A 115343-nucleotide genomic window follows, 5' to 3' on the forward strand; every position below is an offset into this window, starting at 1 on the left:
CATTAATTTTTGCATTTACTTCTGGGAACTTATCATTATCTAAAAATACACCTTCAAACATTCCATATTGGAAAGGTGACCATGCTTGAATTGTAATATCCTTTAGACGACAATATTCTAATATACTTCCATCTCTATCAATAGATGAATTTATTTTCATATTAACATTTAAGCCTGAATCAATCATACCAGTATTCATTATACTTAATTGTAATTGATTAATAATAATTTTATTATTTAAATACTTATTTAAAAGTTCAATTTGCATTGGATTTTGATTGCTTACTCCAAAGTGTCTAACTTTACCACTAGCATAGAGCTCTGCAAAAGCTTCTGAAACTTCTTCTGGCTCCATAAGTGTATCTGGTCTATGTAATAAAAAAGTATCAAGATAATCAGTTTTTAATCTTTTTAAACTAGCATCTACTGAATTTATAATATGCTCCTTTGAAAAATCAAAAAAGCCTGGTCTTATTCCACATTTGCTTTGAATAATCATTTTTTCTCTTATAGTAGGATTCATATCTATTGCCTCAGCAAAAATCTCTTCAGATTTCCCTGCTCCATAAATATCGGCATGATCAAAGAAATTAATGCCTTCATCTAAAGCAGTATTAATTAATTTCGATGCCTTTCCTTTAGAAATATCTGCCATTCTCATACACCCTAAAGATATTTCTGAAGCCTTTATTGCACCATTACCAATATTAATATTTTTCATTTTAATCGCCACCTTTTTAAACGTTATCTTAATTATATACTAAATGCATTTAATAGCTATACTTTATTACTATTTGCAATTTATAATTATTTTTCAGGTTACTAATTTACTATTCAAGTAATAGAACACAGATACAAATCACCTATGTTTTCTTAATCACTTGAAGATTTTGTTTTAATATAAGATTATGCTAGCTATAAATAATTATATTGTACATAAATTTTATAAATCATGTTACAATTTCTAATTTTTAAGATTTATGTTATAATTAGCATGTTAAATCACTACATAATTGTAGTATTTATACAAAATAAAATTATTTTAATTATCTTGTGAAAGTGAGATTAAGAAGTACATTATTACTTATTTACAAAATATTGAAAGGAAGTGTCCTCTTAATGAGAATTGAACGAATTAACTACTCGGTACAGTTGAAATAATCTGTAAGCAGATTGTGCTGAGGTTAAATTTATTTGCTAACAGTATCAACTGTACTAATTTTTGATTTCATATTAAAAATTAAAAGGAGTACAGTTATGAAACACTATTTAGATATTTTAAACAAGAAGAAATTACTGGTTATTGGTTATATATTATTGGGAATAGTATTGGCTTTGCTTAATGCTTTTAGTGCCCGCTATTTTCAAAAGGTATTAGATGATTTTGGAGATAAGACCCTTTCTTTCACGACAATATGTATTTATGCATTTATTTTAGTACTCATCTGTGGCTTTAACTATTTCAATGAATATCCAAGTTGCAAATTGTCCCAAAGTATATACTTGGATTTTAAATTAAAGGCATTGAAAAAAATGAGTACCATAGATTATCGACACTATCAATCATTAGGCACCGGTAATTTGGTTCAAAAAATAGAAAACGGAGCTAATGCAGGTAAAAGCATATTATTTGATTTTTACTTTAGATTATTTAGTGAATTAATTCCAAGTATAGTTTTCAGTTTGATTTTTATTGCCAATATTGACAAGCATATTATGATTTTTATTGCAATTGGTTATGTACTTGTCTTTGCTGTAACCAATATTTTGCTGAAATACTTATATAAAATTAAAGCACATATTTTAAATAATGAAGAAATCTTTAATAAATATGTAGTTCGTGGCTTTATGGAATTGATTGTATTTAGAACTAATAAAAAATTTGAGCATGAGATAAGCAAAACATCAAATGCATCTGAAGAAATTGTAAAATCAAAGACTAAAATGAAGATGATTCACGAAGCATTTTTTGCAATTTTCGGATTGTTTATTACACTTATAAAAGTAATTATTATATTCATTAGTTGGAAAAACAATGCATTGTCCGTAGGTTCAGTAGTTGCGTTACTTACCTTGATTGATAAGGCATATTCGCCAATTGCTATATTTAATGTATTGTTTGTACAATGTAAATTAGATAAGAGTGCCTTTAGGCGATATACGGATTTATTGGATATGCCAGATGATCTTAAATTGAATTCTGGAAAGATAGTAAATTCCATAGAGGGTAATATATATTTTAAGAACGTGTGCTTTTCCTATGATGAGAAGAACATCTTTAAGGATTTATCCTTTGATATTCCTGCTGGGAGTTCAGTTGCATTTGTGGGAGAAAGCGGTTCAGGAAAATCAACAATTGTTAAGCAAATCATAGGTTTGGTTAAGCCAGATGCAGGAAATATTTATATTGATAGAAATGATTTATCAGAGCTTAACTTAACTCATTTTTACAATCACGTTTCTTATACTTCGCAGGAATCTCCTATTTTTGATGGAACATTACGAGAGAATATTGTTTTCGACAAAGATATTTCCGACCATATAATTATTGAAGTATTAGAACGTGTTAGCCTAACATCATTTTATTCTTCTTTACCAAAAGGACTTGATACAGAAGTTGGTGAAAGAGGTGTTATTCTTTCAGGTGGAGAACGTCAAAGATTGGCATTATCCAGAGTGTTCTTTGGGGCTGCAAAAATTGTTATATTGGATGAAGCTACTTCAGCCATGGATAATATTACTGAAGAATTGGTAATGAAAAATATTATGCAATTCTTAAAAAACAAAACAATTATCACTATTGCTCATCGTCTGAATACAATAAAAAATGTTGATAAAATCTATGTATTTAAAGATGGTGAAATTGTTGGTATGGGTGACTTTAATGAACTATTATATCATAATGAATATTTCGGACAGTTATGGAATGCAACAATGAAAAATCAGAGATAGATTTTAATTATTACATTAGCTTGGATATTTTATAATGCAATGTAATTTATAAATTACATTGCATTATTTAAATGGATTGATATCATTCAACAGCTTTTTAGTCTACCTTCTCTTGCAAAATACCCCTCTAATTATTATAGCTATTCCTACTGCAATAAATCCAAATAACATAATAGCTTTAAGTAGATTAATAGGCATAAATACCATTCTAAAGTTCATTAATATACCTATAAAGAACCATATAATCCCGATTGAAACTAATGCCCATCCAGCAAATGAATTTTTATTACATAGTATAATTATAATTCCTATCATTAATAAAATAAAAGCTACTCCACAAGGTGTTCCTAGTGTTATTCCCCTTGAAAATCCAAGCCCCGAATATATCATTGTATTTTTAAATACTATAAGAATTCCTATTAATACTATAATTGATCCTATTAAACTTGTTAAATTATTAATTCTAATTGGTGGTTTTCTATAATGTCTATAACTTGGCATTAAATTTCTTCTAAACCCTCTTCTAAATCTTCTTTTATACCTCCTTTCAATTCTCAACTCTATGTTACCTCCTTAAAATTATTAAGTAGCCTGCTTCCTATATATAAGTTCTAAATATAAATTCTAATTTGTTTTTTAAATTTTATTCATCTTCCCAAAAATACTATTTTATATTAAGGATTTTTTTCTTATACTTCTATTTTATGTATTAAAATTTAATATGTGATTACTTTCATATTACAAAAACCTCTCATAGTGGATTTACTACCATGAGAGGTTTTAATTCATTTTTTATAGTATTCCAAATGTTAATATAAGCGTTGCAAATACTATTGATACCATTGACATTAGTTTTATTAGTATATTTAGTGATGGTCCTGTTGTGTCCTTAAATGGATCTCCAACTGTATCTCCAACTACTGCTGCTTTATGTGCCTCTGATCCTTTTCCGCCTAGCACTCCAGATTCAATGTATTTTTTAGCATTATCCCAAGCACCTCCTGAATTAGCCATCATAATAGCTAACACAAACCCGGTTACTGTAGCTCCTACAAGTAATCCTGCCACTCCATTTGGTCCAAGTAGCAACCCAACTATAATTGGTGTTAGTATTGCTATTAAGGCTATTCCTATTAATTCTTTTTGAGATGATTTTGTACATATATCTACACAAGCTGCATAATCTGGTTCTTCTGTTCCTTCCATGAGCCCTTTTATTTCTTTGAATTGTCTTCTTACTTCTACAACTATTTTACCTGCTGCCCGTCCAACAGCATCCATAGTTCTTGATGCAAATAAAAATGTAACCATTCCTCCGAGAAATAATCCTATTAGCACTTGGGGATTAAGTACTGATAAGTTAAATTCAAAAGCTCTTCCTCCATTTTTAACTAATGTTTCAATTGAGTCTTTGTATGCTGCAATAAATGCTAGTGCCGTTAATGCTGCTGATCCTATAGCAAACCCCTTTCCTGTTGCTGCTGTTGTATTTCCTAGTGAATCTAACGCATCAGTTCTTTTTCTTACTATTGGATCTTGGTTTGACATTTCTGCTATGCCGCCTGCATTATCCGCTACTGGTCCATAGGCATCTGTTGCAAGAGTTATTCCAAGTGTTGATAACATACCAACTGCTGATATTGCTATTCCATACAGTCCTAAACTAAAATCATTTTGTCCTCCTGATAATGTAAAGCTAACAAAAATAGAAATTCCTACTATAATTACTGGCATTGCAGTTGATGCCATTCCAAGAGATAGCCCACTTATTATAGTTGTTGCTGCTCCTGTTTTTGTAGATTCTGCAAGCTTCTTTGTTGGTTTATAGTTATCACTTGTATAATATTCTGTAAAGAATCCAATTAAAACACCTGCTATAAGTCCTGATAATATACTGTAATACACTCCCATATAATTAGATCCTAGTACATTTCTAACAATAAAGAAAGCTCCAATTGCGACAATTATAGATGATACATATACCCCTCTTCTAAGTGCCCTTAATAGATTTTTTTGAGTAGCATCCTCTTTAGCTTTTACAAAAAATGTAGCTATTATAGATGCAATTACCCCAAGTGATGCTACAAGTAATGGTATTGTAACACCTTTAATTCCAAGACCTGCTGCAACTGCCAGTGCACTTGATGATACTAATGATCCTACATAAGATTCATAAAGATCTGCTCCAAGCCCTGCAACATCTCCTACATTATCTCCTACATTATCTGCAATAACTGCTGGATTCCTTGGATCATCTTCTGGGATCCCAATTTCAATTTTCCCAACTAAATCTGCTCCTACATCTGCAGCCTTTGTAAATATTCCCCCTCCAACTCTAGCAAATAGTGCCATAGATGAAGCTCCCATACCAAAAGTTAGCATATTTGATGTTATTTGAGCTATACGTTCTATTTCTGGTAGTGCATTATAATACCAATCTAGAATATAGTACCATATTCCTAAATCTAGAAGTGCAAGGCCAACAACAACAAGGCCCATTACAGAGCCACTTGCAAAAGCTACTTTCAAAGCACCGTTTAAACTTTTCTTAGCTGCATTAGTAGTTCTAGCATTGGAATTGGTTGAAACTTTCATTCCTAAAAACCCACTAAGCCCCGAAAAAAATCCTCCTGTAATAAATGCAAAAGGTACAAATATAGATACGTACCCCATCCTACTTAATATAAAAAATATTATAAACATCCCTAAAAAGAATATTGAAACACCTTTATATTGACGAATTAAATATGCATTAGCACCTTCTCTGATACTTTCAGCTATACGCTTCATAGCATCATCACCTTCATCTAACTTAAAAATAGTAAATGTTAAATAGGCTGCAAATAATAATGCAAGTGTAGCACCAATTGGAACAAAAACAATTAAATCCATTATGATTCCTCCCTCTTTATATTTATTTTAGTGTTCTGCCTTTATAATTTTCACTCTTTATATACTATGAATCTAATTTTGTTATTATATCTTCTATATTTCTAATCTTAATGGATTTATATACCTTCAAAAAGTAGCTAGTCCTATTCTTGTATATTTTCTTTCATCTCACTTATCCTAATGTTTATTATTTTAATTACTACTAATTAGTTTTTATATTTATAATAAATGTGTATATTTTATATTTATTATAGAAAATATACATATATAAGGAGTCTTAAAAATATTAGTCTAAAGTAGCATTTTTTTGAAGATGCATTAGGAGGAGCTTATATGAAGAAGCTTATTAACCCTGATTTATATCATGGTAAACATAAAAAAAAGAATTTTTTTGAAGGTTGGTATTTCAAAATTGTAGATAAGAATAATGAAAATCAATTTGCTTTTATTCCAGGTATTTCCAAAAGCATTAAAGCGAAACATAACCATTCTTTTATCCAAGTATTAAATAGTGAAAATCGTAATTATACATATTATAAATATAATGAAAAGTGCTTCCGTTATAATAATGATAATTTTAAAATTAACATAGATAAAAGTCTTTTTGCCTTAGATCGTTTAAAATTAGATATCTCTTGCAATAATAAATCATTAAAAGGTAATCTAAAATTTAACAACACTATAAAATGGCCTGATTCTAATATAAATCCTGGCAGTATGGGCTTTTATAATTACTTATGGTTTATGAAATGTTATGCCCAAGTTTGTGTTTTAGATGGTGATATTGAGGGAGTCTTATGTGTAAATGGTGAATTAATAGATTTTACTGGGGGCACCGTTTATATTGAAAAAAACTGGGGAAATAGTTTTCCAAAATCATGGGTATGGATTCAAAGTAATAGCTTTAGTGATAATAGAGCCAGTGTTACATGTTCTTTAGCTACAATCCCATTTCCAATAAAAGATTTTCGTGGATTTTTAATTGGAGTAACTATAGATGATTATTTTTATAGTTTTACTACTATTAATAGAAGCAAACTAAACCTTAAACAATGTGGCACCGATGTAGAAATAACTGTTTATAATAAGAATCTAAAACTCACATTAAAAACTTTTAGTTATAAAGATACATATATGCTTTGCAAAGGTCCCCTTAATGGTAAAATGATTCCCTTAGTTAATGAAACCTTATTTGGTAAAGTTTTAATGATTTTAGAAGATACTAAAACTAACGCTATAATATATAAGGGAGTTGGAGAAAGTACAGGAATTGAGTATGGTGGTGAATTATTAAATATAATAGATAATTAATTATAAAAGAGCTCCACTAAGCAGCCTTTAACAGTATTTAAACTGTATCTACTTAGTGGAACTCAATTACTTTTACAAATGCTAATATTTAATTACCTTTCACATAAAGTTCTTTAAACATTATTTACATTTCAACCAAATCTAATAATAATTTGATTATCTACGTTTTAATGCATCTATTGGATCCATTTTTGATGCTTTTAATGATGGATATAATCCTGAAATAATACTTAATGTCGCACAGAATAATAATATTAACCCTGCATCTTTAAGCGGTAATTTAGCTACTTCCATATATGGAGCATTGTTTGCAAAGGTTCCTAAGAATTTATAAACTAAATTATTAATTACATTAGAAATTCCTATAGAAATTCCTATTCCTATTATTGCAGATAGTATTCCTATAATAAATGATTCTGCAACAAATATATTCATTATATCTTTGCTACGGGCTCCAATTGCACGCAGTATACCTATTTCATTAGTTCTTTCAAGAACTGAAATATATATAACTATTGATATCATTAATACCGCAACTACAATAGACACTCCTGCAAACCCCATTAAACCCATTCTTACTTGTTTCATTGTACTCTCAATTTGCTTTGTTATAGTTTTACCTGCCATTTCAAATTGATATTTATCTTGATTTCCATCTAATCTCTCTACACTTGCTTCAATAGATTCTGCACTTTTACCATAAACTATCATGCTAGAAGCTTCCATTTTTTTCTTATCTAAATTAAATTCCTTTTCATAATATTTAATATTCCAATCACTTGAAACATAATATGTATTCATAAGCGTTGTTGTATTTGCAATCCCAGATATTTTAAGAGGCTTTACTATTATTTCTGGAGGTTTTCCTTGACCCCTCATCTTATCTGAATGACTTGTTTGTTTCACAAAAGAAACATATATATTTTTCCCTATTAGATCTTCTAATTTTTCGTCATCTTTTATTATATTTTTTGCAGTTGAAAGTGAAATTACAAATTCATTTAATTCACCTTCATTTGGTACTGTTCCATATTGAATATCATCCTTAACATCTTCAATTATTCCTGGTGACATCATATCAATTAATCTTTTTATTGTATCCTCTTCTGATAATTTATTAAAGAAGTCTTCCGCCTTTAATAAATCTTCTTCTAAAGAGTAAAATGACATCATTGGTATGTCCTCACCTTTAAGTGGAAATTGATAAGCATAAAATTCATTATCTAATGAATTAATTTCTTCTATATCTTCATATCCTAATTTTTTAATATCATTTGGATTTTTATCTATATTTTCTTTATATCCAACCATCACCGAGTTCGTAGGAAAAATCCCTCTAACCTGTGTATTAACCGAATTAGTTGTTCCAGATGTAATTGCAATTGCAAGAGCTATTCCCGCTATTCCAATTGATGTTCCAATAGCTGTTGCCAGTGTACGTCCCTTTTTAATCCAAGCATTTCTGAGTGATAGTTTTAATGCAGTTAATACAGACATTTTAGATTTTGTTTCTTCTTTTTTAATTGGAATAATTTCCGTTTCCGTACCCTTAGCTAAATTTTCATCTATGGAAATTATCTTTCCATCTTCCATATTTATAATTAAATCCGCATAGGCCTCTGCGATTTCTGGCGAATGAGTTACCATTAAAATCAATCTTTCCTTTGATATCTCTTTAAGTAAATCCATAACTTTTTCACCAGTTTTTGCATCTAATGCTCCTGTTGGTTCATCTGCTAAAATAATATCAGGATCATTTGCAAGTGCTCTTGCAATTGCCACACGTTGGCGTTGTCCCCCGGATAATAAATTTACTCGTTTTTTTATTTGATCCAAAAGACCTACTCGCTCTAATAAATATTTTACTTTTTCTGATCTATCTTTTTTAGAAATTCCTGATAAATCTAAGGCTAATTCAACATTTTGCTTAGATGTTTGTGAATTAAGTAAGTTAAACTGTTGAAATATAAATCCTATTGTATTTTTACGATAGGAATCTAAATCCTTTGTCCCAGCTTCCTTTAATGATTTACCATTAATAATGACATCACCTTCAAAATCACCATCTAATGCCCCTAAAATATTCATTAAAGTTGTTTTCCCACATCCTGAAGGACCAACAATCGCTACTAAGTTACCACTTGCTAATTCAAAAGTCACATCATCTAATGCTTTAATTTCATGTTCTCCAATTTTATAACTTTTCTTTAAATTTTTAATTTGTAACATTCCTATTCCCTCCTCTCTACTCATCTCTTAAAGCATCTACAACTTGAATTTTAGTTGCTCTTTTTGATGGAAAATGACCCGCCATAATTGCTACAAATACACTTATAACTATTAATCCTATAATTGTTGCAAATGGAACTTTAATATCTGTAAATGGAATTCCGGATATTGGAATATTAATCAACTTATCAGCATCAACTTTAAGAACATCAGTTATTACTTTATTTGCTATTGGTTGTAATAAGAATGCTACTGCTATTCCTGTTACCCCTGCAAATAATCCTATTAACGCAGATTCAGTTTTAAATATACGTGCAATATCTTTATTTCTTGCACCTACTGCCTTTAAAATTCCAATTTCTTTTTTACGTTCAAGAACACTTGAGAATACAACAATTCCTATTAAAATAGATGAAACTACTAATGCTACAGATACAAATACAATCATAACTGCTTGAGCTAAATTAATTAGTGTTTTTAATGCATCCTTCACCATAATGACTTGTGATGTTGCATAAAATCCTTTATCTACACTATTTAACTTATCCCCACTACCACCATTCTCTTGACTATTTATCCAATTTAATACTTCGTGATTATTTTTCACTTCATTAACTACAACTTCAGCGGTTACTTGCACATTATCTTTTAAAGCAAAGTATCCCTCTTCGTTAAGCCAACTATATACTGAATCATATGTATAATATACAGATCCTGAATCTAGAGCAATTTCATTTGCAACTCCAACAATCCTAAAATCTTTAGTATATTTATTTCCAAGTACTTCTTCTCCTGTTAATGGACTCTTACTAGTTTCTTGGATTATTACATTTATCTCTTTATCTATAGCTTTTTTATAATCATCTTTTTCTGGATCCATTCCATACTCTTTGATAATCTTTTTTGCCATATTTTTATTTACTAGTAACTCATTCTCATTCTCTTTTGGCAACCTACCATCTAGCACATGAGTTATATTAGCTAAATTATTTTCACCAGCTAAGGCATTAAATGAAACCTCTTCTATAATTTCATTATTAACTTCATAAGTTGTTATGTTATTAATATTTAAAGCCTCTCTTACCTCAACTACATTTGGATTTTCTTTAATTTTATCAAATTCTTTAATATCTTTGGGATATTCCTTAAGTTGTCTTTCTTCATCTTTAAACTTCATTCCAACTTGTATCACATTTGCACTTACAAAAGAATTGGTTTGACGATCAATATAATCATTAGCTCCATTCCCAAGCCCAACAACTAGTAGTATCCCTCCAATTCCTATAGAACCTGCAATAGTTGTTATAGCTATACGTCCAATTTTTTGCTTAATGTTTCTAAATGATAGTTTTAATGAATCTCCAAAAGACATACTTCCATTTTTCTTTTTAAGTTTTGATTTCAAATGGTTTGTATCTGCTTTAATAATCACCTCATCATTTTGAATCTCCCCATCTAAAATAGACACAACTCTTGTTGAATATTCATGAGCTAATTTTCTATTGTGAGTTACCATAATAATTAGTTTATCATTTGCAACTTCCTTTAATAAATTCATTATTTGTATTCCTGTTTTTTTATCTAATGCTCCTGTTGGCTCGTCAGCTAAAATAATATCTGGATCATTTGCAAGTGCTCTTGCAATTGCAACTCTTTGTTTTTGTCCTCCAGATAATTCTCCCGGTTTATGATTCATATGTTTTTCAAGCCCAACTTTTACAAGAAGCATTTTTGCACGTTCAATACGAATAGCTTTAGGTAATCCAATTAAGTTCATAACCATTTCTATATTTTCTAGTGCTGTTAAATGTTCAATTAAATTAAAAGATTGAAACACAAACCCAATATTATTTTTACGATATAAGTCCCAATCTTTCTTTTTATATTTAATTGTTGATTTACCTTCAACAATTAAATCACCGGTTGTAGGCTGATCAAGCCCCGCAATAATATTTAACAATGTAGATTTACCACATCCTGAAGGTCCTAAAATAGAAACAAATTCACCTTTTTCAAAATTAAGCGACACTTCTTTAAGTGCATTAAAAGTTTCTTTCTTTTGTATAGAATATGTTTTAGTAATCTTATCTAAATTTAAAAGCATAAATTTCTCCTTTCTAATTCCACCTTAGCAACAAAAAATAGCTAGTTAATACTCTAGTCTATCTTAAATGATTATCTAATTTTATTCTTTATTAATTAGTACTTCTCATTATTGTTATAAATATATAATGATTATGAATTCATAATAATCTATTCTCTGTTATTAGTCAACATATAAAACAAATGTATCCCTTACACTCTCAATCACTACATATTATTGTCATTTCTACGTATATTAAATCCTAATTAACAATACAAATTCTATTAAAAGTTTAAAATTTTCCATTTATGACAATACTTCAATAGAGGTGATTAAAATGAATATTTACAATACTGTACCTAATATATCATTAAATCTTGATAGTCTAAATATTCTAGACTTACTTTATAAACGCCAAAATAATATTAAAACCTGTCCGCACTGCAACTGCACTAGTTTTATTAAACATGGCTATTATAAAACTCTTCAACGCTTTAAATGTAGCAATAAAATCTGTAATAAAACCTTTTGTGCAACTACTAAATCCCCATGGAGTTATTCTAAGAAAAGTTTCGACTTATGGAAAGATTATTTTAAACTAATGTTTGAAAACAAAACACTGATTGAATGCTCCACCACTTTAGATATACATAACACAACTGCATTTTACTGGCGCCATAAAATTCTAGTTGCAATGAAATCATTCTTTAAGCCTCAGCCTCTTAAAGAATTTATAGAAATAAATAAATTTCGTTTCAAAGAAAATTTTAAAGGATCTAGAAATATAGTTACTGATGAAAGAAAATATATTTGGCTTATATCGGCTGTTGATATAAATAATACTATTTTATCAGAACTAGTTTCAGTGGGCCCTATTAGCGTACCTATAATCAAAAATTCTATTTATAAAAAAATCCCTAAAGATGCTTATCTACTATCTTCTGCAGATACTCACTTGAGAGCAATAGAAATAATTCATAATAAAAACCTAACAACTCCTCATCCAAAGGATAAGGAACTTGTTAGGTCTTTTAGTAAATTCATAGCACCTTGGCTTAATAGATTTAAAGGAATAGCAACTAAATACTTAAATTCTTATTTAACTTGGTATATTTTGAATTTCAAGAAATATTATAATAACTTTATGAAGTTTATTATTGATTTGACTCTTGAAAATTCATTTACTAGATTTATTGATTTCAAATCATTTAATCTTTCTCTTAATTGATATTTACTATCAATTAAGCATATTATATAAACTTATATTGCAACGTAAATTTTGAGAATACTAAATATATTTACTCTATATTGTTAATATATTTATACTCTTACTATTTTTCAGTTTCTTATTTATTAGCTATAAATGTTGTTATATAAAATAACTAATATAAAATAACTAATATAAAATAACTAATATAAAATAACTAATATAAAATATTTAAACTTTAATATCTCACATTAAAATTTATGTAAATCCCTATCAGCTTTTTTTAGTTCAATATAATTAATAATACTTATCCTACTAATTATTACTGTGAACTTGTCCTTTGATTATCCATGGTGATATTTTACTATTATATTTAACAACATTTATCGCTAATAACTACGATTAGTTACCAATAGCTATATTACCTCTATTTATATGTTGCATTAACTCTTATCGCAATTACTATTATTATTACTATAGTTATTATTCTATTTTTACAATTAAATTCCTACATATATTAACTTTTATAAACCTTATTAATTCTAAACTTAATTTCAACAATATTATTCCATTTAGAGTGGTTATTTTATCAAGTTCAATGATCTCTCTGCTTCTTTTTTAACAATATCTATGCTTTCAATTTTAATTATTTCTTTTAGTTTTGAAATTACAGTTTTATTATTAAAAGCTGAAAACGACATTACTATTTTCCAACGAATAATATTATCTTCTTTATACTTTTCATAACAGTTTATAAGTTCCTTAATGGCTATTTCATTATCTGCTTCTTTATTATAAAAGCATAAAAAGCCTATGGCATCAACTAATTCTCTAGCTTCTATTACATCACATTTATTAAGTTCTTTTAATAATGTAGATAATACTGAAATATTCATTTTGCCAATAGTTCTTGCTATAATATCTCTTGGCAATGGGTAACTATTTTTCTTTGAAACTGTCTTTGGTAATTCCTTATGCTGGTTTTTGCCTATTCTACCTACATACTTAAACATTTCAATTAAAGTCTCATCGCCTCCCCTATCTAATACATTACATATCTCTATCTTTGTATATAGACTCTTTTCTCTAACTAATATATCTAATATTAACTTATGAAATTCTAATTGATTAATATTATTATCCTTAGATAAAAGCCTTATAGCCAAGGTCCTTTCATAAGCCTTTTTAGATTCTATTATTTCAAACAAGTCTGGATTTCCCACTAAGCAAGATTTATCTATATCCATATCTTCTATATACCCTCTGTTTCTTAAATCATATTTGCTACTTTTCATATACCTTACCGCCTTTATACCTACTACATCCCTAGATTATATATATTCATTATTAAAATTGAAATTATTATTTTTTAACAACGCAGGCTATCCCTAAATTTATTTTCGCAAATTCTAATAATAAATCCTGTAATCCTAATTCAGTTTCATAATTGATTGGCTAACTGAAGGTTGTGTCATATAAATCTCTTTTGCTGCTTTAGAACAACTCTTGTATTTACCTACCGTGCAAAATACTTTATATAAGTCTAGTTTTGTTATCATATAACTTCTCCTTATACCTATTATTCAATTTATTAATTTTACTTATATAATTAATTTAGTATATATTACAAGTATAGACAATAAATTTTAAAAGTATTAAGGATATATTATATTGTAAAGATTAGTTGGAACTGTGTTAAGAGTCTTCGTTGCCCAATTATAAACCGTGGAAATAATAGCAAAGGGCATTTCTAAGAAAATAGTTTTAATGCTTAGCTATCCATCTGATGAAGTTGGTAATCAGTTAGTAGATATAGCTATGCTTGATGAAAAAGGTGTTAATCCTTGAACAGATGTTTTAACTGAAAAACAATTTCGTGATTATTTCGGATATGAAAAGCATACTTTTACAGGTGTTGATTATATAGATTATTATAAATCTTTAATTGAAGAATATGGTGTTGATTGTGAAGTTATATTTTCAAACAATCCAGAAACTATCTTAGCCATACAAAATAATATTTGAAATAACTTAAACTAAATAAGTAGTCTAAATTATTATTTAGACTGCTTATTTTTTATAGTTCATTCTGATCAAATTGCTTTTTAATTAAGGTTCCTTGAAAAACTAATTGTTCATGATTTTATTAGTTGTATTATACATATTGCAAAAATAGTCTATTTATAGATACTCATGTTATAATATACTAAGTATTTATTAATTTTATTATTAATGAAATTAAATATATAACATAGGAAAATACTTAGCTTAGGCATATTTTAAAAATAACACTTCAATCTGCTAGTTTATTTTGCACCTTGCCTTGTTATTTTTTACAAATGCCTTAAATGGAGGAATACTAATGAAAACTAATTATCACACCCATAACTATAGATGTAATCATGCAAAAGGTACTGTTTTGGAGTATGTTTTAGAAGCACTTAATGCCGGCCTTGATGAAATAGGTATATCTGATCACTTACCTCATCCTGGTAAAGACTTTGCTTCAAAAAGTAGAATGTCCTATGATGATCTAAATAATTATTTTAATGATATAGATGAAGCAATTAAAATATATGGGGATAAAATATCTATAAAAAAATCTATAGAATGTGAATATTTCGAAGAATATCAATGGCTTTATGATGAACTTAGAGAAAAGTATAAAGTAGATTACTTGATACTTGGAGCTCATTTTTTTCCTTATAAAGGTGAAATGACATACATAGGCAAAGTAGATTTAACCCCTGAATTATTAGAGGATTATGTTAATTATGTTATTACCTCAATGGATTCTGGTAATTTTAATTACTTAGCTCACCCAGATCTTTTTGGAATGCAATATTTGAATTGGGATGAGCATTCAGAAAAAGCTTCAAGAAGAATTTTGCAAAAAGCACAAGACCTTAATATCCCTTTAGAAATAAATATAAATGGACTAAGAAGATCAACAATTCTATATAACAAAGGAGAAAGACATCCCTATCCTCATAAAGACTTCTGGAGTCTTTCTAATGAATATGATGTTGATATAATTATAGGGATTGATGCTCATAACCCTAGTGAAATGAATGATTTAGATATGGGTCATAAATTTGCTAAATCTCTAGGAATATCAGTAATAGATAGACTAATATTTTAGGACAACCCACATCTAAAAATAATAATATAATCTGGCTAGTTATTTTTTGAATATCCCTTATGCTACTAATTCTAGCATTTTACATAAAAATTAAGAGAGTAATTTAGTATTCTTTAAAATACTAAATTGCTCTCTTTTAATTATTTATATTGTTAATAACTTTTAATAGGTTTAAAAGCTCTTTTCTATTTTTATCTTTCTTTTAAAGAATCTATAAAGTCTATAAATTCATAATTGTTTTCTTCATTTACTTTAATTACATTTTGCAATTCATCAAGTTCATTAACTTTATATAATTCTATTAGTGAATTTTTATCTTTACCAAAGTATTGCGAAACTATTTTAATTCCATCTACAGAATTCATATCTATGTACTCTGCATATTTTTTATCTTCAATATAAGTTATATTTCCTATTTGTTTATCTAATGAAACAACTTTTATTACTGTAAGCGTTTCTCTATTATCATTTATGAAGTTTAAGAATTCATAGAACTTTTTATGATCATTACATTTAATGTACTCTTCTCCAGTTCCATAACCTGTTCCATGCACATTTTCCTTTTCTTTTGAAGATACTATTCCTTCTGAAAAGAAATAATTAAGTTCTTCTAACCACTCTTCACCTAAATATTCTTCTTCCTCCGGATTAATTTTAAACCATACACTTATTTCTTTTGTATTTTTAACTATATCATTTTCCATAATAAATCTCCCTTTACTTAAAACTATTGAATATATCATCTAATTGAGTCTTTAATTTAAACTTTATATAATAATAATTTTGCCATATCTTTTAATAAAAAGAAAGGGAAATTATATTTTTTATTCTTTTATTTTTATAATCTAACTAGACACAGTATATTATGGTAAAATATTGTTAAACTAATAAGTAATATGAGGTAGTATTACAGCCTAGTAAAGGATGAAAATTATGAAAAACTTAAAATTTTATTTTAAATTTATTATATATTATTTAACTAATAACATTATAAGATCAAAAGATATTGGGAAATCTTTTGATAGGATAAGTAATAATTATGATTCTATATATTTAAAACAAATTATTAATTCTAGTACTCCTATGCTTGATGAAATAATAAATAAGTTGCAATCCAATACTAAAGAAGATTTGAATATTTTGGATCTTGGTTGTGCCACTGGTTTTAATAGTAACTATATTTATAGGAAATTAAAAACCGGCACCTATATTTTAGTTGATATTTCCAAAGGCATGCTAAATAACGCTAAATCAAATTGTGATTTTAACTGTGTTTTTGTAGAAAGTGATATGTTAGCTTATTTAAATAAATGTTCTGATAATTCTATGGATGTAATAATTTGTTCCTATGCCATTAGCTATAACTGTCCTAAAAAAATAATTAAAGAATGTTGCCGAGTTCTTAAAAATGGTGGCTTCTTTGGAGTAATTGATAATTTAAAAGGAACTTTACCTGAACTTAAAAAACTTTATCCTAAATTGCTTGTTAATCATCAAGATTTAGTAAATAAGCTTATTGTTAAATTACCTTACTCTAGAAATGAATATTTCTTTGAAAAAATGTTTGTTGATAATAGATTTAATAGAATAAATTTAAAATCTGACTCACATATGCTTAATTTCAATAATAAGACTATCCTATGCGATTTCCTTTGTACATCCGGCATATTATCCCCTTTAGATTCAGCAATTGATTTAGAGCATCCTAGAGTGAAATCTACTTTAGCAAATTTGTTAGACTATTATAATATAAATAATCTTACTCATAAATATATTTGGGGTTCCTTTAGAAATGATAAGTAAGTCAGGGTAAAATAAATATCAAGAATACTAACTTGTTATTTATTTGGATATATCTAACCTAAGGTACTTAAAAATAAATAATTTATACATATCTACATGATGAGTAGAAAAAAGACTGAAAGCTAGATATAACCTAACTTTCAGTCTTTTTTTATATGCCTGATATAATTTTAAACGCTTATATCACTTTTTATTTCTAAAGCTTCCTTATTTGCTTCTATTATTGGATTTATATATTCTTCAATAAATTCTACTGTTTGACTTGGTGCTCTACCAACAAACTTTATTGGATCTATTATTTTAAGTATTTCTTCTCTTGATAATTTAAAACTATCATCATTTATTATTCTTTCTATAAGATCATTATCAAGACCTTCGCCCTTAACTCTTTCTGCCGCTGCCATTGAGTGAAGTCTTATGCTCTCATGAAGTTCTTGTCTGTCACAACCTAATTTAACAGATTCCATCATTATGTTTTCCGTAGCCATAAATGGTAACTCATTAATTACATGAGCTGCTATTACCTTTTCATATACAACCATATTTTCTGCTATGTTAATATAAAGGTTTAATACTCCATCAAGTGCAAGGAATGCTTCTGGAACCGCTATTCTCTTATTTGCTGAATCATCAAGTGTTCTTTCAAACCATTGTGTTGATGCTGTTATCGCTGGGTTTAATGAATTAACTATAACATATCTAGCTAAAGATGCAATTCTTTCACTTCTCATTGGATTTCTCTTATATGCCATTGCAGATGATCCTATTTGATTTTTTTCAAATGGCTCTTCAATTTCTTTCATACTTTGAAGTAATCTTAAATCATTACTAAATTTATATGCACTTTGTGCTACCTGTGATAATGTATTTAAAATTATTGAATCTAATTTTCTTGGATAAGTTTGACCTGTAACCCCATAACTCTTCTCAAATCCCATTTTTTCAGCTACTATTTTATCTAATGCCTTAACCTTAGTCTCATCATCTTCAAAAAGATTCATGAAGCTTGCTTGTGTTCCAGTAGTTCCTTTAACCCCTAGTAATTTTAGAGTTGATAACAAGAAATCTATATTTTCAATATCCATCACTAAATCTTGCATCCAAAGTGATGCTCTTTTTCCAACTGTAGTTAATTGAGCTGGTTGAAAATGTGTAAAACCTAGTGTTGGCATATCCTTATATTTCATTGCAAAGTTTGATAAATGATTTAATACTGTTACTATTTTCTTTTTAGTTAAAAGAATAGCATCTCTCATTATTATTACATCTGTATTATCCCCTACATAGCAACTAGTAGCTCCTAGGTGAATTATCCCCTTAGCACTTGGACATTGTAATCCATATGCATATACATGGCTCATTACATCATGTCTAACTTCTTTTTCTTTCTTTATTGCTTCTTCATAATTTATATTATTAATATTAGATTTAAGCTCTTCAATTTGCGCCTCAGTAATATTAAGTCCTAATTCTTTTTCACCTTCTGCTAATGCTACCCATAATTTTCTCCAAGTTGTAAATTTCATATTATCAGAAAATATGTAGCTCATTTCCTTTGATGCATACCTTGAATTTAATGGTGAGTTGTATAAATCTCTCATCCTATATAACCTCCGAATATTTTTATATTTTCATTTCATATAATTCGTATTATATCATAAATATAATATTTTTTCAGTTATATTATAATTTTTTTTCTCATATATATAAGTTGAAATCGAAATCAAAGGAGGATTTTTCTATGTTTAAATTATCAATAATTGATAAAATTTCATTCTTATTAGTAATAATTGGAGCTATTAACTGGGGTGTAATAGGTTTATTTAACTTAAATTTTATATCCTTATTAGTTGCAGGTTCAATCATTTTACAAAAAATTATTTATATTATGGTATTTGTTGCCTCTTTAAACTTAATTTATTTGGTATTCAAATGTAAGACATTTAAATAAATTTAATTCTTACATATATTTTTCACAATTTTATTTTTCAAATGCAAAAAGAGTGCCAAATGGCACTCTTTTTATTAGTCTTCTAAAGTTTCTATTAACTTAACTATTGCATCTACTGCTAAAGCTTCGTCATCTCCGTTTGCTGAAACGTTGATTGCCGCACCTTTAGTAACTCCTAATGAAAGAACTCCAATTAAGCTCTTAACATTAGCTTTTTTACCGTTAAATTCTATGCTTACATCAGATTTGAATGATGAAGCTTTTTTAACTAATAAAGTTGCTGGTCTAGCATGTAAACCAGTTCCGTTGTTAACTACAACCTCTTTAGATACCATTAAAACACACCTCATTTACTAAATTTAATTTAGTTACCTAGGTAACTACTCCATTATAAACGCAAAAAGATAAAATTTCAAGTTTTTACTTAAAAGCTTTTCATTTTTTTAAAACTACCTTGGTTGAATGATTAATTTTATAGCTGTTCTTTGCTCACCATTAATTAATATATCTGTGAATGCAGGAATACAAACTATATCTTTTCCGCTAGGAGCCACGAATCCTCTTGCTATAGCTATTGCTTTTACTGCCTGATTTATAGCACCTGCCCCCACTGCTTGAATTTCTACTATATTCTTTTCTTTAATAATAGCCGCCACTGCACCTGCTACTGAATTTGGATTAGATTTTGTTGAAACTTTTAATACATCCATTTTACCATTACCCCCTATTTAGAAAATCGTTTACACTTTGATGCAAACTATATTCTTGCTATTTTATATATTCTACTAAAATTGTATAATTCCTTTTATATTTATATATATTTTGCAAATAAAAATACATTTTGCAAAAGCAAAATGTATTTTAAATTTATTTAGCAAAATCAACGGCTCTAGTTTCCCTTATAACGTTGATTTTAATTTGTCCTGGATATTCTAATTGTTCTTCAACTTTTTTAGCAAGGCTTCTAGCTAATTCTATTGCACCTGCATCGTCTAATTTATCTGGTTTAACCATAATTCTAATCTCTCTACCAGCTTGAATGGCATATGACTTTTCTACACCCTCATAAGAATTTGCGATTTCTTCAAGATTTTGTAATCTTTTAATGTAATTTTCTACTGCTTCTCGTCTAGCACCAGGTCTAGCTGCTGATATGGCATCTGCTGCTTGAACTAACACAGCTTCTAATGTTAACATTTCAACGTCACCATGGTGAGCTGCAATGGCATTACAAATTGCAGGGGATTCATGGTATTTTTTAGCCATTTCTCCACTTATAACTGCATGTGGTCCTTCTTGTTTTACAACTTTACCTATATCATGTAATAAACCTGCTCTTCTTGCTAGATTAGCATCTAATCCAAGTTCTGAAGCCATTAGACCAGCTAAATATGAAACTTGTATGGAATGCTTTAATACATTTTGTCCATAACTAGTTCTATATTTTAATCTACCAAGTAGTTTAGTTATTTCTGGATGTAATCCATGAATACCTGTTTCAAGAGCGGCTTGTTCGCCTTCTTCTTTGATATCAATTTCTACATCTTTCGTAGCTCTATCTACCATTTCTTCAATTCTTGCTGGATGAATTCTTCCATCTACTATTAACTTTTCAAGTGCTATTTTAGCTATTTCCCTTCTTACAGGGTCAAAGCTTGATAAAATAACCGCTTCTGGAGTATCATCTATAATTAAATCTACCCCTGTTAACGTTTCAAGTGTTCTAATGTTTCTTCCTTCTCTACCAATAATTCTACCCTTCATTTCATCATTAGGTAGGGCAACAACGTGTACTGTTGATTCTGAGACATGGTCTGCAGCGCATCTTTGAATAGCACTTGTAATAATTTCTCTTGCCTTTTTATCTGCTTCTTCCTTTGCCTTTGCTTCTATATCTTTAACCATCATAGCTGATTCATAAGTAATTTCCTTTTTGATTTCATCTAAAAGAATTTCCTTAGCTTGATCAGAAGAAAGATTTGCTATTCTTTCAAGCTCTTCTCTCCTATTTTTATGCAGTTCTTGTATATTGGCCTCCATTTGATCAATTTTTTGCATTCTATTATTGATTGTTTCTTCTTTCTTTTCTAAAAGATCACCTTTTTTATCTAATGACTCTTCTTTTTGAATTAATCTTCTTTCAAGCCTTTGGATTTCATTTCTTCTCTCGCGAGAATCTTTCTCAAAATCATTTCTTAGTCTATGAACTTCTTCCTTTGCTTCTAAAATAGATTCTTTCTTAGTAGCCTCAGCTTCTCTTTTAGCATTTGCTAATAAATTTTCCGCCTCTTTTTCTAAGCTTTCAATTTTACTTTTTGAAGCACTTTGTATAGCCTTATGTAATATAAATCCTAAAACAACTAATATTACTATATCAGCTAATATCCAAAAAAATATTTCCATATTAACACCTCCTAATATATTTAACCCATTTATCTTTTAATAAGAAAATGTAGTCGGTGTCATACTTAATTCTTGCTGTTACTTTGATTATGACAAACCAGTATTTGCTATTATTTTATCTTAAAAATAAAATTATGTCAAGTTTAGTTAAATAAAATCTATTTATTAAATTTTAATCTTTTACAATTATTAATTTATCAATATATTCTATATAAACTTATTATTAAACTATAAAATATTCTTTAAGACTTATTTTGAAAAATTTTCGAAAAAATTAGACTAGCGCTTAGAACTTCTTTTTATAAGAAGTTCTTTTACACCAGTCTATATTATAAACATATATTTATATTTATATTCATACTAAGTTATACTACCAAGAAATATTTTTTATTTTTTTTCAGTTCCCTTACTTGTTTCCTTTACCACTTTTGCTGCTTCTTTAACCGCCTCTTTTAGATTCGGTCCTTTTGCTAATGGTAAATTATGTTTTGCTCTAATTTTATTTTCAATATCTAGAGCAACTTCTGGATTTTCTTTTAAGTATATTTTAGCATTTTCTCTACCTTGGCCTAATCTTATTTCTCCATAAGCAAACCAAGCTCCACTCTTTTGAACTATTTCATCTTTAACACCAACATCTACTATATTTCCTTCTCTTGATATACCTTCATTATACATTATATCAAATTCAGCTTGTTTAAATGGTGGAGCTACCTTATTTTTAGTTACCTTAATTCTTGTTCTGTTACCTACAATGCTATCGCCTTGTTTAATTGAATCTATTCTTCTTACATCTAATCTAACTGATGAATAGAACTTTAAAGCTCTTCCACCTGGAGTTGTTTCTGGGCTACCAAACATTACTCCAACTTTTTCTCTTAGTTGATTAATAAATACAACTACGCAATTAGATTTACTTATAGTTCCTGTAAGTTTTCTTAATGCTTGTGACATTAATCTTGCTTGAAGCCCTACATGTGATGCTCCCATTTCGCCTTCTATTTCAGCTCTTGGAACTAACGCTGCAACTGAATCCACAATTACAACATCAACTGCACCAGATCTAACTAATGCTTCTGCAATTTCTAAGCCTTGTTCTCCAGTATCTGGTTGTGAAACTATTAGGCCTGCTATGTCAACTCCTAAGTTTTTTGCATATCCCGGATCCAAAGCATGCTCAGCATCTATAAATGCTACAGCTCCGCCTGCCTTTTGTGCTTCTGCTGCAATATGAAGAGCAACAGTTGTTTTACCTGAACTCTCAGGCCCATAAACTTCTATTATTCTACCTTTTGGAACTCCGCCAATTCCAATTGCAATATCTAAATCTAAACATCCTGTTGAAACAACATCTAGATTTAACTTACTATTTTCTCCTAATTTCATTATTGCACCTTTACCAAATTGTTTTTCTATTTGGTTCATTGCATTCTCAATCGCCTTTAATTTATCTGCATCTAAATTCGCCATAATTATTCCTCCCTCGAACATTTGTTCTATACTTGAATTATAAATTAATTATTGTATATAGTCAATATTTTTTTAAAATATTTTCCATATTAAAAGTTCCATCTAGATACTAGAAGGAACTCTCTTTTTTATCAGTATTACCCAATTATTATGTTTTTAAACTATTTATCCATATTTATAACTTTTTTATTCTTTCTAAAATAATCTACGCCTGAAAGTATAGTTGCTATTACCGCTAATATTAATAATGTATTTGGTACATATTTAAGAGTTGTTTCCATAAATACATTACCCACTACTAATGATGTAAGATATTTTGATGTACCTACACTAGCTTGTATTAATAAGGCTACTATTGCAATTATTTGAATAACAGTTTTAACTTTTCCCCAATAACTTGCAGATATTATTTTCCCTTCTGAAGCTGCTAAAGTTCTTAAGCCAGAAACTGCAAATTCTCTTGCAATTATTATTACAGCTGCCCAACTTGGTATTACCTGCATTCCAACTAATGAAATCAATGCGGCTGTTACTAGAAGCTTATCTGCTAAGGGATCCATAAACTTTCCAAATGTAGTTACTTGATTTCTACTTCTTGCTATGTATCCATCTAATTGATCAGTAAGTGAAGCTATAATAAATATGATTGTAGCTATAAATGTCCCAAAAGGAATGCCTTGAGCCGCTATAAAAATTAAAAATAATGGTACTAAGAAAATTCTTAGCATTGTAAGTTTATTTGCCAAATTCATTGCATACATCTCCCACTAAATCATACTCTAATGTTTCTATTACTTTTACTTTTACTATATCACCTATTTTAATATCTTCTTTACTATTTATATAGAAAAGACCATCTATTTCTGGAGCCATTTCTGAATTTCTTCCCATGAAATATTTACCTTTTCTTCCTTCTATAATAGTATCATATATTCTTCCCATTTTCAATTTGTTTAATTCTTTTGATACATCTTTTTGCAGAAGCATAAGTTCTCTTTCTCTTGTAGCTTTAACTTCCTCTTCAACTTGATTATCCATAGTAGCTGCTGGTGTTTCCTCTTCTCTTGAATATTTAAACACACCAACATTATCTAACTTATAGTCTTGTAAAAATTCTTTTAATTCTGTAAAGTTTTCATCTGTTTCACCTGGAAACCCAACTATTAATGATGTTCTAAGCACTATACCTGGAACTTTTTCTCTTAATCTTTTTATTTTATCTGTTATAGTCTTCTTATCTGTTCTTCTTGCCATTAATCTTAATATATTATCACTTATATGTTGTATTGGTAAATCTAAATATTTAACAACTTTAGGATTACTAGCTATTTCATCTATTAATTCTTCTGTAATTTCTTCTGGATAGCAGTATAATAATCTAATCCACTCTATACCTTCAACTTTAGAAATTTCTTTTATTAGCTTATGAAGATTTTTTTCATTATATATATCCATACCATAAAAAGTTAAATCTTGCGCTATTAATATTACTTCTTTAACTCCATGGTCTCTTAAATGCTTAACTTCTTCAATAATATTTTCTATTTTTCTACTTCTAAACTTTCCTCTTATTTTAGGAATAATGCAATAAGTACAGAAATTATCACAACCTTCTGCAATTCTTACATATGCAGTATGCTTATCTGTTGTTAATAATCTTATTCCTTCATTAATGTTATCATCACTATAATTCGTAACTCTAACTCTTTTTTCTTCCTTTATGAAATCCATTATTAATTTATGTATTTTCATATAATCATTAACGCCCATTAATATATCTATCTCAGGCATAGATTCCATTAATTCATCACCATATCTTTGAATTAAACACCCTGTGGCTATTAACATTTTGCACTTATGTTTTTGTTTATACTCTGCCATTTCAAGAATTGTGTCTATAGACTCCTGTTTTGCTTTTTCTATAAACCCACATGTATTTACTATTATTATATCTGCATTCTTAGGATCATTAGTTATTTCATAATGCTTATTAATTGATCCTAGCATTAATTCTGAATCCACTCTATTTTTATCGCACCCAAGGCTTATCATTCCAACTTTATATTTTTCCAAACTTTATTTCCTCCTATGTTGTGTATTAAACATATTTTAAAAAACTCAAAATATTTTTATTTATCATATTTAATATTCCTAAATTTATTTTAAAGTAATGATTTAAAATTTACAAGTTTTTTTACTCTTCTACAGCTATTTCTTCTTTATTAACTAGTACCTGTCTAGGTCTACTTCCATCTTTTGGAGAAATAATCCCTCTTTCTTCTAATTCATCCATTATTCTAGAAGCTCTATTAAATCCTACTCTAAGTCTTCTTTGAACAAAAGAAGTTGATGCTTGATTATATTCTACAACTATTTTAATTGCTTCATCTATTAATTCATCTCCACCATCTTCATCCTCTTCTTTAGAACTACTTTTGCCACCATTATTTATATGTTCTATTATTGCTTCTTGATAATCAACCTCTTCGCCTCTGTCCTTTATATTAGAAACAACCTTCTCTACTTCTTCCTCTGATATAAAGGCTCCTTGTACTCTCAAAGGCTTACTTGCTCCTGTAGGGTAATAAAGCATATCCCCTCTTCCTAAAAGCTTCTCAGCGCCTACTGAGTCTAATATAGTTCTTGAATCTATACCTGATGAAACTGCAAATGATATTCTAGATGGAATATTTGCTTTAATAACTCCTGTAATTATGTCTACAGATGGTCTTTGAGTTGCAATTATCAAATGCATTCCAGCTGCTCTTGCCATTTGAGCTAATCTACATATATATTCTTCTACATCATTTGGACAAGCCATCATTAAATCTGCAAGTTCATCTACTATTATTACAATATAAGGTAGTTTTTCTTCTGTAATACCCTTATCAAATAACGAATTATAAGACTCTATATTCCTTACTGATAAATCTGCAAAAAGTTTATATCTCTTTGTCATTTCATTTACAGCCCAATTTAATGCTCCAGCAGCCTTTTTGGGATCTGTAACAACTGGTATCAATAGATGTGGTATTCCATTATACACACTAAGTTCTACAACCTTTGGATCAATCATAAGCAATCTAACTTCTTCAGGTGAGTATTTATACACTAAACTTACTATTAATGTATTTATACAAACAGATTTACCTGACCCTGTAGCACCCGCTATTAATGTATGAGGCATTTTAGTAATATCCCCAACAATGCATTTACCTGCTATATCTTTTCCAAGTGCAAATGCCAACTTATTATCTGAATTTATAAATTCTTTAGAATCTAGTACTTCTCTTAAAAATACGGCTGTTTGCTTTTTATTTGGAACTTCTATTCCAATTGCTGATTTACCAGGTATTGGAGCTTCCATTCTAACTCCACTTGCAGCAAGACCTAGTGCTATATCATCTTGAAGATTTACAAATTTAGAAACCTTAACTCCAGGACTTGGTTGAAGTTCAAATCTTGTTACTGATGGCCCCTTTGTTACTTGAACTACTTTTCCATCTACTCCAAAATCATTTAATATTCCTTCTAACTTATTCGCACTTTCAATAAGTTCTTTTTTATCTTCACTTCTTAATTTCATTTTTGAATTTATATTTAATAACTCTACTGATGGATGTAAGTAAACTTTTTTTACTCGTACTTCTTTCTCACCTATAATACTTTCTTCTATTTCTTTAGTAACAACTTCTTTAACTTCATTTGGTAACTTTTCTTTCTTTTTATGTTTTTCTTCACCTTTACTAGTAACTTTATCTACAACTTCTATTAATGGTGCTACCTCCAACTTTTCCTCTTCATAGATTTCAATGTTAAACGGATTATTTTTATCGCCTTCAACTGCAACTTCTTCCATTGTTTTATCATCATCTAAGGATGAGCTTTTAATAAAATCCAATATTTTAATTTTATTATTTATACCTTGGATAAACTCATCACGGTTTTTGTCCTTAGGAACAACATCTATAAAATCAGATTTAACTTTCTTTTTCTTTACCTCTAATTCTTCACTATTATATTCTTTTTTAGATGCTTTTATTTTCTTTTCATCTGATACATCGCCTTTAAAGTACATTATTATATCATATAAGGTTATGTCAAACACTAATATAGTTCCTATAGATCCAACTGCTATATATAAAACATAGGCTCCTATAAATCCTAGCATTTTGCTTAATGGATATGCCATAAGATGGCCAAAAAAGCCTCCATGAATTTCTCCATCACTTATCATTATTTTTTTCAAAGACTCGCCAAAACTACCAACGTTATCTGTTGTATTTAGTTTTGTTGTTGCACATAATAATATTAACATTAATACAACTAATGTTGTTCCAACTAGTCTTCTGCTAAATTTTATACTGCCTTTTGATATTATACTATCTACTCCAAAATAAATTAAAAATGCTGGAAGTATAAATGCTCCAACACCAATTAAATTATATATTATTTTTTTTGCAAACACAGATAAAGCTCCTGCCCATGATGTATAAATAGCAACAGCTAATAAAATTCCAACCGCTATATAAATAATACCTTTAATATCTCCATTTGTAGTCTCACTTTTTTTGTCTACAATATTTTTGCGACCTTTTTTACCCTTAGTATTTTTACTATTAACCCTAGCCACTTTATCACCTCGCACTACATATTATATCTTTATCCACTTATTGGGAACAAATTCTTTACATAGTATATTATAAACTTTATCTATGAAAGTGCAAACAAATTTATTATTATTCCACTAAAAATAAGCTGAATTTGTATTTAATTTCAAATTCAGCTACTACTTCAAGATATTTTTTCAATTTTAGCAATTCATCTCCAAATAAATAATAAGTCAGTATCTTTATATTTTTTTTGCAATGTCTAAGTTATTTTGAAAAATAACTAGTCAATATACTAGTCTATTTTATTTTTCTCTTCTTTTTGTTTAATAAGTTCATTTAACTTATCAATAGCATTTTTAATTCCACCAACTTCATTTATAAGTCCACATTCCACAGCTTGCTTACCTATTAATATAGTTCCCATATCATTTAATAATTCATCTGATTTTAACATCATTTTCCTTAATTCATCACCATCTATTTGGGAAGTTCTTATAATAAAGTCATCTATTCTTTCTTGCATTTTTTTAAAGTAATTAAATGTTTGAGCTACTCCGATTACAAAACCATTCATTCTTATTGGATGAATTATCATAGTTGCTGATGGAGTAATAAAAGAATAATTTGATGAGGTTGCAAGTGGCACTCCTATGGAGTGACCTCCTCCTATTACTATTGATACTGTAGGTTTTGATAATGAACTTATCATCTCTGATATAGCAAGACCAGCTTCAACATCTCCACCAACAGTATTTAATACAATAAGAACACCTTTAACTTTTTCATTTTGTTCTATAGATATTAATTGAGGTATTACGTGTTCATATTTAGTTGCTTTTGTTTGTGGAGGCAATACCATATGACCTTCTATTTGCCCTATTATAGGAAGTATTTGGACTCTTTGATCATCTCCAATACCATTTGTATTTCCAAACTCTTTTATTTGTTCTATTTTTACCTTTGATTCTGATAAATTTTCTTTTATCTCTTCATTTTCACGGTTCGCTGAATTTATGTTATTATATTTATCCATAAAAAAATCCCTCCTGTATATTCTTATTTTGCACAGGAGAGATTTTTTTATTCTATATTTCGCAAAAAATATTACATATTTAAATGTCCATTAGGATGATTAACTAAATAAAAAATCAAAATACACTAAAATATAATTACTTATTTCTTTTAATATTCCTTAGTCATTAAAAACTCCTAATTTAAATACTTTGTGTAATAAATTTGTTGCTTCTACTACTTTTCCTGAGTGTATTAAACACCAAATTGTCATATGAGAATCTGCTGTTTGTAAAACTTCTATATCGTGTTCACTTAAAGTAGCCATAATTTTAGCCATAATTCCTGGTACCCCAGTCATTCCAAATCCAACCATTGCTATAGTACTACAATTTTCTATAGTAGTGAATTCTATACCTGCTTCATTTAATACACTATTAAGTTTTTCTTTCTCATCGCAATCTATTGTGAATATTTGCTCTGATGGAAATATATTAATTAGGTCTAAACTTATTTTATTATCTGCTAAAATATCTAAAAGATTTCTATATTTAGACTCTCCTTTATTATCTGCAAGTTTAACCGAAACCTGTGTTCTATTACTTAAATGAGTTATTCCTGAAATAGCTGTATTTTCATGGTCTGAACCAAAGCTATTTATTAATGTACCTTTACAATCATTCATTGTATTTTTAATTAATACAGGAATATTACCTCTTCTTGCCACATCTACAGCTCTTGGATGAATCACCTTGGCCCCTTGATCCGCTAGCTGAAAAACTTCATTATAACTTATTACATCTATTAATGATGCATTGTCTACAATTCTAGGATCAGCTGTCATTATACCATCAACATCTGTATATATTTCTATTTCTTCTGCTCCTAGAGCAACTCCTAATATACATGCTGAGGTATCACTTCCCCCTCTTCCAAGTGTTGTAAAATAACCTTCTTTTGTTATTCCTTGGAACCCTGTAACAACTGGAATTTTTCCAGCTTCAAGAATTTCTGTTATTATCTTAGTTTTACTATCTATGAATTGAGCCTCTGTAAATGCATCATTTGTAATTATACCAGCCTGCCCACCAGTTAATGGAACTGCTAACATTCCAGCTTCATACAGTGTATTGCTCATAACTACAGAACTAATAATTTCACCACAACACATTAACATATCTGTGGCTTGCTTATTTTTCTTTTTAAAATCATCATCAACTAATGATAATAATGTATCTGTAGCATAAGGTGCTCCTTTTCTTCCTATTGCAGAAACAACAACAACTGGTGAATAGCCATTTTCTATTGCACCTTTAACTTTTGCTACTACTTGCTTTCTTCTTTCATCTGAAGATACTGATGTACCTCCAAACTTTTGCACGATAATTTTCAAGTACTACGCCCCCTTTTATGATCTTACACGTTTAATCCTATCTTTTTCTGCAGACACTACAATTACATTGGCCCCAACCTTTGTAACGTAGCCCCAAGGAATTTCAACATACTCCCGTCCACCAAAAAATCCATTTTTGCTCCCTGAAACAGCTGCAATAATAAATTGCAAATTTCCTTTTTCATCAATAATAAAATCCAAGGCTTGCTGAGTATCATACTTTTCGGCCTCTTCAGTATTAAAAATTTCATACCTCTCAAGTTCACTAAGCAATCTATACTTACTGTCTCTCTTTTCTTCTTCATAATAATCTTGCTTTCTCATAAAACATACCTCCTTATTATCCTAATTCATATTCAAAAAATAATAAGCCAATATGCTAGTATATTTTAAGCATACATCTCACCTTGACTTGTTATTTTTTTCAAATCCCTAAGTAAATATTATGTTATAAGAAAGTATTTTATTACCAATTATTATTATTATATATTATATCTTAATTTTCGCAATTTTGCTACTATTATCATAAGCTTCCTTACTATTATTAACTATAGTATTTAATTTTTTGTAATCTACTTTTTGACCTACATAAGCTGTACTAATAATTCCTGGTTTAAAACATTCCTCAAGGACATATTCTATGTCATCATTATTTATATTGTTAATTCTATTTATAACATCTTCTTGAGTTTTTATTTTATTTTGAAGCATTACACATTTAGCATTTGCGAACATTCTTGAAGCAGTACTTTCTAAACCTAATATATAACTAGCTTTAATTTTTTCTTTATTTATATCTAAAAGTTCTTTTGATATTCCACCATTTGCAAACAATTTAAGTTCTCTATCTATTACTGATAAAGCTTTATCTGCATATTGTTTGCTAAGACTTGTATATATATTAAAAACACCTACTCCTTTATAAGGTCGTGGGTATGAATAAACAGTATAGCATAAGCCAAGTTCTTCTCTTACTTTTTGGAATAAAATTGAAGATGCTCCACCACCAAATATATTATTTAATAATACTAATGCATATCCTTTTTCATGAGCATAAGGTAATCCTTTTAACCCTAAATCAATATGAAGTTGTTCTATTTTCTTTTCTGCATACTTACTATCATTTAATAGAATTGGAGTATCATACTCTGGAACATATATTTTACTACTTTCCCACTTTGAAAAATATTTTTCTATTAAATAATTTAACTCTTTTTCATCAAACTTACCACAAATTGATAAGACTGAGTTATGTGGAGTATAGTGATTATAAATAAAATCTACTATTTTTTCTCTGTTAAAAGATTTAACTTTATCTATAGTCCCAAGAATAGGTCTAGCAAGAGAATTTTCTCCAAAAATAGCTTTTGAATGAAGATCATCTAATACATCTTCTGGAGTATCTTCACTCATATTTATTTCTTCAATTACTACGCCTTTTTCTTTTTCTATTTCTTCTGGATCAAACTTTGAATGTAATATCATATCTGATAATACATCTAGCGAAAGGTCTAAATGAGTATTTAGTGCCTTAACATAATAACAAGTTGCATCCTTGCTTGTGAATGCATTTATTTGCCCTCCTACATTTTCAATATCTCCGACTATTTCTTTCGCAGTTCTTTTATCGGTACCTTTAAAAAACATGTGTTCAATAAAGTGTGATATACCATTTACTTCTGGTTTCTCATTCCTAGAACCATTTTGAACCATTACTCCAACGCTTACAGAATTAACATGTTCTATATATTCAGTAACTATTCTTAGTCCATTTTTTAACGTATATAAATTATACATAAAGTCCTCCTATTCAGTCTTATTTCATCTTTTTAATTTGTTTTCTTTCAGCTTCCCTTAGTTTATTTAAAAAGCATTAAAATTATTCTATATAAAGAAAAAAAGGCAATAAATTGCCCTTTTATATATATATATATATAACTATTCTTTATCCGATACTTCTTTTACTTCTTTTACTTCTTCTACTTCTTCTGGTAGAGCATCTTTTCTTGAAAGATTTATTCTTCCTTGGTTATCTACTTCAGTTACTTTAACTAAAATCTCATCTCCAACTGCAACAACATCTTCAACCTTGTTTACTCTTTCCCTAGCTAACTTAGAAATATGGCATAAGCCTTCTTTATTAGGAAGTATTTCTATAAAGGCACCAAAAGCTGCAATTTTAATTACTTTACCTAAGTAAATTTCTCCAACTTTAGCTTCTTTTACTATACCTTCAATGATTTTTATAGCCTTATCTACACCTTCATGTTCTGGTGATGATACGAATACTGAACCATCTTCTTTAATATCAATCTTAACTCCAGTTTCAGCTATAATTTTATTTATAATCTTTCCACCAGCTCCAATTACATCTCTTATTTTTTCTGGATTGATGTTTATTGTTACTGTTTTAGGAGCATGAAGAGAAACTTCACTTCTTGGTGCTGGCAGACATGCATTTATCTTATCTAAGATAAGAAGTCTTGCAGTTCTTGCACCGTTAATAGCATTTTCTATAATAGTAAAGCTTAACCCTGCAATTTTAGTATCTACTTGAATGGAAGTAATTCCTTCAGTAGTACCTGCTACCTTAAAGTCCATATCTCCAAAGAAATCTTCTATACCTTCGATATCAGTTAAAACTTCTTCTTTAGTTAGATCATCTGAAGTTATAAGTCCCATTGCAATACCTGCAGCTGGTCTCTTAAGAGGCACTCCAGCATCTAATAGAGCAAGTGTACTACCACAAACTGAAGCTTGTGAAGTTGATCCATTTGAACTTAATACTTCTGATACTAATCTAATAGTGTATGGGAAGTCTTCTTCTGAAGGAATTAGTGGTACTAAAGCTCTTTCAGCTAGTGCACCATGACCTATTTCACGTCTACCAGGTCCTCTTAGTGGTCTTACTTCTCCTACTGAATAAGCTGGGAAGTTATAGTGATGCATGTATCTCTTTGAATCTTTACCACTAATACCATCTAATATTTGGAAATCTCCAACTGAACCTAATGTTGCTACTGTTAATACTTGAGTTAATCCTCTAGTAAACAATCCTGTACCGTGAGTTCTTGGAAGTATATTTACTTCACAATCTATTTGTCTAACTTTATCAAAATCTCTTCCACCTGGTCTTCTTCTATGATTTAGTAACATATCTCTAACAACATACTTTTGCATATTGTACATAATTTCTTTTAAGTCACTTAATTTATCTGCATATTTTTCATTAAATTCTTCTGCAACCTTTGCATTTACAATATCCATAGCTGCATTTCTTGCATCTTTATCAGTTATCCACATTGCTTCTTTAACCATAGCTTTTGCAAAAGCCTCAACTTCAGCTTTAAAATCTGCATCTGGTTTGTAATAATCTGGTGTCATTTTAACTTTTCCAAATTTAGCTACTGCTTCTTCTTGGAATTTAATTATTGCTTGAGCACTTTCAAAACCAAACTTTATTGCATTTATCATAACTTCTTCAGGAATTTCGTTTCCACCAGCTTCTATCATCATTACTCTTTCACTAGTTGTACAAACAGTTAATTCCATTTGACTTAATTCTCTTTCTGCTGATGTTGGATTTAAAATAAAGTTTCCATCTATAAGCCCTACCATTACCGTTGCAACAGGTGTTGTGAACGGAATACTTGATAAACATAATGCCATAGATGCTGCATTTGTTGCTAAAATTTCTGGTGCATTATCTTTTTCTACAGATACTACTGTACAAACAACTTGCACGTCATTTCTGTACCCACTTGGGAATAAAGGTCTTAAAGGTCTATCAACAGCTCTTCCTGCAAGAATAGAGTTTTCTGAAGGTCTTCCTTCTCTTTTTATAAATCCACCAGGTATTTTTCCTACTGAATATAATCTTTCTTCATATTCTACGCTAAGTGGAAAGAAATCTATACCTGCTCTTGGTTTTTCTGAAGCATTAACATTAGTTAATATTACAGTATCTCCATAACTCATGAACATTGCAACATTTGACAACTTTCCTATGTTACCAAACTCAATCTTCATTTCTCTTCCTGCTATATTAGTTTTTAACATGTTATTCATTTTGCAACCTCCCTTCTGGTTCCTCTAAATATTAGGTATCTGACAAAAAATAACCGTAAATAGAAATTGTGTATTTAAAATCATGTATAACCTTAAATATATTATAGTATATCTAAACTGTTATCTTTTTTCAGATACTTATTTTGTTTTTTTAAAATAATAGAGCGGTAAAACCGCTCTAAAAATTATCTTCTTAGATTTAACTTTTGGATTATAGCTCTATATCTTTCGATATCTTGTGCTATTAAGTAGTTTAAGAATCCTCTTCTTTGTCCAACCATCATTAAAAGACCTCTTCTTGAGTGATGATCTTTCTTGTGCATTTTTAAATGCATTGTTAATGAATTTATTCTTTCAGTTAATAGAGCTATTTGAACCTCTGCAGATCCAGTATCTCCTTCACTTCTTCCGTGTTCTTTGATAATTTCTAATTTTCTTATTGCGTCCATAATTGGCACCTCCGTATAATTATCCCCTAAATCCATGAAAAAAGATTGTATCTCAGATCTTAGAATTAGGTTATCCACTAGTTATTATATCAAAACAAAAACTAGTTGTAAATTAAAATTTTATATTTTTTATAAAGATTTTACTCTTTATTGCAAATTCTTTATCTTTTTTAAGTTTTTCTACTAATGCATCTAAAGACTGGAATTTTTTTTCATCTCTTATCCGTTCTAAGAATAAGACTTCTATCTCTTGTCCATAGATTTCACTATCAAACTCTAAAATATATGTTTCTATAGTTAAGTCTTGCCCATTTACTGTAGGATTATGCCCAACAGATGTAATTCCTTTAAAAATACTATTATTCCAAATAACATTAGTATAATATACCCCGATTTTTGGAATAACCATTCTTTCATCAAATCCTAAATTTGCTGTTGGGAAACCTATTGTTCTTCCAAGTTTTTTACCATGGTTAACCTTTCCACGAATACTATAAGGTCTTGATAGCATATTTCTTGCTTCATTTACTTTACCCTCTAGAATACTTTTTCTAATTCTTGTGCTACTTATTACTCCTTCCTTATATTTCAAAGGATCTATAACCCACAATTCATATCCATACTTTTCTTTTAGGTTTTTAAGAAGCTCTATATCACCTTCATTTTTATGTCCAAACTTAAAATTAAATCCTACTATAATACCCTTTACGTTATAATCAACTGAAAGAATTCTTACAAATTCTTCTGGAGACATTCGCATAAACTCTTTAGTAAATGTTCTAATTACTACAACATCTACATTCTCATTTTTTAAACACTCTAGCTTATATTGTAAATTCATTATAAATTTTGGAGCAAACTCAGGCTTTATAATAGAAAGAGGATGATTTTTATATGTAAAAACCATACTATTTCCATTACGTTCTTTAGCTACATAAATAGCCTTACGTATAAGTGATAAATGCCCCACATGAAGGCCATCAAAACTTCCTAAAGCAACATAATTAGCTTTATTATTTTCTTTTATAATAATATCATCTAATAATATCATATAAATATCTCCTAATTATTTAATAGCTTTTGTATTTTAAATCCTCGGTCATCTTTTTTACCAAGGCCTATAAAGTTATCATCTTCATCATAAACTCTATAAAGCTTATCTATTATAACTGTATCCTTTGTAAATCTATTATCACAAAGTCTAACACCATTTATTAATAGTTTTGTATAATCATTGCTTACTGTAAGTTTGCTATACATTTGTAATGCTTCTTCTATTGAAATGATATAATTCCCAATGTTTTCTTCTGTAAGGTCCTCAATGTTTATTGATTCTCCCTCTTCAAAAACAGATGTTTTACTTCTTTTAAGATCTGACATTGTTGCTCCAACATTTAAGACTTCACCAATATCATAACATAAGCTTCTTATATATGTTCCTTTTGAGCAAGTAACTTTCATCTTTACATAAGGGTTATTTATTTCAATATCTTCTATATTATAAATTGTTATAGGTCTACCTTCTCTTTCAACTTCTATACCTTGCCTTGCAAGAGTATAAAGTCTAACTCCATTTTGCTTAAGTGCAGAATACATTGGAGGTACTTGAAGGTATCCCCCCTTAAAATCATTTACAGCCTTTAATATTTCCTCATAACTTAGATGTGTGGGATCCATCTCTTCAGTAATATCTCCCTCTAAATCATAAGTAGTAGTTTTAACTCCTAGTTTAAACTCTACAACATATACCTTTTCTGAATTCATTATATAATCTATTATTTTAGTAGCTCTTCCAATACAAATAGGCAGAACACCAGTAGCCTCTGGGTCTAGAGTCCCTGTATGTCCAACCTTACCTGTATTAGCAATCTTTTTAATTTTTCTTACCACATCAAAGGAAGTCATTCCTTTGTTTTTAAATACGTTAATTACCCCGTTCATTAATTCATGGCACTTTCGATTGCTTCTATTATTTTCTCTCTTGCTTGTTTTATTGTAACATCCTTAATTTTAACACCAGCAGCCTTAATATGACCGCCACCGCCTAAACTTTCGGCAATTTTTCTTACATCAAAATTATTTTTAGATCTAAGACTTGCTTTAGCTCCATCTTCTGCTTCTTTTATCAATACAGCGATTTCTACACCTTTTATCTGTAATGCAAAGGAAATTATATCTGATGTATCATGATTTAGCAAACCTAGGTCTTTCACAAGAGATTCTGTAATTTGTATTATAGCTACTTTATTATCTAATAAAAGTTCCATATCAGTTAAGGCTCTTCCTATTAGCTTCATTTTATTAAAGCTTTTATTATCGAAAAGGCTTGTGTAAATAAATGTATTGTTTACACCTATTTTTTTTAGCCTTGCCGCTATTGTATGAGTTCTAAAAGTTACATTTGAATGTCTAAATGCTCCAGTATCAGTAACTATTGAAGTATAAAGACATGTACCTACATCTAAAGTAGTTTCTGTTTTTTCATTAAAATCTATTCCTAGGAATTCTAGTAGTTCAAAAACTATTTCTGCAGTTGCTGCAGCTTTCGGATCTACATAATTAATATCACCATAATGATCATTTGTAATATGATGATCTATATTAACTATTTCTCCTTTGAATTTCTTTAAATCTGCTGAAATCCTTTCAAAACTTCCACAATCTAAAACAATAACCATATCTGTATCTTTAGTTGGGACTATTGTTTCTCCGTCCCCTTCTTCTGAAGATTTAAGATATCTTAGACTATCACTAATAATATCTTTTGAAATTAAATATACATCTTTACCTAAAAATCTAAGACCATTTAATAATCCAAGTGCACTACCTACAGCGTCACCATCTGGTGACACATGGTAGGTAATACCTATTTTTTCTGCATTATTTATTTGTATGCTAATATCTCTAAGTGACATACTACTTTCCTTTAGCCTTTCCTAATAACTCTTCAATTCTTAATCCTCTATCAAGAGATTCATCAATTTCAAAGATTATTTGAGGATTATGTCTTAGATTAATCCTTATGCCTATTTCTTTTCTTATATATCCGCTAGCTCTTTTAAGTGCTTCAAAAGTATTTTTCTTTTCTTCTTCACTTTTCCCAAAAATACTAACAAACACCTTCGCATAGCATAAATCCTTAGTAACTTTAACAGATGTTACTGAAACCATCGCAGTCATTCTTGGATCTTTTATTTCATCTCTAATTATTTTACTAACTTCTCTTCTAACTTCTTCATCGATTCTTCCGCCTCTATAATTAGCCATTTAAATCACCTCTTTTAAAGCTCTTTTCTTTTAATTGCTTCCATTGAATAAGATTCTATAATATCTCCATCTTTAATATCATTAAATCTTTCAACATTAAGACCACATTCATAACCCTTAGCAACTTCCTTAACATCATCTTTAAATCTCTTTAATGATGCAAGTTTAGTTTCTACTATAACTATTCCATCTCTTATTATTCTACAATCAGCATTTCTTAAGATTTTACCATCTATAACATAACAACCTGCTATTGTTCCAACATTTGAAATCTTATAAACTAATCTTACTTCTGCTTTACCATTTATAACTTCTTTATATTCAGGATCAAGCATTCCAATCATAGCTGATTTAACATCTTCTATAGCATCATATATAATTCTATAGCTCTTTATATCAACATGTTCTTTTTCTGCAAGTACTGAAGCATTTAAGTCAGGTCTTACATTAAACCCAATTACTAAAGCGTTTGAAGCAGTAGCAAGTGTTATATCTGTTTCTGTAATAGCTCCAACTCCACCACGAATAACTCTAACCTTTACATCATCAGTTGATAGTTTTTCAAGAGATGTTGTTATAGCTTGAACTGAACCTTGAACGTCCGCTTTAACTATAACACTAAGTTCTTTTACACTACCTTCTTTTATTTGGCTATAAAGATCTTCAAGTGATACTCTTGTAGATGCTTGGAAACTTGCATCTTTAAGCTTTTGCTTTCTAGTTTCTGCTAAGTTTCTTGCTGTCTTTTCATCTTTAACTACGTTAAATCTGTCTCCAGCTACTGGAACTTCTGAAAGTCCTAAAACTTCTACAGGCACTGATGGGCCAGCCTCTTCTATTTTGTTTCCTCTATCATCAAACATCGCTCTGATTCTTCCATAAGTTGAACCAACTAATATTGAATCTCCAACTTTTAATGTACCGCTTTGAACAAGTAAACTTGCAACAGCACCTCTACCCTTATCAAGTTTAGATTCTATAACAGTACCCTTAGCTTTTCTTGTTGCATCTGAAACTAATTCTTGCATTTCAGCTGTTAATAATAACATTTCAAGTAAACTTTCAACATTTTCACCAGTTCTAGCTGATACAGGTAGAATTAAAGTATCTCCACCCCAATCTTCTGATACAAGTCCAAACTCAGTTAATTCTTGTTTAACTTTATCTATGTTAGCACCAGCTGCATCCATTTTGTTTATTGCAACAATCATTGGCACTTTAGCAGCCTTACAGTGATCTATAGCTTCTTTAGTTTGTGGCATTATTCCATCGTCTGCTGCTACAACTAAAATAACTATATCAGTTATTTGTGCTCCTCTAGCTCTCATAGCTGTGAAAGCTTCATGTCCTGGAGTATCTAAAAATGTGATTTTTTCTCCATTTAAAGTTACTGTATAAGCACCTATATGTTGAGTTATTCCACCAGCTTCTGATTCTGTAACTTTTGCTTTTCTTATAGCATCTAATAATGAAGTCTTACCGTGATCTACGTGACCCATTACTGTTATAATTGGAGGTCTCTTTTTAAGATTTTCTGTAACTACTTCTTCTTCTTCTTCGATAACCTCATCTAATTTTTCTCTTTCTTGCTTTCTTGCAAGTAAACATTCATACTTTTCACAAACTTTTTCTACTGTAGCAAAATCAATTTCTTGGTTAACTCCAGCCATAACGCCTGTAAACATTAATGTTCTTATAACATCAATTACTGGTTTAGAAAGTTTTTCTGAAAGTTCTTTAACAGTGATTGTATCACCCATTTCTATAACTCCAGAACCGCCTTCTCCCATACTTATGTTTTCTTCCTCTTCATCGTCTCTTTTTCTTTTCTTTTTCTTAGCAACATTATTAACTTGTTCTGCTAATTCATCTTCATATTCGTCAACGATGTTTTTCTTTTCACCATCTTCACTAGTTCCTAATAATTCTTTTATTAAATCAACATCTTCGTCCTCAAGAACGCTCATATGATTCTTTACGTCTACACTAAATTCTTCCATTAATAAAGTAATAAGTTTCTTTGAACTTATTTCTAATTCCTTTGCCAATTCATAAACTCTAATTTTTGACAATAAAATCACCCCCGGTTAATTTTAAGCTTTTTCTTCTTCATATAAAGAAATAAGCTTTTCGGCCATACTCTTATCTGCTATGGCTAGTATCTTTATCTCTTCTCTACCTATTGCACTTCCAATCTCTTCTTTTGAGAAATCTTGAATACAAGGTATCTTTTTGAATTCGCAATGTTTAACAAACTTACTTCTTGATTTATCAGAAGCTTCCCCTGTTATTATAAATAGAAAAAGGTCTCTTCTATTTCTTTGTTCATTGCATTTACTATATCCTTCAATTACATTACTAGACCTTTTTGCTAAACCTAAAAAATTAAAAAATTTATTCATTTATTATCTCTTCCCTTAATCTATTATATACCTCTTCACTTATAGCGGTATCTAAGTTTCTACTAAGTCTTTTAGCTTTGAAGGCCTTTTCTAAGCATTGCGTATTTTTGCATACATATGCTCCTCTTCCTGATTTTTTACCAGTTAAATCTACAGAAACTTCTCCTTCAGGACTTTTTACAACTCTGATAAGTTCCTTTTTAGGTTTCATTTCCATACATCCTGTGCACATTCTTAAAGGAATTTTCTTTACTTTCATAAAAACCCCTCCTATTCTGCCAAATCTTCAGTTGTTTCATTAGCTAAATCTGTACCTTTAGAGTCTTCTGCTTTTATTGCATCTGCTTGAGTCTTACTTTTTATATCTATTTTCCATCCACATAACTTAGCTGCAAGTCTAACATTTTGGCCTTCTTTACCTATTGCTAGTGAAAGTTGATTATCATCAACTACTACTTTAGCTGATTTACAATCTTCCTTAACTTCAACACTTAAAACTTTAGCTGGACTTAAAGCATTTGCTATAAGTTCGCCTTGATCCTTGCTCCATTTTATTATATCAATTTTTTCACCCTGTAACTCATTTACTATATTTTGAACTCTTATCCCCTTAGGACCAACACAAGCTCCCATTGGGTCTACATTTTCATCATTTGAGTAAACAGCTATTTTACTTCTTGAACCAGCTTCTCTTGAAATACTTTTTATTTCTACAACACCTTGGAATATTTCAGGAACTTCTAATTCAAATAATCTTTTAACTAAGCCTGGATGAGTTCTTGAAACTAATACTTGAGCACCTTTTGAAGTATTCTTAACTTCTACCACATATAGTTTTAACTTTTCGTTAAACTTATATTCTTCGCCAGGTATTTGTTCGTTTTGACCTATAGCACCTTCGATTCTACCTAAGTTTACAAATACATTACCTTTATCTTGTCTTAAAATTGTACCTGTAATTATATCATATTCTTTTTCTTTGTATTCAGAGTAAACAATTGTTCTTTCTGCTTCTCTTATTCTTTGAGTTACTACACCTTTTGCAAGTTGCGCAGCTACTCTTCCAAAGTTCTTTGGAGTAACTTCAAAATCCACTATATCATCAAGGTCATATCTAACACTCATTGCTTTAGCTTCTTCTATTGATATTTCTGTTACTTCATCATATACATCCTCAACTACTACTTTTTGAGCATAAACATGTATTTCCCCTGTTTCTCTATTCATAGTTACTTTTACATTTTGCGCTGTTGTTGTCGCATTTGCATAATTTTTCTTATATGCAGCAAATAAAGCATCTTCAATTGTAGTGAAGACTAAATCTGCGCTTATTCCTTTATCAGTAACTATTTCTTTAAGAGCACCTATAAACTCTTGGTTCATATCTATATCCTCCTTATTATATTTCCCCTTCTAAATTGGCTGACTTAATTTTGTCTTTTGAAACTGTTACTAATTCAGCAGCTTCTTCTTTTACTCCAGCTTCAGCTTCTGCTTTCGCTCTTGCTTTTGCCTTTGTTTTTGACTCTACTATTTCTTCTTTTTTTGCTTCAATAATAAGAAAATCTTCAGTAACTTCTTTTAGTATTCCTATAACCTTTGTTTTTTCATCAAGAGGTGTAGTAAATGTTATTAACACTTCTTTACCAATACTATTTTTATAATGGTCTTCTGTAAATAATTCTCTGTTTAATCCAGGTGAAGATACTTCTAGGAAGTAAGCCTCTTCAATAGGATCTTCTGTATCCATGATTTCACTTACTGCTCTTGAAAGTTTTTCACAATCTGATAAAGCAATGCCTTCTTCATTATTTATATATATTCTTAAATAATATTCTCCATCTTCTTTAATGTATTCAATATGATAAATTTCATAATTTAACTCATGGGCTATTGGTCTTACTATTTTATCAATTTTTTGTATTAAGGCATCATTTCTCATCTTAATCCTCCTTCTTCTATATTCAATTTTAATAGATATGATTTCCAGAAAATATATACAAAAACGCAACTAGCTAGTAGTTGCGTTTAAATAGAAAGAGTGGGTGATTACATCCCCACTCTTAATTCTCTAGCTATTAGTAAATCACGTCTTTGACCATGTTAACATAGTTTACTAATAAATACAAGGTTTTAAGAGTTATAATTTAAGCACAGCTTTCAATATTACTTTCCCTCAATATATATTATTTATGCACAATGTTATATATATTAAAAATTTATATTAAAATAAAGAAAGTTGATTAGTATCTGACAAGCCTTCTAAACAGCCATGATTGCTTAATGCTTCTATTACAGTTTTAGATGCTTTACTTCTCATTCTTATATCTTCTTTTGATATAAATTCGCCATCAGCTCTAGCTTCCATTATACTTTTAGCAGCATTTGAGCCAACTCCTTCAAGTGCATCCATTGGAGGTCTTATTTTGCCATCTTCTATAATAAATTTAGTAGCATGAGATTTATATATATCAACCTTTAACATTTTAAATCCTCTTTTATATAGTTCATAAGATAATTCTAAAACTGTTGTCATTCCCTTATCCTTAACCGTAACTTTATTACCTAAGGCATAAAGTTCTTCAAGTTTTGCCTCTATTGCACTTTCTCCTTTGCAAATAAGATCTGCATCAAAATCATCGGCTCTTACTGTAAAGTATGTTACATAATATGCTTCTGGATAATAAACCTTAAAGTAGGCAACTCTAACTGCCATCATTACATAAGCAACTGCATGACCTTTTGGAAACATATATTTAATCCGTCTACAAGATTCTATATACCAATCTGGCACATCATTTCTCTTCATTTCAGCTTCGTGATCTGCTGTTAATCCCTTACCTTTTCTTACGCTTTCCATTATTGTAAAGGCATTCTTAGGTTCAACGCCTTTATACATAAGGTAAACCATAATGTCATCTCTTGTAGATATACAATCTTTTAGAGTTGTATCTCCTGATTTAATAAAATATTGAGCATTATTTAGCCAAACGTCAGTACCATGGGAAAGCCCTGATATTCTAACTAAATCAGCAAAACTCTTTGGTTGTGTATCTACAAGCATTCCACGAACAAATTTTGTTCCAAACTCTGGCAATCCATAACTACCTACTTCACATTTTAGTTCATCTCTTGTAACTCCTAATGCTTTTGGAGAAGTAAATAAAGATATTACCTTTGGATCATTAAGTGGTATTGTTTTTGGATCAATACCTGTTAAATCTTGAAGCATCCTAAGCACCGTTGGATCATCATGTCCTAATATATCAAGTTTTAAAAGCCTACCTGATATTGAATGATAATCAAAGTGAGTAGTTGTTATCTCCGATTCTGAATCATCTGCCGGACGTTGTATTGGAGTGAAATTGTATATTTCATTATCCTGTGGTACAACCATGATTCCACCTGGATGTTGACCTGTTGTTCTTTTTATCCCTGTACATCCAAGAGTTAATCTTTCTATTTCTGCATTTGATACAACTAATCCTCTTTGATCCAAATATTTTTTAACAAATCCATAAGCTGTTTTTTCTGCTATAGTTCCAATTGTTCCAGCTTTAAATACATATCCTGTTCCAAATAAAACTTCACAATATTTATGAACTATCCCCTGATATTCTCCAGAGAAGTTTAAATCTATATCAGGTTCCTTATCCCCTTCAAATCCTAAGAATGTTTCAAAAGGAATATCATGACCATCTTTTACATAAAGGGTTCCACAATCTGGGCAATTTTTATCATCTAAATCTGCTCCAGAACTTATAGATCCATCCATAAAGAACTGTGATTTTTGACAATTCGGACATACATAATGTGGTGGTAACCCATTAACCTCTGTTATATCAGACATTGTTGCTACAAAGGATGACCCAACAGAACCTCTAGATCCTACTAAATATCCATCTTCTAGTGATTTTGCAACAAGTTTTTGGGCAATAAGGTATAAAACTGCATATCCATTATTAATAATTGAATTTAATTCTTTATCTATTCTTTTTTGAACTACCTCTGGAAGTGGATTTCCATAAATAGAATGTACTTTATCCATAGTCATTTTTTTAATGTCTTCTTCTGCACCTTCTATTTTAGGGGGATATGTTTCATCTGGTATTGGTTTTAGCACATCTATTGAATCTGCTATTTTTCTTGGATTTCTAATAACTACTTCTCTCGCTATTTCTGGTCCTAAATATGAAAATTCTCTAAGCATTTCATCTGTAGTTTTTAAATATAGTGGAGGTTGATTATCTGCATCAGAGAATCCTTGACCACCCATTATAATTCTTCTATAGACTTCATCTTTAGGATCTAGAAAATGTACATCTCCTGTAGCAACTGTTGGTTTATTACATTGCTTTCCTAATTCATATAGTCTTTTATTAATTGCCTTTAACTCCTCATTATCTTTTACAATACCTTTTTTTATAAGATATTGATTATTTTCAAGTGGTTGAATTTCAACATAATCATAAAAGCTTATTATTTCTTTTAATTGTTCATCACTTTTCCCATCTAAAACCGCTTTATATAGTTCTCCACCTTCACAAGCACTTCCAATAATAAGACCTTCCCTCATTTCCATAAGCCTGCTCTTTTTTGTTCTTGGCTTTCTAAAGAAATTATCTAAATGAGCCTCTGATATTAACTTATATAAGTTTTTCAATCCTTGTTGAGTTTTAGTTAAAATTATTATATGGTAGGTATTCTGCTTTTTAATATCTACATTACTTAAAAAGGCTTTATTTAAAGCTGATAAATCATTAATTTCATTTTCCTCTTTTAACTTTTTAAATGATATTAATAATATTTCTGCAGTAGCTTTTGCATCATCTACAGCTCTATGATGATTTTCTAGGGATATCCCTAAATGCTTTGCAACAATATTTAGCTTAACTCTTTTAAGTTCAGGGTATAAAAACCTTGCTAAATTTACTGTATCTAAAATTGTATTATTAAATTCTAAATCTAAATCATTACAATTTTTTTTAATGAAACCTGTATCAAAACTTGCATTATGTGCAACTACAACACTATCCCCTACAAATTCTATAAACTTTGGCAGAACCTCATCAATAATTTTCGCTTCCCTAACCATTTCATCCGTAATACCTGTAAGTTCAGTAATTTTATAAGGTATTTTACATTGTGGATATACAAATGCACTAAACATATCTACAGCTTCACCATTAACTACCTTTATAGCACCAATCTCAATTATTTTATTATTTTTTGGTGAAAACCCTGTAGTTTCTATATCAAAAATTACATACTCATCATTGAAGCTTTGCCCTTTATCATTTAAGGCTATAGGAATCCCGTCATTAACTAAATATCCTTCAACCCCATAGAGAACTTTTATCTTATTTTTTTTCGCAGCAATTTGAGCATCTGGAAAGGCCTGAACCACTCCATGATCTGTAATTGCAATTGCTGGATGCCCCCATTTTGAAGCTCTTTCAACTATTCTTGTTACTGATGTAATACCATCCATAGAACTCATATTAGTGTGACAATGTAATTCAATTCTTTTTTCTTCTGATCCATCCATTCTTTCCATTTTACTCATTCTTAGGATATCCCGGCCCATAATAACAACTTCTCTTGCATAGGTATCATATATAGCTTCTCCTCTTACCTTGCAATAAAGACCCTTCTTAACATTTTCTAAAACAGCTTCTGTTTCTTGTGGTTTTAAGAAACATTTAACTGCTATAGATCCTTCGTAATCTGTTATAAAGAATGTAAGTATTGTCTTACCTGTTTTTGTTTCTATAATTTCTGTTTTAAATACATCTCCAAGCACTGCAACATATCCTGAAGTTTCATTAATATCTTTAATAGACGTAGCTTCTAAACTTATGCTTCTTCCAAGTATTGAATTTTCACTTTTAGGTTCTCTCTTAAATTCTTTCTTTTCATAAGTTTTCTTTTGTTTATCAACAGATTCTTGTTTTGGTTTAGAGCTACCTGGCTCTCTTCCATTTAATATATTTTTAATATATTCTTTTTGTTCTTTATCTTTTTCTACATAACTATCCTTAACTTCTAGTTCACTATCATACATAAGCTCTACTTTTACATTCATTCCAAATATATCTTCTATACTTGTAGCAATATCTTTTGGAATATCTTTTTTTATAAGATGATCTGTTAGTTTATCATATCCGTTTTTTACCACTAATCTATTATCTTTAACTTCTTTTATTGCTGTTAATAACAATGTTTTAGATAATGGTGTCTTTTTTATAATATCTTTAACCACATCTAGCCAGTAACTTTCAATTATCTGTTCCAAAGTAATATTTGATACATCCTTATAGAATAATATATCTATATCAACATTAAGCCTTAATACATTCTTAATTGCTTTTTTCACTAATTTCTCTTCGTCTTTAAGCAAATACTCTTTTCCTCTAAGTACCACTTTCAACAAATTACTTTTCCTTAAAAATTGAAATCTTATAATTTTAATTTCCTTATCATCAATAGATTCTGTTTTATTTATTTCAATTATAATTTTCTTTAAAATATCTTCTGACAAAAGCGCCACCCCACCTTATTTTCTATAATCAGTATAAAAAAGCCAGCTTACGCTGACTTTTTTTATATTTTAGCCTATTTTATCCATTGGATAAGTTCTTTTAAGTTTCAGTTTACATAGTTTATTCCACTTTGGCAAACTTCACTTTAGTTATTTTTTCAAATACCTTATAAAGTTTCTATTTCTTCTAATAAAGCTTCTACAAGATTTTCTTCTTTTACTTTTCTTATTAACTTACCCTTTTTAAATATTATTCCTTCTCCATTTCCACCAGCAATCCCTATATCAGCTTCTCTTGCTTCTCCAGGTCCGTTAACTATACAACCCATTACTGCAACCTTTATGTTCTTATTACAATTTTCTAATCGTCTCTCAACTTCTTCTGCAATCTTTATAAGGTTTATTTGAGTTCTTCCACAAGTTGGACAAGATATAAATTGCATTCCACTTTCTCTAAGTTCTAAAGCTATTAACATTTCTTTTGCAACTTTAATTTCCTCTATAGGATCACTAGTTAGAGAAACTCTAATAGTATCACCAATACCTTCTGCAAGCAATGTACCTATTCCTATGCTTGATTTTATAGTTCCTCTAAAAGTAGTACCTGATTCAGTTACTCCTAAATGAAGAGGATAATCACAAGATTCACTCATTAATCTATAGGCATCTATCATTGTTTTAACATTTGATGATTTTATTGATATTACAATATCGAAAAATTCTAGTTCTTCTAATATTTTAACATGCCTAAGAGCAGATTCCACTAGTCCTTTAGCGGTTGGTTTTCCATCTCTTGCTAGTATATCCTTTTCTAACGATCCTGAGTTTACTCCAATTCTAATTGGTAACCCCTTTTCTTTCGCAGCTTCTACAACTAGTTTAACCCTTTCAACGCTTCCTATGTTTCCTGGATTAATTCTTATTGCCGAAACTCCATTTTTTATTGATTCTAGCGCTAATCTATAATCAAAATGAATATCTGCCACAACTGGGATAGGTGATTTTTCGCATATTTCCTTTAAAGCCTCTGCCGCTTTCATATCTGGCACTGCGCATCTTATAATTTCACACCCAGCATTATAAAGTTCATTTATTTGATCTAAAGTTTTTTTTGCATCTCTTGTATCAGTATTTGTCATTGACTGTATTGAAACAGGCGAATCTCCGCCTAGAAATTTATTACCTACTTTTACTTTTCTCGTTTGTTTTCTTTCCATGTTTATCCTCTCCTAAAATTTAATTGGGAATAATACATCCTTAACTGTAATTAGTATCATAAATCCAAAAAGAAGTATCATTCCTATATAGTTTACAGTAGCTACAATTTTATCTGGAACTTTTCTTCTAGTTATTAACTCAATTAATAGTATAACTGTCCATCCTCCATCTAATGCTGGGAATGGTAATAAATTAAATACCGCTAAGTTAACACTTATAAAAGCTGTGAAATACATAAGATTCAAGATACCACCTTTTGCGGCTTCCCCTGATAGTCTAATTATTGTTACAGGTCCACCTACATCAGTTTTTAAGTTTGCTTTTCCTGTAACTAGCATTTTTAAGCCTTTAAATGTTTGGACAATAAGCGTTTCTGTTTGTTTAAAACTTTGCTTAAACCCTTGGTAAAACGTTGGATTTTGTATTTTAACAAAGCTAATCCCTATAAGATATTTATTTTTTTCATCTATTTTGGGAGTTATTGTTACTTCTTTAATTTCTCCTGATCTTTTATATACTATATCTACAGGTTCTCCCTTTGATATCATAACCCCCATTAATATATCGTCTGCTGAGAATACCTTATCTCCATTTATATTTAAAAATTCATCTCCTGTTTGAAGACCCGCCTCATATGCAGGAGTATTATCTTGTACCTCTCCAACTTTTGGAAGGCTATATCCATTTTTAGATAGTATTATTGTGAATAAAACTAAAGCTAATAAAAAATTCATTATTGAACCAGCTAAAATTACACTTATTCTTCTTAAAGGAGATTTTGATGAAAAGCTTTTATTATCTTCAACTTCTTCCTCTTCTCCAAGCATTTTAACATATCCACCTATTGGCAGAATACCAATAGAATATTTAGTTTCTTTTCCCTGAGCTGAAAACATTTTAGGTCCCATTCCAATAGCAAACTCTTCAACTTTTATTCCATTAACCTTGGCCATTACAAAATGTCCAAGTTCATGAACAATTATAAGTAAACTAAAGGCAAGCATAGCAAAAACTATATACACGTACATCACTCTCCTAATTATATATTGATCTAATATATTTCCTTACTTTTTCATCTAATTCTAAAATATTATTTAAATTTAATTCTTTAGTTGCATCTTCCTTAAAATATTCCATACATTCTTCTATTATTTCAGCAACTTGCAGAAATTGTATTTTTTCTTCTAATAATAAAGCTACAGCTTCTTCATTAGCTCCATTTAATACAGTCGGCGTTAATCCACCTTTTCTTCCCGCCTTAAATGCTAACTTTAAGCATTTAAAAGTTTCAAAATCTGGTCTTTCAAATGTTAATGATCCAACTTCATAAAAATTTATAGAATTTGCAATTTCAGCTTTTCTTTCTGGATAATTAATTGCATATTGTATTGGCAACCTCATATCTGCTGACCCAAGTTGAGCAATAATACTTGCATCCTTATATTCAACCATTGAATGAATAATACTTTGTGGATGAACAACCACTTCAATATTATCATAATCACAATTAAATAAGAAATGTGCTTCTATAACTTCTAGCCCTTTATTCATAAGGGTAGCAGAATCTATTGATATTTTTTTACCCATTTTCCATTTAGGATGCTTTAATGCCTCTGCTACTGTAACTTTTTTTAAATACTTTGTATCTTTTCCTCTAAAAGGTCCCCCAGAAGCTGTTAATATAATTTTTTTAATATCCTTTTCAGTATATCCACTTAAGGCTTGGAATATAGCACTATGCTCTGAATCTACAGGTAAAATCTTAACCCCCATATCTCTAGCCTTATTCATTACAAGTTCTCCTGCAACAACTAGTGTCTCCTTATTAGCTAATGCAATATCTTTTCCAGCTTCAATTGCACAAAGAGTTGGCACAAGTCCTATCATACCAACTATAGATGTTACAACCATTTCTATTTCATGTAATGAAGCTATAGTTTTAAGCCCATCCATACCCTCAAGCACTACTATATCTAAGTTATTACTTATGCAATAATTTTTAATATTTTTTGCACTTTCAATATCCATCATGCCTACATATTTAGGTTTAAACTCATCTATTATTTCTTTCATTTTTTCTATAGATGAATTAGCTGTTACCCCTATTATTTTAATTTCTTCCCCTGATTTCCTAACTACATCTAATGTTTGGGTTCCAACTGATCCTGTAACCCCTAGTATTGAAATATTTTTCATTTTTACCTCCTTAGTTTAGAGACCTTCAAAAAATAAATTAATTTTTATTATTATTTTTTTTTGAAAGAGCCTTATTTCCTTGTATACTTTGTTTTTTATTTGTATAAATTATATCTTTTGCAATTATAGAATAAATTGGCCCTGCTATAATACCTATAACTCCAAATATATTCACCCCTATGTATATAGAAAGCATTACAACTAACGGATGTATATCTAATTTACTACTTAAAAACTTTGCTTCTAAAATTTGTTTATTTATAAGTACTAATAAATATAGCGCAACAAATCCTATTACTATTAAATATCTCTTGATTATAATATTGTATATTATAATTGGTATAAAAACAATTATTGTTCCAACATAAGGTAATATATCTAACATACCACATATAATTCCAAGAAATAAACTATTTTTAACCCCTAATATTTTAAATCCTATAACTATAATAACCGTACTTACAATCACTATTAAAACTTCTATTAAAAATACTTCCTTTAAATTTTTTTTCTTAATATAAATGCTTTCTATTATTTTCTTAGAAAATACATTTGATAGCAGATCTAACACTTTGTCCTTATCTACAAGTATAAAATATGTAGCTACATTACCTATAAAATATCCTATAAAACTGCTTCCAGTTATAGATGCTCCCTCTGCTATCATTGGCGTACTTATAATTTTGCTTAAAGTTTCTATTCCTTTATTTAAATCAAAATTAAGCAATACTTTTATATTGTTCAAAAAAATATTTACTGTTTCTATATTTCCTATATATAACTTATGAAATATTCCTATTAAGTTATTTCCAAAATAAAAAATTGTAAACCCTAATAGAAAATTAATTAAAATTATGCTTATTACTGCTGCAACTTTATTATTTATTTTAAACTTTACCAGAATTTTATAACTTGGAGTAGTAAATAAAAGCATTATTAATATAATAAAAAATGGTTGGAAATAAATCTTTATACTTAAAGTAATTATTACTAAAACTATAAATAAAACAATCAAATTAATAATTTTTTCATATTCATTATATATTTTCATAATCTCTCTCCTTTTACCTTGTGGTAAAAGTATATTACTTTTAAGTTTATTCAAGTACTCCTAAAGTAGCTATTTAAAAAATAACTACTCATATTTCGGCCTATTTTGAGCTATAGTTCTTAGGCTAGCACAAAACATCCTCAAAATTTTCACTTACTATTTTCTTTTATATCCCTTATATAAATATAGAACCATACGCAAATGCGTACGGTTCTATATTTTATATATAAAAAATAATTTATTAAATTCCCACTATAAATGTTAAGTAATAAAATACCACTGTAGCATTAAATAATATAGAATCAAACCTATCTAATATTCCCCCATGTCCAGGAATTAGATTACTATAATCCTTAATTCCAACATATCTTTTTACTGATGATGCAACTAAATCTCCAAACTGACCCATAACTCCACACAGTGCACCTATTAAGAAATAATGTATAATTGCAATTTGTGGAACAAAAGAACTTATTATAATTCCAAAAACTCCACAACCTATTGTACTTCCAAAAAAACCCCCAATTGAGCCTTCAATAGTTTTTTTAGGGCTCACTTTAGGACAAAGTTTTCTTTTCCCTAAATACTTTCCTGCATAATAAGCACTTGTATCCGCGAGCCAAGACCCTATAAATATTAGCCATACTAAGTAAGCTCCACCTACTTTGTTGTTTACAAGAGGTATAAAGCTAAATAAAACAACTACGTAAATAAATCCAAGTAAAGTTATTGCAACATCTATAAATGTGTATTTTTGATCTATTATTGGCATACATAATAAAACAAATGTCGCAATTATTACTAAAAACATTAGTGTTTCGAAATTATTATTTGTTATATAGAATATTATTAATAATATATACCCAACTATTGATATTGGATTAAATTCCTTTTGTTTTAGTGCATTATAGAACTCATATAGTCCAAACGCTGATAATACTATTGTAAATCCTTTTAAATAAGGACCTCCAAGTAATATAAATATTATAAATGGAGCTATCATTAATGCTCCTAAGTACCTGTTATCCGATTTCATAATATCCACCTCACTTCTTTATACGCCGCCAAATCTTCTATCTCTATTTTGATAATCATATATAGCTCTATGTAAATCCTTTTCTTTAAAATCTGGCCAATTTACATTTGAATACCAAAATTCTGAATAAGCACATTGCCATAATAAAAAATTGCTAATTCTTTTTTCTCCAGAAGGTCTTATTATAAGATCTGGATCTGGAGTACCCTTTGTGTATAAATAATTTTCAAAAATATCATCTGTAATATCATCTAAATTTATTATACCCTTTTCTACATCTTTAGATACAGCTTTTACAGCTCTTAATATCTCATCTCTTCCGCCATAGTTAAAAGCAATATTTACAACTACTCCCTTATTATCTTTTGTTAACTCTACTGCATCTTTAATTTCTTTTTGGCAGTCATCAGCTAGCTTTGTTGTATCACCTAAAATTTTAATTACGACTCCATTAGCATTAAGTTCACCTATTTCATTTCTTAAATATTCAACTAAAAGTTTCATAAGAGCTCCAACTTCGTCCTTTGGCCTCTTCCAATTCTCAGTTGAAAACGCATATAAAGTTAAGTATTTTATTCCAAGTACGTGTGATTCTTTTATTATTCTTCTTATTGATTCTACACCTGCTCTATGACCCATAGTTCTTGGTAATTTTTTTTCCTTAGCCCATCGACCATTCCCATCCATAATAATGGCAATATGCTTTGGTATGTTATTTCTATCTATTTCAATTTCTTTATTTTCAACTTTATGTTTTTTAGATTTAAAAAATCTTAACATACTCATCCCCCCACCATTTTCTTTAGGCATCTTCAAAAAAATAGACTAGCATATTAACTAGTTATTTTTTTGAAGATGCCTTATGGAAAAGAACCTGCAATTAAGCAGGTTTTATATTGACATAACTTCTTTTTCTTTTGCTAATATTAAAGCATCTATTTCTTTAACTACAGCATCTGTTACTTTTTGAATCTTATCTTCGCCGTCTTTAATTTCATCTTCTGAAAGACCATCTTTCTTTAAAGCTTTAATCTTTTCATTTGCATCTCTTCTTATAGATCTTAATGCAACTTTTGAATCTTCTCCAGCTTTTTTAACTTTTTTAACAAGATTTTTTCTTGTTTCTTCAGTTAATTCTGCTACTATTAATCTAATAACAATTCCATCATTTGATGGATTTATTCCTAAATTTGAAGTTAATATTGCTCTTTCTATATCTTTTAGCATGCTTTTATCCCAAGGCGCTATAACAAGCACTCTAGGTTCTGGTGCTGAAATATTAGCAACTTGACTTATAGGGCACATGCTACCGTAAGCTTCAATTTGAATCTTATCTAACATAGTAGGATTTGCTCTACCAGCTTTTAATGTAGCTAAATCTGAGTTTAAAACTGAAATAGTTTTGCTCATTTTTTCTTCTGCTAATTTTATAATACTTTTCATTTACAAACACCTTCCTTATTTCTTACAAACTAACGTTCCTATTTTTTCACCACTTATAGCTCTTTTTATATTTCCTTCTGTTTCTAATCCAAATACTAATATTGGAATACTGTTGTCCATACATAATGACGTTGCAGTTGAATCCATAACTTGTAATCCTTGTTCTAAAACTTCTATATATGATAGTTTATCATATTTTTTAGCATCTGAATACTTATTAGGATCTTTATCATAAACTCCATCAACGTTTTTAGCTAAAAGAATAACATCAGCTTCTATTTCAGCCGCTCTTAAAGCTGCAGTAGTATCAGTTGAGAAATAAGGATTTCCTGTTCCTGCTGCAAAAATTACAACTCTTCCCTTCTCTAAATGTCTAACTGCTCTTCTTTTTATAAATGGCTCTGCAATTTCTTTCATTTCTATAGCTGTTTGAACTCTAGTCATTACACCCATACCTTCTAGTGCGTCTTGAAGTGCTAAAGCATTTATACAAGTTGCAAGCATTCCCATATGATCTGCTGTAGATCTGTCCATACCTTCTCCTGTTCTACCTCTCCATATATTTCCACCGCCAACAACTAAGCCAACTTCAACTTCCATTGCTATTAAGTCCTTTACTTCTAGTGCGATCTTTTTAAGTACGTCAAAATCAAATCCAAAGCCCTTTTTACCAGCTAATGCTTCTCCTGAAATTTTAAGTACAACTCTCTTATATGCAGATTTTTTCATATTAGTACCTCCACGAATTCATTTTTTAGCTTGTTCTCTTTAAAAAAAGAGAACACAAAAGTGTTCTCTCGGTATTATTTACCCATGTTTGCAACTTCTTCTGCAAAGTTATTTTCAGCCTTTTCAATACCTTCTCCTCTTTCGAATCTTACGAATCTTGAGATTGAGATTGGTGAACCAACTTCTTTTGATTTTTCTTGAAGATATTTAGTTATAGTTAAATCTCCGTTTTTAACCCAAACTTGCTCTAAAAGACAAACTTCTTTGTAATACTTTTGAATTCTTCCCATAACCATTTTTTCAACGATTTTTTCTGGTTTTCCTTCATTTAAAGCTTGAACTCTATATATTTCTTTTTCTTTTTCTAAAGACTCATTATCTACTTGAGTTTTATCTAAGAATAATGGGTTAACTGCAGCAATTTGCATACATACATCTTTAGCAACTTGCTTTAGAATTTCGCTATCTGTATCACAAGCAAGTTCAACGATAACTCCTATTCTTCCACCCCCATGGATGTAGCTTTGAACTATCCCAGCTTCTACTGTGAACTTTCCAAATCTTCTAACTGTCATATTTTCGCCTAATCTAGCGATTAATGAAGTTAATGCTTCTGCAATTGTAGTTTCTTCTTCATACTTTTCAGCAATGAATGCTTCAATTGTAGTAGCTGAAGTTTTTGAAGCCATTTCAGCAACCTTTGTAGCAAAACCTACAAAATCTTCGTTATCTGCAACGAAATCTGTTTCACAGTTAACTTCTACTATACCAGCAATTTTATTATCTTCTGATATGAAAGTTTTAACTATTCCTTCAGCTGCAACTCTTCCAGCTTTTTTAGCTGCTGCTGCTAATCCTTTTTCTCTTAATACTTCAACAGCTTTTTCCATATCTCCCTGAGTTTCTGTTAAAGCCTTTTTACAATCCATCATTCCTGCGCCAGTTCTTTCTCTTAATACCTTAACTAATTGAGCAGTTATCATAGTAGATTCCTCCTTAGAGATAATTGTAATCTCTTTTATTTAGTTTTAAAGGTAAATGAAGGAAACCCCTCACCTACCTCTTAAAAATTATTTATAAAATTTATTCAGCTGATTCTTCTGATTCTTCTGATTCTTCGTTTTGTCTTCCTTCTATAACAGCGTCACACATTCTACCAGTTATTAACTTAACCGCTCTTATCGCGTCATCATTTCCTGGTATTACATAGTCAACTTCTTCTGGATCACAGTTAGTATCAACTATTGCTACTACTGGAATTCCTAAGATTTTAGCTTCTGATATAGCGTTCTTTTCTTTTCTTGGATCAACTACGAACATCGCACCAATATTATTAGCATCTAGGTTTCTTATTCCACCTAAGTTCTTTTCTAGTTTTTCCATTTCGCCTTTAAGCTTTATAACTTCTTTCTTAGGTAATACATCAAATGTACCATCTTTTTCCATAGTTTCTATAGCTTCTAATCTCTTTATTCTTGTTTTGATAGTTTTGAAGTTTGTTAACATTCCACCTAACCATCTATTGTTAACGAAGTGCATGTTTGATCTTAGTGCTTCTTCTTTTATTGCATCTTGAGCTTGTTTCTTAGTTCCTACGAATAAGACATCCTTACCCTCAGTTGAAACTTCTCTTATGAAGTTATAAGCTTCATCTACCTTTTTAACTGTTTTTTGAAGATCTATTATATATATTCCGTTTCTTTCTGTGAATATATAAGGAGCCATCTTAGGGTTCCATCTTCTTGTTTGGTGTCCAAAATGTACACCTGCTTCTAATAATTGTTTCATTGAAATTACTGCCATTGTTTGTTACCTCCTAGGTTTTTACCTCCACTGTCTTCTTTCTTATAAAGTTTCCGTTTAAGGCACCATCTTTATAAATTAGACAATGTGTGTATTTTAGTTCTTAGTTATTATAACATAATGTTAATTTAGTAGCAACATTTTTTATTTTCTATTTTTATATCTTCCTAAGGCCTCATCAAAAAAAAGCACGATATATAAATTAATATATCATGCTTTTATTAAGACGTCTTTTTAAAAACAACTAATCATTGTACCTTGTACCTTGTTTTGTTATTTTTTTAAGATGACTAACTATTTAATTTTCTTTAATTCATCTAATAGCTTTTCATTTAATATCTTAATATGGGTACCCTTCATACCAAGAGATCTTGATTCAATAACTCCAGCACTTTCGAACTTTCTTAAAGCATTAACTATAACACTTCTAGTTATTCCTACTTTATCAGCTATCTTAGATGCAATTAACAAACCTTCCATTCCATCTAATTCATGAAATATATGTTCAACTGCTTCTAATTCCGAATATGATAATGTACCAATCGCTAATTGAACTACAGCTTTCTTTCTTGCTTCATCTTCTATTTTATCTTGCTTAGCTCTTAACATTTCCATACCAACTATTGTAGAACTATATTCAGCTATTACTAAATCATCATCAGTGAATGGTTCTTCAAATCTAGCTAATAAAACTGTTCCAAGTCTTTCTCTATTTCCTATAGTAGGTACTATAGTTGTTATCTTATCCTTCATTATACATGAACCTTCACCTTCAAATACACAAAGGCCTTTATTATTTAAATTAGCCATAGTTTCATTTACATTTAATAACTTTTCATTATACTCCTCTGGGAATCTTTTCTCATCAACAACATGTTTCTTCATTATTTCACACTCAAATTCTTTAGAAAAACTATGCCCTAATATTTTCCCTTTTCTACTTACAACATATACGTTACAAGAAAGTACTTCACTTAATATTATACATATATCTTCAAATGATACAGCTTCTGTCCCTGACTTTTGAAGTATTTTATTTAGCTTTCTTGTTTTATTTAATAATGATGACATTTAATCATCCTCCTTATTGCCCTCTAGTAACTATATTTTAAATATTTAGAATATTTAAAATGTTTTAAATTTTTAAAACATTTTTGCCACCAATATATACTATCACAAGGCTTGCTTTATTTCAACAAATTTCACAATGTTTTCGACATTATACCTTATAAGGAGGTTAATTTATTACTTCATTAGTCTGTAATTGATTTCTTTTTCTTAATTATTATTTGTCTCTTTTACAACTTCTATTTTATGGTTACACTCTTTATTTGAGCATTGTATGAAATTCCCTTTAGTTTTACTATATTTTAACACCATGTAAGCATTGCACTCCGGACATTTATCCTTAACCGGTTCATTCCAACTAACAAAATCACAAGCTGGATAACTAGAACATCCAAAGAATTTTTTACCCTTCTTACTCTTTTTAACAACAACCTTTTTTTCACACTTAGGACAAGGTGTATCAATTTCCTCAACTATTGGCTTTGCATTCTTACATTCCGGATACCCAGGACAGGCTAAGAAGTTACCATATCTTCCATGTTTAATAACCATCATTTGCCCACACTTATCACAAGGAACCTCACTAACTTTATCTTCTATAACAACTTTTGAGATTTCTTTTTCTGCTTTTTCTATTGCTACTTGTAACGGTGCAAAGAACTCCCCAACAACTTTTCTCCATTCCTCATTACCACTTTCAATAGAATCTAAGTTTCGTTCCATCTCAGCAGTGAAATCTACATCTACTATTTGCTTGAAATATTCACTAACTATATTGTTAACAATAAATCCAAGTTCTGTTGGAAGTAGATTTTTCTTTTCTCTTTCTACATAAGTTCTTCCAAGTAAAGTAGAAATAGTCGGAACATAAGTACTTGGTCTTCCTATTCCCTTTTCTTCTAATATTTTTACAAAGGATGCTTCTGTATACCTTGCTGGTGGTTGTGTAAAATGTTGAGCCGCTTCTATTGATTCCGCCTCAAGTATTTCACCCTCTTCTAAAACTGGTAATGTTACTACTTCAGCATCTTCTTCTGTTGCATATTCATAAAGCTTCATGAATCCATCAAATTTTATTGTTGATCCACTAGCTCTTAATTTATAATCTCCATTTTGTATTTCTATTGAGTTTGTATTCATTTCACAAGAAGTCATTTGACTTGCCACAAATCTTTTCCATATTAAAGTATATAACTTATATTGCTCTCCTGTTAAATTTCCTTTTGCAATCTCTGGCGTAATCTCTATATGTGTTGGTCTAATAGCTTCATGAGCATCTTGAATATTTTTCTTACCTTTATAAACCCTCGGAATATCTGGAACATATTTTTCTCCATACATTTCAGCAACTAATTCCAAAGCTTTTACTTGTGCCTCATCTGCTATTCTCATAGAGTCTGTTCTCATATAAGTAATTAGTCCTACTGTTCCATAACCTTTAACTTCAACCCCTTCGTAAAGAGTTTGAGCTATAGACATGGTTCTTTTAGTCATGAAATTTAATTTCTTTGAAGCATCTTGTTGAAGTGTGCTTGTAGTAAATGGTGGCAGTGGATTTCTAGTCTTTTCACCCTTCTTTACTTTCATCACCTTAAAGTCACTCTTTTTAAGTTTATTTATAATTTCATCTGCTTCTTCTTTACTAGTAATATCTATTTTCTTACCCTTATAGGTAGTTAATTTCACATCAAATTTCTTCTTTTCTTTTTTCATATTACAATCTACAGTCCAATATTCCTTAGGAATAAACGCCTTAACTTCTTCTTCTTTATCACATATAAGTTTTAATGCTACTGACTGTACTCTTCCCGCACTTAATCCCCATCTTACATTTTTCCAAAGAATTGGACTTATTTCATAACCAACAAGTCTATCTAATACTCTTCTAGCTTGTTGTGCATCTACTAAATCTAAATCTATTTTTCTTGCAGCTTTAATAGAAGCTTTAACTGCACTTTTTGTAATTTCATTAAATACAATTCTACAACTTTCGTCTTCTGATATTTTTAAAATATTTGCTAAATGCCATGAAATAGCTTCTCCTTCACGGTCAGGATCCGTCGCCAGATAAATTTTATCAGCTTTTTTAGCTGCTTTTTTTAATTTATTTAACAATTCGCCTTTTCCTCTTATAGTTATGTATTTAGGATTAAAATTATCCTCTATATCAACGCCTAACTTACTTTTAGGCAAATCTCTTACATGCCCCATTGATGCTTCAACAGTATAATTTTTCCCAAGATACTTCCCAATAGTTTTAGCCTTTGCTGGTGATTCTACTATTACAAGATTATGTCCCATACAAAAAACTCCAGTATAAATACGGAGTTTGCACCCCCCTTATTTCTTATGATAATTTAGCGTAATAATTTCCCGGAAGGCAAATTATTTCATTTCTATTTTGCATTTCAAATAATAACCCAAACAATACCTTTCTGTCAACATTTACCCTTTCTATTATGTCATCTAAATGTTTAGGTTCACTACTAATAACTGTTAAAAGCGCATCTTTAACTCCATTTCCTACTTTAGCATAACTATTTTTATAAATTCCAAAAAATGTTCGAAGATCTTCCATTTCCGCAAAAGTACTTGCTCCATCACCAATAAGTTTATTACACCCAGTACTATTACTTTGAAGAACAGATCCTGGCACTGCCATTACTGATTTTCCCTCTTCTAGGGCATATCCTACAGTAATTAAAGAACCACTTTTAAGAGATGCTTCTATTACTACTAGTTTTTCACTTAACCCACTTATTATTCTATTTCTTCTTGGAAAGTTATAGCTTCTTGGCTCAGTACCTGGAAAAAATTCTGATAATAATAATCCTGTTCTCTCTATGTCTTTATATAACTTCTTATTTATTTTAGGATAGACCACATCTATTCCACAACCTAATACTCCAATAGTTCTTCCGCCCTCCTCAACAGCAACTTTATGCGCAATTGAATCAATTCCACTTGCAACGCCACTTACTATTGTTATAGAATTTAAGCACAGTTCTTTAGTTATACGTTTTGTTACTTCTCTTCCATAATTAGTGCAGTTTCTTGATCCAACTATTCCACCTGTTTTATCTTTTAAAAGACTTTTATCTCCTTTGTAAAATAATATATATGGAGGTTGTTTAAGATTCATTAATGACATTGGATAATCTATAGATGTGTAGGTTATATATCCAATGCCTTCTTTATTTAAATATTTTTTAAATTCTCTTATTTCATTTAATGTTATTGTTTTTAAATTATTTATTCTTTTTCCACGTAATATTCTAGCCTTTACTATATTATCAATATTATTATGTATAACTTCTTCATTTTCATACATACCTAATAATTTAATTTTACTTTCGTTAGAAATTTCAAGTAATATAAACCACAATATAAATTCTTCCACTAATATCACTTCCTTTATTATATTATTTCACCATTAACATTTTTTCTATACCCTATTGCTTCATATAAATGATGTTCTAAAACTTCAGAACATCCTTCTAAATCAGCTATACTTCTTGCTACTTTAATAATTTTTGTATATCCTCTCATTGTTAAATTATATTTATCATAATATAGTTGTAATAAATCTGTGCTCCCAGATGATAAATTACATAATTTCATAACATCTTTTCCAACTACATCGGAATTGTACTTATATATAGTATCTTTAAATCTCATTTCCTGTATTTCTCTTGCAAGTTCAACTCTAAATTTCATAGATTTAGTGTCATTAACAGTACTTAAATTCTTCCTTTTATCTATATCCGACCCTTTAATTCTTGGAACAAAATTTAATATATCTATTCTATCTAAAAATGCTCTAGACAATTTATTTAAGTATCTCCTTTTTTCTCCCTCTGTACAAATACAACTTTCTTCACTTATACCCCCACAAGGACAGGGATTAAAGGCTCCGACTAACAAAAAATTAGCAGGTAATTTATAACTTCCACTTAACCTACTTATATTAATAATTTTTTCTTCTATTGGTTCTCTTAGCACTTCTAGTACATCTCTTTTAAATTCTAAAATTTCATCTAAAAATAAAACTCCATTGTGGGCCAATGTAATTTCACCAGCTTTAATTTCTTTCCCACCTCCAACTAATGCCGTTCTAGTAATTGTATGGTGAGGATTTCTAAAAGGCCTAACTATTCCGCACTCTTCTTTAAATAACCCAGAAATACTATAAATTTTTGCAATCTCTTTTTCTTCTTCTAATGTTAACTTTGGCAAAATTGATGGCAGAGCTTTTGCAAGCATTGTCTTTCCTGCACCTGGCGAACCAAACAATAGTATATTATGTCTTCCAGCTGCTGATATTTCCATTGCTCTTTTAGAAGTGGTCTGACCTATAATTTCTCCAAAATCTAGATAACTTGAATTTACTTTCTTCTTTATGTCTTCTATTTCATAAGGCATAAGATCTTCATTATTTATAAACCCTACTACTTCATTTAAACTTTTAAATGGATAGAACTGGCCTATATTAAAATATCTTATTTCTTTTAAATTTTCTAAAGGAAATATGAATTTGCTCTTGTTTTTTTCATCACCTTCAAAAATTATAGGTAACGCTCCTTTAACTCCTTTTAAATCTCCGCCTAAGGAAAGTTCCCCAAATAAAACGTAGTCCTTTAAATTCTTTTCTTCAACTTGCTTAGATGCTATTAATATTCCTATTGCCATAGGAAGATCTAACAAGGATCCAATTTTTCTAACATCTGCTGGCGCTAAATTTATAGTTATTCTACCAAGAGGAAATTCAAATCCACTATTTAATATAGCTGACCTCACCCTCTCCTTTGCTTCTTTAATAGATGTATCAGGTAGTCCCACGATATTAAAATTTGGTATACCTTTGCTTATATCCACTTCTACAGTAATTAATATTCCATCTAATCCGTTATGTGTTGCACTTATTATTTCTATTGACATAAAATCACCCCTCTAAATTATTGACAAAGAATAAAATAATAATCATTGTATTTTTAAAATATGATTATTAAATTTTAAAAGAGGCTATATTTATAATAGAAAAACCTTATAAGTATGGAGGTATTTTATTATGAAAGGTTTTAATAAAGATATTGGTAATTATGGTGAAGATCTAGCTTTTGAATTTTTAAAAAGAAATGGCTACTTTATTTTATCTAGAAATTTTAGAAATAGATGTGGTGAAATTGATATTATATGTAAAAAATATGATTTAATTATTTTTGTTGAAATAAAAAGTAGGTATAACTATAACTACGGTTCTCCCATAGAAGCTATTACCTACTCTAAACAAAAGCAAATCATTAAATTATGTAAATTCTATATATATATTAATAAGCTTATTAATTATAACTTTAGATTTGATGTAATTGAGGTTTTTTTCAATAAAGATAATAATCTTTATTCTATTAACCATATTACTGACGCTTTCCGCGAAAGTTAATTTCTTTAAGTATATTTAAAAAATTTGTTAAAGAATTATAATATATTCCTTAAAAATGATAATCTATGAATTTCACAGGCCCCTACTTCTTTTAACCCTGCAATGTGCTTTACCGTACCATAACCTGAATTTTCTTCAAATGCATAATGGGGATATTTTTTACTATACTCTTTCATAATCTTATCTCTGTAAACCTTAGCCACTATAGATGCTGCTGCAATAGACGCTGATTTAGTATCACCCTTTATAACTGCTTTATTTTGAATATTTAAATTTTTTACCAAATATCCATCTGAAAGCACCAAATCGGGTGTTAAATCTAATCTAGTACAAGCTTCTAAAAATATTTTATTATTTGAGTATGCAATTCCTTTTTCATCTATCTCTGTATTTGAAGAAGCTGAAATATAATAATTAACTGCCTTTTCTTTTATTATTACCGCTAATTCTTCTCTCTTTTTTGCACTTAATTTTTTAGAGTCATTTATTTCTAAAATAAGGTTATCTTCTAAACAATTAAGGTCTAAAATCACGGCACAGGCTACTATTGGTCCAGCCAAGGGGCCTCTTCCAACTTCATCTACTCCTGCAACATATTCATACTCTCCAAAAGATTTATCAAAATTATACATAGCTTTAACTCTATTAATCTCGGCTATGATTTTATCTTTTTCTCTTTGAATTCTATTTCCTAAACTTTGAACATTTTTTCTCTTATCTAATATTAATATGTCAATAATTCTTATTAAATCAACCTTGTATAAAGAGTCTTTAATATCTATTTTATCCACTTCTTCTTTAATAGATTTAAAACTTAGGTCTTTAATATTAAGATCTAAAATATCCATTATTTATATTCCTTTTTCTTTTCAGCTGCTTTTTTCTTTAATTTTTCTTTTCTTTCAATTCTCTTTTTTTGTTTTTCTGTTAATTCTTTTTCTTCAATTACATCTTCATAGTCATCATCTGGACTTTCTAGAGATATATTTCCAAGCTTTCCACCTCTAAACTCGTCAAGTAGTATTACGGATATTCTATTGTAGTCAATTTCTCCACGTGCTATTATACAGCCTCTTTTTCTTGCTATTGCATCTAAAGTTTCTAATGGATTTTCATTCACTTCTTCTATCTTATATCTTTCTATTATCTTTTGTGAATGATTAACCTGAAGTTTTTCTACAAGCTTTAATGCTAATTCTTCAATATCCATTATTTCATCTTTAATAGCACCTGTAAATGCTAAATCCAAAGCTGTTGCTTCATGCTCAAATCTTGGCCATAAAACTCCTGGAGTATCCATCATTTCCATATCCATTTTAGTTTTTATCCATTGTTTATGCTTAGTAACTCCTGGTCTATCTCCAGTTTTCGCAATATTATTTTGAGCCATTTTATTAATAAATGTAGACTTACCTACATTAGGTATTCCAACAACCATAACTCTAGTTACAATCTTAACTACACCTTTTGATTTTAATCTATCATGCTTTTCTTTTAATAACTCATTTAAAATTGGTTTTATTTTATTTAGACCAACTCCAGTTATACAGTTAACTTCTATTGGCTTAACAAGATCTGTTGTTAAAAAATCCATCCATACTTTTGTAATTTTTGATTCTGTTAAGTCACTTTTATTCAATAAAATTATTCTTGGCTTACCCTCACAAAGTTTATCTATATCTGGATTTGCTGAACTTCTAGGAATTCTAGCATCTCTAATTTCTATTACAGCTTCAACTAATTTTAAATTATCTTCTATTTCTCTTTGAGTTTTTTTCATATGTCCTGGGAACCAATTTATTTTAGCCATTACATTACCTCCTAATTAATCAAGTTATTCTTAACTTCAGCTGGAGTTTACTTTTTCAAATGATATCTTACTCCAGCAGAAGCTTATAAGAACTTATCAAGTTCGAATAAATTGTATTTAATCATCTTAATATACCTTTTATATTATAGCCATATTTATAAATAAATAGCGAAAAAGGGACTTATAAAAGTCCCTTTTTATCTACTAAATTTAAATATTATCTAGTTAATAACTCTTTAACCTTAGCAGCCTTACCAACTCTGTCTCTTAAGTAGAATAATTTAGCTCTTCTTACTTTACCTCTTCTACTAATTTCAATCTTTTCTATAACTGGGCTATGAACTGGGAAAGTTCTTTCAACACCAGTTCCTAGAGCAACTCTTCTAACTGTAAAAGTTTCTCTTAAACCACCATTTTGTTTCTTCATTACTGTACCTTCGAACATTTGTACTCTTTCTCTAGTACCTTCCTTGATCTTTACATAAACCTTAACGTTATCTCCAACCTTAAAGTTTGGTAAATCAGTTCTTAATTGTTCAGCTTCAATAGCTCTTAATATTTCATTCATTGTGTAAGTCCCTCCTTGTTTTTTAAATTCGACGTTCTTAACAAATTGCTTTGACAGAGGACCGCTCGTACTAACACATAGATTATTTTAACATAAGTTATGTTAAATTTCAATAATTTTATTTATTTATCGTTACTAATTATCTTTACTTAATAATTTTATGTCTTCTTTGCTAAGGCATACTCTTTTAAATAAATCTGGTCTCTTGTTTTTAGTAATTAAAAGGGATTGTTTTCTTCTCCATTGTCTAATCTTTTCATGGTGCCCTGATAATAAAATATCTGGAACTCTTTCCCCTGCATAATCATCTGGTCTTGTATATTGAGGATATTCTAATAATCCATCAGAAAATGATTCATCCATATGACTCTCTTCTTTTCCAAGAACTCCATTTACTAACCTTAAAATAGAATCAATAACTGGAATTGCAGCCATTTCTCCTCCAGTTAAAATAAAATCTCCTAAAGAAATTTCCATATCAATATGATTATAAACTCTTTCATCTATACCTTCATAGTGTCCACATATAAATATAAGTTCTTGTTCTTTAGATAAATTTTCTGCCATTTGTTGATTAAACTTTTTACCCTTAGGCCCAAGAAAAATAACTTTCCCCTTATTAGATTTTTTGCAATGATTTATAGCATCTATTATAGGTTGAGGTGTCATAACCATGCCAGCTCCACCACCATAAGGGTAATCATCCACTTTTTTATGCTTATTCAAAGAAAAATCTCTTATATTAATAGCTTCAATTTCCATTAACCCCTTTTCCTTTGCCTTCCCTATAATGCTATGATTAAATATATCAAACATCTCAGGAAATAAAGTAAGGATATTAATCTTCATCTTGCCATTCTCCTACTGGTTTAATAGTTATTTTTTTATTATCTATATCAATATCTAATACAACATCTAAAATAACTGGAATCAACAATTCTTTAGGGCTCTTTATCCAATAAACATCATTACTCTTTGTTTGAATAACTTCATCTATTTTACCAAGTTCTTTTCCATTTGTATCATATACAAAACATTGCACTAAATCTGCTATGAAATAACAATCTTCTTCTAGCTCTATAGCATTTTCTCTTGGAATTTCGATTATTTTAGTTTTATATGTTTCAGCTTGTTCTATTGTATCAATACCTTCTATTCTAACTATAACCCTATCTTTTTGATATTTACAACCTAAAAGCTTTTTTTCTTCTCCATCAATAATAACATACTCTAACTCGTCAAATCTTTTTGGATCATCTGTTAAAGATATTACTTTCATTTCACCCTTTAATCCATGTGTGTTAACTATTTTTCCAACTCTTAAAAATCCGCTCATTTTTTCACCTCATAAAATATTTTTTTATATGTGTAAAAAGAGTTAGGAATATCCTAACTCTTTACATCAATAATTTCCACTACTACTTTTTTGTCGTCTTTAATTGCTGCAGCTTTGACAACAGTTCGAATTGCTTTCGCTATTCTTCCCTGTTTGCCTATAACTTTTCCCATATCTTCAGGAGCAACCTTTAGTTCAAGAATAATTGATTGCTCTCCTTGAAGCTCATTAACTGAAACTTCACTTGGATTATCCACAAGGGATCTAGCGATTACTTCAACTAATTCTTTCATAAACAACTGTAATTAATATTAATTACAGGTTCACCTCCTAAAAACTACTTGTTAACTGTAGCTAATAATCTTTTAACAACATCTGTTGGTTGTGCACCATCATTTATCCATTTTGTAGCCTTTTCTAAATCAATTTTGATTTCAGCTGGTTCTGTTAATGGATTGTAGTAACCTATTTCTTCTATACATCTACCATCTCTTGGGCTTCTTGAATCTGCAACTACTACTCTGTAGAAAGGAGCTTTCTTTTGACCCATTCTTCTTAATCTAATTTTAACTGCCATGTTTAATTTCACCTCCTTTAAAAATCATTGGTAATATATTTATTTCTAACTCATAAAAGGCATCTTACCAAATAATCCTTTTTTGCCTTTCTTTTGTAATGATTTCATTTGCTTCATTTGCTTTTTCATCATTTCATAACCTTTAATGAGTTTATTAACTTCTTGAATTGTTGAACCTGACCCTCTAGCTATTCTCTTCTTTCTTGAAGAAACAGTTGAAACTAATTTAGGATTTCTTCTTTCCTTTGGACTCATTGATTGAATTATTGCCTTTTGTTTTGCAATTGCTTTTTCACCTGCTGTGAAATCAACATTTTGCATTTCTTTTGGCATACCAGGCATCATTTCCATAATACTACTTAATGAACCTAGTTTCTTCATTTGATCCATGGCACTTAAATAATCCTCATAGTTAAAGTCATTTTCCATCATTTTTGTACTTAAATCTTGAGCTGATTTTTCATCAAAAGCTTCTTGTGCTTTTTCTATTAATGTAAGTACATCTCCCATTCCTAGGATTCTTGAAGCCATTCTATCTGGATAGAACACTTCAAAGTCAGTCATTTTTTCTCCAACTCCAATAAACTTAATTGGCTTTTCAGTCATATGTCTAATGGATAGAGCAGCTCCACCTCTAGTGTCTCCATCAAGCTTTGTTAATATTACTCCAGTTATATCTAAAGTATTATTAAAGCTTTCTGCAACATTTACGGCATCCTGACCTGTCATTGAATCTACAACTAATAGTATTTCTGTTGGGTTTATCTCTGACTTAATATCTTCAAGTTCACCCATAAGTGCTTCATCTATATGAAGTCTACCTGCAGTATCTATTATTATAACATTATTTCCATTATCTCTTCCGTGAGCCATACCAGCCTTTGCTATATCAACAGGGCTAATTTTGTCTCCCATTTGGAATACTGGAATATCAATTTGTGATCCAACAACCTCTAATTGTTTAATAGCTGCTGGTCTGTAAACATCACAGGCTACTAAAAGAGGTCTTTTATTATTTTTCTTAAGTTGAAGTGCTAATTTACCACACACGGTGGTTTTACCGGCTCCTTGAAGCCCAACTAGCATTATAATTGTTGTTCCATTATCTGAGTAATTTAATTTACTTTCACTACCACCCATAAGATTAGTAAGTTCATTATTAACTATTTTAATCACTTGTTGTCCTGGTGTCAGACTATCTAAAACCTCACTGCCAGAGCACTGCGTGCTAACGCTTGATATAAATGTCTTAACTACTTTGTAATTAACGTCAGCTTCTAATAATGCAAGTTTTACCTCTCTCATAGCTTCTTTTATATCTTTTTCAGTAAGCTTTCCTTTGCCCTTAAGCTTTTTTAAAGCTTCCTGTAACTTATCTGCTAAACCTTCAAAAGCCATGTTAACCCTCCTATGATTATAAATCCTCTAAAGTATATTTATACTCTTGATAATCCTCTTTTGATAGAGAATATTTATTTTTCATATTATCTAAAAGATCTATAATTTTCTTATCTTTTTCCAAACTTTTTTTAAGTAAGTTAAGCTTACTTTCATAGGATAGAAATTGTTTATAGCATCTATTTATTAGGTCATGGGTAGCTTGACGACTTGTGCTGCTTATTTCAGCAATTTCCGCTAATGATAAATCATCATTATAATAAAGCTCCATAATACCACGTTGCTTTTCTGTTAATAATGATCCGTAGAAATCCATTAACCTTGAAATTTCAAATCGATCTTTCATAAATATCACCTTACCCACAAATAAATTCTACCAAAATAATTTCCACCTGTCAAGTACTTTCACTTAACACCTAGTTATTTTTTTAAAATAATGCTTCTGCAAAACTTTCTGCATCAAATTCTTGAAGATCATCAATACCTTCTCCAACTCCAACATATCTAACTGGTATATCTAGAGCGTGTTTTATAGATATAACAACACCACCTTTTGCAGTTCCATCAAGTTTTGTAAGTATAATTCCATCTATTTTACACACTTCCATAAATTGCTTTGCTTGAATTATTGCATTTTGTCCTGTAGTTGCATCTAAAACCAATAAAGTTTCTTTTGACGCTTCTTCAAATTCTCTTTCTACTATTCTCCCTATTTTTTCGAGTTCATCCATAAGATTCTTTTTATTATGAAGTCTACCTGCCGTATCGCAAATCAATAAATCTACATTTCTTGATTTAGCTGCTGATATAGCATCGAAAACAACTGCTGCTGGATCTGAACCTTCACTATGTCTTATCATATCAACATTTGCTCTAGAGCTCCACACTTGAAGCTGATCAATAGCTGCTGCTCTAAAAGTATCCGCAGCTGCTAACAACACCTTTTTACCATCATTTTTATTTTTAGCTGCAAGCTTTCCTATTGATGTAGTTTTACCTACCCCATTTACGCCTATAACTAGAATCACCTTTTTATCACTCTTATCTTCTGGTACTTCATCGCCTTCTAACATCATTTCTTTTATAACAGCTTTTAGAGCTGGTCTAACTTCATCAATATCATTTATTTTTTCTTTTCTAATTTTTTCTTTTAATCTTTCTATTATAGTTATAGTTGTATCCATGCCAATATCAGACATTATTAATATTTCTTCTAGTTCTTCATATAAATCATCATCTATTGATACTGCTAACTTTAATACTTCATTTATTTTATCTGTTAGCGCATCTCTTGTTTTTGTTAATCCTGATTTTAAATTGTCAAAAAGTTTTCCAAACATCATTTGTCCTCCTAGTTATTTTTGCTTAAATCTACTGAAACAACTTTAGAAATCCCCTTCTCTTCCATAGTTATACCATACATCATATCACTAGCTTCCATAGTTCCTTTTCTATGAGTAATTACAATAAATTGAATGTGATCTGAAAACCTAGTTAAAAATTCTGCATATCTGTAAACATTAGCATCATCTAATGCAGCTTCAATTTCATCTAATATACAAAAGGGCGTAGGTTTCATCTTTAATATAGCAAATAATAGAGCTATTGCCGAAAGAACCTTTTCTCCACCAGACATAAGATTAATATTTTGAAGCTTTTTACCAGGTGGCTGAACATTTATTTCAATATTTGCAGTTAACTCATCCCCATCTGAGAGAATAAGTTCCCCAGTTCCTCCTTTAAATAGTTCTTTAAAGGTTTCGTTAAAGTTTTTATTAAGAATTTTAAAGTTTTCTTTAAATATACCTTGCATTTTAGTTGTCATTTCTAAAATAACCTTAAGCAGTTCATCTTTTGCTTTATTTAGATCCTCTTCTTGGGCAGCCATAAATTCATACTTTTCACATACTTCTTCATACTCGGCTATTGATGCAAGATTTACAGTTCCTAAAGCTGTTATTTTAGACTTCAATTTATAAATTTGTTCTTTAATAACTGAAAGATTTTCTATTTCTACTGCTATTTCAGCTGCTTCTGCTAAAGTTAGATTTAATTCTTCATTTAGCTTTTTATATAATCCATCTCTTTCACTTTCAAACCTAGCATTTGTTATTTCTTTTCTATTTAAATCATTTTCATCAATTCTTATTATATCAATTAATTCACTAGTTAAACCATCTTTAATTTTTAATTTCTCTTTTAAAGTTATTTTTTCTATTTCAGCTTCTTTAAATATCTCTTCTAACTGGCTAATTCTATATTCTATAACTTTAATTAATTCATTTTTTTCTTTTATGCTTTTTTCAATGTATTGTATATTTTTATATTGTTCCTTGCACTCTATATTTAAAGTTTCAATTTTATTATTCTTCTCTTGAATTTCTCGGTCTTTTCTAGATAATTCTACTGTTCTACCTTGAATCCATTCATCTAATGTTGCTTTTAAAAGCTTAATTTCTATAGAAACATCTCTAAACTTTTCTACTTCACTTCTTTTAATATTAAGAATTTTTTCTATTTCTAAAGCTTTATCTTTATTATTAACATTTTTATTTTTAAAAGCTTTTTGTTCCTCTTGTTTTTTAATTATTTGTTCTTTTAACTTAGAAAGTGTTTGTTTATTATATTTTAATTGCGATATAGATAATTCTAACGAACTCTTAAGCTTTAAACTTTCACTTTCTAAACCTCTAATTTCACTATCAAATCTTGTTATTTCAATATTTTTTTCATGAATTTCATCACGCTTGTTTAAATTTTCATCATCTAAAACTTTAATACTAGCTTTTATTTCCTTAAGTTCACTAACTTCTTTAGTATACTTTTCTTTGTTATCCTTAATAGACAATTCTAACTCTTGAATTTCTCTCTTTCTTCCAAGTATATTAGAGTTCTTAGAATATATACTACCTCCTGTTAATGCTCCTCCAGGGCTTATAACTTCACCATTTAACGTAACTATTCTAATCTTATGTTTACCTATCTTTGAAATTTCAAGAGCTGCATCCATATCTCTAGCTATAATAGTTCTGCCTAATGAATAATCCATTATATTTTTATATTTATCATCAAAATTAATTATATCTGATGCTATTCCTAAATACCCTTCAGCACTAACTATTTCACTTTGAACTATTACTCTATTCCCCTTAATTATATTTAAAGGTAAAAATGTAGCTCTTCCTAAACGATTATCTGTTAAGTATTTAATAAGTTCCTTAGCTATTAATTCATTTTCCGTAATTACATTAGATATAGCTCCCCCTAATGATATTTCAATAGCAATTTCATATTGCTTGTCTACAGTAAATATATCACCAATTACTTTTGTACCTTCTTTAGCTTTTGATATTAGTCCTTTTTCTATTCTATCCATTAAATTCTTAACTGATTTATTATAACCTTCATAACTTTTTTCTAAGTCAGAAAGTGTAGTGTATTTACCTTCTAAGTTATTAATAATCCTTGTAATTTCTTTTACATTCACTTCTTTTTTAGTAGAAGTGCCTAGTAAAGATGTTATTTTCTTTTTATTCTCTATTATTAATGTTTTAATTTCTTCTCTTTCTAAATTACTAGTTTCTATATTCTCATTTAAGCCTTTAGCTGTTCCACTATTTATGCTTATATTACTTTCTATAGATTTTAATGAATTACTTAAATAAGTTTCTCCCTCTTCTGTGTTTAGGATATCTTTATTTAATACAGCTATACTATTATTAATTTCTGAAGTTTTTCTTAAAAGTTCAAATTCATCATCTTTTAAAGAGTTAACTTCTTTTTCTAGTCTTTGAATTGTAATATTTAATGTTTTTATATTATTTTCAAAGTTTTTAATATTTTCTTCTTTTTCAATTTGATTATTTCTTTTTTCATGAAGTTCGCTTTTTAAAAAAATTCTTTCATCTTCTAATATTTTCACACTATTATCTAATTCTGTAATTTCATTAGTATTTTTTTCTATTATACTTAAAAGATTCTTAATTCTTTCTTTAAATAGTTCAATATCATTTACACTTTTAGAAGCATCTTCTTTCTTTGAGTAATAATCTTTTTTTTCTATATTATTTTTTTCATCTAAAGAATTTATTTTAACTTCTAATTCTTCAATTATAGTTTTTTCAACTTCTAGCTTTTTTCTTTTTCCTAGCAAAACAATATTACGTTCTTTTATATCTTCAGTTAAACTTTTAATTTCGTTCTCTACTTTTTTTATGTACTGAACCACTGTAGAAACTTCTTTAATTTTTAACTCATCTGCTAGATTTTTGTATTTCAAAGCCTTTTCTCTTTCGATTCTAAGTGGCTCTAATCTCTCTTCATAAGTTCCAATTATATCTCTTATTCTAACTAAATTATTTTCTGTATTTGATAACTTCTTCTCGCCTTCTTCTTTTCTTGATTTAAATTTTACAATACCAGCAGCCTCTTCAAGTAAAGATCTTCTCTCTTCAGGCTTCCCGCTTAATATTGCATCTATTTTACCTTGTCCAATTAATGAATAACCTTCTTTTCCTATACCTGTATCCATAAATAAATTATTTATATCTTTTAATCTACATTTTTGATTATTCATAAGATATTCTGTTTCACCAGATCTAAATATACGCCTAGTAATTGTTACTTCTGAGTAATCTGTTCCAAGCTCTCCATCTGTGTTATCTAATGTAAGGGATACTTGTGCAAGTCCTACCGCTTTTCTAAATTGAGTACCTGCAAAGATTACATCCTCCATTTTTCCACCTCTAAGAGTTTTTACACTTTGTTCTCCAAGTACCCATCTAACTGAATCAGAAATATTACTTTTTCCGCTTCCATTAGGTCCAACTACTGCTGTTATCCCTCTTTTAAACTTTAACTGTGTTTTATCTGCAAATGATTTAAATCCCCTTATTTCTAATGATTTTAAAAACATTGATCCACTCCCTATCTAAAACAATATGCCTGGTAATAATGTAATAATAAATATAATTGCTAAAAAAACTGTTATTACATATATCATTTTTTGTCTTGTTGCTTTTTTCATAAATATCACTCCTATGCTATATTAGTCTATTTTTTCAGATGCCTTAATTTTATTATATATATATATAAATAGCAATAAGGTAGGCTTTATTTATGCCCACCTTATATTTTTTACCATTTAATTTATTTTTCAAGCACCTAGATTATTATATCTTCTATTTTTTTAACTACTATTAACTTTATTTTCCCAATCTTCAACTTATCATTTATAGTTACATTTATTTGACCATTATGATTTTGTTTAAGATTATTAAAATAAACTTTCTTATTTGCATATAGTTTACTTAAATCTTTAGAATTAACCTCTAATATTATATTATCATTTTTTTCTATTTGATTTTGTATATTCTCGCAAATTAAACTACTTTCAACAAGTTCTCTAAATGATGGGTGAAATGGTCCATCTATTATATCTTGTCCCCAAGTTATAGCTTCAGTTGGTTGTAATCCCATTCTTATTATTGGTATATTTTCTTTTTTGTACAACTTATACATTTCTTTTGATATAGAAACTGCATCCTCTAATGAATACGGAGTGAAACGTCCATCCTTATACATATCTTCCATTGGAGTATCACGAATTACAAGGGCTGGATATATTCTGCATAAATCCGGTTTCATTTCTATTGATTTTTTTACTGTTTTAATATCTTTTTCAAATGTATCTCCAGGAAGACCTGGCATAATTTGATGCACTAATGTTATTCCATATTCTTTAATTAGTTTTGATGCATTAACTACTTCTAAGACCCCATGACCACGTCCAGATAGCCTTAGCACATCTTCATCTAATGATTGCACTCCAAGTTCAATAACATCAACTTTATATTCTTTTAAATAATCTAATATACCTTTGTTTATTGCATCTGGTCTTGTAGATAATCTAATTTTATTTATTAAACCTTTATCTTTATACTCTTTGGCAACACTTAAAAGTTCTTTTTGTTTATCAACATTTATCGCTGTAAATGTGCCTCCAAAAAATGACACTTCAATAGTTGCACTTTTGTTATTTATACTTTCTAAATATTCATCTATAGTTTTTACTACATCTTTTGCCGTTACCTCATTAACTACTTTTGCAATTCTATCTTGATTACAAAATACACATTGATGGGGACATCCTTGATGTGATATAAAAACTGGGATGATGTAATGATTTTTACTCATTTACTTCCTCCAGAATTTTCAATGCTTCTTTTGCTGCATTTTGTTCTGCTTCTTTTTTACTATATCCATCTCCACTTCCGAATTCTTTATTATCAACTATTACTGTAGTAAAGAATTTCCTTCTATGTGGTGGACCTTCATACTTTGTTAACTCATATACTATAGAAACTTCTCCAGTCTTTTGAAGTTCTTCTTGCAATTTAGTTTTATAGTCTAATACTATATCATTATTAATCGCCATATTTATTATTATTTGGAAATGTCCTAAGATAAAATCTTTAACAAATTCTAATCCTTTATCTAAATATATTCCAGCTATTAATGCTTCTACAGCATCTGCTATTATAGATACTCTTTCTCTTCCGCCTGTTAGTTCTTCGCCTCTACTAATTCTAATAAATGATCCTAGTTTAAGTTTACAGCCTATTTCATATAATGAGTTTTCACAAACTATTAAACTTCTTATTTTAGTAAGCTCACCTTCACTTTTCTCTTTATAATTTAAGAATAAATATTCTGTTACACAAAGTTGTAGTATTGCATCTCCTATAAATTCATATCTCTCATTATATTCTTGGTCTTTATGTTGATTTGCATAAGAGCTATGTGTTAATGAGGTTTTAAGTAACTTATTTTCATTAAAACTTACTCCAATAGTTTCTTCAATTTCCTTTATATTAAATTTATTCATTTTTATTACACTCCTTGGAGTTTATTCTTCAATTTGCTTACGGATATTTTTAAAAATAACTAACAAATTCAAGAATAAACCAAATATAGTAAATATAAAATCCCGCTAACTTAGCGGGATTTTATTATTATTCTAGACTAGCTTTTAAGTAATTAACTACATCTCCTACAGTTGAAAATCCTTCTGTATCTTCATCTGGAATTTCAGTTTCTAATTCTTCTTCAAGAGCCATCATAAGTTCAACTAAATCTAATGAATCTGCATTCAAATCCTCTGAGAATGTTGACTCCATAGTAATCTGATCTTCGCTAATGCTTAACTTATCAGCTATTATTCCTCTAATTTTTTCGAACATTGTTTTCACCTCCTAAATACATCCATTAAGATAATATTATATATTATATTTATAGTCAATATCTCTTATAATATAAATTATAGATTATTTTGAAGTTCTTCTTTTATCTTGGCTAAGACATCATTATCATAAAAAGCTTTTGTTTGTCTAATAGCATTTTTAAATGCTTTTGCATCAGAACTTCCATGAGCTTTTATGCAAATTCCATCCACGCCTAAGAATGGTGCTCCACCATATTCTTTATAGTCAAATTTAACCTTTAAACTTTTGAAAACAGGTTTTAAAAGCAAAGCTCCTAGTTTACCTCTTATTCCACCAGTTAAAATTTCATCTTTCATCATACCTAGAAGTGTAGAAGCTACTCCTTCATACATCTTTAATAAAGTATTACCTGTAAAACCATCACAAACTAGTACATTAACATCACCAGCCGATACATCTCTTGGTTCTACATTCCCTACAAAGTTTAGGTTTTGTTCTTCTTTTAATAGCTTAAATGCGGCTTTAGTTAATTCATTACCTTTCTCTTCTTCTGCTCCTATGTTAACAAGACCAACTGAAGGTTTTTCGTTTCCGATTACACCTTGATAGTAAATCTTCCCCATATGAGCGAATTGAGTTAAATAATTTGGCTTACAATCTACATTGGCTCCAGCATCAATTATCATAAAGCTACCATTTTTACCTGGCATTATAGGTGCTAAAGCTGGTCTTTCAACGCCTTTAATTCTTCCTACTATTAAAGTACATCCTGCAAGAAATGCTCCTGTGCTTCCACCAGAAATAACTGCATCACATTCTCCATCTTTAACTAACTTCAAAGCTTTACATATACTTGAATCTTTTTTCTTTCTTATAGCCATTACAGGATGTTCATTAGGCTCAATTACCTCTTTTGCATCTATAATTGTTATACAATTACTAATAAATTCTTGTTTTCTAAATTCTTCTTCAATTAGTTCCTTTGGTCCTGTTATATATACTTTAATATCTTTATATTCCATTATAGCTTGAATAACACCATCCACTACAGCTTTTGGTGCATTATCTCCACCCATACCATCTATAGCTATTTTCATAAAATTCGCCCCTTATTCTTATATATAAAAGAAAAGAAAGTCTTAAGACTTTCTTTATTCTGCTGATGTAGCAACCACTTCTTTACCTTTGTAGAATCCACAGTTTTTACAAACTCTGTGAGATAACTTCATTTCGTTACATTGTTGACACTTAACTATTCCAGGTAAGCTTAACTTATAAGTTTGAGCTCTTCTTGAATCTCTCTTTGCTCTATACGTTTTTCTAGCAGGATTTCCCATTATTACACCTCCTCATTTGCAAACAACTCTTGTAGCTTTGCCAATCTTAAGTCTACATCATTTGTCGTACATTGACAACTATCTTCGTTAAGATTTTTACCACATTGGTGACAAAGTCCATTACAGTCATTTTTACACAGTCTCTTAATAGGTAAGGTTGAAATAATACTATTTTCAACTATTTCGGTGATATCTATTGAATCACCTTCTACAAAAATAATTTGCTCATCTTCGATAAGTTCCTTATCCATCGTAAACCTTTCTTCTATATCAATATCTATTGGATAGATAAAGGTTCCTAAGCACCTTGAACAACAAAGCTTAAGCTCTGTCTTAACTGAAGCATTAACAGTTAATATTTCTTCTGTTGATTTAACTTCACCAACAACCTCAACTGCTTCTGCTGTAATCTTTTCACCATCAAAATATAATGGCTTTAAATCATAAGTTACATTGATTTCTCTTTTTCTTTCTTTTTTAGACATCAATTCTCTAAATTCTATAATCATATGTAACCCTCCGAATTATGTCCTAAGACATTAAATGCTTTTACTGTTAGTATATGTATTTCTATAATTTTAGTATTAAAAATTTTTCCGTACAATATATACCCAATAAACACAATTTATTATATAAACTGCAACTAAAAAAGTCAAGCAATTTATATAAAATTACTCTTATATTAATTTTACTGTATCTCTTGCAATCATTAATTCTTCATTAGTTGGAATTACAAATGCCTTAACTTTACAGTTTTCCTTAGATATTTCTCTAACTTTTCCTCTTACTGCATTTCTTTCTGTATCTATTTCTACTCCTAGGAATTCTAATCCTTTTAAGCATGCTTCTCTAGTTTCTGGACCATTTTCTCCAACACCAGCTGTAAAGACTATTGCATCTACGCCACCCATAATAGCTGCATATGCCCCTATTTGAGCTCTAACCTTATAATGGAATATATCTAAAGCTAAGTTAGCTCTACGATTATTTTGTTTAAATGCCGCATCTTCTATATCTCTAAAATCCGAGCTTATTCCTGAAATTCCAAGAACTCCTGATTCTTTATTTAAAAGATTGTTTGCATCTTCAACTGAATAGTTTAACTCTTTTATTAAATAAGTAACAATAGCTGGATCTATACTTCCACATCTAGTTCCCATAGCAACTCCATCAAGAGGTGTGAATCCCATTGAAGTATCAATTGATATACCATTTTTAATAGCACATAAACTTGCTCCATTTCCTAAATGACAAGTAATTATTTTCAAATCTTTTATATCTTTTCCCATAACTTCTGCAACTTGCTCTGAAACAAATTTGTGTGAAGTTCCATGGAAACCATATTTTCTTATTGAATGTTTTTCATATAATTCATATGGCAGAGCATATATAAATGCTTCTTCTGGCATAGTTTGGTGGAATGCAGTATCAAAAACAACAACCATAGGTGTTTTTGGCATTAACTCTCTACAAGCATTAATTCCAATTATATGTGCTGGATTATGTAATGGTGCAAGCTTTACGCAAGCTTCTATATCTGCCATAACTTCATCATTAATTAAAACTGATTCACAATATTTTTCTCCACCATGAACAATTCTATGACCAACTGATGAAATTTCTTCCATTGAAGATATAACACCATTTTGCTTATCAACTAACGCTTCTAAAACCAGTTTTATTGCAGTTTTGTGATCTTTCATTGGTTGTTTAATTATATATTTATCTTTTCCTTCAACCTTTTGGATTAAAACTGAACCTTCGATTCCTATTTTTTCAACTAATCCTTGTGCTAAAGATTCTTCAGTTGTCATATCTATTAATTGATATTTTAATGATGAACTACCACAGTTTATTACTAATATTTTCATTCGTGAAATTCCTCCTAAAAATTATTGGTTTATTTTTGTTCTTGTGCTTGAACTGCAGTTAATACTACAACATTTACTATGTCGTCATCACTACATCCTCTTGACAAATCATTAATTGGTTTTGCAAAACCTTGACACATTGGTCCTATAGCATCTGCATTTGCAAATCTTTGAACTAATTTATATCCAATATTTCCACTTTGTAAATCAGGGAAAATTAAAACATTAGCTCTTCCAGCTACTTTACTGTTTGGTGCTTTTTGAGAAGCAACCTTTTCAACTATTGCAGCATCTAACTGCATTTCTCCATCTATTAATAAATCTGGTCTTAATTCTTTAGCAAGTTCTGTTGCGCGTCTAACCTTATCTACAGTTTCATGGTCAGCACTTCCCATAGTTGAAAATGATAACATGGCAACTCTTGGCTCTATTTTACATAATTTTCTAGCTGTATCTGCTGTAGCTATAGCAATTTGTGCTAATTGCTCATAAGTCGGATTTGGGTTTACAGCACAATCTGAGAATAATAATAATCCTTCTTCACCATACTTTGAACCTGGTACCATCATTATGAAGAAACTTGATACTACTGAAACACCTGGTGTTGTTTTAATAATTTGAAGTCCTGGTCTTAACAAGTCACCAGTTGTGTGAATTGCTCCTGAAACCATTCCATCTGCATCATCTAGTTTAACCATCATTGTTCCAAAATATAAAGGATCTCTAACAATTTTGTCTGCCTTTTCCATTGTCATACCTTTATTTTTTCTTAGTTCATAAAACTCTTTAATATATTCTCCAAGTCTTTCTGACTTTTCTGGGTTAACAATTTCTATCCCCTCTAAATTCACACCTATCTCTTTTGCTTTTCTGTAAATTTTTTCATCATCTCCAATTAAAATTGGATAAGCGAGTTCAAGTTTATAAATTTTTTCAGCTGCTGATAAAGTTCTTTCTTCTTCACCTTCTGGAAGAACGATTCTTTTCTTATCAGCCTTTGCTGCATTCCATAATTTTTTCATAAGCTCCATAATTAATTGCTCCTTTCAATAAAGATACATATATCTTCATATACTAATATACTACTAAGTAAGTATGCTTTTCAACACTAAAATGCTTCAACTATTTAATTCTTTATATTAGCAATTTTCTGAAAATACCCAAAATTAACTTCTACAATAGTAATGGCTTACATTCTATCTTTTACTTTTTTAATAATATGTTATAATATTTTTATATTTTCATAAAGGAGTGTAATTATGAATATTACCGGAATAATAACAGAATATAACCCCTTTCACAACGGACATCTCCACCACCTATCATCTGCGAGGGCAGTAACTGGCTGCGATGGCGTAGTTTGCATAATGAGTGGAAATTTCATGCAACGTGGTGAACCTGCAATAATTGATAAATGGGAAAGAACATCTATGGCAATTGAAAATGGAGTAGACCTAGTTATTGAACTTCCAACATTTTATGCTTTATCTTCAGCAGAACATTTTGCAAAAGGCTCATTATCTATTCTTGACTCTTTAGGCATAATTAATAACATTTTTTTTGGAAGTGAATGCGGAAATGTAGAAGATTTAGTCAAAATAGCTAGTGTTTTAACTGATGAACCCCTAGAATTTAAAAATGAGTTAAAAGTAAATTTAAACAAAGGCCTAACATTTGCTAAATCAAGAGAACTTTCTTTAGTAAAAGTATTAGGAGACGAGACTTTATCAGAGATACTTCAAAACTCTAATAATATTCTTGGAATAGAATACATAAAAGCAATTTTATCACTTAATAGTAAGATCAAGCCTATTACTCTAAAAAGAAAAGGATCAGCTTATAACGATAAAAATCTATCCTCTGAGTTTGCATCTGCTACGAGCATTAGAGAATCTTTAAAAAATCCTAATTCATCAGATGAATTAGCAAAATATATGCCACCAAAAAGTTATGAAATATTAAAGAAATTACAGGAAAATGATTACCCTTTTATCTTTGAAGAAGAAATGTTTAAGTTCATAAAGTACAGGATAGTTAGTAATTGTATAAATTTTAACAACCTTTTAGAAATCTCTGAGGGACTTGATAATAAAATTATCAAAGAAATATACAATAGTAACTCTTATGAAGAGTTTGTTTTAAATATAAAAAGTAAAAGATATACCTATACAAAAATTTCTAGACTTCTTACACAAATATTTATTGGACTTGATATTTATAACTCTAAAAATTTGTTTAATAAAGATTTACTTTATGCGAGAATCCTTGGTTTTAACCATAAAGGCAGAGAGATTTTAAAAGAAATGAAAAAAACTTCTACCATTCCTTTAATTACAAAGGTTCCAAAGAATATAGATAACCCCCTACTTGAATTAGATATAGCCGCTACTAAGTGTTATTCCTTACTTAATGCTAAAGTTAATCCTTTTAGCGATTATTTAAAAGGTCCTATAATAAAACATTAATAATAAGTAACCATTTGCATATAAATATTAAGGGAGCTAAAAGAATCTAACTAGTTATTTTTTTGAAGACTTCCTAAGACAGGAGGAATTCTATGTTTTATATTTTTATTCTATGGATTTTTATTATTGTTTTAATTATTACCCTTTTAAAACTTTTAAACATAAAAAAGAACTATTTGATTTGCTTTTTAATTACTTTTCTTATAGTTTTATTCGCTATTAATATGGATAGTTGCATTATAGCTGCAATAGATGGAGCCGATTTAGTTGTAAAAGCTATATTACCTACTATATTCCCATTTACAGTTATATGTAACCTTTTGATTTCCTTTGATGGGATAAGACTTTATTCTAAGGTGATCGGACCTTTGTTTTGCAAGCCACTTGGTTTATCTAAAAACTGTTCATTTCCAATAGCTGCTAGCTTTTTATGTGGCTATCCACTAGGTGCAAAATATTCATCAGATCTCTATAACATGGGATACATAAAAAAAACTGAATATCAAAGGCTAATAAACATAGCTTCAAATGCTGGTCCTATTTTTCTTATTGGATCTATTGGCACCGCTATGCTTTCAAGCCCTATTTATGGATATATATTGCTTATAGCTAATTATCTTTCTCTAATTTTTGTAGGTTTTTTAACAAAGAAAAAAAATAATAACCTTCCTAGCTCTTCTACACAACTACCATCGTACACCGAAAAAAACTTTGGTGTTATATTAAAAGAATCAATAGAAAGCGGGATTTCTACTACTTTAAACGTATCTGCATTTGTTATTATATTTTCAGTAATTATAAGCATAATTAAAGGCAATGCTTATATAAACATTGCCTTTAATAATTTAGAAACATTTTTAAATTTCCCTATTGATTCTATATATTCTTTATTTTTAGGTAGTATAGAGTTTACTAATGGTTGTAAACTTATTGCAACCTCTACTCTTTCTATAAACTTAAAACTTAGTATGATAAGTTTTATATGTTCTTTCTCAGGACTTTCTATACTTGCACAAGTAAGTTCGTTTATTAGTAAAGATAATATCTCTATGGGTAAATACACCTTCTGGAAGCTTATCCAAGGGGTTATAAGCTTTGTTATTACTTTTGTATCAAGCAAACTGTTATTAACCAGTGTGGCTACTTCAAGCATAATTAATAAGGGTAGCCATATAAATAATATTTATGTATTTATATTACCGATCTTAATTCTTTTATTATTAACTTTATCTTTTAAATTTATTTGTTATAGGTTTAGATATCTTCAAAAAAAATAACAAGCCAATATGCTAGTCTATTCGCACCTTGACTTGTTACTTTTTTCAAACACTTTAAGAAATTACATATTTCTTAATTCAGCTATATTTTCTTTTATTGTTGTACTTGCATTAGACATATTTTCGTCAATTTCTTTTGCAACTACTTCAAATGATTTTTGCATTAGTTGTATTAACTTACTCTTTTTATCTTCTAACTCTTTATCTAATTCCGATAAAATTTCATTTGAATATTCTCTAGACCCTATTCTTATAGCCTTAGCATCACGTTGTGCTAGTGCTAGAATTTCAGTTCCTCGTATTTTAGCTTCTTTTACAATATCATGATTCTCCACATTATGCTTCATCATTTTAACAGTTTCTTTTTTAACTGTTTCATATTCTTTTTGGGCATCTCCTAGGATTCTATCCTTTTCATTCATAACCCATTGAGCCTTTTTAAATTGATCTGGAAGATAGTTTATTATTTGGTCTATAACTTCATTAAATTCTTTTTTATCTACCATAGATTTACCTGTAATAGGAACCTTTGGTGCGCTTTCAATAATATCCTGTAAGTACTCTAAAAGTTCCACTATATTAACTTCTAGTTTATCCACAAAACTCAACCCCTTTTAATTATTAATTCTATTTTCTATATTTGGAATTATTATATCTGGTACTAATCCTTTTATACATCCTCCAAATTTAGCTACTTGCTTAACTGATGATGAGCTTAAATATGAACATTCAGCTGCAGTCATCATAAAAACAGTTTCTATATGTGGATCTAATTTTGAATTCATTAAAGCCATTTGGAACTCATATTCAAAATCAGATACTGCTCTAAGTCCTTTTAAAATCACATTTGAATTATTCATTTTCGCAAAATCAACTAGTAACCCTTCAAAACTGACTACTTCTACATTATGAATATCTTCAGTAACCATTTTTATTAGTTTTACTCTTTCTTCAATATCAAATAGTCCTTTTTTTTCCACATTTATTAAAACTGCTACAATTAACTTATCAAAAGCCTTTGATCCTCTTTTAATTATATCTAAATGTCCATTTGTTATAGGATCAAAACTTCCAGGATAAATAGCTATTCTCATACTTTCCTCCAAAAACAATTTTAGTTATACTTATAAAAACATACTGTTGTATTTCCATATTTTCTACTTTGAGTTAAAGTAATATTTTCATAACCTTCATATATTTCTTCAATAGTATCAATTTTAGTTACTATTAATCCATTTTTTTGAAGCAAGTTATTTTCTTTAACAATTTTTAGAGCCTCAGGTATCATTTCTTTACAATATGGTGGGTCTATAAATATCAAATCAAATATTTTCCCCTTTTTAGCAAGACTTCGTAGAGCCTCATAAGAATCCATATTTAAAGGAAAACAAAACTCTGAAAACTTTAAGTTCTCTACATTTTCCTTCAACAAAGGAAATGTTATCGGACTTTTATCTACTAAATAAACTTCCTTCGCACCTCTACTTGCAGCTTCTAATCCAAGGCTTCCTGTTCCTGCAAAAACATCTATAACAACAGCATCAGGAATATATCCTAATATCATACTAAACATAGCTTCCTTAACTCTATCTAATGTTGGTCTTGTTTCCATAGTTGCAGGAGGTATTAATTTACGTCCCCTTGCTTTTCCAGATATTATTCTCATTTTCGTTACTCCTTATAGGTACTATTATTTTAATTTTAACATAATCTTTATATTTATACAATTTTTTTAGTTGAAGCAGATATATCGACTCCACCTCTCTATTGACTTCTCTATATCACTACATGTTTTCATATGCATAGGTTCTTTAGATCCTAGAAGAATCCGTGCTTCCCCTCTTGCGCATTTTAATATTTCTGTATCCTCATATATATCCGCAAGCAATAAACCTGCATCTCCGCTTTGTCTAAGTCCAAATACTTCTCCAGAACCTCTTAGTTTTAAATCTTGCTCTGAAATATAAAATCCATCTGTAGATTCTGTCATTATTTCCATTCTTTTTTTAGTAGTATTGCTCCTAGCATTTCCAAGCAATACACAATAAGAAGCATACTCGCCTCTTCCAACCCGACCTCTAAGTTGATGTAACTGTGCAAGTCCAAATCTTTCTGCATTTTCAATAATCATTATAGATGCGTTTGGAACATTAACTCCAACTTCTATTACTGTAGTTGAAATCAAAACTTTAGTCTTATCTTCTTTAAAAGCAGTTATTATTTCAGCTTTTTCCTTAGGTTTCATTTTCCCATGAAGTATTTCTATAGAAGTATCTCTAAATATTCCATCTTTTAATTCATCGTATAATTTTTCTACTGAGTTTAAATCCATTTTTTCATTTTCTTCAATTAGCGGACAAACAATATAAACCTGTCTCCCCAGTCCAACTTCTTCTAAAGCTAAGTCATAAGCCTTATTTCTATCTCTATCCACAAAGAACTTTGTATCAATTTTTTTTCTTCCAGGTGGCAACTCATCTATTATTGAAACATCTAAATCTGAATATATATAAAGAGCTAAAGTTCTCGGAATTGGAGTAGCTGACATAACAATTACATCTGGTCTTCTACCTTTATTAATTAATTTACTTCTTTGTTCTACTCCAAATCTATGTTGCTCATCAGTAATAACTAAACCTAAATTACTAAATTGTACATCTTCTTGAATAAGAGCATGAGTTCCAATTACAATAATTACCTCTTCACTTGATATTCTTTCTTTTATCCTCTTTTTTTCTTTCGCAGTTGTACTTCCAGTTAACAATTCAATTGCTATGTTAAATGGTTCAAAGAGTTTTTTTGCCTCTAAATAATGTTGATTCGCTAATATTTCTGTTGGAACCATTAGTGATGCTTGATAACCATTTTTTATAACGTTAAACATTGCAATTAATGCAACTATTGTTTTCCCACTACCTACATCTCCTTGAACTAACCTATTCATTGGATATGGGCTTCTTTGATCATTTAATATTTCTCTAACTACCTTTGTTTGTGCATTTGTTAAATTAAATGGTAGCGATAACTTTAAATCGGTTAATTCATCTACAAGTTTAAACCTTATTCCATCATTACTTCTAACCTTGTTTTTTAGTAATAATAATTTCATAGAGTATGTAAATAATTCTTGAAACTTTAGTCTTACTACAGCATTTTCAAGTTCAACTTTTCCCTTTGGAAAATGAATACTTCTTATAGCTTCATCTAATCCTATTAAATTATATTTCTCTATTAACTCTTTAGGTAAATTATCATTTATTATTACATCAGCCATAACTTGATTTATAAGCTTAATCAATATTTTATCTGATAAATCGCCTTTAAGTGAATACCTAGGAATAATTTCACTGGACTTTGCCTGAGCACAACCTATAATTGGATTAATAATTTCTAATCTATTCCCTATTTTTTTAAACTTACCAACTAAATCATAATTTTGCCCTACTTTATAAGAATTTTTAATAAATCGTTGATTAAACCACTTTCCCTCAACTATATGTCCATCATATTCAAACTTTATCCCACTAATATATTTCCCAGTTCTAGTTCTAATATCATTATCAAAACCCTTTACCCTGCATGATAATATTTGTTTTTCTTCTCCATCTATTTCTTCAAAGGCTATATTAGCCCTTATGAATTCATAATCTCTTGGAAAATATAAAAGCAAATCTAATATAGTAAATATCCCACACTTATTAAGTTTTTCATTTAACTTTGGCCCTACACCCTTTAATGAAGATATTTCTATTGAAACTTGCATCTTTTCACCTCTAAAACTTTATTTTATAAATATTAAAGCACAAGCAACACTTTATGTAAATAAAGTAATTACTTGTGCTTTGTAAATTTAAATTAACTTTCAAATCTTTATATTGGCTTGTTTTTGAAAATCACTTATTCTACTGACATTATGAAATAATAAAGTGGTTGTTCTCCACTATAACATTGAACATCAGCATTTCCATATTTATCTTCTAATCGCTTAATTAAATCATCTAATTTATCTTTTTCAACATCGATGCCATAAAATATTGTAATAAGTTCGCTATCTTCATCCACCATAGCCTCTAATATTTCTTCAGCAACTATGCAATAATCTTCTCCAACCTTTTTAATTTTGCCCTCAATTAACCCAAGCATATTGCCTTCTTTTATTTCGATATTATCAATTTCAGTATCTCTTACTGCATAAGTAACAGAACCTGTCTTTACCACTTCTATAGCTTCTTTTAATGCCTTTTCATTTGAATCTACGTCTTCTTCATGATTAAACATTGTAATAGCTGTAATACCTTGTGGTATTGTTGTAGTCTTAATTACTCTAACATCTTTTTCTGAAATTTCAGCTGCTTGAGTTGCTGCCATAATTATATTTTTGTTATTAGGTAATATGAATATATGCTTAGCATTTAATTTTGAAATGCATTCTATCATATCTTGTGTTGAAGGATTCATAGTTTGACCACCTTCAATTACATAATCCACACCTAAATCTTTGAATATATTAGTAATTCCATTACCCATTGCTACTGAAATGAATGCAAATTCTTTTTCTTCTTCTTCTGCCTCTTCTTCATCTCTAGCAACTTCTGAATTACCGTAAGCTCCTGCATTTAAAAGTTCTCTATGTTCTTCTCTCATATTATCAATTTTAATTTTTGATAATTCTCCAATTTGAACTGCTTTTGCCAGTACTGTTCCAGGATCATTTGTGTGAATATGTACTTTAATTACATCTTCATATCCTACTACTATGCAAGAATCTCCAAGCTTTTCTATATCCTTTTGGAAATTTTTAGCTTTTGAAGCATCTCCTAGAACTATAAATTCTGTGCAATAACCAAATGTAATGTCTATTTCTTCAGTTCCTTGTGCACGTACCCCACCAGCTTCAGCTGGTTTTATATCTTTAAGTTCTGCTTTTATACCATCTCTTAAAGCTTCATGCATACCTTTAAATATTATATACAATCCCATACCACCTGAATCTACTACTTTTGCCTTTTTAAGTGCTGGTAGCAATTCTGGTGTTTTATCAAGCATAATTTTAGAATCTAAAACTACAGTATTTAAGAAATCAACAACATCATCCGATTTTGTACCTGCAGCACCTTCTGCAGCTGCTCTAATTACTGACAATATAGTTCCCTCTGTTGGTCTCATAACAGCTTTATACGCTGCCTTACTACCTTCTTGAATCGCAATTGCCAATTCTTGTGATGTAACTTCTTCTTTTTCTTCTAAGCCCTTTGCTATACCTCTTAATATTTGTGAAAGAATAACTCCTGAATTTCCTCTAGCACCCATTAAAGCACCTTTTGCAAGCTTCTTTGAAGTCTCCCCTATTGATTTTGAGTTTAAGTTTTCTATTTCTTTTACAGCTGCTTTAAATGTCATTGACATGTTAGTCCCTGTATCTCCATCTGGGACTGGAAATACATTTAATGCATTAACATAATCGCTTTGCTCTAATAATCTATTACTACCGTTAACAACCATATTATAAAAATCATGGCCGTTTATTTTTTGATATTTCATCCTTTTACCTCCTAGACTCTAACAGCTTGAACATTTACTGTAACAGATGAAACTTTTAATCCAGTAAAGTTCTCTACGCTATAACGGACCTTTTTTATTATGTTGTTAGCTATTACTGAAATTTTTGTTCCGTATTCTACCATAATAAATAATTCTATTACTAATTTATCGTCTTCATTAAAATTTAATTTAACACCTTTGCTCAAATTCTCTATTCTCATTATTTCCCATAAACCTTCTGTAGCATTCTTAGAAACCATTCCTACTACACCATAGCATTCCATGGTTGAAAGCCCAACTATTTTTCCTAGTACCTCTTCTGAATAATGTATTGTACCAAGGTCATTTGAATATCCTAACATATAGAATCCTCCTTATAAATTTCCTTATATTATATTTTATATTACTTACAGATAATATTCAAGTAAATATTATAATGCTTATTTCAGTATTTTATTAAAAGAGATGAAAAAAATAACAAGCCAAACATTCTGTAGATATTTTTCCATTACGAGAAGGACCATAAAATTCACATAATGATCCTATTTAAAAGTCTATTTTAATTAATAATAATATAAAATAGACAATAATCCGACTATTTTTTTTGAATATCTCTAATCATACCTACAAATAAATATACCTATAAACATAGTATGTACAATAAAAAAAATATTTTGCTTGCAAATTCAACCCTTTATATGATAAACTCTAATCTGTCCTATTGAAGAGAAATTATATTCATAAATAAGGAGGTGTTTTCAAGTGGCAAGAAGATGCGAGATTTGTGATAAAGGCGTTGTTGCTGGTGTTCAGTACAGTCATTCACATCGTCAATCAAAAAGAACTTGGGCTCCTAACATAAAAAGAGTAAAAGCTTTAGTTAACGGAACACCAAAAACGGTTCATACATGTACAAGATGCCTTAGATCCGGTAAGGTTCAAAGAGCAATATAAGTTACAATAAAAAATGCAATTGATTTAATCAATTGCATTTTTTATTTTTTCTTCTTTTTTCTTTTTTCCTATGTATTATTTTTTTCTTCTAAAAAACTTTATAAAATTTGAGATAAATCTAGGTAATTTAATTGCAAAAATCTTCATTAACAATCCCTCCTTACTACTAATAATTTCTAGATCTTCTTAGTATTTTATTTTAAATATGTAATATTAAAAATAAAAAAATCACCAAATCTCTTTATACTTATTGTATGCAGTATAATTAGATCTGGTGATTATTATTTTTATTTTTTTTAATCCCTTGTATGTAAAACCATTAAGATGCCTTCTTCAAAGGAAATTTCTATTGATTTCTCTAAAAATTCATTAGATGTAGTTATGGATTCTCCTATTTTTAAATCATAATTACTTAATTCATATTTGGCACCTTTAATATTTAAGGATTTCACAGTTTGAAAATATGCTTGAAAAGATATAATATCTCCAAAGTGTCCAGTAAATTTAGTATTTTTATTAATTAAATATATTTTATTATTATCATCAACTATTTTAGCATTAACCTTTAATTCTAAAGCCTTTAATAATAACCCTATATTCCCTAATGTATGATCATATCTAGATCCTGTAACTCCCATCATTATGATTTCAGTTGCACCCTTGTCTAAAGCTAACTTAAATGCTAATTCTGTATCTGTATAATCTTTTTCTTTTTTATACTTAAATTTACAAACATTCATTTCTTCTAGTTTTTTTATAGTTTCTTTAGATGCCGAATCAAAGTCTCCTATTATGTAGCTTGGCACTACACCATACTTTAAAAGCACCTCACAGCCTCTGTCAGCTCCAATTATAAGTTCAGAGTCAACTATGTGCTCTAATAATAATTCTTCCGAAGGAGCTCTTCCTCCAGATACAATTAACGCCTTCATTTTTTATGCCCCTCTTAATGCCTTAATATTTTCTTCTAATTTACCATCTCCAAATATTGCAGAGCCTGCAACTATAACATTTGCGCCAGACTTTATAACTTCTGAAATGTTGCTTCTATCTACTCCCCCATCTACTTGTATTAATAAATCCTTATTAGCTTCTTTGCTCATTTCCTTAACTTCCTTAATTTTATCTAAGGCATAAGGAATAAATTTTTGTCCTCCAAATCCTGGGTTAACAGACATTATTAAAACCATATCTAATTTATTTATAATATTTTTTAAAACTATTGTAGGCGTTCCAGGATTTAATGCTACTCCAACCTTAACTCCTTTGGATTTTATATATTCTATAGCTCTATCTATATGATTTTCGGCTTCATAATGTATAGTTATTATATCTGCCCCTGCAGATATAAATTCATCTATATAATTCGAAGGGTTATTTATCATTAAGTGAACATCAAACACCTTTTTTGTCTTATTTCTTATTGCTTTAATTATAGGCATACCAAATGATATATTAGGAACAAAAGATCCATCCATTACATCTATATGAATAAAATCTGCTCCTGCCTTATCTACCTTTTCTATATCTTCTCCTAATTTCGAAAAATCTGCTGATAAAATTGATGGTGATATTTTTACCATTTATTCTTCCTCCTATCTATAATTTCTTCTAGAGTTCTTATATAAAATTTATATCTAAATTCATTTATTTTTCCTTCTTCTATTGCATTTTTCACAGCACAATGTGGTTCTTTATTGTGAAGGCATCCTCTATATTTACACTTACTATTATACTCTTTAAACTCTGGGAAACAATATCTTAGATCTTCCTCTTCCATAAATGTTATTTCTAGATTTGAAAATCCTGGAGTATCTACTAAATACCCTTCTCCCATTTCAATTAATTCACTATGCCTTGTTGTATGTTTCCCTCTACCAATTTTATTAGAAACAACTCCAGTTTCCATATGTTCTTTAGCTAAGAGCGTATTTATCAAAGTTGATTTACCAGCCCCTGAAGGCCCACATAACACTGTTATATTATCTTCTAATCTTTCCTTTAATAATTCTATACCTTCCCCTTTTTTAGCATTAATATATAATACTTCATAACCAATATCATTAATTTTTTTCTTTACTTCCTCTTTTTCTCCCTCTGTTACTAAATCCACCTTGTTTAAGCAAACAATAGCTTCCATTTTATTGTGCTCACAAAGAATTAAAAATCTATTTAAAAGATCAAAATTAATATCAGGGCTTTTAATTGCAAAAACAACAAAGGCTATAGTTACATTAGCAACTGTTGGTCTTATAAGTTCTGAAGATCTTTCAAAAATTTCTTCAATTACCCCCTTACCTCTATCAACCTCTATTTCTACGTTATCGCCTACCATAGGTACAATATCTTTATGTCTAAATATTCCACGCGCTTTACATTCTATTAATCCATCTTCAGTTTTTACGTAATAAAACCCGCCAATTCCTTTAATAATTTTTCCTTTCATAATACCTCCAAATATTTTATTCTCCTTACTTATAATAAACAGATTTCACCAAAAAATGCAATAAAAAAAACATTTTTTTGAAATATACCTAAAGTGAAAGAGAGCAAATTATATTTGCCCTCTTAATTTTTACCCACATTAATGAAAATTTAATCTTTTCATTCCTATTAGTTATTATTTACTTAAGGTTGAGTAGGTTTATTTGGATTATCCTGTTTATTTGGATTATCCGGTTTAGGTTTTTCCTGTTTAGGTTTTTCTGTGCTTAATGTTATTGTCGCCCCCGCTTCTGCCTTAGCTGGGTTATACCCACTCACTATATCATTGGCTTCATCAACTCCACCATTAGCAAATACAACCTTAAGACCCTTACCTTCTAATATACTCCTAGCTTCTGATACTTTTTTACCCGTAATCCCTAATTCATCTAAATTAATTAACACAATAGGTTTTACATATTTACCTACAGAAATAGTTATAGCAGTACCTGCTTCAACCTTTTTATCAGATATAGATTGTTCAAGTACTATACCATTTTCATTTTCCCTATCTGTATCCTTTTCTTTTATCTCCACTGATAATTTCAAGCCTTCAAGCTTTGACTTTGCATCACTTGCGCTTTTTTTAATTACATTTGGGACATCAACCAATTTCTTTTCTGCTCCTCTACTTACAACTAGATTAACAGCCGTATCTTCTGTAACTTCTGTTTTAAGTTTTGGATCTTGGCTAATTACTAATCCATAAGGAATACTCTCACTAAATTCTTCTGTTTTTTTAACATTTGTAATACCCATATCTTTTAATCTTTTTATAGCCTCATTAAATTCTACTTCTCTAAGATCTATCATCTTAAGTTTTTCAATTCCAGCTGATACCATTACTTTCACTTTAGTTTTTTCTTTAACTACAGTTCCAACCTTAGGGTCAATTTCAACAATTGCACCTTCTGGCTTATCACTTTTCTTTGACCCAACTTCTTCAACTTCTAACTTAACCTTTTCTAATATAACTTTAGCTTCTTCCACAGTCTTCCCGCTAATTTCTGGAACCTTAACATCTTTCACCTTTGTGACTCCAGTAGCTATCTTAAGCCCAGTTGCTACTAATCCTACTAAAATTAATACACCTACAATTGCAATTATAATTTTTTTAGCTACATTGCTACCTTTTTTCTTTTTCTTTACTTTCTTTTCTTCATAATCATCATCTTCTTCTTCGTCTTCTTCATCTTCGTAGGCTTCATCTTCATCTTCATCTTCATAGTAATCCTCTTCTAATTTCGACATATTATTTTTCTTATTAGTATCAAGGCTTACTGGTGACATAACTATTGTATACTGATTATCCTGTATAGGTTTATCACTTATTATTATATCTGGATTTTGTTGTATCTTCTGAAGATCTTGAATAATATCTTTTGCACTTTGATATCTTTTAACAGCTTCTTTTTCCATAGCTTTTAAAATTAGTTTATTCAAACTATCTGGTATAGCTGAATTAATATTTTTAGGTGCCACAGGTTCTTCTTGTAGATGTTTAAGTGCTACAGTAACAGGTGAATCTCCTTCAAAAGGAAGCTTTCCAGTTACCATTTCATATAAAACTATACCTAAAGAATATATATCAGCTCTACAATCTATATACGTACCCTTTGCTTGCTCTGGTGATAAATAATGTGCAGACCCTATAATACTTGTTGTATTAGTAATTGTTGATGAATCTGTTGATTTTGCTATTCCAAAATCAGTTACTTTAACATCACCATTTTCAGTAATAAGTATATTTTGGGGTTTTATATCTCTATGAATAATATTATTTTTATGTGCGCAATCTAATGCCTTTGCTATTTGTAGTCCTATTTTTATTGCAGTAGCATATCCAAGATTACCATTAAAATTTATAACATCCTTTAATGTTTTTCCATTTACCAGTTCCATAACTATATAATCTATATCATCTTGAGTACCAACATCTAAAATATTAACTATATTAGCATCAGATAAATTAGCTATTGCAGTAGCTTCTTTTTTAAATTTTTGTGATATTTCTTCATTATTAGCAAATTGTTTTCTTAGTATTTTAACTGCAACAAATCTGTTTAACTTATTACATCTAGCTTTATATACTTCAGCCATTCCGCCTTCGCCTATTTTTTCCAATAGCTCATATCTATTGCCAAGTACAATTCCCTTCATACTACACCTCTCCTTCGAATAACATTACTGTTATGTTATCTCTTCCACCTCTACTTTTTGCTACATCAACTAGCTTTTCACAAGCAATATTAATATTATCAGCCTCATTAATTATAGATAAAATATCCTGTTTATTAACTTCGTTTGATAATCCATCTGAACATAGCATTAAAGTTTGGAATTTCCCAAGTTCTATATTAAACACATCTATATCCACCCAATCTTTAGTACCTATAGCTCTAGTTATTACATTTTTTTGTGGATGTTTAGCTGCTTCTTCTTCACTTATCGTACCCAAATCTAAAAGTTCTTGTACTAAAGAATGATCTTTAGTTATTTTCTCAATATTCTTGTTTCTAATACCAAAGCAAGAACTATCACCAACATTTGCGATTTGAATAAATTTATTTGTAATAAGACATGCTGTCAAGGTTGTCCCCATGCCAGTATACTCTTCCTCCTTATGAGAGAAAGAGTATACTTCTTTATTTGCATATAGAACAGCTCTTTTTAGTATTTCTTCTTTATTTTCCTCTGTAAAATTCGCTTCTATATATTCTATTATTTTTTCAGTTGCCATTTTGCTAGCTACTTCACCAGCATTATGACCACCCATACCATCTGCAACAACGTATGCCTTAAATTTTTCATTTTCAACATACTTTGCATAATCTTCATTTAATTCTCTTACTATACCAACATCACTTTTTATACCAGTCATCAATACCCTCTCCCTTTATTTTTGGGTTTCTATATAGCTCCTTCTTAATTGACCACAAGCTGCATTTATATCGCTTCCCATTTCTCTTCTAACTGTAACTTCAATTCCTTCATCCTTAAGTATTGATTCAAAGTCCTCAATTATTTTTTTAGATGGTCTTTTTAGCGTATTTTCTTTTATTTCATTTACAGGAATAAGGTTAACATGACATAACATACCTCTTAGAAGCTTACTTAATGATTTTGCATCATCAGCACTGTCATTAATTCCAGAAACTAATGCATATTCATAAGTTATACGTCTTCCCGTTTTATCTACATAGTATTTACATGCGTCTAGAACCTCTTTAATAGTATATTTATTAGCAACAGGCATAATGTTTTTTCTTATTTCATCACTATATGCATGAAGCGAAATAGCTAGTGTTATGCTTGATTCTTTATCTGCTAATTCATAGATTCTAGGTACTATACCACAGGTCGAAAGAGTAATATGTCTTTGTCCTATATTAAGTCCATAATCTGCATTTACAAGTTCTAAGAACTTAGTTACATTATCATAGTTATCTAAAGGTTCTCCACTTCCCATTAATACTACATTTGAAATTCTTTCCCCTAATTGATTTTGAGCAACTATTATTTGAGCTAAAATTTCTCCACTTGTTAGATTTCTAATTCGACCTTCTAATGTAGATGCACAAAATGTACATCCCATTCTACAGCCTACTTGAGTTGATATACAAATAGAATTTCCATGCTTATATCTCATTATTACGCTTTCAATTAAATTTCCATCTTTAAATCCAAGCAATAATTTTTGTGTACCATCTATGTCTGATTCAAATTTTTCTATTATTTTTGGAATTCCAATATAAAAGTGATTATTTAATTTTTCTCCTATAGATTTAGGGATGTTTTTCATTTCTTCAAAAATCCAAACACCCTTATATATCCAGGAAAAAACTTGTTTAGCTCTAAAAGCACTTTCACCATTATCTTTCATCCAATTTGATAATTCTTCTAAAGTGTAATCCAATATATTTTCCATTATTTCTCCTAATATGACTTTTTAATTTTTGCTACATAGAAGCCATCCATATATTCATTTGGCATTATAGTTAAGCTTCCATCTTTATCATATATAAAGTTATCTTTCTTACCTAAGAATATTTTTTGCACAGTTGCATCACTATGGTTTGATAGGAACCACTTTATATTTTCTTCGTTTTCTTCTTTATTTAGTGTACATGTAGAGTAAACTAATGTCCCACTTGGCTTAAGATATTGCCATGCATTTTCCATAATTTTTCTTTGTATTGGAACTAAATCTTTTAATTGTTGTCTTGTTTTATTCCATTTTATTTCTGGTTTCTTTCTTATTATTCCAAGGCCTGAACACGGAACATCAATAAGGATTTTATCTGCATGACTTATAAATCTAGTATCTAATGTACATGCATCCATTTCCTCTGTTTTAACATTTGTTATTCCAAGTCTAGCTACATTTTCTTCAATTAATGATAATTTATTTTCATATAAATCAAAAGCTAAAACTTCCCCTGTATTTTCAAGCAATTCAGCTATATGAGTAGTTTTTCCACCTGGAGCTGCACATAAATCTAGTACAGTTTCTTCTTCTTGTAAATCTAAAAGTGGAGCTATTAGCATAGCGCTTTCATCTTGTACTGTTATTAGACCTTCTGCAAATAGAGGATTTTTTTCTATTCCGCTACCACCTTTAATTGAAATTGCTTCTGGGCAAGCGTAACCTTCTTCAATTTCATATCCAGCTTCTTCTAATTTTTCATATATATCATCATATTCACCTTTTATGCCATTAATTCTTACAGTAACCTTAGGAGTTGCATTTAAACCACTCATAATTTGCATGGTTTTTTCTTCTCCATATTGTTTTATAAATAATCTTATCATCCAAGGTTGAAGAGAATATTTATAAGCTAACTCATCTATTCTATTTCCTTTTACTGTTATTTCTTTTTCATTTTTTAAATAACTTCTTAGTATTCCATTAACTAATTTTGATCCTTCTAATGAAATATCTTTAGCTTCCTCAACAGCTTCATTTACAGCTGCATATCCCGGAACCTTATCAAGGAAGTGCATTTGATATATTGCAACTCTTAATATATTTACAATTCCATCATCCATTTGTGTCATATCTCTAACGAAATTAGCTATTATAACATCAATTGTTTTTTTTCTTCTTAAAGTACCATATACTATTTCTGTCACTAACGCTTTATCCTTATCTGATAATTCATTGTTATTTAATTCATTTGAAAGAACAATATTTGAATATGCTCCTTCACTTAAAACTCTTTGTATTATTTTTCTTGCTATATTTCTACTATTCATCCTTCATACCTCATTTTCTTTAATTATTCGTTATATCTATTACTTAAAGCTATTAATCTAACTAATTGAGAAATAGCCATCAGTGCTCCTGCTACATATGTCATAGCAGCTGCATCTAATACTTTTTGTGCTCCCTTTACTTCATCACCATATAATATCCCATTAGATTTTAATATTGATAAAGCTCTTGTTGAAGCATTAAACTCAACAGGAAGCGTTACTAATTGATAAATTACTGTTACTGAGAAAAATATTATTCCTATTGTCGTAAGCCCTTTAAAGCTAAACAACACTCCTATAAAAAACAAAATCATAGAAGCTTGACTTCCAATATTTACAACTGGTGCTATTGTTGTTCTAAGTACTAATGGTTTGTAACTTTTCTGATGTTGAATAGCGTGCCCAACCTCATGAGCTGCTACTCCTGCAGATGCAATTGTAGCCCCTGCATAAACCTCTGGCGAGAGTCTAACTACCCTATCCCTTGGATCATAATGGTCCCCAAGTTTTGTATTTGTTCTTTCTATCCTTACATCAAAAAGCCCTGCACCATCTAATATACTTCGTGCAATTTCTGCGCCTGTATTTCCACCTACTGTTCTTATTTTACTATATTTATTATAAGTGCTGTTAATTTTTGTTTGTGCCCAAAATGCAATAAGCATAGCTGGAATTAACAACAAATATGTGGAATCAAAATACATAAAAACATCTCCTTAATATCAATTATATTAATTTAATATTCTCTTTTATAGGTTTTCCATTTATATATTGTTCTATTGTTAGAGGTTTTCCATTTGGAAATTGTACTATTTCTATTAAAAGTATTCCTTCTAAGCAGCTAACCTTAACCCCTTCTTTATCAACTCTAATTATTGTTCCAGGATCTTTATCACTTTGCTCATTTATCACAGTACTCTTATAAATTTTCATTGTTTGATCTTCATAAGTAGTATGTGCAATTGGCCACGGGTTCAATCCTCTAACTAGATTATGAATATCTTTTGCAGAATTATTCCAATTTATTCTTCCTGTTTCCTTATTAAGCATTTTAGCATAAAAAGTTTCTCCATGCTGCTTTTTAGGAATAATAGTTTTATTTACTAATCCTTCTATTGTTTGGACTAATAAATTTCCCCCTGAACTCATTAATAAATCATGAAGTTCTCCAGCTATCATATGTTCTGTAATTTCAACTTGATTTTTAAGAAGCATATCTCCAGTATCAATCCCAAGTCCCATTAACATTGTAGTATTACCAGACACCTTTTCTCCATTTATAATAGCCCAGTTTAAAGGTGCTGCACCTCTATACATAGGTAATAGGGAAGCATGTAAATTTACACATGCATACTTTGGAACATCTAAAATTTCCTGTGTTAATATTTGTCCAAAAGCTACTACAATTATAAAATCTGGATTTAATGATTTAAGTGCTTCTATACATTCTCTATCATCTTTTAATTTTATAGGTTGGTAAACTGGGATATTATATTCTAAGGCTACTTCCTTTACTGGGGAATACGCCATTTTTTTACCTCTACCTTTTGGTTTATCTGGTTGAGTAAAAACTGCACAAACTTCATAGGTTTCTATAAGTTTTTTTAGTGAAGGAACTGAAAATTCTGGGGTTCCCATAAATACTATTTTCAAAATTTTATCCCTCCTTTAGGCATGTTTTTTTAAACAATTGTCAATATACACCTAACTCTAACTATTATTTTTTAAAACACTCTATTACTTTATAAGATCTATAAATAAAGTTCCCTCTAAATGATCATATTCGTGTAATATAGCTCTTGCTAATAATTCTTCAGCTTCTAATATAAATTCTTCGCCTCTTTCATTTAAAGCTTTTACCTTTACATAATTAGCTCTTTCTATATCTTCTAGTTGTCCTGGCACACTAAGACAGCCTTCTTCTCCTAATTGTGAACCCTTTGTTTCTAATATTTCTGGATTTATAAATACTCTAAGTCCTTCATCATCATAAGCATCAATTACAAATATTCTTTTAAGAATTCCAACTTGCACTGCTGCAAGCCCAACGCCATCTGCCTCATACATTGTTTCTGCCATATCTTTTAAAAGCGTAATTATTCTTGAATTTATTTCTTCTACATTCTTACTCTTTTTTCTTAAAACATCGTCTCCATTTTCCCTTATATTTCTAATAGCCATCTTTAGCCCTCCTATGTTAAATTATTTGGATTTATATCTATACTGACTCTTATCTCATTATATACATTTTTATTAAATTCATAAAGCCTATCCTTGATTTTTTTGCAAAATTCTTGGGGTAATTCCCCTTTAAATAGTATTTGCCACCTATAACTATCCTTAATTTTGGTAATAATACAAGGTACTGGTCCTAACATATTAATATAAGTATATTCATTATTTATCTTTTTTAACTCTATTGCTAAGTTTTTCATAAATATTTTAAGCTGTTCTTCATTTTTAGAGGAACCATTAATTAATAATAGTTTACCAAATGGAGGATAACCCATTAGCCCCCTTAATGCAAATTCTTCATTATAAAAACCTTCATAATCATAATTTTTCGCATAAATCAACCCATAATAATCTGGCGTGTAGGTTTGTATAATAACCTTACCTTCTTTTTCGCCTCGTCCTGCTCTTCCTCCAACTTGAGTTATTATTTGAAAAGTTTTTTCAGCTGATCTATAATCTGGTATGTTTATAGATATATCTGCTGCTATAATTCCAACTAAAGTTACATTTGGGAAATCTAACCCCTTTGATATCATTTGAGTACCTATTAATATATCTCCCTCACCATTTTTAAAAGAATTATAGATATTTTCATGAGCATTCTTTCCCCTTGTTGTATCTACATCCATTCTTAAAACCCTGGCCGATGGAAAGTATTTAACTACTTCATCTTGAACCTTTTGTGTTCCAGATCCAAAAAATTTCACATATTTACTTTCACACTTTGGGCAAATTTTAGGTTGCTTTTCAGTTTTACCACAATAATGACAAACTAAAAAACCATTTTTATGGTATGTCATTGAAATATCACAGTTAGGACATTTAAATACATAACCACATCCTCTGCATGAAACAAATGTAGAAAAGCCTCTTCTATTCAAAAACAAAATAATTTGTTCCTTATTTTTCAGAGCTTCATTAACCGAATTATATAGCTCCTTACTAAATATAGACATGTTTCCTGACTTTAATTCATTTCTCATATCTACTATTTGCATTTTTGGCATAGTTTTTTTGTCTACTCTATTATTCAGTTCTATTAATTTCATTTCACCTGAAATAGCTCTATAATAGCTTTCAATAGATGGTGTTGCTGAACCAAAAATAACCTTACAGCCTTTTAGCCTAGATAAAAACTCTGCAACTTCCCTAGTTTGATATTTAGGATTTTGTTCTGATTTATAAGTATTTTCATGCTCTTCATCTATAATAATTAATCCCAGGTTCCTAGCGGGTAAAAACAGTGCACTTCTTGCTCCAACTATTAGTTTAGCATTTCCATCATGAACTCTATGCCATTCATCATGTCTTTCCCCTTCTGATAATCTACTATGAAATAAGGCTACCTCTTTTCCAAAGCGACCTTTAAATCTTTCAATCATCTGTGGAGTTAGTGCTATTTCTGGCACCAAAACAATTGCAGAATTACCGTTCTTAATAGTTTCTTCAACAAGTTTCATATAAACCTCTGTTTTTCCAGATCCTGTAACACCTTTTAATAAATACAGATTATTCTTTGATGCTTTAATTTGTTCTATTGCCATAAATTGCTCATCTGTAAGTTTTTTTTCTCCATAGGCATTATATTCTCTTATATTATACCTATACACTATTTCTTCTTGGCATCCTAAATATTCTTCTTCTATAAGTTTATTAATTTTGTATAAAGACATTTTTTTTTCTTTAGTTAATTCACTTTTAGTAAACTTTCCATCATTAGCTTTTATATAGTTTAATATTTCTCCATACTTTTCTTCTTTATTTTTATCCTGTATGTCTTTAATCCATATAATCACTTTTTTACTTTTATTTTTAGTTCCCTTCAATATCCCTTGTGGTATCAAAAGTCTTATTGCATCTATATACTTACATAAATAAGTATCTCTTAGAAATTCAATTAGGCTTAAATCATCACTAGTTAATACAGGCTCTATAAAACTAATTTTTTTAACTTTTTTAATTCTCATACCTTTTATATCATCCTCATATTTTAAACCTAATACAAAGCCGTCTGTTAATGTATTTCGAACTCCAAAAGGTACTTTGACTAATTGTCCTTGCCTTATATCGTTTTTAAATTCTTCGCCTACCTCATAAGTGAATGGTTTATCTATATCTAATACATCACTATTTACTATTATTTCTGCATATGTTTTCAAATTTATCACACCTTTTATTTAGGTATCTTCCCAAACTATATATAGAAGAAAAAGCGCAATTAGCGCTTTTCTAAAATAGTGTCAAAAATATTTGATGCTACCTCTTTTTTGCTCATCTTGTCTAGTTCTTTCTTTTCTCCAGTACTTGAGATAATAATAACTTTGTTATCATCACTACCGAATCCAGTTTCCTTAGCTGTAATATCATTTGCTACAATAAAATCAAGATTTTTCTTTTCTAACTTCTTTTTCGCATTTTCTATTACATTATTACTTTCAGCTGCAAAGCCTACTAATAACTGATGAGTTTTTTTATCTCCAAGTAACTTTAAGATATCATTATCCCTAGTTAATACTAAGTTTAAATCTCCGTCACCTTTTTTTATCTTTTGTGTGCTGTACTCTTTAGGCTTATAATCTGCAACTGCAGCGGCTTTTATAACAATATCACTATTATGAAAATGTTCTAAAATTGCATCTTTCATTTCATCATTAGTGTTTACATTTATAACTTTAACACCTTTTGGGTTTTCTAAAGAAGTTGGTCCTGAAACTAAAACAACTTCAGCGCCTCTATCTTTTGCTTCTTGTGCTAAATTATAACCCATTTTTCCTGTAGATCTATTTGTAATAAACCTTACTGGATCAATCTGTGCGATAGTTGGTCCTGCGCTCACTAATACTTTTTTTCCTTTTAAATCTTGTTTTTTAGTAGCTTTATTTAGCTCCTCTAAGACCTTATTAACGATTATATTAACATCCGCCAGTTTACCAACCCCAACATCTCCACAAGCAAGCCTGCCCGATCCTGGTGTTATAAACTCATATCCATAAGATATAAGCTTTTCTATGTTACTTTGAACTATAACATTTTCATACATATTTGTATTCATAGCCGGAGCAAATATAACCTTTGCTTTTGTAGCCATTATTGTTGTAGATAGCATATCATCTGCTATGCCATTTGCAACTTTACCAATTATATTTGCAGTAGCTGGCGCTATAAGCATAAGGTCAGCTTTTTGAGCTAAAGAAATATGTTGTATTTCAAAAGCTTTAGGTTCTGCAAACATATCTGTAGCTACCATATTTTGACTTAAAGATTGAAAAGAAAGAGGTGTAACAAATTCAGTTGCAGACTCAGTCATTATAACTCTTACATCTACATCTTGTTTTTTCAAAGCACTAATTATATCAAGAGCTTTGTACACCGCAATGCCTCCACTTACTCCAATAACCACACACTTTTTACTTTTCATTTTTATTTTTCATCCTCTAGCTTTTGTTCTTCTTCTGTAAGCTTATGATATTCTACAACACCTTCAAATATTTCTTGAATCCCAATTGTTAAAGCTTTGTGTGATTTTGTAAATACTTGTGGTTCACTACCATTGATTATTTGTCTTGCTCTTTTTGAAGTAACTGTAACTAAAGTATATCTATCTTCTACCTTTTCTAATAGCTCCATTATTGATGGATTAATCATAGAGTTGTTCATGAATAAAGCCCTCCTTAGAATCTAATATTGTGTCTTTTATTCTATCGACCCTGCATTTTTCAGCAGCAATTATTGCTTCAACTTTACTAGCTGCGACTTCAACAGTGTCATTTACTACTGCATAATTATATTTAGAAATATAATTAATTTCTTGATAAGCAGATTTAAATCTTGTCATTAAAGATTCTTTTGTTTCACTGCCTCGTTTAATAATTCTTTGTTTCAATTCCTCCATTGATGGTGGAAGTACAAATATAAATACACCCTCATTGAAGTTTTCTTTTACTTTTAAAGCACCTTGAATATCTATTTCTAAAATTACATCCTTACCATCCTCAAGCATTTGTTCTACATTTGCTTTTGGAGTGCCATAGCAATTACCATAAACTTCTGCATGTTCTAAGAACCCATTTTCATTAATTTGTGCTTGAAAATGCTCTCTTGTAAGGAAATAATAGTTTACGCCTTCTACTTCACCATTTCTTGGTGATCTTGTTGTTGCGGAAACTGACAAGTATAAGTCTTTATGTTTTTCTAATAAAGCTTTGCATATAGTTCCTTTTCCAGCACCAGATGGACCTGAAATAACTATTAGCACGCCTCTATTATTTGTATTCATTATTCGTCAACCTCATCTACTGTTCCATCTTTATTTGAAAGTCTATGTGCTACTGTTTCTGGTTGTACTGCTGATAAAATAACATGATCACTATCAGTTATTATAACTGCTCTTGTTCTTCTTCCATAAGTTGCATCTATTAACATTCCTCTGTCTCTAGCTTCTTGGATTATTCTTTTAATAGGTGCAGATTCAGGACTAACAATAGCAACTAATCTATTAGCTGAAACTATGTTTCCAAATCCAATATTAATCAATTTAATTCCCATTTTTTTCCTCCTTGTTACTCAATGTTTTGTACTTGTTCTCTCATTTTTTCGATTAAATTCTTTATGTTAATGACAATATTTGTCATGTAAACATCGCTAGATTTAGATGCTATTGTATTCGCTTCTCTATTCATTTCTTGAATTATAAAATCCAACTTTCTTCCTATTGTTTCATCTTCTTCGAAAGTTTTTCTTAATTGATGTATGTGGCTATGCAGACGAGTTATTTCCTCATCTACTGACGCCTTATCAGCAATAATTGCAATTTCTAATGCTATTCTACTTTCATCAATTTCTATACCATCAAGTAATTTTTTTAATCTTTCTTCAAGTTTTATTTTATATGCCATTGGCACTTTTTCTGCAATTTTAGAAATTTCTTCTACTAGATTTTCTATTTCTGAAAGTTTTAAAAGTATATCTTCTTTAAGCTTTTCGCCTTCAACTTTCCTCATCTCTTCCATCATTAAAATAGATTCTTCTATTAGTGGTTTAATTTCTTTAAATATTTCTTCTATGGAATCTTCTTCTTCCATTACTTTAATTACTTCTGGGTATCTTGCTATTTGGTTAATAGTAATATCATTTCTAACTCCCAGGCTTTCTTCTATGTCCATTAAACATTTTAAATAGCTCTTTGCTAAATCTAAGTTTACTTTTGCAACGCCATTTCCTTCAGAGTTACCTTTCAAATTAATAAAGACGTCTACTTTACCTCTTGAAAGACTTTTATTAATTAATTTCCTTATTTGTTCTTCTAAAGATAGCATACTCTTTGGCATTTTTACGTTAACATCTAAGTATCTATGATTTACGCTTTTCATTTCTACTGAAAATAAATGTTTACTTTCTTGCCTGCTACTCGCTCTTCCGAAGCTAGTCATACTTTTAACCATACTTTCCTCCCTGAAAACAAATTTATTCTATACTTTATTAATCACAAGTTTCATATTAATAAAGTATAGTTACATCTGTCAACAGTTTGTTCATATATTGTTAACATTTGTTTTTATCATTTAAAAACTATTTCTAATTTCTTCTAATTTAAGTTTCGCTCCTATTGCAAGAATTAATTTTATTCTTGCCTTTTGACCTGGTAATGTATCTCCAAATATTACACCTAGATCTTTAAGCATTTTCCCTCCGCCTTCATATCCGTAAGATTCAAATACTCTTCCTTCAAAACATCTAGACACTATTACTACTGGGATATTTTTATTTATTGCCCTTTTTATTCCAGGTATCATTTTAGGTGGGACATTCCCTCTCCCCATAGCTTCTATTACTATACCTTTATCCCCTTTATCTATTATAAAATTAATATATGATGAATCCATTCCAGCAACACATTTAACAAGTGCTACCTCACCTCTTAACTCTTCAACTTCATATGTATTTGTTTTTTGTACATTTCTATAGAAAAGAACTTTATTATTATCTACCATTCCAATTGGTCCAAAATTTGGTGTTCTAAAAGCACTTAAAGCCATAGAATTAGCCTTTGTTACTTCTGTTGCTGAATTCAAGTCTCCATTAAAACAAACAAGGACACCTCTTCCCTTAGCCTCTTCTGATATTGCAGTACATATAGATGCTGCCAAATTAAAAGGACCATCATAGCCAAGTTCTGAACTACTTCTCATTGATCCAGTTATTACTACAACCTTTTCTGTTTTTAAAGTTAAGTCTAAAAGATATGCTGTTTCTTCAAGGGTATCTGTTCCATGTGTTATAACAACCCCATCTATATCTTCTCGGTTTAATAACTCTTCAACAAATTTGCTTAATTCAAGCATTATTTCCACAGACATATGCGGTGATGGCATACTTGAGAAATTATAAGATTCAACCTCTGCAAATTCTTCTATACCAGTTACCATTGACATTATTTCTTCACCAGTTAAACTAGGCACAGCTGCTTTAATTCTTTCATCTATCTTCATCGATATTGTTCCACCATTAAATACTACTGCTATTTTTTTCATACTATTCCTCCTAAATCCTCTTATGTTTATTTAAGGGATATTCAAAAAATAAAACTTTTGGATAATCCAAAAGCTTTATTTTATCTCATTGGCAGGACGGCGTCCTACGTCTCTATTTACTGATCAACTCAGCGTATGAGGAGGCATTTCTCACCTCAATAATATTCAACACAATATACATATTATACATTTCACATAGTCATGTTTCAACTTTTATTTTCAAGTAACCTAGAAAGCTTCAAAAAATTAACTAGTCAGATTCTGGCCTATTTTATTCAGAGCCCTTATTTCTTCCATTCTACAATTCTCCCACTATACAACTTAGTTTTTATTTTTTCCTCAGTAATTGGGTACATTGTAGAAACATATATATAATCCTTTTTTAAATCTACTTCTATCCCCACTAAAATATTTACATTAATCTTTTTAATAATTTCAATAGAAGCTTTACTATTGCTAAGTTTATATATTCCAATATAATCCGGTTCATTAATTATTTTTTTTATAACATCTAGAATATTTGTTATCACTTTTTTTGATAGCTGTTTTCCATGTCTATTCTTTATATGCTTAAGCACTCCTGGAGAAGCATATATTACTCCACTATAGGATAAGCCTAAAACATTTGCCATTTTACGTCTAAAATATCCAACTCTTTTATAGGTGTAAAATTTATTTTCCATATGCTATACCTCTATTGTGCGTAGCGCACTGAATATTTCTAACAAAGTTGTATATTGTATTATATTCCTCAAGGTAACTATATAGTGATAATACTTGAAAATAAAAAAGAAAGTTCCAAGTGGAACTTTCTCAAAAGGTTTGTTTTTAAGAGTTTAAATTATAGAATTATACAAATTAAACCGCCATTACCTTCATTAATAATTTTTTGAAGTGTTTTTTGAATCTTAACTTGAACATCTTCTGGCATTTTATATAATTTATTTTGTAATCCTTCTTTAACTAACACCTCTAAGGATTTACCAAACATATTACTTTGCCAAAGCGATGCAGGATCCTTATCAAATTGGTCCATAAGAGATTTCACAAGTTCTTCACTTTCTTTTTCTGACCCCATAATTGGACTGATTTCAGTCTTAATATTAGCCTTAATAAAATGAAGTGATGGTGCTGATGCCTTAAGCTTAACCCCAAATTTATTTCCTTGTTTAACCATCTCTGGTTCTTCAAATTTCATTTCACATAATTGCGGTGCTACAAGTCCATATCCTGTTTCTCTAACATCAACTAGTGCATCCTTTATTTTATCATATTCCTTTTTAGCAAAATTAAGATCTTTAATTAAAGATAAAAGTTCACTTTCTGATTCTACATCTAAATCACATATTTCACTTAATATTTTATAGAAAATACCTTCTTTAGGTTTCATCATTAACCTTGCTGTCCCACTTCCTAAATTAACTTCGCTTAAATCAGTTGCTCCTAAGTACTCTTCTTCTTTAAATGAATTTAGAGTCGATTTTATATCTCTAACTCTACTTATGTCCTTGCACATTACTTTAACTATATTAAAGAAATCTTTTTTCAACCAATGTTCTGCCTCTAATTTTTCAATCCATTTTGGCATATCTATATTTATTTCTTTTACTGGGAATTCTTTAAGTACATGTCTAAATATTTTTTCTATATCTTCTTGGTTCATACTATATACATCAATAACTTGAACTGAAACGTTATATTTCTCTTCTAATTCTTTTCTTAATTCCTTAGTTTCTGGAGCGTTAACATTCTTTGTATTAAGTACTACAATAAACGGTTTGTTTATAGCCTTCAATTCATTAATAACTCTTTCTTCTGCATCTAAATATTCTTCTCTATCTATACCTGTGATGCTACCATCTGTAGTTATTACTAGCCCTATAGTTGAATGATCTGTAATTACCTTTCTAGTTCCAATCTCAGCTGCATCTTCAAAAGGTATTTCATAATCATACCATGGAGTGTTAACCATTTTAGCTTCTTCTCCATCCATATATCCAAGCGCACCCTTTACAATATAGCCAACACAATCAACCATTCTAACCTTAAATTTAATATCCTCATCTAATGTTATTTCTACGGCCTCATTTGGAATGAATTTAGGTTCTGTTGTATGAATACTTTTACCCGACCCACTTTGTGGTAACTCATCCTTTGCTCTTTCTTTTTTATAGGCATTATCAATCTTTGGTATAACCATAAGGTCCATAAATCTTTTTATAAAAGTTGATTTTCCAGTTCTTACTGGTCCCACAACTCCTACATATATGTCCCCCTGGGTTCTTTCAGCAATATCTTTGTATATATTAAAGCTGTCCACGTTGTACCCTCCTAAATATTTTTAACACTATATATATATTCTAGTTATTAAAAAAGTATACAAGTTTATTAAAATTTATATTTATATTTTCACCACTCTTTAATTCCTCTCCCTTACTATAAATACTATGAACTCATATGTTAATTTATTACTAATATCTATTGTTTTTATTTTATATATTCCATTACAAAATGATATTCAAACTTCTAATTACAATAAAAATTAAAAATGTTACAACTAATTCTAAATAAAATAAGAAGAGAATAGCAAATGCTATTCTCTTCTTATTTTATTTAGTATATTTCATTTTTCTTTCCCCGTTCCATTAAATGAGCAACGGCTTTTTTAGGATCTTTACCTTGAAATAGTATTTTATATAAAACATCTGTTATAGGCATTTCTACCCCTAACTTTTCTTTTAATTCATAAAATGCTTTGCAAGCTTTTATTCCTTCTACAATCATTCCAACTTCATTAATTGATTCTTCTACAGTTTTTCCACTACCTAATGAAAATCCTGCTCTTCTATTTCTAGAATGCTTACTTGTACAGGTAACTATTAAATCTCCCATACCTGTTAATCCAAGGAATGTTTCTGGCTTTCCACCAAGCTTCATTCCAATTCTAACTATTTCAGCCATTCCCCTTGTCATTAATGCAGCTTTAGAATTATCACCATATCCAATACCATCACAAACACCTGCTCCTAATGCAATAATATTTTTTACAGCCCCTCCAATTTCTACTCCAATTAAGTCTTCATTAGTATATACCCTGAAGCTATTAGTCATAAATAAATCTTGAATATCCTTTGCATACATCATATCTCTTGAGGAAGTTACTACTGTTGTTGGAATTCCAAAAGCTACTTCTTCAGCATGGCTAGGCCCTGATAAAATAACTACTGGATTTGGTAGTTCTTCTTCTATTACTTGAGATAATCTTAGGTTAGTGTCTTGTTCAATACCTTTTGCAATACTAACTACAGGTACACTATCCCTAATTTTGCCCTTTAAACTTGCACTTAAGCTTCTAATTACATGTGATGGAACTGCAAGGACAACATAATCTGAGTCCTTAACAGCTTCCTCTAAATTTGTAAAAGCCATGACATTTTCAGGTATACATAATCCCTTAATATACTTATCGTTTCTTCTGTTGTTATTTATATCATTAACTACCGAGTCTTCTCTAGCGTATATATTAACTATATTCCCTTTGTTTGCAAGTAGTATGGCAAGCGCTGTACCAAAACTACCTCCTCCCAAAAAAGTCACTTTTTTCATATCTAGTTTTTCTTTTCTCTATATTCTATTTGGATACCAGTACCACTGAAATCAAAACTATCTCTTAGTTGGTTTTCTAGGTATCTTTGATATGAGAAATGTAGTGCTCTTGAATCATTTATAAAGAACACAAATTTTGGTGGTTTTGTAGCAACTTGAGTTGCATAATAAACTTTAACTCTCTTAAGCGCTATAAGTGGTGGTTCTTTCATAAGAATAGCTCTATTTATTACTTCGTTTAATACCCCTGTTCCTATTCTCTTGTTGTAGTTAGCATAACATTCCTGAGCTACTTCAAGTACCTTATGTGCTCTTTGACCAGTTTTTGCTGAAATAAACAGATATTTAGCATATTTTAAGAACTTTAAGCTAAGTTGTAGTTCTTCTTTATATTTTTGCATTGTTTTATCATCTTTTTCAATAAGATCCCATTTATTAACAATAACCATTATAGCTTTATTAAGTTCATGTGCAAACCCTATTATCTTTTCATCCTGTTCTGTAACACCTTCAGTAGCGTCTACCATTAAGATACATACATCAGCTCTTTCAATTGCAGTAAAAGTTCTAATTACAGCATATCTTTCGATTTCTTCCTTAACTTTACTCTTTCTTCTAAGCCCTGCAGTATCAATAAGTAAGAACTTACCCTTATCAGTTTCAAGTTTACTATCAATAGCATCTCTTGTAGTACCAGCAATTTCTGATACAATAAGTCTTTCTTCACCTAAAAGTCTGTTGATTAATGATGATTTACCTACGTTTGGTTTCCCAATCATAGCAATTTTAACTACATCATCATCTTCTTCATCAGCTTTCACCTTATCAAAAGGCTCAACTATTCTATCTAGCATATCTCCAAGACCAAGACCTTGAGCTGCAGATATAGTAACTGGATCACCAATTCCTAAATTGTAGAACTCCCAAGCATTGTCTTCATCTTTCATATTATCTATTTTATTAACTACAAGAACTACTGGTTTTTTACTTTTTCTAAGCATATTAGCTACTTCATGGTCAGCTGGAGTTAATCCCTCTTTACCATCAACTATAAATACTATAACATCTGCTGTTTCAATAGCAATGTTTGCCTGTCTTCTCATTTGTTGCATAATAAAATCTTCTCTTGCAGGTTCTATACCCCCTGTATCTATCATTGTGAAATTGTAATTTAACCATTCAGCTTCAGCATAGACTCTATCTCTTGTTACCCCTGGAGTATCTTGAACTATAGATATTCTTTTACCTGCCAATCTATTAAATAACGTTGATTTACCTACATTTGGTCTCCCAACTATAGCAACTATTGGTTTTCCCATTATATTTCCTCCTTGCAATGTGTATTTATTATGTCAATAAGATCATCACCTGTGTAATCACAAACTATAATCTTAATACCTAATGCTTCTTCTAAATCTTTCATTTTAATATCATCTAACATTATTTGTTCATTTTTAGGACCCAATTCGTATCCTTTTCTAAACATATTATCTGGCATAATTAAATATTTCGATGTTATTTTTCCTTTTAATTGTTCTATTATATCAGTTCCTGTTAAAAGTCCTGCTACAGTTATTGTTTCGCCAAAAAAATTATTAATAACTTTGAAAACTTTTATTTCTATATTGGGATTTGTATTATTTATTAATTTTGCAGCCCTATCTATTTCATTAAAAGCTAAAGTTCCTGTAACTAAAGAAAAGCTTCCTTTAATGTTTTTATTTAAGAATTCTACATCATTTATAATTCTGTCCCTAAAGTATCTAATTATACCTACACCATCTTCAATTTGTTCATATCCATTATAAAATTTTTCTTCTGGTACTTCTATACCTGAAGTTAGATAAAACTCATCTGATAGTCTTACAAATGGGACTCCTGTTTCTTTAATATATTTGTTTTGAAATTCTTGTACCATGATTATTTCTTTTTTAGCCATTTCTTTGTTAAAGGTATCTACTTTTGCTAAGCCTTCTCTATATTTAGTAATACCAATTGGTACTACCGCAATATTTTTAACATAAGGTGTTAAACTGTAAAGCTCAGTTATAGTTCTTTTTAACTCCTCGCCATCATTAACTCCAGGAATTAAAACAATTTGCGCATGCATTTCTATTCCGGCATCTTTTAATTTTTGAAGTCTTTCCATTATTGAACCTGCAAACCTATTTTTAAGCATTTTAACTCTAAGCTCCGGGTTTGTTGTATGTACTGAAATATTAATAGGACTAATTTGATACCTTATTATTCTATCAATATCTGCGTCTTTCATATTAGTAAGAGTTACAAAGTTACCTTGAAGAAAAGATAATCTTGAATCATCGTCCTTAAAGTATAAAGTATCTCTCATTCCTTTTGGTAATTGGTCTATAAAACAAAACATACATTTATTACTGCAGCTTTTAGCTTTATCCATTATACCTCCACCAAATTCAAGTCCAATATCTTCTCCGTACTCTTTTTCTATTTCATAAGACCAAACTTCACCACTTGGTTTTTCTATATCTAAAACTATTTCTTCATCAGGCATTAAAAATTTATAATCTATAATATCATCAATATCTGTATCATTAATAGCTAGTAGAACATCGTTAATTTCTATTCCAACCTCTTCAGCAATGCTTCCTGGTTCTACTTTTGTAATTAAGTTTTTCATTTTTTCACTCCTATAATAACATAGTACCTTTATGTTATATTACCTTAATAACAGTTGATAGTCAATTAATTAGAACAAATGTTATTTAATAAAAGATAGAGGCTTTTTAAAAAGCCTCTATCTTTTATTAAAATTATTCATTTAAATCTACATAAGTACCTTTTTTAGAAAAAATAATCCATTCACATATATTAGTTACATGATCTCCTATTCTTTCTATATATTTAGATATAAAAAGAATTTGCATTCCTTGATTTATTGTAGTGTCGTCTTTTGCCATTTTTTTTAAAACTGTTTCAAACATACCTTCATGAATCTCATCAACAGCATCATCCATACGAGATATTTCATAAGCTGCATCCACGTCTCCACTTACATAAGCCTCAATGGATAATTTTATCATTTCAATAATTATATCTCCCATTCTCCATATTGGTGTTATTTCATCTACAAAGCTAACACCTTTTAACATTTTTACATTTTTGCAAATATCAACTGCATGATCTGCCATTCTTTCTAAATCTGTAACAATTTTAGATGTAGTATATATACGTCTTAAATCTTTAGCTACCGGAGATTCTGTAGCCATAAATTTCACACACTTTTCTTCTATATCTCTATGCATGTCATCTACCTTATCATCATTTTCAATTATTTTATCTGCAAGAATTGAATCTTGCTCTTTTAATGCAACCATGCTATCGTATATTTGCTTTTCAACTAAACTTGCCATATTTACTAAATCGGCATTTAATATTTTCACCCTATCTATTCTCATATTTATCACCTCATATAATTTATTTTAGCCAAATCTACCAGTTATATAATCTTCTGTTCTTTTATCTCTTGGTTTATAAAATATATCTTCTGTATTTCCATACTCAATAATTTCACCATGTAAGAAAAATGCTGTTTTATCTGCTATTCTTCCTGCTTGTTGCATATTATGCGTTACTATTATCACAGTATACTTTTTCTTTAATTCATCCATTAGTTCTTCCATTTTTTTTGTTGATATAGGATCTAATGCAGATGTTGGTTCATCCATCAATATTATTTCAGGAGATACTGCTATAGTTCTTGCTATACATAATCTTTGTTGTTGTCCTCCTGATAAACTTAATGCACTTTTCTTTAATCTATCACTAACTTCATCCCAAAGCGCTGCATCTTTTAAACTTCTTTCAACAATTCCATCTAACATCTTTTTATTTTTAATACCATGTAATCTTGGCCCATATGCTATATTATCATATATAGACATTGGGAATGGATTTGGTTTTTGGAAAACCATCCCTACCTTAGTTCTTAGTGCAATTACATCAGAACTCTTATATATATCTTCTCCATCTACTATTATTTCTCCAGTTACCTTAACACCATCAATTAAATCATTCATTCTATTTAGTGTTCTTAAAAAAGTTGATTTTCCACATCCAGATGGTCCTATAAATGCTGTTACTTTATTTTCTTCTAAATCTATATTTATTTTTTTTAATGCTTGATTATCACCATAAAATAAATCTAAATCTCTAACTTGTATCTTAGCTTGTGTTTTATTTGACATTTTTACACCTCTTAATAATATTTCTATTAGTCCTTTGAGAAAATAACTTACTTAACATTAGTAATTAGCCTTACTAAACTTTTTAGCAATTAACTTAGCTATAGTATTTAAAACTAATATTATTACTATTAATACTATTCCTACTGCTGCCGCTTGTTCTATATCTCCTGCTTCCTTAGTTACTAAATAAGATTGCACTGTAAGTGTTCTAGCACTAGACATAATTCCTTTTGGCATTTTTGCAACTGTACCAGCTGTTAAAAGTATTGCTGCTGACTCCCCAACTACACGTCCTATAGAAAGAATTATTCCAGATAAAACACCAGGTAGTGCACTTGGCACAATAACTTTATATAAAGTTTGGAACCTTGTTGCTCCAAGGCCTAAAGATGCTTCTCTATAAGCATCTGGAACTGATTTTAAAGATTCCTCAGTAGTACGTATAATAACTGGTAAAATAATTATAGCAACTGTCAAAGACCCTGCTAAAATTGAATATCCAAGTTTTAATGTTACTACAAAAAATATAGATCCAAACAATCCATATACTATTGAAGGTATCCCCGCTAAGCTTTCTGTAGCAAATCTTATTAATTTAACAATTATTCCTTGCTTTGCATATTCACGAAGATATATAGCTGCTAATATTCCTATTGGAGTTGCAATCCCTACTGCTAATATTACAGTATAGATAGTTGTTACTATCATTGGAAATATTCCACCGCTCCCACTAGGTGAATAGTTTGCTGTTAAAAATTTAAATGTTATTAATTTGTATCCTTTTATAAATATAAATGAAAGAATAGCTACAAGGGCTATTACCGTAATAATTGCAGACATCCATACTAATGACTTTAATATATTTTCTTTGAACTTCCTCATAATTACATACCTTCCTTGCTCGAAAGTTTACTTAACACTAGATTTAATACTAATATGAATAGAAATAATACTACACCTGTAGCAAATAACATTTCTTGATGAGTTCCAAATGCATATCCCATCTCTAATGCTATATTAGTAGTTAAAGGTCTTACCCCATCAAATATAGAATTCGCTATAATTGGCGAGTTTCCTGCAACAAGTATTATTGCCATTGTTTCTCCTATTGCTCTACCAACTCCAAGTACTACAGCTGCTAGAATTCCTGATTTAGCCGCTGGAATTACAACCTTAAAAGTTGTTTCTATATGAGATGCACCAAGTGCTAAAGAACCTTCTTTATAAGCTTTTGGAACTGATCTAATTGCAGTTTCTGCTACAGTAATTATCGTTGGCAACATCATAATAGATAATACTATAATTACTGCAAACAAGCTTTGTCCCATTGGTTGATTAAAAGTTTTTTGTATCCAGGGAACTATAATAGCGAGTCCAAATACTCCATATAAAACAGAAGGTATTCCCGCTAACAATTCAACTGCAGTTGATATTATTTTACCAACACTTTTAGGTGCTATTTCCGCAATAAAAACTGCTGT

106 protein-coding genes and 3 pseudogenes (2 of these 109 only partly in view) are annotated in these 115343 nt (G+C 29.6%); 12 read left to right on the forward strand and 97 right to left on the reverse strand.

Annotation, left to right across the window (positions count from 1 at the left end; genetic code table 11):
- Positions 1-721, reverse strand: partial view of an aldo/keto reductase gene (locus tag J1C67_RS16935; protein ID WP_167865567.1) — the 5' portion only. 197 nt of this gene lie to the left of the window's left edge; 721 of the gene's 918 nt are visible here — the first part of the coding sequence; it begins with the start codon at positions 719-721; its stop codon lies off the left edge, out of view.
- A 536-nt stretch (positions 722-1257) separates the two neighbouring features.
- Here J1C67_RS16935 and J1C67_RS16940 point away from each other — a divergent pair.
- A complete protein-coding gene (locus tag J1C67_RS16940; RefSeq protein ID WP_167865566.1) occupies positions 1258-2952 on the forward strand; it encodes an ABC transporter ATP-binding protein in 1695 nt (564 codons plus the stop codon).
- Positions 2953-3054: 102 nt separating this feature from the next.
- Here the strand turns inward: J1C67_RS16940 and J1C67_RS16945 are convergent, their stop codons facing one another.
- Positions 3055-3510 (reverse strand): hypothetical protein, encoded by a 456-nt coding sequence (locus tag J1C67_RS16945; protein ID WP_167865565.1) that lies wholly within the window; start codon positions 3508-3510, stop codon positions 3055-3057.
- A 234-nt stretch (positions 3511-3744) separates the two neighbouring features.
- Positions 3745-5844 carry a sodium-translocating pyrophosphatase gene (locus J1C67_RS16950; protein ID WP_167865564.1) on the reverse strand — a complete coding sequence of 700 codons (2100 nt, stop codon included), beginning with the start codon at positions 5842-5844 and terminating at the stop codon, positions 3745-3747.
- 333 nt (positions 5845-6177) lie between these two features.
- On the opposite strand from J1C67_RS16950, the gene J1C67_RS16955 reads away from it, so the two are divergent.
- Positions 6178-7155, forward strand: a complete 978-nt coding sequence (locus J1C67_RS16955; RefSeq protein ID WP_167865563.1) for a tocopherol cyclase family protein — start codon at positions 6178-6180, stop codon at positions 7153-7155.
- 156 nt (positions 7156-7311) lie between these two features.
- Here J1C67_RS16955 and J1C67_RS16960 read toward each other — a convergent pair whose 3' ends face one another.
- Positions 7312-9384, reverse strand: coding sequence for an ABC transporter ATP-binding protein/permease (locus J1C67_RS16960; protein WP_167865562.1), 2073 nt, complete (start codon positions 9382-9384; stop codon positions 7312-7314).
- Positions 9385-9400: 16 nt separating this feature from the next.
- Positions 9401-11488, reverse strand: a complete 2088-nt coding sequence (locus J1C67_RS16965; protein WP_167865561.1) for an ABC transporter ATP-binding protein/permease — start codon at positions 11486-11488, stop codon at positions 9401-9403.
- A gap of 316 nt (positions 11489-11804) precedes the next feature.
- Between J1C67_RS16965 and J1C67_RS19940 the strand changes: the two are divergent.
- Positions 11805-11990, forward strand: a pseudogene (locus tag J1C67_RS19940) (IS1/IS1595 family N-terminal zinc-binding domain-containing protein); the annotation flags it as partial.
- A 171-nt stretch (positions 11991-12161) separates the two neighbouring features.
- Entirely contained in the window at positions 12162-12695 is a 534-nt protein-coding gene (locus tag J1C67_RS16970) for a hypothetical protein (RefSeq protein WP_207253532.1), read from the forward strand.
- Positions 12696-13255: 560 nt separating this feature from the next.
- On the opposite strand, the gene J1C67_RS16975 is transcribed toward J1C67_RS16970, so the two are convergent.
- Both J1C67_RS16975 and J1C67_RS16980 read right to left on the reverse strand, forming a co-directional pair.
- Positions 13256-13969: a HEAT repeat domain-containing protein gene (locus tag J1C67_RS16975; RefSeq protein WP_167865559.1), complete on the reverse strand. Its 714-nt coding sequence runs from the start codon at positions 13967-13969 to the stop codon at positions 13256-13258.
- A 141-nt stretch (positions 13970-14110) separates the two neighbouring features.
- A pseudogene (locus J1C67_RS16980) lies at positions 14111-14233 on the reverse strand (helix-turn-helix domain-containing protein); the annotation flags it as partial.
- Between the two features lie 175 nt (positions 14234-14408).
- Between J1C67_RS16980 and J1C67_RS16985 the strand changes: the two are divergent.
- Positions 14409-14696: pseudogene (locus J1C67_RS16985) on the forward strand (coenzyme F420-0:L-glutamate ligase); the annotation flags it as partial.
- Positions 14697-15036: 340 nt separating this feature from the next.
- Entirely contained in the window at positions 15037-15816 is a 780-nt protein-coding gene (locus J1C67_RS16990) for a histidinol-phosphatase (protein ID WP_089967714.1), read from the forward strand.
- A gap of 191 nt (positions 15817-16007) precedes the next feature.
- On the opposite strand, the gene J1C67_RS16995 is transcribed toward J1C67_RS16990, so the two are convergent.
- Positions 16008-16520, reverse strand: a complete 513-nt coding sequence (locus J1C67_RS16995) for a hypothetical protein (RefSeq protein ID WP_167865558.1) — start codon at positions 16518-16520, stop codon at positions 16008-16010.
- A gap of 229 nt (positions 16521-16749) precedes the next feature.
- Here J1C67_RS16995 and J1C67_RS17000 point away from each other — a divergent pair, with 229 nt between their 5' ends.
- Positions 16750-17619, forward strand: a complete 870-nt coding sequence (locus tag J1C67_RS17000) for a class I SAM-dependent methyltransferase (protein WP_167865557.1) — start codon at positions 16750-16752, stop codon at positions 17617-17619.
- Positions 17620-17789: 170 nt separating this feature from the next.
- On the opposite strand, the gene purB is transcribed toward J1C67_RS17000, so the two are convergent.
- Entirely contained in the window at positions 17790-19220 is a 1431-nt protein-coding gene (gene purB / locus J1C67_RS17005) for an adenylosuccinate lyase (protein WP_167865556.1), read from the reverse strand.
- A 140-nt stretch (positions 19221-19360) separates the two neighbouring features.
- Between purB and J1C67_RS17010 the strand changes: the two genes are divergently transcribed.
- Entirely contained in the window at positions 19361-19570 is a 210-nt protein-coding gene (locus J1C67_RS17010; protein ID WP_089967722.1) for a DUF378 domain-containing protein, read from the forward strand.
- Between the two features lie 74 nt (positions 19571-19644).
- Here the strand turns inward: J1C67_RS17010 and J1C67_RS17015 are convergent, their stop codons facing one another.
- The 37 genes from J1C67_RS17015 to J1C67_RS17195 all read right to left on the reverse strand — a co-directional run bounded on the left by J1C67_RS17015 (position 19645) and on the right by J1C67_RS17195 (position 62669).
- Positions 19645-19905 carry an HPr family phosphocarrier protein gene (locus J1C67_RS17015; RefSeq protein ID WP_089967725.1) on the reverse strand — a complete coding sequence of 87 codons (261 nt, stop codon included), beginning with the start codon at positions 19903-19905 and terminating at the stop codon, positions 19645-19647.
- 114 nt (positions 19906-20019) lie between these two features.
- A complete protein-coding gene (locus J1C67_RS17020; protein ID WP_089967728.1) occupies positions 20020-20280 on the reverse strand; it encodes a stage V sporulation protein S in 261 nt (86 codons plus the stop codon).
- A 157-nt stretch (positions 20281-20437) separates the two neighbouring features.
- Entirely contained in the window at positions 20438-21973 is a 1536-nt protein-coding gene (rny, locus tag J1C67_RS17025) for a ribonuclease Y (RefSeq protein WP_089967731.1), read from the reverse strand.
- A gap of 387 nt (positions 21974-22360) precedes the next feature.
- Entirely contained in the window at positions 22361-23443 is a 1083-nt protein-coding gene (gene recA, locus J1C67_RS17030; protein ID WP_089967734.1) for a recombinase RecA, read from the reverse strand.
- Between the two features lie 161 nt (positions 23444-23604).
- A complete protein-coding gene (gene pgsA, locus J1C67_RS17035; RefSeq protein WP_089967737.1) occupies positions 23605-24195 on the reverse strand; it encodes a CDP-diacylglycerol--glycerol-3-phosphate 3-phosphatidyltransferase in 591 nt (196 codons plus the stop codon).
- Complete coding sequence (gene rimO, locus J1C67_RS17040) at positions 24179-25516, reverse strand: 30S ribosomal protein S12 methylthiotransferase RimO (protein ID WP_089967740.1); 1338 nt, start codon at positions 25514-25516, stop codon at positions 24179-24181. The genes pgsA and rimO overlap by 17 nt, the downstream gene beginning before the upstream one ends.
- A 121-nt stretch (positions 25517-25637) precedes the next feature.
- Positions 25638-28076, reverse strand: coding sequence for an FtsK/SpoIIIE family DNA translocase (locus tag J1C67_RS17045; RefSeq protein WP_167865555.1), 2439 nt, complete (start codon positions 28074-28076; stop codon positions 25638-25640).
- Between the two features lie 272 nt (positions 28077-28348).
- The gene (locus J1C67_RS17050; RefSeq protein WP_167865554.1) at positions 28349-29089 is read right to left on the reverse strand and encodes a ClpP family protease; all 741 of its coding nucleotides are present in this window, start codon (positions 29087-29089) and stop codon (positions 28349-28351) included.
- A 159-nt stretch (positions 29090-29248) separates the two neighbouring features.
- On the reverse strand, positions 29249-30460 hold the full coding sequence (gene dapG, locus J1C67_RS17055; RefSeq protein WP_089967749.1) for an aspartate kinase: 1212 nt from the start codon (positions 30458-30460) through the stop codon (positions 29249-29251).
- Positions 30461-30475: 15 nt separating this feature from the next.
- A complete protein-coding gene (locus tag J1C67_RS17060) occupies positions 30476-30784 on the reverse strand; it encodes a YlmC/YmxH family sporulation protein (RefSeq protein WP_089967752.1) in 309 nt (102 codons plus the stop codon).
- 165 nt (positions 30785-30949) lie between these two features.
- Entirely contained in the window at positions 30950-32257 is a 1308-nt protein-coding gene (locus tag J1C67_RS17065) for a M16 family metallopeptidase (RefSeq protein ID WP_167865553.1), read from the reverse strand.
- A gap of 141 nt (positions 32258-32398) precedes the next feature.
- Positions 32399-34528, reverse strand: coding sequence for a polyribonucleotide nucleotidyltransferase (locus tag J1C67_RS17070; protein ID WP_167865552.1), 2130 nt, complete (start codon positions 34526-34528; stop codon positions 32399-32401).
- 185 nt (positions 34529-34713) lie between these two features.
- Positions 34714-34977, reverse strand: a complete 264-nt coding sequence (gene rpsO / locus J1C67_RS17075; protein ID WP_089967761.1) for a 30S ribosomal protein S15 — start codon at positions 34975-34977, stop codon at positions 34714-34716.
- Positions 34978-35089: 112 nt separating this feature from the next.
- Positions 35090-36028 carry a bifunctional riboflavin kinase/FAD synthetase gene (locus J1C67_RS17080; protein ID WP_167865551.1) on the reverse strand — a complete coding sequence of 313 codons (939 nt, stop codon included), beginning with the start codon at positions 36026-36028 and terminating at the stop codon, positions 35090-35092.
- 11 nt (positions 36029-36039) lie between these two features.
- Entirely contained in the window at positions 36040-36918 is an 879-nt protein-coding gene (truB, locus tag J1C67_RS17085) for a tRNA pseudouridine(55) synthase TruB (RefSeq protein ID WP_167865550.1), read from the reverse strand.
- Positions 36918-37892 (reverse strand): DHH family phosphoesterase, encoded by a 975-nt coding sequence (locus J1C67_RS17090; protein ID WP_089967770.1) that lies wholly within the window; start codon positions 37890-37892, stop codon positions 36918-36920. The genes truB and J1C67_RS17090 overlap by 1 nt, the downstream gene beginning before the upstream one ends.
- A 1-nt stretch (position 37893) precedes the next feature.
- Entirely contained in the window at positions 37894-38244 is a 351-nt protein-coding gene (rbfA, locus tag J1C67_RS17095) for a 30S ribosome-binding factor RbfA (protein ID WP_089967772.1), read from the reverse strand.
- 14 nt (positions 38245-38258) lie between these two features.
- Positions 38259-40316 carry a translation initiation factor IF-2 gene (gene infB, locus J1C67_RS17100; RefSeq protein WP_089967774.1) on the reverse strand — a complete coding sequence of 686 codons (2058 nt, stop codon included), beginning with the start codon at positions 40314-40316 and terminating at the stop codon, positions 38259-38261.
- Between the two features lie 21 nt (positions 40317-40337).
- A complete protein-coding gene (locus J1C67_RS17105) occupies positions 40338-40646 on the reverse strand; it encodes a ribosomal L7Ae/L30e/S12e/Gadd45 family protein (RefSeq protein WP_167865549.1) in 309 nt (102 codons plus the stop codon).
- On the reverse strand, positions 40639-40905 hold the full coding sequence (rnpM, locus tag J1C67_RS17110; protein ID WP_089967780.1) for an RNase P modulator RnpM: 267 nt from the start codon (positions 40903-40905) through the stop codon (positions 40639-40641). The genes J1C67_RS17105 and rnpM overlap by 8 nt, the downstream gene beginning before the upstream one ends.
- 11 nt (positions 40906-40916) lie before the next feature.
- On the reverse strand, positions 40917-42029 hold the full coding sequence (gene nusA, locus J1C67_RS17115) for a transcription termination factor NusA (RefSeq protein ID WP_089967783.1): 1113 nt from the start codon (positions 42027-42029) through the stop codon (positions 40917-40919).
- Between the two features lie 16 nt (positions 42030-42045).
- Positions 42046-42588 carry a ribosome maturation factor RimP gene (gene rimP, locus J1C67_RS17120; RefSeq protein ID WP_167865548.1) on the reverse strand — a complete coding sequence of 181 codons (543 nt, stop codon included), beginning with the start codon at positions 42586-42588 and terminating at the stop codon, positions 42046-42048.
- 282 nt (positions 42589-42870) lie between these two features.
- The gene (locus J1C67_RS17125) at positions 42871-47187 is read right to left on the reverse strand and encodes a PolC-type DNA polymerase III (protein WP_167865547.1); all 4317 of its coding nucleotides are present in this window, start codon (positions 47185-47187) and stop codon (positions 42871-42873) included.
- Positions 47188-47354: 167 nt separating this feature from the next.
- On the reverse strand, positions 47355-48404 hold the full coding sequence (gene ispG, locus J1C67_RS17130) for a flavodoxin-dependent (E)-4-hydroxy-3-methylbut-2-enyl-diphosphate synthase (RefSeq protein ID WP_167865546.1): 1050 nt from the start codon (positions 48402-48404) through the stop codon (positions 47355-47357).
- A 12-nt stretch (positions 48405-48416) separates the two neighbouring features.
- Positions 48417-49427, reverse strand: coding sequence for an RIP metalloprotease RseP (gene rseP, locus J1C67_RS17135; protein WP_207253533.1), 1011 nt, complete (start codon positions 49425-49427; stop codon positions 48417-48419).
- A 13-nt stretch (positions 49428-49440) separates the two neighbouring features.
- Positions 49441-50601 (reverse strand): 1-deoxy-D-xylulose-5-phosphate reductoisomerase, encoded by a 1161-nt coding sequence (dxr, locus tag J1C67_RS17140; protein ID WP_167865544.1) that lies wholly within the window; start codon positions 50599-50601, stop codon positions 49441-49443.
- Positions 50602-50638: 37 nt separating this feature from the next.
- Complete coding sequence (locus J1C67_RS17145) at positions 50639-51652, reverse strand: AI-2E family transporter (protein ID WP_167865543.1); 1014 nt, start codon at positions 51650-51652, stop codon at positions 50639-50641.
- Between the two features lie 241 nt (positions 51653-51893).
- The gene (locus J1C67_RS17150; protein ID WP_167865542.1) at positions 51894-52688 is read right to left on the reverse strand and encodes a phosphatidate cytidylyltransferase; all 795 of its coding nucleotides are present in this window, start codon (positions 52686-52688) and stop codon (positions 51894-51896) included.
- 18 nt (positions 52689-52706) lie between these two features.
- Positions 52707-53468, reverse strand: a complete 762-nt coding sequence (locus tag J1C67_RS17155; RefSeq protein WP_167865541.1) for an undecaprenyl pyrophosphate synthase — start codon at positions 53466-53468, stop codon at positions 52707-52709.
- A gap of 111 nt (positions 53469-53579) precedes the next feature.
- A complete protein-coding gene (gene frr, locus J1C67_RS17160; RefSeq protein ID WP_089967808.1) occupies positions 53580-54131 on the reverse strand; it encodes a ribosome recycling factor in 552 nt (183 codons plus the stop codon).
- A 15-nt stretch (positions 54132-54146) separates the two neighbouring features.
- Positions 54147-54860 (reverse strand): UMP kinase, encoded by a 714-nt coding sequence (gene pyrH / locus J1C67_RS17165; RefSeq protein ID WP_089967812.1) that lies wholly within the window; start codon positions 54858-54860, stop codon positions 54147-54149.
- 74 nt (positions 54861-54934) lie between these two features.
- Positions 54935-55843, reverse strand: coding sequence for a translation elongation factor Ts (gene tsf / locus J1C67_RS17170; protein ID WP_089967815.1), 909 nt, complete (start codon positions 55841-55843; stop codon positions 54935-54937).
- Between the two features lie 100 nt (positions 55844-55943).
- Positions 55944-56663 (reverse strand): 30S ribosomal protein S2, encoded by a 720-nt coding sequence (rpsB, locus tag J1C67_RS17175; protein ID WP_089967818.1) that lies wholly within the window; start codon positions 56661-56663, stop codon positions 55944-55946.
- A gap of 294 nt (positions 56664-56957) precedes the next feature.
- On the reverse strand, positions 56958-57734 hold the full coding sequence (codY, locus tag J1C67_RS17180; RefSeq protein ID WP_089967821.1) for a GTP-sensing pleiotropic transcriptional regulator CodY: 777 nt from the start codon (positions 57732-57734) through the stop codon (positions 56958-56960).
- Between the two features lie 207 nt (positions 57735-57941).
- Positions 57942-60032 carry a type I DNA topoisomerase gene (gene topA, locus J1C67_RS17185; protein WP_167865540.1) on the reverse strand — a complete coding sequence of 697 codons (2091 nt, stop codon included), beginning with the start codon at positions 60030-60032 and terminating at the stop codon, positions 57942-57944.
- A gap of 46 nt (positions 60033-60078) precedes the next feature.
- Entirely contained in the window at positions 60079-61131 is a 1053-nt protein-coding gene (dprA, locus tag J1C67_RS17190; protein WP_167865539.1) for a DNA-processing protein DprA, read from the reverse strand.
- A 17-nt stretch (positions 61132-61148) separates the two neighbouring features.
- Entirely contained in the window at positions 61149-62669 is a 1521-nt protein-coding gene (locus tag J1C67_RS17195; protein ID WP_167865538.1) for a YifB family Mg chelatase-like AAA ATPase, read from the reverse strand.
- A 130-nt stretch (positions 62670-62799) separates the two neighbouring features.
- Between J1C67_RS17195 and J1C67_RS17200 the strand changes: the two genes are divergently transcribed.
- Positions 62800-63171, forward strand: a complete 372-nt coding sequence (locus J1C67_RS17200) for a YraN family protein (RefSeq protein WP_167865537.1) — start codon at positions 62800-62802, stop codon at positions 63169-63171.
- Between the two features lie 35 nt (positions 63172-63206).
- Here J1C67_RS17200 and J1C67_RS17205 read toward each other — a convergent pair whose 3' ends face one another.
- From J1C67_RS17205 to pta, 19 genes are all read right to left on the reverse strand, one after another.
- Entirely contained in the window at positions 63207-64019 is an 813-nt protein-coding gene (locus J1C67_RS17205; RefSeq protein ID WP_167865536.1) for a ribonuclease HII, read from the reverse strand.
- Complete coding sequence (gene ylqF / locus J1C67_RS17210; protein WP_167865535.1) at positions 64019-64981, reverse strand: ribosome biogenesis GTPase YlqF; 963 nt, start codon at positions 64979-64981, stop codon at positions 64019-64021. Before ylqF ends, J1C67_RS17205 begins: the two co-directional genes overlap by 1 nt.
- A 217-nt stretch (positions 64982-65198) precedes the next feature.
- Complete coding sequence (gene rplS, locus J1C67_RS17215; RefSeq protein WP_089967840.1) at positions 65199-65549, reverse strand: 50S ribosomal protein L19; 351 nt, start codon at positions 65547-65549, stop codon at positions 65199-65201.
- A gap of 135 nt (positions 65550-65684) precedes the next feature.
- A complete protein-coding gene (gene trmD, locus J1C67_RS17220) occupies positions 65685-66398 on the reverse strand; it encodes a tRNA (guanosine(37)-N1)-methyltransferase TrmD (protein ID WP_167865534.1) in 714 nt (237 codons plus the stop codon).
- Positions 66388-66885 (reverse strand): ribosome maturation factor RimM, encoded by a 498-nt coding sequence (rimM, locus tag J1C67_RS17225; RefSeq protein WP_167865533.1) that lies wholly within the window; start codon positions 66883-66885, stop codon positions 66388-66390. The genes trmD and rimM overlap by 11 nt, the downstream gene beginning before the upstream one ends.
- A gap of 53 nt (positions 66886-66938) precedes the next feature.
- Complete coding sequence (locus J1C67_RS17230) at positions 66939-67178, reverse strand: KH domain-containing protein (protein WP_089967850.1); 240 nt, start codon at positions 67176-67178, stop codon at positions 66939-66941.
- 44 nt (positions 67179-67222) lie between these two features.
- The gene (rpsP, locus tag J1C67_RS17235) at positions 67223-67462 is read right to left on the reverse strand and encodes a 30S ribosomal protein S16 (protein ID WP_089967853.1); all 240 of its coding nucleotides are present in this window, start codon (positions 67460-67462) and stop codon (positions 67223-67225) included.
- A 45-nt stretch (positions 67463-67507) separates the two neighbouring features.
- Positions 67508-68860: a signal recognition particle protein gene (ffh, locus tag J1C67_RS17240; protein ID WP_089967856.1), complete on the reverse strand. Its 1353-nt coding sequence runs from the start codon at positions 68858-68860 to the stop codon at positions 67508-67510.
- Positions 68861-68876: 16 nt separating this feature from the next.
- Entirely contained in the window at positions 68877-69206 is a 330-nt protein-coding gene (locus tag J1C67_RS17245) for a putative DNA-binding protein (protein WP_089967858.1), read from the reverse strand.
- An 82-nt stretch (positions 69207-69288) separates the two neighbouring features.
- Entirely contained in the window at positions 69289-70200 is a 912-nt protein-coding gene (ftsY, locus tag J1C67_RS17250) for a signal recognition particle-docking protein FtsY (protein ID WP_089967861.1), read from the reverse strand.
- 11 nt (positions 70201-70211) lie between these two features.
- Positions 70212-73775 (reverse strand): chromosome segregation protein SMC, encoded by a 3564-nt coding sequence (gene smc, locus J1C67_RS17255; RefSeq protein WP_167865532.1) that lies wholly within the window; start codon positions 73773-73775, stop codon positions 70212-70214.
- Positions 73776-74023: 248 nt separating this feature from the next.
- On the reverse strand, positions 74024-75055 hold the full coding sequence (locus tag J1C67_RS17260; RefSeq protein ID WP_167865531.1) for an elongator complex protein 3: 1032 nt from the start codon (positions 75053-75055) through the stop codon (positions 74024-74026).
- A complete protein-coding gene (rnc, locus tag J1C67_RS17265) occupies positions 75048-75746 on the reverse strand; it encodes a ribonuclease III (protein ID WP_089967870.1) in 699 nt (232 codons plus the stop codon). Before rnc ends, J1C67_RS17260 begins: the two co-directional genes overlap by 8 nt.
- A gap of 127 nt (positions 75747-75873) precedes the next feature.
- Positions 75874-76101: an acyl carrier protein gene (acpP, locus tag J1C67_RS17270; RefSeq protein WP_089967873.1), complete on the reverse strand. Its 228-nt coding sequence runs from the start codon at positions 76099-76101 to the stop codon at positions 75874-75876.
- A 77-nt stretch (positions 76102-76178) separates the two neighbouring features.
- Entirely contained in the window at positions 76179-77180 is a 1002-nt protein-coding gene (gene plsX, locus J1C67_RS17275) for a phosphate acyltransferase PlsX (protein ID WP_089967876.1), read from the reverse strand.
- 54 nt (positions 77181-77234) lie between these two features.
- The gene (gene rpmF / locus J1C67_RS17280; RefSeq protein WP_089967879.1) at positions 77235-77420 is read right to left on the reverse strand and encodes a 50S ribosomal protein L32; all 186 of its coding nucleotides are present in this window, start codon (positions 77418-77420) and stop codon (positions 77235-77237) included.
- A 2-nt stretch (positions 77421-77422) separates the two neighbouring features.
- Complete coding sequence (locus J1C67_RS17285; RefSeq protein WP_089967882.1) at positions 77423-77929, reverse strand: YceD family protein; 507 nt, start codon at positions 77927-77929, stop codon at positions 77423-77425.
- Positions 77930-78097: 168 nt separating this feature from the next.
- The gene (locus J1C67_RS17290; protein ID WP_167865530.1) at positions 78098-79291 is read right to left on the reverse strand and encodes an acetate kinase; all 1194 of its coding nucleotides are present in this window, start codon (positions 79289-79291) and stop codon (positions 78098-78100) included.
- Positions 79292-79320: 29 nt separating this feature from the next.
- Complete coding sequence (gene pta / locus J1C67_RS17295; protein ID WP_089967888.1) at positions 79321-80322, reverse strand: phosphate acetyltransferase; 1002 nt, start codon at positions 80320-80322, stop codon at positions 79321-79323.
- A gap of 228 nt (positions 80323-80550) precedes the next feature.
- Here pta and J1C67_RS17300 point away from each other — a divergent pair, with 228 nt between their 5' ends.
- Together J1C67_RS17300 and ylbJ are read left to right on the forward strand one after the other, a co-directional pair.
- On the forward strand, positions 80551-81756 hold the full coding sequence (locus tag J1C67_RS17300) for a nucleotidyltransferase (RefSeq protein ID WP_167865529.1): 1206 nt from the start codon (positions 80551-80553) through the stop codon (positions 81754-81756).
- Between the two features lie 92 nt (positions 81757-81848).
- Positions 81849-83033: a sporulation integral membrane protein YlbJ gene (gene ylbJ, locus J1C67_RS17305; RefSeq protein ID WP_167865528.1), complete on the forward strand. Its 1185-nt coding sequence runs from the start codon at positions 81849-81851 to the stop codon at positions 83031-83033.
- 62 nt (positions 83034-83095) lie between these two features.
- On the opposite strand, the gene J1C67_RS17310 is transcribed toward ylbJ, so the two are convergent.
- From J1C67_RS17310 to J1C67_RS17335, 6 genes are all read right to left on the reverse strand, one after another.
- On the reverse strand, positions 83096-83632 hold the full coding sequence (locus J1C67_RS17310) for an ATPase (protein ID WP_167865527.1): 537 nt from the start codon (positions 83630-83632) through the stop codon (positions 83096-83098).
- 15 nt (positions 83633-83647) lie between these two features.
- Positions 83648-84127 carry a pantetheine-phosphate adenylyltransferase gene (gene coaD, locus J1C67_RS17315; protein ID WP_089967899.1) on the reverse strand — a complete coding sequence of 160 codons (480 nt, stop codon included), beginning with the start codon at positions 84125-84127 and terminating at the stop codon, positions 83648-83650.
- A gap of 20 nt (positions 84128-84147) precedes the next feature.
- Positions 84148-84699, reverse strand: coding sequence for a 16S rRNA (guanine(966)-N(2))-methyltransferase RsmD (gene rsmD, locus J1C67_RS17320; protein WP_167865526.1), 552 nt, complete (start codon positions 84697-84699; stop codon positions 84148-84150).
- A 66-nt stretch (positions 84700-84765) separates the two neighbouring features.
- Positions 84766-86796: an ATP-dependent DNA helicase RecG gene (gene recG / locus J1C67_RS17325; RefSeq protein ID WP_167865525.1), complete on the reverse strand. Its 2031-nt coding sequence runs from the start codon at positions 86794-86796 to the stop codon at positions 84766-84768.
- Between the two features lie 134 nt (positions 86797-86930).
- Positions 86931-88574 (reverse strand): DAK2 domain-containing protein, encoded by a 1644-nt coding sequence (locus J1C67_RS17330; protein WP_167865524.1) that lies wholly within the window; start codon positions 88572-88574, stop codon positions 86931-86933.
- A gap of 11 nt (positions 88575-88585) precedes the next feature.
- A complete protein-coding gene (locus J1C67_RS17335; RefSeq protein ID WP_089967911.1) occupies positions 88586-88936 on the reverse strand; it encodes an Asp23/Gls24 family envelope stress response protein in 351 nt (116 codons plus the stop codon).
- A 400-nt stretch (positions 88937-89336) separates the two neighbouring features.
- Between J1C67_RS17335 and rpmB the strand changes: the two genes are divergently transcribed.
- A complete protein-coding gene (gene rpmB, locus J1C67_RS17340) occupies positions 89337-89528 on the forward strand; it encodes a 50S ribosomal protein L28 (RefSeq protein WP_089967912.1) in 192 nt (63 codons plus the stop codon).
- A 296-nt stretch (positions 89529-89824) separates the two neighbouring features.
- Here the strand turns inward: rpmB and J1C67_RS17345 are convergent, their stop codons facing one another.
- From J1C67_RS17345 to pstC, 26 genes are all read right to left on the reverse strand, one after another.
- Entirely contained in the window at positions 89825-90460 is a 636-nt protein-coding gene (locus J1C67_RS17345) for a thiamine diphosphokinase (RefSeq protein ID WP_167865523.1), read from the reverse strand.
- Positions 90461-90463: 3 nt separating this feature from the next.
- The gene (rpe, locus tag J1C67_RS17350) at positions 90464-91111 is read right to left on the reverse strand and encodes a ribulose-phosphate 3-epimerase (protein WP_167865522.1); all 648 of its coding nucleotides are present in this window, start codon (positions 91109-91111) and stop codon (positions 90464-90466) included.
- Positions 91105-91974, reverse strand: coding sequence for a ribosome small subunit-dependent GTPase A (rsgA, locus tag J1C67_RS17355; RefSeq protein WP_167865521.1), 870 nt, complete (start codon positions 91972-91974; stop codon positions 91105-91107). Before rsgA ends, rpe begins: the two co-directional genes overlap by 7 nt.
- 182 nt (positions 91975-92156) lie before the next feature.
- The gene (pknB, locus tag J1C67_RS17360) at positions 92157-94172 is read right to left on the reverse strand and encodes a Stk1 family PASTA domain-containing Ser/Thr kinase (protein ID WP_167865520.1); all 2016 of its coding nucleotides are present in this window, start codon (positions 94170-94172) and stop codon (positions 92157-92159) included.
- Between the two features lies 1 nt (position 94173).
- Positions 94174-94893 (reverse strand): Stp1/IreP family PP2C-type Ser/Thr phosphatase, encoded by a 720-nt coding sequence (locus J1C67_RS17365; RefSeq protein WP_089967925.1) that lies wholly within the window; start codon positions 94891-94893, stop codon positions 94174-94176.
- 15 nt (positions 94894-94908) lie between these two features.
- The gene (gene rlmN, locus J1C67_RS17370) at positions 94909-95940 is read right to left on the reverse strand and encodes a dual-specificity RNA methyltransferase RlmN (RefSeq protein ID WP_167865519.1); all 1032 of its coding nucleotides are present in this window, start codon (positions 95938-95940) and stop codon (positions 94909-94911) included.
- Positions 95941-95948: 8 nt separating this feature from the next.
- Positions 95949-97268, reverse strand: a complete 1320-nt coding sequence (rsmB, locus tag J1C67_RS17375; protein ID WP_089967929.1) for a 16S rRNA (cytosine(967)-C(5))-methyltransferase RsmB — start codon at positions 97266-97268, stop codon at positions 95949-95951.
- Positions 97269-97291: 23 nt separating this feature from the next.
- On the reverse strand, positions 97292-97972 hold the full coding sequence (locus J1C67_RS17380; RefSeq protein WP_089967932.1) for a zinc metallopeptidase: 681 nt from the start codon (positions 97970-97972) through the stop codon (positions 97292-97294).
- A gap of 22 nt (positions 97973-97994) precedes the next feature.
- Positions 97995-98921: a methionyl-tRNA formyltransferase gene (gene fmt / locus J1C67_RS17385; RefSeq protein ID WP_167865518.1), complete on the reverse strand. Its 927-nt coding sequence runs from the start codon at positions 98919-98921 to the stop codon at positions 97995-97997.
- Positions 98922-99005: 84 nt separating this feature from the next.
- A complete protein-coding gene (gene def / locus J1C67_RS17390) occupies positions 99006-99449 on the reverse strand; it encodes a peptide deformylase (RefSeq protein ID WP_167865517.1) in 444 nt (147 codons plus the stop codon).
- Positions 99450-99460: 11 nt separating this feature from the next.
- Entirely contained in the window at positions 99461-101662 is a 2202-nt protein-coding gene (priA, locus tag J1C67_RS17395) for a primosomal protein N' (RefSeq protein ID WP_167865516.1), read from the reverse strand.
- Between the two features lie 59 nt (positions 101663-101721).
- Positions 101722-102921, reverse strand: a complete 1200-nt coding sequence (gene coaBC / locus J1C67_RS17400) for a bifunctional phosphopantothenoylcysteine decarboxylase/phosphopantothenate--cysteine ligase CoaBC (protein WP_089967941.1) — start codon at positions 102919-102921, stop codon at positions 101722-101724.
- 2 nt (positions 102922-102923) lie between these two features.
- The gene (rpoZ, locus tag J1C67_RS17405) at positions 102924-103160 is read right to left on the reverse strand and encodes a DNA-directed RNA polymerase subunit omega (RefSeq protein WP_089967943.1); all 237 of its coding nucleotides are present in this window, start codon (positions 103158-103160) and stop codon (positions 102924-102926) included.
- Positions 103141-103779 (reverse strand): guanylate kinase, encoded by a 639-nt coding sequence (gene gmk / locus J1C67_RS17410; RefSeq protein WP_089967946.1) that lies wholly within the window; start codon positions 103777-103779, stop codon positions 103141-103143. The genes rpoZ and gmk overlap by 20 nt, the downstream gene beginning before the upstream one ends.
- Positions 103779-104048, reverse strand: coding sequence for an extracellular matrix/biofilm regulator RemA (remA, locus tag J1C67_RS17415; RefSeq protein WP_089967949.1), 270 nt, complete (start codon positions 104046-104048; stop codon positions 103779-103781). The genes gmk and remA overlap by 1 nt, the downstream gene beginning before the upstream one ends.
- A gap of 14 nt (positions 104049-104062) precedes the next feature.
- Complete coding sequence (locus J1C67_RS17420; protein WP_167865515.1) at positions 104063-104944, reverse strand: YicC/YloC family endoribonuclease; 882 nt, start codon at positions 104942-104944, stop codon at positions 104063-104065.
- A gap of 120 nt (positions 104945-105064) precedes the next feature.
- Positions 105065-106033 carry an asparaginase gene (locus tag J1C67_RS17425; RefSeq protein ID WP_167865514.1) on the reverse strand — a complete coding sequence of 323 codons (969 nt, stop codon included), beginning with the start codon at positions 106031-106033 and terminating at the stop codon, positions 105065-105067.
- A gap of 284 nt (positions 106034-106317) precedes the next feature.
- Positions 106318-106716, reverse strand: coding sequence for a PBECR3 domain-containing polyvalent protein (locus J1C67_RS17430; RefSeq protein WP_167865513.1), 399 nt, complete (start codon positions 106714-106716; stop codon positions 106318-106320).
- A 158-nt stretch (positions 106717-106874) separates the two neighbouring features.
- Entirely contained in the window at positions 106875-108353 is a 1479-nt protein-coding gene (spoIVA, locus tag J1C67_RS17435) for a stage IV sporulation protein A (RefSeq protein WP_089967961.1), read from the reverse strand.
- Positions 108354-108646: 293 nt separating this feature from the next.
- Complete coding sequence (locus J1C67_RS17440; RefSeq protein ID WP_167865512.1) at positions 108647-109639, reverse strand: NAD(P)H-dependent glycerol-3-phosphate dehydrogenase; 993 nt, start codon at positions 109637-109639, stop codon at positions 108647-108649.
- A gap of 2 nt (positions 109640-109641) precedes the next feature.
- Positions 109642-110958, reverse strand: a complete 1317-nt coding sequence (der, locus tag J1C67_RS17445) for a ribosome biogenesis GTPase Der (protein ID WP_089967967.1) — start codon at positions 110956-110958, stop codon at positions 109642-109644.
- The gene (locus J1C67_RS17450) at positions 110958-112295 is read right to left on the reverse strand and encodes a DUF512 domain-containing protein (RefSeq protein ID WP_089967970.1); all 1338 of its coding nucleotides are present in this window, start codon (positions 112293-112295) and stop codon (positions 110958-110960) included. Before J1C67_RS17450 ends, der begins: the two co-directional genes overlap by 1 nt.
- A gap of 133 nt (positions 112296-112428) precedes the next feature.
- A complete protein-coding gene (gene phoU, locus J1C67_RS17455) occupies positions 112429-113073 on the reverse strand; it encodes a phosphate signaling complex protein PhoU (RefSeq protein ID WP_167865511.1) in 645 nt (214 codons plus the stop codon).
- 24 nt (positions 113074-113097) lie between these two features.
- Positions 113098-113862: a phosphate ABC transporter ATP-binding protein PstB gene (pstB, locus tag J1C67_RS17460; protein WP_089967976.1), complete on the reverse strand. Its 765-nt coding sequence runs from the start codon at positions 113860-113862 to the stop codon at positions 113098-113100.
- Between the two features lie 57 nt (positions 113863-113919).
- A complete protein-coding gene (pstA, locus tag J1C67_RS17465; RefSeq protein ID WP_167865510.1) occupies positions 113920-114744 on the reverse strand; it encodes a phosphate ABC transporter permease PstA in 825 nt (274 codons plus the stop codon).
- A 2-nt stretch (positions 114745-114746) separates the two neighbouring features.
- Positions 114747-115343: the 3' portion of a phosphate ABC transporter permease subunit PstC gene (gene pstC / locus J1C67_RS17470; protein ID WP_207713828.1), read on the reverse strand. It continues 294 nt past the right edge of the window; only the last 597 of its 891 coding nucleotides appear in the window; its start codon lies off the right edge, out of view — the gene reads right to left on this strand; the stop codon is at positions 114747-114749.

It is taken from the genome of Clostridium gasigenes, assembly GCF_017348895.1.
Lineage (GTDB): Bacteria > Bacillota > Clostridia > Clostridiales > Clostridiaceae > Clostridium > Clostridium gasigenes.

What these genes read in the sequence shown, in the direction of transcription:
- J1C67_RS16940 (WP_167865566.1), top strand. Translation starts at nt 1,258, where the DNA reads ATGAAACACTATTTAGATATTTTAAACAAGAAGAAATTACTGGTTATT.
- J1C67_RS16950 (WP_167865564.1), bottom strand. Translation starts at nt 5,844, where the DNA reads ATGGATTTAATTGTTTTTGTTCCAATTGGTGCTACACTTGCATTATTA.
- J1C67_RS16955 (WP_167865563.1), top strand. Translation starts at nt 6,178, where the DNA reads ATGAAGAAGCTTATTAACCCTGATTTATATCATGGTAAACATAAAAAA.
- J1C67_RS16960 (WP_167865562.1), bottom strand. Translation starts at nt 9,384, where the DNA reads ATGTTACAAATTAAAAATTTAAAGAAAAGTTATAAAATTGGAGAACAT.
- J1C67_RS16965 (WP_167865561.1), bottom strand. Translation starts at nt 11,488, where the DNA reads ATGCTTTTAAATTTAGATAAGATTACTAAAACATATTCTATACAAAAG.
- J1C67_RS16970 (WP_207253532.1), top strand. Translation starts at nt 12,162, where the DNA reads ATGAAATCATTCTTTAAGCCTCAGCCTCTTAAAGAATTTATAGAAATA.
- J1C67_RS16975 (WP_167865559.1), bottom strand. Translation starts at nt 13,969, where the DNA reads ATGAAAAGTAGCAAATATGATTTAAGAAACAGAGGGTATATAGAAGAT.
- J1C67_RS16990 (WP_089967714.1), top strand. Translation starts at nt 15,037, where the DNA reads ATGAAAACTAATTATCACACCCATAACTATAGATGTAATCATGCAAAA.
- J1C67_RS16995 (WP_167865558.1), bottom strand. Translation starts at nt 16,520, where the DNA reads ATGGAAAATGATATAGTTAAAAATACAAAAGAAATAAGTGTATGGTTT.
- J1C67_RS17000 (WP_167865557.1), top strand. Translation starts at nt 16,750, where the DNA reads ATGAAAAACTTAAAATTTTATTTTAAATTTATTATATATTATTTAACT.
- purB (WP_167865556.1), bottom strand. Translation starts at nt 19,220, where the DNA reads ATGAGAGATTTATACAACTCACCATTAAATTCAAGGTATGCATCAAAG.
- J1C67_RS17010 (WP_089967722.1), top strand. Translation starts at nt 19,361, where the DNA reads ATGTTTAAATTATCAATAATTGATAAAATTTCATTCTTATTAGTAATA.
- J1C67_RS17015 (WP_089967725.1), bottom strand. Translation starts at nt 19,905, where the DNA reads ATGGTATCTAAAGAGGTTGTAGTTAACAACGGAACTGGTTTACATGCT.
- J1C67_RS17020 (WP_089967728.1), bottom strand. Translation starts at nt 20,280, where the DNA reads ATGGATGTATTAAAAGTTTCAACAAAATCTAATCCAAATTCAGTAGCA.
- rny (WP_089967731.1), bottom strand. Translation starts at nt 21,973, where the DNA reads ATGGAAATATTTTTTTGGATATTAGCTGATATAGTAATATTAGTTGTT.
- recA (WP_089967734.1), bottom strand. Translation starts at nt 23,443, where the DNA reads ATGGCGAATTTAGATGCAGATAAATTAAAGGCGATTGAGAATGCAATG.
- pgsA (WP_089967737.1), bottom strand. Translation starts at nt 24,195, where the DNA reads ATGAATTTGGCAAATAAACTTACAATGCTAAGAATTTTCTTAGTACCA.
- J1C67_RS17050 (WP_167865554.1), bottom strand. Translation starts at nt 29,089, where the DNA reads ATGGATAAATATAATAACATAAATTCAGCGAACCGTGAAAATGAAGAG.
- J1C67_RS17060 (WP_089967752.1), bottom strand. Translation starts at nt 30,784, where the DNA reads ATGAGAAAGCAAGATTATTATGAAGAAGAAAAGAGAGACAGTAAGTAT.
- J1C67_RS17065 (WP_167865553.1), bottom strand. Translation starts at nt 32,257, where the DNA reads ATGTATAATTTATATACGTTAAAAAATGGACTAAGAATAGTTACTGAA.
- J1C67_RS17070 (WP_167865552.1), bottom strand. Translation starts at nt 34,528, where the DNA reads ATGAATAACATGTTAAAAACTAATATAGCAGGAAGAGAAATGAAGATT.
- rpsO (WP_089967761.1), bottom strand. Translation starts at nt 34,977, where the DNA reads ATGGACGCAATAAGAAAATTAGAAATTATCAAAGAACACGGAAGAAGT.
- J1C67_RS17080 (WP_167865551.1), bottom strand. Translation starts at nt 36,028, where the DNA reads ATGATATTATTAGATGATATTATTATAAAAGAAAATAATAAAGCTAAT.
- truB (WP_167865550.1), bottom strand. Translation starts at nt 36,918, where the DNA reads ATGAACGGGGTAATTAACGTATTTAAAAACAAAGGAATGACTTCCTTT.
- J1C67_RS17090 (WP_089967770.1), bottom strand. Translation starts at nt 37,892, where the DNA reads ATGTCACTTAGAGATATTAGCATACAAATAAATAATGCAGAAAAAATA.
- rbfA (WP_089967772.1), bottom strand. Translation starts at nt 38,244, where the DNA reads ATGGCTAATTATAGAGGCGGAAGAATCGATGAAGAAGTTAGAAGAGAA.
- J1C67_RS17105 (WP_167865549.1), bottom strand. Translation starts at nt 40,646, where the DNA reads ATGAATAAATTTTTTAATTTTTTAGGTTTAGCAAAAAGGTCTAGTAAT.
- rnpM (WP_089967780.1), bottom strand. Translation starts at nt 40,905, where the DNA reads ATGAAAGTAAAGAAAATTCCTTTAAGAATGTGCACAGGATGTATGGAA.
- nusA (WP_089967783.1), bottom strand. Translation starts at nt 42,029, where the DNA reads ATGAACCAAGAGTTTATAGGTGCTCTTAAAGAAATAGTTACTGATAAA.
- rimP (WP_167865548.1), bottom strand. Translation starts at nt 42,588, where the DNA reads ATGAGAAATGATGCCTTAATACAAAAAATTGATAAAATAGTAAGACCA.
- ispG (WP_167865546.1), bottom strand. Translation starts at nt 48,404, where the DNA reads ATGGAAAGAAAACAAACGAGAAAAGTAAAAGTAGGTAATAAATTTCTA.
- dxr (WP_167865544.1), bottom strand. Translation starts at nt 50,601, where the DNA reads ATGAAAAATATTTCAATACTAGGGGTTACAGGATCAGTTGGAACCCAA.
- J1C67_RS17145 (WP_167865543.1), bottom strand. Translation starts at nt 51,652, where the DNA reads ATGAAAATATATAATGAATATGAAAAAATTATTAATTTGATTGTTTTA.
- J1C67_RS17150 (WP_167865542.1), bottom strand. Translation starts at nt 52,688, where the DNA reads ATGAAATCGGATAACAGGTACTTAGGAGCATTAATGATAGCTCCATTT.
- J1C67_RS17155 (WP_167865541.1), bottom strand. Translation starts at nt 53,468, where the DNA reads ATGTTAAGATTTTTTAAATCTAAAAAACATAAAGTTGAAAATAAAGAA.
- frr (WP_089967808.1), bottom strand. Translation starts at nt 54,131, where the DNA reads ATGAAAAGTATTATAAAATTAGCAGAAGAAAAAATGAGCAAAACTATT.
- pyrH (WP_089967812.1), bottom strand. Translation starts at nt 54,860, where the DNA reads ATGAAAAAATCTGCATATAAGAGAGTTGTACTTAAAATTTCAGGAGAA.
- tsf (WP_089967815.1), bottom strand. Translation starts at nt 55,843, where the DNA reads ATGATAACTGCTCAATTAGTTAAGGTATTAAGAGAAAGAACTGGCGCA.
- rpsB (WP_089967818.1), bottom strand. Translation starts at nt 56,663, where the DNA reads ATGGCAGTAATTTCAATGAAACAATTATTAGAAGCAGGTGTACATTTT.
- codY (WP_089967821.1), bottom strand. Translation starts at nt 57,734, where the DNA reads ATGTCATCATTATTAAATAAAACAAGAAAGCTAAATAAAATACTTCAA.
- topA (WP_167865540.1), bottom strand. Translation starts at nt 60,032, where the DNA reads ATGGGACATAATCTTGTAATAGTAGAATCACCAGCAAAGGCTAAAACT.
- J1C67_RS17195 (WP_167865538.1), bottom strand. Translation starts at nt 62,669, where the DNA reads ATGTCAATAGAAATAATAAGTGCAACACATAACGGATTAGATGGAATA.
- J1C67_RS17200 (WP_167865537.1), top strand. Translation starts at nt 62,800, where the DNA reads ATGAAAGGTTTTAATAAAGATATTGGTAATTATGGTGAAGATCTAGCT.
- J1C67_RS17205 (WP_167865536.1), bottom strand. Translation starts at nt 64,019, where the DNA reads ATGGATATTTTAGATCTTAATATTAAAGACCTAAGTTTTAAATCTATT.
- ylqF (WP_167865535.1), bottom strand. Translation starts at nt 64,981, where the DNA reads ATGGCTAAAATAAATTGGTTCCCAGGACATATGAAAAAAACTCAAAGA.
- rplS (WP_089967840.1), bottom strand. Translation starts at nt 65,549, where the DNA reads ATGAATGAAATATTAAGAGCTATTGAAGCTGAACAATTAAGAACTGAT.
- trmD (WP_167865534.1), bottom strand. Translation starts at nt 66,398, where the DNA reads ATGAAGATTAATATCCTTACTTTATTTCCTGAGATGTTTGATATATTT.
- rimM (WP_167865533.1), bottom strand. Translation starts at nt 66,885, where the DNA reads ATGAGCGGATTTTTAAGAGTTGGAAAAATAGTTAACACACATGGATTA.
- J1C67_RS17230 (WP_089967850.1), bottom strand. Translation starts at nt 67,178, where the DNA reads ATGAAAGAATTAGTTGAAGTAATCGCTAGATCCCTTGTGGATAATCCA.
- rpsP (WP_089967853.1), bottom strand. Translation starts at nt 67,462, where the DNA reads ATGGCAGTTAAAATTAGATTAAGAAGAATGGGTCAAAAGAAAGCTCCT.
- ffh (WP_089967856.1), bottom strand. Translation starts at nt 68,860, where the DNA reads ATGGCTTTTGAAGGTTTAGCAGATAAGTTACAGGAAGCTTTAAAAAAG.
- J1C67_RS17245 (WP_089967858.1), bottom strand. Translation starts at nt 69,206, where the DNA reads ATGAAAGATCGATTTGAAATTTCAAGGTTAATGGATTTCTACGGATCA.
- ftsY (WP_089967861.1), bottom strand. Translation starts at nt 70,200, where the DNA reads ATGTTTGGAAAACTTTTTGACAATTTAAAATCAGGATTAACAAAAACA.
- smc (WP_167865532.1), bottom strand. Translation starts at nt 73,775, where the DNA reads ATGTTTTTAAAATCATTAGAAATAAGGGGATTTAAATCATTTGCAGAT.
- J1C67_RS17260 (WP_167865531.1), bottom strand. Translation starts at nt 75,055, where the DNA reads ATGAGTAAAAATCATTACATCATCCCAGTTTTTATATCACATCAAGGA.
- rnc (WP_089967870.1), bottom strand. Translation starts at nt 75,746, where the DNA reads ATGAATAAATTTAATATAAAGGAAATTGAAGAAACTATTGGAGTAAGT.
- acpP (WP_089967873.1), bottom strand. Translation starts at nt 76,101, where the DNA reads ATGTTCGAAAAAATTAGAGGAATAATAGCTGATAAGTTAAGCATTAGC.
- plsX (WP_089967876.1), bottom strand. Translation starts at nt 77,180, where the DNA reads ATGAAAATAGCTATAGATGGTATGGGTGGAGATAATGCACCAAAAGCT.
- rpmF (WP_089967879.1), bottom strand. Translation starts at nt 77,420, where the DNA reads ATGGGAAATCCTGCTAGAAAAACGTATAGAGCAAAGAGAGATTCAAGA.
- J1C67_RS17285 (WP_089967882.1), bottom strand. Translation starts at nt 77,929, where the DNA reads ATGATTATAGAATTTAGAGAATTGATGTCTAAAAAAGAAAGAAAAAGA.
- J1C67_RS17290 (WP_167865530.1), bottom strand. Translation starts at nt 79,291, where the DNA reads ATGAAAATATTAGTAATAAACTGTGGTAGTTCATCATTAAAATATCAA.
- pta (WP_089967888.1), bottom strand. Translation starts at nt 80,322, where the DNA reads ATGGAGCTTATGAAAAAATTATGGAATGCAGCAAAGGCTGATAAGAAA.
- J1C67_RS17300 (WP_167865529.1), top strand. Translation starts at nt 80,551, where the DNA reads ATGAATATTACCGGAATAATAACAGAATATAACCCCTTTCACAACGGA.
- ylbJ (WP_167865528.1), top strand. Translation starts at nt 81,849, where the DNA reads ATGTTTTATATTTTTATTCTATGGATTTTTATTATTGTTTTAATTATT.
- coaD (WP_089967899.1), bottom strand. Translation starts at nt 84,127, where the DNA reads ATGAGAATAGCTATTTATCCTGGAAGTTTTGATCCTATAACAAATGGA.
- rsmD (WP_167865526.1), bottom strand. Translation starts at nt 84,699, where the DNA reads ATGAGAATAATATCTGGAAAAGCAAGGGGACGTAAATTAATACCTCCT.
- recG (WP_167865525.1), bottom strand. Translation starts at nt 86,796, where the DNA reads ATGCAAGTTTCAATAGAAATATCTTCATTAAAGGGTGTAGGGCCAAAG.
- J1C67_RS17330 (WP_167865524.1), bottom strand. Translation starts at nt 88,574, where the DNA reads ATGAAATATCAAAAAATAAACGGCCATGATTTTTATAATATGGTTGTT.
- J1C67_RS17335 (WP_089967911.1), bottom strand. Translation starts at nt 88,936, where the DNA reads ATGTTAGGATATTCAAATGACCTTGGTACAATACATTATTCAGAAGAG.
- J1C67_RS17345 (WP_167865523.1), bottom strand. Translation starts at nt 90,460, where the DNA reads ATGAAGGCGTTAATTGTATCTGGAGGAAGAGCTCCTTCGGAAGAATTA.
- rpe (WP_167865522.1), bottom strand. Translation starts at nt 91,111, where the DNA reads ATGGTAAAAATATCACCATCAATTTTATCAGCAGATTTTTCGAAATTA.
- rsgA (WP_167865521.1), bottom strand. Translation starts at nt 91,974, where the DNA reads ATGAAAGGAAAAATTATTAAAGGAATTGGCGGGTTTTATTACGTAAAA.
- pknB (WP_167865520.1), bottom strand. Translation starts at nt 94,172, where the DNA reads ATGAAGGGAATTGTACTTGGCAATAGATATGAGCTATTGGAAAAAATA.
- J1C67_RS17365 (WP_089967925.1), bottom strand. Translation starts at nt 94,893, where the DNA reads ATGACTGGTATAAAAAGTGATGTTGGTATAGTAAGAGAATTAAATGAA.
- rlmN (WP_167865519.1), bottom strand. Translation starts at nt 95,940, where the DNA reads ATGGAAAATATATTGGATTACACTTTAGAAGAATTATCAAATTGGATG.
- rsmB (WP_089967929.1), bottom strand. Translation starts at nt 97,268, where the DNA reads ATGAATAGTAGAAATATAGCAAGAAAAATAATACAAAGAGTTTTAAGT.
- J1C67_RS17380 (WP_089967932.1), bottom strand. Translation starts at nt 97,972, where the DNA reads ATGTATTTTGATTCCACATATTTGTTGTTAATTCCAGCTATGCTTATT.
- def (WP_167865517.1), bottom strand. Translation starts at nt 99,449, where the DNA reads ATGGCTATTAGAAATATAAGGGAAAATGGAGACGATGTTTTAAGAAAA.
- coaBC (WP_089967941.1), bottom strand. Translation starts at nt 102,921, where the DNA reads ATGAAAAGTAAAAAGTGTGTGGTTATTGGAGTAAGTGGAGGCATTGCG.
- rpoZ (WP_089967943.1), bottom strand. Translation starts at nt 103,160, where the DNA reads ATGAACAACTCTATGATTAATCCATCAATAATGGAGCTATTAGAAAAG.
- gmk (WP_089967946.1), bottom strand. Translation starts at nt 103,779, where the DNA reads ATGAATACAAATAATAGAGGCGTGCTAATAGTTATTTCAGGTCCATCT.
- remA (WP_089967949.1), bottom strand. Translation starts at nt 104,048, where the DNA reads ATGGGAATTAAATTGATTAATATTGGATTTGGAAACATAGTTTCAGCT.
- J1C67_RS17420 (WP_167865515.1), bottom strand. Translation starts at nt 104,944, where the DNA reads ATGGTTAAAAGTATGACTAGCTTCGGAAGAGCGAGTAGCAGGCAAGAA.
- J1C67_RS17425 (WP_167865514.1), bottom strand. Translation starts at nt 106,033, where the DNA reads ATGAAAAAAATAGCAGTAGTATTTAATGGTGGAACAATATCGATGAAG.
- J1C67_RS17430 (WP_167865513.1), bottom strand. Translation starts at nt 106,716, where the DNA reads ATGGAAAATAAATTTTACACCTATAAAAGAGTTGGATATTTTAGACGT.
- J1C67_RS17440 (WP_167865512.1), bottom strand. Translation starts at nt 109,639, where the DNA reads ATGAAAAAAGTGACTTTTTTGGGAGGAGGTAGTTTTGGTACAGCGCTT.
- der (WP_089967967.1), bottom strand. Translation starts at nt 110,958, where the DNA reads ATGGGAAAACCAATAGTTGCTATAGTTGGGAGACCAAATGTAGGTAAA.
- J1C67_RS17450 (WP_089967970.1), bottom strand. Translation starts at nt 112,295, where the DNA reads ATGAAAAACTTAATTACAAAAGTAGAACCAGGAAGCATTGCTGAAGAG.
- phoU (WP_167865511.1), bottom strand. Translation starts at nt 113,073, where the DNA reads ATGAGAATAGATAGGGTGAAAATATTAAATGCCGATTTAGTAAATATG.
- pstB (WP_089967976.1), bottom strand. Translation starts at nt 113,862, where the DNA reads ATGTCAAATAAAACACAAGCTAAGATACAAGTTAGAGATTTAGATTTA.
- pstA (WP_167865510.1), bottom strand. Translation starts at nt 114,744, where the DNA reads ATGAGGAAGTTCAAAGAAAATATATTAAAGTCATTAGTATGGATGTCT.